90 protein-coding genes, 2 tRNA genes, 5 pseudogenes and 1 riboswitch are annotated in these 97633 nt (G+C 43.5%); of the genes and pseudogenes, 13 read left to right on the forward strand and 84 right to left on the reverse strand.

Annotation, left to right across the window (positions count from 1 at the left end):
- Positions 1 to 560: 560 nt before the first annotated feature.
- The 25 genes and pseudogenes from HED67_RS12435 to HED67_RS12555 form a co-directional block, all read right to left on the reverse strand.
- Positions 561 to 2126 (reverse strand): hypothetical protein, encoded by a 1566-nt coding sequence (locus HED67_RS12435; protein ID WP_221718498.1) that lies wholly within the window; start codon positions 2124 to 2126, stop codon positions 561 to 563.
- Entirely contained in the window at positions 2113 to 2703 is a 591-nt protein-coding gene (locus HED67_RS12440; RefSeq protein ID WP_178440262.1) for a Maf family protein, read from the reverse strand. Before HED67_RS12440 ends, HED67_RS12435 begins: the two co-directional genes overlap by 14 nt.
- 62 nt (positions 2704 to 2765) lie before the next feature.
- A pseudogene (locus HED67_RS12445) lies at positions 2766 to 3374 on the reverse strand (putative DNA modification/repair radical SAM protein); the annotation flags it as partial.
- Between the two features lie 298 nt (positions 3375 to 3672).
- The gene (locus tag HED67_RS12450; protein WP_221718500.1) at positions 3673 to 4605 is read right to left on the reverse strand and encodes a bifunctional riboflavin kinase/FAD synthetase; all 933 of its coding nucleotides are present in this window, start codon (positions 4603 to 4605) and stop codon (positions 3673 to 3675) included.
- Between the two features lie 14 nt (positions 4606 to 4619).
- Positions 4620 to 5540: a tRNA pseudouridine(55) synthase TruB gene (gene truB, locus HED67_RS12455; RefSeq protein WP_221718501.1), complete on the reverse strand. Its 921-nt coding sequence runs from the start codon at positions 5538 to 5540 to the stop codon at positions 4620 to 4622.
- Positions 5525 to 6496, reverse strand: coding sequence for a DHH family phosphoesterase (locus HED67_RS12460; protein ID WP_178440254.1), 972 nt, complete (start codon positions 6494 to 6496; stop codon positions 5525 to 5527). The genes truB and HED67_RS12460 overlap by 16 nt, the downstream gene beginning before the upstream one ends.
- Complete coding sequence (rbfA, locus tag HED67_RS12465; RefSeq protein ID WP_178440252.1) at positions 6489 to 6881, reverse strand: 30S ribosome-binding factor RbfA; 393 nt, start codon at positions 6879 to 6881, stop codon at positions 6489 to 6491. Before rbfA ends, HED67_RS12460 begins: the two co-directional genes overlap by 8 nt.
- Before the next feature lie 10 nt (positions 6882 to 6891).
- Positions 6892 to 9714 carry a translation initiation factor IF-2 gene (gene infB, locus HED67_RS12470; RefSeq protein ID WP_221718502.1) on the reverse strand — a complete coding sequence of 941 codons (2823 nt, stop codon included), beginning with the start codon at positions 9712 to 9714 and terminating at the stop codon, positions 6892 to 6894.
- 26 nt (positions 9715 to 9740) lie between these two features.
- Positions 9741 to 10058, reverse strand: a complete 318-nt coding sequence (locus HED67_RS12475) for a L7Ae/L30e/S12e/Gadd45 family ribosomal protein (RefSeq protein ID WP_178438140.1) — start codon at positions 10056 to 10058, stop codon at positions 9741 to 9743.
- A complete protein-coding gene (rnpM, locus tag HED67_RS12480; RefSeq protein ID WP_215632101.1) occupies positions 10045 to 10311 on the reverse strand; it encodes an RNase P modulator RnpM in 267 nt (88 codons plus the stop codon). The genes HED67_RS12475 and rnpM overlap by 14 nt, the downstream gene beginning before the upstream one ends.
- A gap of 13 nt (positions 10312 to 10324) precedes the next feature.
- The gene (gene nusA / locus HED67_RS12485) at positions 10325 to 11371 is read right to left on the reverse strand and encodes a transcription termination factor NusA (RefSeq protein ID WP_221718503.1); all 1047 of its coding nucleotides are present in this window, start codon (positions 11369 to 11371) and stop codon (positions 10325 to 10327) included.
- Positions 11372 to 11402: 31 nt separating this feature from the next.
- The gene (rimP, locus tag HED67_RS12490; protein ID WP_178438126.1) at positions 11403 to 11867 is read right to left on the reverse strand and encodes a ribosome maturation factor RimP; all 465 of its coding nucleotides are present in this window, start codon (positions 11865 to 11867) and stop codon (positions 11403 to 11405) included.
- A 133-nt stretch (positions 11868 to 12000) separates the two neighbouring features.
- Complete coding sequence (locus HED67_RS12495; RefSeq protein ID WP_221718504.1) at positions 12001 to 14091, reverse strand: alkaline phosphatase family protein; 2091 nt, start codon at positions 14089 to 14091, stop codon at positions 12001 to 12003.
- 14 nt (positions 14092 to 14105) lie between these two features.
- Positions 14106 to 18497, reverse strand: coding sequence for a PolC-type DNA polymerase III (locus HED67_RS12500; RefSeq protein ID WP_260702739.1), 4392 nt, complete (start codon positions 18495 to 18497; stop codon positions 14106 to 14108).
- A 14-nt stretch (positions 18498 to 18511) separates the two neighbouring features.
- Complete coding sequence (gene ispG / locus HED67_RS12505) at positions 18512 to 19573, reverse strand: flavodoxin-dependent (E)-4-hydroxy-3-methylbut-2-enyl-diphosphate synthase (RefSeq protein WP_221718505.1); 1062 nt, start codon at positions 19571 to 19573, stop codon at positions 18512 to 18514.
- 17 nt (positions 19574 to 19590) lie between these two features.
- Positions 19591 to 20625: an RIP metalloprotease RseP gene (gene rseP / locus HED67_RS12510; protein WP_221718506.1), complete on the reverse strand. Its 1035-nt coding sequence runs from the start codon at positions 20623 to 20625 to the stop codon at positions 19591 to 19593.
- Between the two features lies 1 nt (position 20626).
- The gene (dxr, locus tag HED67_RS12515; protein WP_221718507.1) at positions 20627 to 21772 is read right to left on the reverse strand and encodes a 1-deoxy-D-xylulose-5-phosphate reductoisomerase; all 1146 of its coding nucleotides are present in this window, start codon (positions 21770 to 21772) and stop codon (positions 20627 to 20629) included.
- A 105-nt stretch (positions 21773 to 21877) separates the two neighbouring features.
- Positions 21878 to 22681 (reverse strand): phosphatidate cytidylyltransferase, encoded by an 804-nt coding sequence (locus HED67_RS12520; protein WP_221718508.1) that lies wholly within the window; start codon positions 22679 to 22681, stop codon positions 21878 to 21880.
- A 1-nt stretch (position 22682) separates the two neighbouring features.
- Complete coding sequence (locus HED67_RS12525) at positions 22683 to 23399, reverse strand: isoprenyl transferase (RefSeq protein ID WP_221718509.1); 717 nt, start codon at positions 23397 to 23399, stop codon at positions 22683 to 22685.
- 168 nt (positions 23400 to 23567) lie between these two features.
- Entirely contained in the window at positions 23568 to 24125 is a 558-nt protein-coding gene (gene frr, locus HED67_RS12530) for a ribosome recycling factor (RefSeq protein ID WP_178438118.1), read from the reverse strand.
- A 72-nt stretch (positions 24126 to 24197) separates the two neighbouring features.
- Complete coding sequence (pyrH, locus tag HED67_RS12535; protein WP_178438134.1) at positions 24198 to 24905, reverse strand: UMP kinase; 708 nt, start codon at positions 24903 to 24905, stop codon at positions 24198 to 24200.
- 68 nt (positions 24906 to 24973) lie between these two features.
- A complete protein-coding gene (locus HED67_RS12540; RefSeq protein WP_178438116.1) occupies positions 24974 to 25618 on the reverse strand; it encodes a type I phosphoribosyltransferase in 645 nt (214 codons plus the stop codon).
- A gap of 50 nt (positions 25619 to 25668) precedes the next feature.
- Positions 25669 to 26100 (reverse strand): RrF2 family transcriptional regulator, encoded by a 432-nt coding sequence (locus HED67_RS12545; RefSeq protein WP_178438114.1) that lies wholly within the window; start codon positions 26098 to 26100, stop codon positions 25669 to 25671.
- A gap of 60 nt (positions 26101 to 26160) precedes the next feature.
- A complete protein-coding gene (locus tag HED67_RS12550) occupies positions 26161 to 27045 on the reverse strand; it encodes a serine O-acetyltransferase (RefSeq protein WP_221718510.1) in 885 nt (294 codons plus the stop codon).
- Between the two features lie 182 nt (positions 27046 to 27227).
- Positions 27228 to 27389: a hypothetical protein gene (locus HED67_RS12555; protein WP_221718511.1), complete on the reverse strand. Its 162-nt coding sequence runs from the start codon at positions 27387 to 27389 to the stop codon at positions 27228 to 27230.
- Between the two features lie 110 nt (positions 27390 to 27499).
- Between HED67_RS12555 and HED67_RS12560 the strand changes: the two genes are divergently transcribed.
- Positions 27500 to 28822: a hypothetical protein gene (locus HED67_RS12560; RefSeq protein WP_221718512.1), complete on the forward strand. Its 1323-nt coding sequence runs from the start codon at positions 27500 to 27502 to the stop codon at positions 28820 to 28822.
- 76 nt (positions 28823 to 28898) lie between these two features.
- Here HED67_RS12560 and HED67_RS12565 read toward each other — a convergent pair whose 3' ends face one another.
- On the reverse strand, positions 28899 to 29720 hold the full coding sequence (locus HED67_RS12565) for a hypothetical protein (RefSeq protein ID WP_221718513.1): 822 nt from the start codon (positions 29718 to 29720) through the stop codon (positions 28899 to 28901).
- Positions 29721 to 29829: 109 nt separating this feature from the next.
- Entirely contained in the window at positions 29830 to 31215 is a 1386-nt protein-coding gene (locus HED67_RS12570; protein ID WP_221718514.1) for a WG repeat-containing protein, read from the reverse strand.
- 109 nt (positions 31216 to 31324) lie between these two features.
- On the opposite strand from HED67_RS12570, the gene HED67_RS12575 reads away from it, so the two are divergent.
- Positions 31325 to 31567 carry a helix-turn-helix domain-containing protein gene (locus HED67_RS12575; protein WP_015515084.1) on the forward strand — a complete coding sequence of 81 codons (243 nt, stop codon included), beginning with the start codon at positions 31325 to 31327 and terminating at the stop codon, positions 31565 to 31567.
- A gap of 216 nt (positions 31568 to 31783) precedes the next feature.
- Here HED67_RS12575 and trpS read toward each other — a convergent pair whose 3' ends face one another.
- Positions 31784 to 32866 carry a tryptophan--tRNA ligase gene (gene trpS, locus HED67_RS12580; protein WP_178438107.1) on the reverse strand — a complete coding sequence of 361 codons (1083 nt, stop codon included), beginning with the start codon at positions 32864 to 32866 and terminating at the stop codon, positions 31784 to 31786.
- A 388-nt stretch (positions 32867 to 33254) separates the two neighbouring features.
- On the opposite strand from trpS, the gene HED67_RS12585 reads away from it, so the two are divergent.
- Positions 33255 to 33986 carry an ATP-binding protein gene (locus tag HED67_RS12585; protein ID WP_178438105.1) on the forward strand — a complete coding sequence of 244 codons (732 nt, stop codon included), beginning with the start codon at positions 33255 to 33257 and terminating at the stop codon, positions 33984 to 33986.
- A gap of 75 nt (positions 33987 to 34061) precedes the next feature.
- Here HED67_RS12585 and HED67_RS12590 read toward each other — a convergent pair whose 3' ends face one another.
- The 6 genes from HED67_RS12590 to thiS form a co-directional block, all read right to left on the reverse strand.
- Positions 34062 to 34253, reverse strand: coding sequence for a VOC family protein (locus HED67_RS12590; protein ID WP_221718515.1), 192 nt, complete (start codon positions 34251 to 34253; stop codon positions 34062 to 34064).
- A gap of 61 nt (positions 34254 to 34314) precedes the next feature.
- Positions 34315 to 34896 carry a thiamine phosphate synthase gene (locus HED67_RS12595; RefSeq protein ID WP_221718516.1) on the reverse strand — a complete coding sequence of 194 codons (582 nt, stop codon included), beginning with the start codon at positions 34894 to 34896 and terminating at the stop codon, positions 34315 to 34317.
- A complete protein-coding gene (gene thiH, locus HED67_RS12600; RefSeq protein ID WP_117527676.1) occupies positions 34889 to 36145 on the reverse strand; it encodes a 2-iminoacetate synthase ThiH in 1257 nt (418 codons plus the stop codon). Before thiH ends, HED67_RS12595 begins: the two co-directional genes overlap by 8 nt.
- A gap of 13 nt (positions 36146 to 36158) precedes the next feature.
- On the reverse strand, positions 36159 to 36932 hold the full coding sequence (locus HED67_RS12605) for a thiazole synthase (protein ID WP_178438099.1): 774 nt from the start codon (positions 36930 to 36932) through the stop codon (positions 36159 to 36161).
- A gap of 150 nt (positions 36933 to 37082) precedes the next feature.
- Positions 37083 to 37922: a thiamine biosynthesis protein ThiF gene (gene thiF, locus HED67_RS12610; protein WP_260702738.1), complete on the reverse strand. Its 840-nt coding sequence runs from the start codon at positions 37920 to 37922 to the stop codon at positions 37083 to 37085.
- Between the two features lies 1 nt (position 37923).
- Positions 37924 to 38121, reverse strand: coding sequence for a sulfur carrier protein ThiS (gene thiS / locus HED67_RS12615; protein WP_178438097.1), 198 nt, complete (start codon positions 38119 to 38121; stop codon positions 37924 to 37926).
- A 773-nt stretch (positions 38122 to 38894) separates the two neighbouring features.
- Between thiS and HED67_RS12620 the strand changes: the two genes are divergently transcribed.
- The 3 genes from HED67_RS12620 to HED67_RS12630 all read left to right on the forward strand — a co-directional run bounded on the left by HED67_RS12620 (position 38895) and on the right by HED67_RS12630 (position 41590).
- On the forward strand, positions 38895 to 39788 hold the full coding sequence (locus HED67_RS12620; protein ID WP_221718517.1) for a DegV family protein: 894 nt from the start codon (positions 38895 to 38897) through the stop codon (positions 39786 to 39788).
- Positions 39789 to 39924: 136 nt separating this feature from the next.
- Positions 39925 to 41022 (forward strand): Ldh family oxidoreductase, encoded by a 1098-nt coding sequence (locus HED67_RS12625; RefSeq protein WP_178440985.1) that lies wholly within the window; start codon positions 39925 to 39927, stop codon positions 41020 to 41022.
- Positions 41023 to 41209: 187 nt separating this feature from the next.
- Complete coding sequence (locus HED67_RS12630) at positions 41210 to 41590, forward strand: RidA family protein (protein ID WP_015515074.1); 381 nt, start codon at positions 41210 to 41212, stop codon at positions 41588 to 41590.
- Between the two features lie 934 nt (positions 41591 to 42524).
- Here HED67_RS12630 and HED67_RS12635 read toward each other — a convergent pair.
- The 5 genes from HED67_RS12635 to HED67_RS12655 form a co-directional block, all read right to left on the reverse strand.
- On the reverse strand, positions 42525 to 43319 hold the full coding sequence (locus HED67_RS12635; RefSeq protein ID WP_221718518.1) for an ABC transporter ATP-binding protein: 795 nt from the start codon (positions 43317 to 43319) through the stop codon (positions 42525 to 42527).
- Complete coding sequence (locus HED67_RS12640; RefSeq protein ID WP_215632082.1) at positions 43312 to 44238, reverse strand: ABC transporter permease; 927 nt, start codon at positions 44236 to 44238, stop codon at positions 43312 to 43314. Before HED67_RS12640 ends, HED67_RS12635 begins: the two co-directional genes overlap by 8 nt.
- A gap of 157 nt (positions 44239 to 44395) precedes the next feature.
- On the reverse strand, positions 44396 to 45454 hold the full coding sequence (locus HED67_RS12645) for an ABC transporter substrate-binding protein (RefSeq protein ID WP_221718519.1): 1059 nt from the start codon (positions 45452 to 45454) through the stop codon (positions 44396 to 44398).
- A 202-nt stretch (positions 45455 to 45656) separates the two neighbouring features.
- Positions 45657 to 47390 carry an adenine deaminase gene (gene ade / locus HED67_RS12650; RefSeq protein ID WP_221718520.1) on the reverse strand — a complete coding sequence of 578 codons (1734 nt, stop codon included), beginning with the start codon at positions 47388 to 47390 and terminating at the stop codon, positions 45657 to 45659.
- Positions 47391 to 47462: 72 nt separating this feature from the next.
- Positions 47463 to 48692, reverse strand: a complete 1230-nt coding sequence (locus HED67_RS12655) for a 6-phosphofructokinase (RefSeq protein WP_221718555.1) — start codon at positions 48690 to 48692, stop codon at positions 47463 to 47465.
- A 303-nt stretch (positions 48693 to 48995) separates the two neighbouring features.
- On the opposite strand from HED67_RS12655, the gene pyrB reads away from it, so the two are divergent.
- Together pyrB and HED67_RS12665 are read left to right on the forward strand one after the other, a co-directional pair.
- Complete coding sequence (pyrB, locus tag HED67_RS12660) at positions 48996 to 49919, forward strand: aspartate carbamoyltransferase (protein ID WP_178440994.1); 924 nt, start codon at positions 48996 to 48998, stop codon at positions 49917 to 49919.
- 4 nt (positions 49920 to 49923) lie between these two features.
- On the forward strand, positions 49924 to 50349 hold the full coding sequence (locus HED67_RS12665; protein WP_178440996.1) for an aspartate carbamoyltransferase regulatory subunit: 426 nt from the start codon (positions 49924 to 49926) through the stop codon (positions 50347 to 50349).
- A gap of 160 nt (positions 50350 to 50509) precedes the next feature.
- Here the strand turns inward: HED67_RS12665 and HED67_RS12670 are convergent, their stop codons facing one another.
- The 34 genes and pseudogenes from HED67_RS12670 to HED67_RS12840 form a co-directional block, all read right to left on the reverse strand.
- Entirely contained in the window at positions 50510 to 51424 is a 915-nt protein-coding gene (locus HED67_RS12670) for an MBL fold metallo-hydrolase (protein ID WP_221718521.1), read from the reverse strand.
- Position 51425: 1 nt separating this feature from the next.
- Complete coding sequence (argF, locus tag HED67_RS12675; protein WP_015515066.1) at positions 51426 to 52409, reverse strand: ornithine carbamoyltransferase; 984 nt, start codon at positions 52407 to 52409, stop codon at positions 51426 to 51428.
- Positions 52410 to 52668: 259 nt separating this feature from the next.
- Entirely contained in the window at positions 52669 to 53124 is a 456-nt protein-coding gene (locus HED67_RS12680) for a YaiI/YqxD family protein (RefSeq protein ID WP_221718522.1), read from the reverse strand.
- 34 nt (positions 53125 to 53158) lie between these two features.
- Positions 53159 to 53749, reverse strand: a complete 591-nt coding sequence (locus HED67_RS12685) for an SOS response-associated peptidase (RefSeq protein ID WP_178441004.1) — start codon at positions 53747 to 53749, stop codon at positions 53159 to 53161.
- Positions 53750 to 53754: 5 nt separating this feature from the next.
- Positions 53755 to 54114, reverse strand: a pseudogene (locus HED67_RS12690) (NADAR family protein); the annotation flags it as partial.
- Between the two features lies 1 nt (position 54115).
- Positions 54116 to 54292: pseudogene (locus HED67_RS12695) on the reverse strand (DUF4869 domain-containing protein); the annotation flags it as partial.
- A 378-nt stretch (positions 54293 to 54670) separates the two neighbouring features.
- The gene (locus HED67_RS12705) at positions 54671 to 55438 is read right to left on the reverse strand and encodes a PD-(D/E)XK nuclease domain-containing protein (protein WP_221718525.1); all 768 of its coding nucleotides are present in this window, start codon (positions 55436 to 55438) and stop codon (positions 54671 to 54673) included.
- Between the two features lie 7 nt (positions 55439 to 55445).
- On the reverse strand, positions 55446 to 56612 hold the full coding sequence (locus HED67_RS12710) for an ATP-binding protein (protein WP_221718526.1): 1167 nt from the start codon (positions 56610 to 56612) through the stop codon (positions 55446 to 55448).
- A gap of 278 nt (positions 56613 to 56890) precedes the next feature.
- Positions 56891 to 57667, reverse strand: a complete 777-nt coding sequence (locus tag HED67_RS12715; RefSeq protein ID WP_331467099.1) for a formate/nitrite transporter family protein — start codon at positions 57665 to 57667, stop codon at positions 56891 to 56893.
- Positions 57644 to 57725, reverse strand: a riboswitch (ZMP/ZTP riboswitch). (Overlaps the previous gene by 24 nt.)
- Before the next feature lie 155 nt (positions 57726 to 57880).
- Positions 57881 to 58480: a cytidylate kinase-like family protein gene (locus HED67_RS12720; protein ID WP_221718528.1), complete on the reverse strand. Its 600-nt coding sequence runs from the start codon at positions 58478 to 58480 to the stop codon at positions 57881 to 57883.
- A gap of 27 nt (positions 58481 to 58507) precedes the next feature.
- Positions 58508 to 60325, reverse strand: coding sequence for an ABC transporter ATP-binding protein (locus HED67_RS12725; protein WP_221718529.1), 1818 nt, complete (start codon positions 60323 to 60325; stop codon positions 58508 to 58510).
- The gene (locus HED67_RS12730) at positions 60325 to 62082 is read right to left on the reverse strand and encodes an ABC transporter ATP-binding protein (RefSeq protein ID WP_221718530.1); all 1758 of its coding nucleotides are present in this window, start codon (positions 62080 to 62082) and stop codon (positions 60325 to 60327) included. Before HED67_RS12730 ends, HED67_RS12725 begins: the two co-directional genes overlap by 1 nt.
- A 232-nt stretch (positions 62083 to 62314) precedes the next feature.
- Positions 62315 to 62761, reverse strand: a complete 447-nt coding sequence (locus HED67_RS12735) for a helix-turn-helix domain-containing protein (RefSeq protein ID WP_015515056.1) — start codon at positions 62759 to 62761, stop codon at positions 62315 to 62317.
- A 298-nt stretch (positions 62762 to 63059) separates the two neighbouring features.
- The gene (gene aroD, locus HED67_RS12740) at positions 63060 to 63821 is read right to left on the reverse strand and encodes a type I 3-dehydroquinate dehydratase (RefSeq protein WP_221718531.1); all 762 of its coding nucleotides are present in this window, start codon (positions 63819 to 63821) and stop codon (positions 63060 to 63062) included.
- Positions 63822 to 63988: 167 nt separating this feature from the next.
- Positions 63989 to 64303 (reverse strand): annotated as a pseudogene (locus HED67_RS17575) (MFS transporter); the annotation flags it as partial.
- A gap of 144 nt (positions 64304 to 64447) precedes the next feature.
- Positions 64448 to 65533: an ABC transporter permease gene (locus HED67_RS12750; protein ID WP_221718533.1), complete on the reverse strand. Its 1086-nt coding sequence runs from the start codon at positions 65531 to 65533 to the stop codon at positions 64448 to 64450.
- Between the two features lies 1 nt (position 65534).
- Complete coding sequence (locus tag HED67_RS12755) at positions 65535 to 66410, reverse strand: ABC transporter ATP-binding protein (RefSeq protein WP_221718534.1); 876 nt, start codon at positions 66408 to 66410, stop codon at positions 65535 to 65537.
- The gene (locus tag HED67_RS12760) at positions 66398 to 67183 is read right to left on the reverse strand and encodes a hypothetical protein (protein WP_246612228.1); all 786 of its coding nucleotides are present in this window, start codon (positions 67181 to 67183) and stop codon (positions 66398 to 66400) included. Before HED67_RS12760 ends, HED67_RS12755 begins: the two co-directional genes overlap by 13 nt.
- Positions 67170 to 67703 (reverse strand): RNA polymerase sigma factor, encoded by a 534-nt coding sequence (locus tag HED67_RS12765; protein WP_117527720.1) that lies wholly within the window; start codon positions 67701 to 67703, stop codon positions 67170 to 67172. The genes HED67_RS12760 and HED67_RS12765 overlap by 14 nt, the downstream gene beginning before the upstream one ends.
- A 178-nt stretch (positions 67704 to 67881) precedes the next feature.
- Positions 67882 to 68415, reverse strand: a complete 534-nt coding sequence (locus tag HED67_RS12770) for a methylated-DNA--[protein]-cysteine S-methyltransferase (RefSeq protein WP_181967470.1) — start codon at positions 68413 to 68415, stop codon at positions 67882 to 67884.
- Positions 68416 to 68429: 14 nt separating this feature from the next.
- Positions 68430 to 69074, reverse strand: coding sequence for a DNA-3-methyladenine glycosylase family protein (locus HED67_RS12775; protein WP_221718535.1), 645 nt, complete (start codon positions 69072 to 69074; stop codon positions 68430 to 68432).
- Between the two features lie 234 nt (positions 69075 to 69308).
- Entirely contained in the window at positions 69309 to 70091 is a 783-nt protein-coding gene (locus HED67_RS12780) for a shikimate kinase (RefSeq protein WP_221718536.1), read from the reverse strand.
- 300 nt (positions 70092 to 70391) lie between these two features.
- Entirely contained in the window at positions 70392 to 71663 is a 1272-nt protein-coding gene (gene purD, locus HED67_RS12785; RefSeq protein WP_221718537.1) for a phosphoribosylamine--glycine ligase, read from the reverse strand.
- An 88-nt stretch (positions 71664 to 71751) separates the two neighbouring features.
- Entirely contained in the window at positions 71752 to 72378 is a 627-nt protein-coding gene (gene purN, locus HED67_RS12790; RefSeq protein WP_178441042.1) for a phosphoribosylglycinamide formyltransferase, read from the reverse strand.
- Positions 72372 to 73397 (reverse strand): phosphoribosylformylglycinamidine cyclo-ligase, encoded by a 1026-nt coding sequence (gene purM, locus HED67_RS12795; RefSeq protein WP_221718538.1) that lies wholly within the window; start codon positions 73395 to 73397, stop codon positions 72372 to 72374. The genes purN and purM overlap by 7 nt, the downstream gene beginning before the upstream one ends.
- 92 nt (positions 73398 to 73489) lie before the next feature.
- Positions 73490 to 74854 (reverse strand): amidophosphoribosyltransferase, encoded by a 1365-nt coding sequence (gene purF, locus HED67_RS12800; RefSeq protein ID WP_215632192.1) that lies wholly within the window; start codon positions 74852 to 74854, stop codon positions 73490 to 73492.
- A 4-nt stretch (positions 74855 to 74858) separates the two neighbouring features.
- Positions 74859 to 75374, reverse strand: coding sequence for a 5-(carboxyamino)imidazole ribonucleotide mutase (gene purE, locus HED67_RS12805; RefSeq protein WP_221718539.1), 516 nt, complete (start codon positions 75372 to 75374; stop codon positions 74859 to 74861).
- A gap of 14 nt (positions 75375 to 75388) precedes the next feature.
- Positions 75389 to 76516, reverse strand: a complete 1128-nt coding sequence (locus HED67_RS12810; RefSeq protein WP_221718540.1) for a 5-(carboxyamino)imidazole ribonucleotide synthase — start codon at positions 76514 to 76516, stop codon at positions 75389 to 75391.
- A 228-nt stretch (positions 76517 to 76744) separates the two neighbouring features.
- On the reverse strand, positions 76745 to 78847 hold the full coding sequence (locus HED67_RS12815) for an aminopeptidase (RefSeq protein ID WP_334300939.1): 2103 nt from the start codon (positions 78845 to 78847) through the stop codon (positions 76745 to 76747).
- Positions 78848 to 78915: 68 nt separating this feature from the next.
- Positions 78916 to 79248 carry a DUF6142 family protein gene (locus tag HED67_RS12820; protein WP_178441051.1) on the reverse strand — a complete coding sequence of 111 codons (333 nt, stop codon included), beginning with the start codon at positions 79246 to 79248 and terminating at the stop codon, positions 78916 to 78918.
- Positions 79238 to 79702: a VanZ family protein gene (locus HED67_RS12825; RefSeq protein WP_260702737.1), complete on the reverse strand. Its 465-nt coding sequence runs from the start codon at positions 79700 to 79702 to the stop codon at positions 79238 to 79240. Before HED67_RS12825 ends, HED67_RS12820 begins: the two co-directional genes overlap by 11 nt.
- 124 nt (positions 79703 to 79826) lie before the next feature.
- A complete protein-coding gene (locus tag HED67_RS12830; RefSeq protein ID WP_178440981.1) occupies positions 79827 to 79982 on the reverse strand; it encodes a hypothetical protein in 156 nt (51 codons plus the stop codon).
- 77 nt (positions 79983 to 80059) lie between these two features.
- A complete protein-coding gene (gene pyrE / locus HED67_RS12835) occupies positions 80060 to 80746 on the reverse strand; it encodes an orotate phosphoribosyltransferase (protein ID WP_221718542.1) in 687 nt (228 codons plus the stop codon).
- Between the two features lie 88 nt (positions 80747 to 80834).
- The gene (locus tag HED67_RS12840) at positions 80835 to 82043 is read right to left on the reverse strand and encodes a MalY/PatB family protein (protein ID WP_117540278.1); all 1209 of its coding nucleotides are present in this window, start codon (positions 82041 to 82043) and stop codon (positions 80835 to 80837) included.
- Between the two features lie 233 nt (positions 82044 to 82276).
- On the opposite strand from HED67_RS12840, the gene HED67_RS12845 reads away from it, so the two are divergent.
- Both HED67_RS12845 and HED67_RS12850 read left to right on the forward strand, forming a co-directional pair.
- Complete coding sequence (locus tag HED67_RS12845) at positions 82277 to 83218, forward strand: calcium/sodium antiporter (protein WP_221718543.1); 942 nt, start codon at positions 82277 to 82279, stop codon at positions 83216 to 83218.
- Between the two features lie 193 nt (positions 83219 to 83411).
- Complete coding sequence (locus HED67_RS12850; RefSeq protein ID WP_221718544.1) at positions 83412 to 84818, forward strand: alanine/glycine:cation symporter family protein; 1407 nt, start codon at positions 83412 to 83414, stop codon at positions 84816 to 84818.
- A gap of 74 nt (positions 84819 to 84892) precedes the next feature.
- On the opposite strand, the gene HED67_RS12855 is transcribed toward HED67_RS12850, so the two are convergent.
- The 11 genes and pseudogenes from HED67_RS12855 to pyrF all read right to left on the reverse strand — a co-directional run bounded on the left by HED67_RS12855 (position 84893) and on the right by pyrF (position 95462).
- A complete protein-coding gene (locus tag HED67_RS12855) occupies positions 84893 to 86653 on the reverse strand; it encodes an amino acid ABC transporter ATP-binding/permease protein (protein WP_221718545.1) in 1761 nt (586 codons plus the stop codon).
- Positions 86653 to 88392 (reverse strand): ABC transporter ATP-binding protein/permease, encoded by a 1740-nt coding sequence (locus tag HED67_RS12860; protein ID WP_221718546.1) that lies wholly within the window; start codon positions 88390 to 88392, stop codon positions 86653 to 86655. Before HED67_RS12860 ends, HED67_RS12855 begins: the two co-directional genes overlap by 1 nt.
- 10 nt (positions 88393 to 88402) lie before the next feature.
- On the reverse strand, positions 88403 to 88741 hold the full coding sequence (locus HED67_RS12865) for a nitrous oxide-stimulated promoter family protein (RefSeq protein WP_221718547.1): 339 nt from the start codon (positions 88739 to 88741) through the stop codon (positions 88403 to 88405).
- A gap of 1 nt (position 88742) precedes the next feature.
- Positions 88743 to 89147: a YbaN family protein gene (locus HED67_RS12870; protein WP_221718548.1), complete on the reverse strand. Its 405-nt coding sequence runs from the start codon at positions 89145 to 89147 to the stop codon at positions 88743 to 88745.
- A gap of 103 nt (positions 89148 to 89250) precedes the next feature.
- Positions 89251 to 89700 (reverse strand): annotated as a pseudogene (locus HED67_RS12875) (ABC transporter ATP-binding protein); the annotation flags it as partial.
- Positions 89701 to 89923: 223 nt separating this feature from the next.
- A complete protein-coding gene (locus HED67_RS12880) occupies positions 89924 to 90760 on the reverse strand; it encodes a hypothetical protein (protein WP_221718549.1) in 837 nt (278 codons plus the stop codon).
- Positions 90761 to 90779: 19 nt separating this feature from the next.
- On the reverse strand, positions 90780 to 91598 hold the full coding sequence (locus HED67_RS12885; protein WP_221718550.1) for a metal-dependent transcriptional regulator: 819 nt from the start codon (positions 91596 to 91598) through the stop codon (positions 90780 to 90782).
- A 242-nt stretch (positions 91599 to 91840) separates the two neighbouring features.
- Positions 91841 to 92503, reverse strand: coding sequence for a class B sortase (locus HED67_RS12890; RefSeq protein ID WP_221718551.1), 663 nt, complete (start codon positions 92501 to 92503; stop codon positions 91841 to 91843).
- A gap of 279 nt (positions 92504 to 92782) precedes the next feature.
- Positions 92783 to 93688, reverse strand: a complete 906-nt coding sequence (locus HED67_RS12895) for a dihydroorotate dehydrogenase (protein WP_117529159.1) — start codon at positions 93686 to 93688, stop codon at positions 92783 to 92785.
- Positions 93688 to 94452 carry a dihydroorotate dehydrogenase electron transfer subunit gene (locus tag HED67_RS12900; RefSeq protein ID WP_178440348.1) on the reverse strand — a complete coding sequence of 255 codons (765 nt, stop codon included), beginning with the start codon at positions 94450 to 94452 and terminating at the stop codon, positions 93688 to 93690. Before HED67_RS12900 ends, HED67_RS12895 begins: the two co-directional genes overlap by 1 nt.
- Positions 94453 to 94541: 89 nt before the next feature.
- Positions 94542 to 95462: an orotidine-5'-phosphate decarboxylase gene (gene pyrF, locus HED67_RS12905; RefSeq protein ID WP_178440347.1), complete on the reverse strand. Its 921-nt coding sequence runs from the start codon at positions 95460 to 95462 to the stop codon at positions 94542 to 94544.
- Positions 95463 to 95959: 497 nt separating this feature from the next.
- Here pyrF and HED67_RS12910 point away from each other — a divergent pair, with 497 nt between their 5' ends.
- The 3 genes from HED67_RS12910 (at position 95960) to HED67_RS12920 (ending at position 97633) form a co-directional block, all read left to right on the forward strand.
- Complete coding sequence (locus HED67_RS12910; protein WP_221718552.1) at positions 95960 to 97204, forward strand: ammonium transporter; 1245 nt, start codon at positions 95960 to 95962, stop codon at positions 97202 to 97204.
- A 257-nt stretch (positions 97205 to 97461) separates the two neighbouring features.
- Positions 97462 to 97534, forward strand: a tRNA-Gly gene (locus tag HED67_RS12915).
- Between the two features lie 27 nt (positions 97535 to 97561).
- A tRNA-Gly gene (locus tag HED67_RS12920) sits at positions 97562 to 97633 on the forward strand.

A 97633-nucleotide genomic window follows, 5' to 3' on the forward strand; every position in this document is an offset into this window, starting at 1 on the left:
AACTCTCATGTTTGATTTTGGTTAAGATTCACAGCTAGCTGTTATCTCTTCCCGTTTTACTTTGGTTTGTGTTCTTATTTGAAATTTTCTCATACGTTGATGCGTTTCTTTCAAAAGCTTCGCCCGCTCTCGCGTGCGTCAGAAATCATCAACGTGGAAATTTTCGGGATTGTTCTATTATTTAGTTATCAATGTTCTTTTCTCACTGCCGTTCTTTCGAAGCAGCTTTGTTATTCTACCAGATTCTTCATCAGTTGTCAACAACTTTTTTAAACTTATTATAAGTTATTTTCAAACTGCTTATGAATCTGTACTGTTTCGCGTTGTTCTCGCTGACAGCTTGTATATCATATCATCCCAATTTTGAATTGTCAACATTTTTTTTAATTTTTTTAATAATTTATTTTATTATAGCTTATATATAACATTTCAGTATATCTCTGCCGGCAGAATTTTGCTCCTCCTGGTTTTTATACAAATCATCTCAAAGTTTATAGCCACATAAAGCAAAGAGACATAAATCAATCTTTATGCCTCTTTGTTAAATAACTCTCTTCGGATTATTTATTTGGATTAAATTCTTTCATGATGTCCTGCATCATTGTATTCAGCAATTCTATCACCTGATCACTGCTCATCATATCATCAATGGTAATCTGTCCGACAATATGACTGTTGCGCCTGCCTCCGTCAAGGAAATACCCACTCAGTGCCCTGTAATCCCGTGCATTCTCACCATCCTTCAGCAGGACATATCCTGAAACAGCCGTAACCGTATAGCTGTTCTCTGTAACACCTTCAATAAAATCAACAAAAAATGCTTTCTGTTTTTCATTGATGTACGTATACATCCGCTTATATACATTTGAAACTTCAAGAAAACCTGACGCCTCAGAACGTCTGTAATTCGGAAACTCACCTCTCCATTTGTGTCTGCAGAAATATTCGTTCAGCGCACGTCTGACGGCACTACGATGCTTTCTGCAGGACAGCGGCATCGGTTTCTTCTCATAATAGCGACTGCACTCATCCAAAATATCTGTCAAAATCTTATAGAGCGTTTCTGCCTTCTTCATGGATGCAAATTGTATCCAATAACGACAAAAAGCTGACTTCTCTGAAATCGCTTTATGCAGCCATCCTGTCAGTTCTTCCATTCCATACGGAGCCAGGTATTCACAGGTAGCATTAAGATCTTCCTGACTGAAGGCAAAATTCTCAGCCAGTTCTTCATCAAAGCGAATCAGACTTCTTCCGACACCGGCTTCTGTCGTCGGTGCCAGATAAAACTGAATCAACTCATAAAAAACACATAATAACGGCAAAGCCTGCAGCTCATCCCTGTCCAAAGACTCCACTCCAAGAATCTGTGCCTTCTCAAGCATCGCCTTCAAAGGATGCATCAGTATCCTCCATGGCAGCTTATCTGCATTGACATCCAGTGGTTCCATGGCCGAATCATAATTATATAAACACAGTGATCCCTGAAGACCCCTGAAAACAAAGGAGCTTTCCTTTACCTGATAAGGCCCCTCTGAAAGTCCGTTAACAAAAGATAGTCTGTAATATGGTACCGTAATCTTTGCCTCTGTGCCATCTGTGCCTTTTATAGTCTCTATTCTCTCAAATCGTTCCCCGGATAAATGTGTGATGAGAATCTCTCTCGGATGTCTTCCATCTTCAATGAGTACATCCGTAAAATCCAGTTCAAGGGACAGCGCCGGTGTACTGAGTACATCTACATGCAATGTTCTGTTCTTGATCTTATATGGAATCCTCTTCTGACCAACAACATACTCTGCCAGACCATTCAACGCCTGCTTCTCTTCACCATTAAATAGTTCCACAAACTCCCGATATTCAGCCTGTTCCTTCCTCAAAGCCGCCTTTGCTGTGAGATAGCCATGAACAATTCCGGTCTCCACGCCTTCCAGCTCTTCATCTGTCTGAAACCGGATCAGTCCCTGAATAGACTTCATCGTACTGTCAGCCAGATCGTAGTCCTGTGCGATAGCCAGATAGTGTTCTCCCAACGCATGAATCTGTTCATACTCTGCGCCTTTTATCTGGCGGTAATCCCGATAAAGATCCGACATCAGCTCATGATCAACACTATAATGCAGCATGCTTCTCCTCCTTATCGGCATTCAGATACTGCCATACAGCCGCCACCGGAAGTCCCACAACGTTATTGTAATCTCCCTTGATCGACTTAATGAACACAGCTGCCCTGCCCTGTATGCCATAAGCACCTGCTTTATCTGATGGTTCTCCGGTTCTTATATAATCCCATATCATCTGATCAGACATCGGATACATTGTTACTTCTGTTTTCTCGGCAAACACCGTTGTCTTTCCCGAATCCAAACTGCCTTCAACAATAGTAACACCTGTATAGACTTCATGTGTCCGTCCCTGCAGCATATGAAGCATTCGAAACGCATCCTGATCATCTGCAGGCTTACCGAGTATTTCCTGATCACAGGCAACTACTGTATCTGCTCCGATAACAATGCAGTCTTCTGCATACCGTTCAGCCACATCCTGTGCTTTCTGCCGAGAAAGCCGTCTGACCATCTCTTCCGGCCCCCAAGGACCTTTCTTCTCTTCTTTTGTGCTGACACATACATCAAATTCCAGACCTGCCTGTTTCATCAGCTCTTTACGTCTGGGCGATGCAGATGCCAGAATGATTTTTTTCATGCTGCAAAAGCCTCCCTGCTATATTCAAATCACAAGTATTATACTTTATCTTTTTGTATTTTTCAAGTCGTAGGTCTGTGAACCCCGGCATGGACTTCCATCTCCGGCATCTGTAAATGAAAATCATCAAATAAATTCAACTGTCTGAATGCATCTTCTGTACGGACCATATTCTCCGGCAGCCCTTCCTTTAATCCAAGCAAATTCGTTGTGATGAAGCTTTCCTGCATCTTAAAGGGCATATAAACCTTCCCCTGACAGGTAATAAAATACATAGCTCTCTTAAGCACAACCCCCATCTTCTTCAGATCATCAAACTGAAGACGGCCGTATCTTCTTGCTCGGCAGATACGTCTTGCACTGGTCACCCCTAACCCCGGTACTCTCAAAAGCGCATAATAATCCGCCGTCATCACCTCCACTGGAAAATTCTCTAGATGTCTGACCGCCCAATCACACTTGGGATCCAATAGCAAATTGAAGTTCGGCCGCTTCTCACTCAACAGCTCAGCTGCCTTGAATCCGTAAAACCACATGAGCCAATCTGCCTGATACAGTCGGTGTTCACTCAAAAGCAGGGGCATTGTTCCCACCGCCGGTAGTCTGCTGTTCTCATTGATTCCAACATAAGCCGAATAAAAAACACGCTTCATTCTAAATCTGTCATACAAATCTTCTGCCCTTTCAAAACATATGTTCTTTCAAGAATTATAGCACATTTACTCTTCCATGTAAACATACGTTTTCGAAAATATGTTTGGATATTTTCTCCAGTCACCTTCCGGCAGGTACAGTGCATGCTTCCGGTTGCGGCAAAATAAAAAGAACTGAAACTTTTCCTGATCTCAGAATTTTTGTTCCAGTTCTTTTTAGTTATGCGAATAATGAGGCAAAGCCCGTGCTTGCATGCAGCCTTGCCGAATATCGCGATAACGACTGAAGCTCGCAAAGCGTGTTTCATCTCGTTCATCAGATATGATGTTCTCTAAAATAGGCCATTGCCTTTGTTTTATCCTTCATGACCTGTGCTTTAACTTCTTCAAGGCTGGCAAATTTATGCTCAGCCCGAAGCCGCAGATAAATACGCACAGTCATCATGCGGTCATAGAGATCCCCTGAAAAGTCAACCACATGAGTCTCTATCCGAAGATCATTATCATCACTGATCGTTGGATTTCTTCCGATATTGGTCAATGCATAATATTGTCCTTCTATTCCTTCAATCTGAACCACCGAAGCATAGACACCCTCCGGCGGCAGCAGCTTAATATCATCCGGCGCCAGATTGGCAGTACGCATATCTACTTTTCTGCCATTGGCTTTCCCCGGAATCACCTTTCCGTTAATCTCATACGGTCGGCCAAGCAGTGATGCAACAACTTCCATATTACCTTCGGTAATCTGACCGCGGATCATGGTTGAGCTGATTTCTTCGCCACGCACACATAGTTTCTCGCAGTTGTCCACAAAATAATCATACTCTTCCGCATGCTTTTTCAGAAAAGCTACATCTCCGCTTCTCTGATAACCGAAATGAAAATCATCGCCGACAACAATGACCTTTGCCCCGATATCTCTCACGAGGACATCCCTAACAAAATCTTGAGGCATCATGTGTGCCGTTTCCTGAGTAAACGGATACTCGATCAGCACATCAATCCCCATCTCTTCGACGATTTTGAGGCGCTCTTCTTTCGTATAGATCAAAGATTGCTTCTTTCCTGTCAGAAGACTCATGGGATGAAAATCAAAGGTAAACACAACCGTCTGAAATCCTTTTTTGCCATACGCTTTCAGCTTGTTGATCAAAAGCTGGTGTCCCCGATGCAGCCCATCAAACTTTCCCAGAGCCACTACAGTATGATCAAGATGGATATCCTTAGTTCCTCTAAAATAAATCATGACCCATGCTACCTCTATACAAACATTTTTATATTTTTTAAACTGTTTTTCGCAGCGATATACTGATAAACAGCTGTAAAATCCCCTGTACTGCTGTACATCCGCACCTGCAGACCATCACTCAATTCTGTCCCTGCACTGTCTGCCACCGGTTTCACAAGTTCCCCCGGCAGCCAGTTGCCGTTGGAAAGCATTTTGTCAGAAACAGCATCTGTCGTTTGAAACTTCGGATAATCCAAAAGCATCTCTTCCACCGTTATAATATGACTGTTAACTTCCTCTTCTCCGAGATCTGCCATTGCCTGGATCTGAGAAAGCGTAAAAGCATCTGCCATGTCAAAACTGCCGACCTTCAATCGTGTCAATTCTGTCATACAGGCACCGCAGCCCAGTTTCTCTCCGATGTCCTGACAAAGGGTCCGAATGTAAGTGCCTTTAGAACAACAGACTTTCATTGTCACATACGGCAGCCGGACATCTGTGATCTCCAGCGAATGAATGACCACATGGCGGGCTTTTCGCTCAATTTCCTGACCTGCTCTGGCCAGTTCATAAAGCTTTTTGCCATCCACCTTAATCGCAGAATACATTGGCGGCACCTGCATGTAATCACCAACAAAGGCTGCTGCTACATTCCTGATGTCATCTTCACCGACACAAACTTCCTTCTCAGAAATAATCTGACCGGAAATATCCTGAGTATCTGTTGTCCTGCCAAGCAGCATCACCGCACGATAGGTTTTATCCCTGTCAGTAATCATATCACAAAGTTTCGTTCCTTTTCCAAGGCAGACAGGCAGAACGCCTGTTGCATCAGGATCCAAAGTCCCCGTATGTCCGATTCTCTTCTGATGAAGGATCCCTCTGAGCTTTGCTACCACATCGTGGGATGTAAAACCTTTTTCTTTGCAGACATTGATCATTCCATCGTACATGTATCCAGCTGCTCCTTTATTAATTTTTCTACTCTGCCGTAAATCTCCTTTATATCGCCCGCCGCAGAAAATCCAGCCGCACGTATGTGGCCTCCGCCGCCAAATTCAGCTGCGACTGCTGCAACGTCTGCATAATGATTGGATCTCATACTGAATTTATATTTGGATGTTTCACCATCCGCCGCCGACGCAAGCAAAGCGACTTCAATGCCTTTTGTCAGGCGGAGCTGATCAATAACGCCTTCCAGGTCTCCATGTCCGGCTTCAAATTGATCCAGTTCCTTCCTCTCCAGAATGCACATGATCATTCTCCCATCCAATACAAGACTGCATTTATCCAGTGCAAAACCCAGAATCTTGTTCTGCTTGAAGGATTTGCGGTAAAACGTATCATCGATCAGGTCCGAATACGGAATGCCTTTTTCCATCAGGCAGCCTGCCATATCCATGGTTCGATGACTGGTACAGCTGTATTTGAAGACACCTGTATCACAGATAATGCCAATATATAAAGCAACGGCTGCATCATAGGAAATCCCGTCTATATCCATCAATCCCGTCAGCACTTCACAGGTAGAGCTGGCATTTGGCAGCACAAGATTTTCATCCGCAAATCCCGGATTGCTGATATGATGATCAATACAAATTGTATGCTCTGCCGTATCAAAATACTTCTTTGCACCGGCAAGTCTTTCTTTGTCACTGGCATCCAGTGCGATAAAAAGGTCATAGGTTCGATCATCTTCATAGTCACTGATAATTTGTTCAACACCCTTAATAACCTTATAGCTGTCCGGAACAGGTTCCAGTCTGACGTCCGCCTGAATATACGGATAATTATCTCTAATATAATGCCAGAGACCCATGCAGGCGCCGACACAGTCACCGTCCGGTCTTGTATGACCGGCAATCATGACCGTTTTGGCACCCTCAAGGCAGGACAGGATATTATTCATTGTCCTCTTCTCCTTCATGCTCTTTTTCTTCATCAGAACGAACAACGTCATCGATCAGTTTTGACATATTGACACCGTATTCGATGGACTGATCCAGAACAAAATGAATTTCAGGTGTATTTCTTAAGTTGACAGTCCGTGCAAGCTCACGGCGGATAAAACCAATGGCACTTTTAAGTCCTGCCAGTGTTGCATCCTGCGCATCCTTGTCACCCAGTACACTGATATAGGCTTTACACTGTTTCAGATCCGGCGCTACTTCCACAGCAACAACACTGGTCATCGGACTGATGCGCGGATCTTTAATCTCACGGGAGATAATACGGCTCAGTTCCTTCTGAACTTCACCATTGATACGCGTATTCTTTATGCTGTTCTTTCTCATTTATATACTCCTATCTCGGCACTTCTTCCATAACGAAAGCTTCAATCTGGTCGCCTTCCTTAATATCATTGTATTTCTCGAAGGACATACCGCATTCATAGCCGGAATTAACTTCTTTCACGTCATCTTTGAAACGCTTCAAAGATGCAAGCTCACCTTCATGGATAACAACATTATCTCTTAAGAGACGTACCTTGCAGTTACGGACGATCTTACCATCCTGAACGTAACCGCCGATGATAGTACCGACACCAGATACCTTGTATGTCTGACGCACTTCTGCATGACCGATGATTTTCTCTTCAAATGTCGGTTCAAGCATACCCTTCATTGCAGCTTCGATATCTTCAATGGCATTGTAGATGACTCTGTACAGTCGCAGATCGACCTTTTCCTGTTCAGCCACAACTTTGGCCTGATTGTCCGGACGAACATTGAAACCGATAATGATCGCATTGGAAGCAGAAGCAAGGGTTACATCAGATTCGTTGATGGCACCAACACCGCCATGGATAACCTTAACTGCCACTTCATCATTGGAGAGTTTTGCAAGACTCTGTTTAACAGCCTCTACAGAACCCTGAACATCCGCTTTGACAATGATATTCAGATCCTTGATCTGACCAGCCTGGATCTGATCAAACAGACCATCCAGAGATAATTTGGATTTTGTATCTGCCAGCATCTTTTCACGTTTTGTTGCAATAAATGTCTCCGCCATTGCACGGGCTTCTTTTTCTGTCTCTGTTGCAATAAAGACTTCGCCTGCCTGAGGCACTTCATTCAGACCAAGAATCTCTACAGGTGTAGACGGACCGGCTTTCTTCACACGACGCCCCTTATCATCGATCATTGCTCTGATCTTGCCAAATGCAGTACCAACAGTTACATTGTCGCCAACATTCAGTGTACCTTTCTGAACCAGCACGGTTGCCACAGGGCCACGGCCCTTATCCAGCTGTGCTTCAAGAATCAGGCCACGGCCTTTTCTGTTAGGGTTTGCCTTTAATTCTTTCACTTCAGCATCCAGAAGGATCATATCCAGCAGATCCTGAAGACCTTCACCTGTATGTGCGGAAACAGGTACCATAATGGTTGTACCACCCCAGTCCTCTGCGATCAGACCATATTCTGTCAGTTCCTGTTTAACACGGTCAATATTAGCACTCGGCTTATCAATCTTGTTGATTGCAACAATAATATCGATTTCTGCTGCTTTGGCATGGTTAATGGCTTCAATTGTCTGAGGCATAACACCATCATCAGCTGCAACAACAAGGATTGCGATATCTGTGGACTGTGCACCTCTTAAACGCATGGCTGTGAAAGCCTCATGTCCAGGTGTATCAAGGAATGTAATCTTCTGACCACTCACTTCAACAACATAAGCACCTATATGCTGTGTGATACCGCCGGCCTCGCCTGATGTGACACTTGTCTTACGGATGGCATCAAGGATAGATGTCTTACCATGGTCAACGTGACCCATAACGCAGACAACCGGTGGTCTTGGTTCAAGATCTGCTTCGTTTTCATCTTCTTCCTTCAGCATCTCTTCGATAACGTCCACAACAACTTCATGTTCGCAGAGAATATCATATTCAAGTGCGATTTCTTCTGCCTCATCATATGTGATGTCTGAGTTCACATTATACATCTTGCCTTCAAGGAAAAGCTTCTTGATGATCTGGGCAGCTGGAATCTTCATCTTATCTGCCAGTTCTTTGATTGTTACTGTCTCAGGCAGTTCAATGCTTGTTACCTTCTCTACAACCGGTTCCGGCTTTGGCTGTATATTCACAGGTTTCTTGCGCACTGTATTTCTGTTGTTATTGTTATTCTTGTTATTGTTCTTGCCGTTTCTGGATGTATTTCTTCCTTCGAAATCTCTGTCATCACGACGGTTGTCACGGTCTTTGTTGTCCTTGTAATTTCTGCGGTTTTCTCTTGTTGTATCCTTTGTCATAACAACTTCTTTGTTGATGGCACTGTCAAGATTGAACTTGCCGTCACGACCGCCATTTCTGCCGCCCTGACCTCTGTTATCGCGGCTGCCGTTTCTGTTCTGGTTATTGCCGTCGCGATTGAAGCTTCTGTTCTGGCCATTGCCGTCACGGTTAAAGCTTCTGTTCTGGCCATTGCCATCACGGTTAAAGCTTCTGTTCTGGCCATTGCCGTCGCGGTTAAAGCTTCTGTTCTGGCCGTTGCCGTCGCGGTTAAAGCTTCTGTTCTGGCCATTGCCGTCGCGGTTAAAGCTTCTGTTCTGGCCATTGCCATCACGGTTAAAGCTTCTGTTCTGGCCATTGCCGTCGCGGTTAAAGCTTCTGTTCTGGCCATTGCCATCGCGGTTAAAGCTTCTGTTCTGACCATTGCCGTCGCGGTTAAAGCTTCTGTTCTGGCCATTGCCGTCGCGGTTAAAGCTTCTGTTCTGGCCATTGCCGTCGCGGTTAAAGCTTCTGTTCTGGCCGTTGCCGTCGCGGTTAAAGCTTCTGCTCTGACCATCACGTCCGCCGTTTCTGTTCTGGCTATTGCCGTCACGGCTGTCTCTTGATGCAGAGCTGTAGTTGCCGCGACTGTCTATGCTGCCCTGACCTGCATTGCTGCTGCGGCGCGGTGCTGCATTTCTATTATCCTGAGCCGGTTTGGATTCCTGCTTCTGAGCTGGTTTTGCTACCGGCTGTGTAAAGAACTTTCTGATCTTATCTGCATTCTCAGATGAAATGGTACTCATATGGCTCTCTACATCTACTCCATGTCCCTTTAAGGCATAGATCACATCTTTGCTGCTTTTATTTAATTCCTTTGCCAATTCATGTACTCTGATTTTTGACATAGGCTACCTCCGTTAAAATGGCGGAATCACTGATTGATTCCTGTATCAATAAGTTTCCTGATGGACTTTCCGAAACCGGCATCAAGCACTGCCAGGGAAGCCCTGTATCCACGTCCCGTATGTGTACCGAGACTCTCTTTTGTTCCATAAATGCATACAGGTACATGATAATACGCACCCATATCATTAAATGATTTCTTCGTATTGTCAGAGGCATCCGAGGCAATGATGACAAGAACTGCCTTGCCTTTTCTGACAGCGGACTCTACCGCAAATTCGCCGCTGGCGATCTTGCCCGCCTTTGTTGCAAGTCCGATCATGGATAAAGCTTTATCTGTCAATATTCTCCATCTCCTCTTCCAGTTGTCCGTAAACCTCTTTTGGTATCTGCATCTTCAGTGAGCGCTCCAGGCCTCTGTTCTTGATGGCTTTCTGAAGGCATTCACTTTTAGGGCAAATATAAGCGCCGCGGCCATTTTTACGGCCTGTTGCATCGATACAGATTTCATCCTCCGGTGTCTTGATAACACGGATCATTTCTTTCTTGCTTTTCATTTCCTGACAGCCAATACACTGTCTCATAGGAATCTTCTTCATAGCCGTCACCTTTTTAGTAACCGTAAGCCTGGGATTCGCTCTTGATATCGATCTTATAACCTGTCAGTTTTGCGGCCAGTCTTGCATTCTGGCCTTCCTTGCCAATAGCCAGTGATAACTGGTAATCCGGAACAACAACTGCCGCACTCTTCTCTTCAGGATCTACATCTACAGAGACAACCTTTGCAGGGCTAAGTGCATTCTCGATGAGAACTGCAGGATCTTCACTCCAGTTGATGATGTCGATCTTCTCACCGCGAAGCTCATCAACGATGGCATTGACACGGGCACCATTCATGCCGACACATGCACCGACAGGATCAACATTTAGATTGTTGGAGCTGACAGCGATCTTTGTTCTGGAACCCGCTTCTCTTGCAATACTCTTGATCTCAACTGTACCGTCTCTGACTTCAGTTACTTCTGCTTCAAACAGTCTCTTCACCAGTTCAGGATGTGTACGAGATACAGTTACCTTCGGTCCCTTTGTTGTGTTCTTTACTTCTACGATGTAGAGTTTGATACGGTCTGTCGGCTTGAACACTTCTCCCTTCACCTGTTCGTTCTCAGTAAGAACTGCATCTACTTTACCAAGATTCACACTGATGTTCTTGCCGTTATATCTCTGAACAACACCTGTCACAATATCCTTCTCACGGCCATAATATTCATTGTACAAAGATTTTCTCTCTTCTTCACGGATCTTCTGCACAACGACCTGTTTGGCTTTCTGTGCAGCAATACGTCCGAAGTTCTTCGGTACGATCTCCACATGAACAATATCACCCGGATCATAAAATTTATTCTTCAGTCTTGCATCGGCAACGCTGATCTCCATCTCCGGATCTTCTACTTCTTCCACTACTGTCTTGTCTGCAAAGACTTTGACTTCACCGGTCTCACGATTCATTGTCACACGGATATTGTCTGCTTTGCCGTATTCATTCTTACAGGCAGCAACAAGAGAATTCTCAATGGCTTCAAGCAGAATATCTTTGCTGATGCCTTTCTCTTTTTCTATATCATCCAATGCTTTGATTAACTCTTTACCTTCATTCATTTTTTGTAATTCCTCCTCTATATCTATTCCATCAGAAGAAGAATGCAAGCCGGATGCGTGCAATGTCAGAACGCTTAAACTGCATCTCGGTTTCATCTTCCATCTCCAGTGTCACCGTATCTTCATCGTATGCTTTCAAAATACCGACGAATTCTTTTTCTTTGTTAATTGCTTTGAATAATTTTACTTCAACATCCTTACCGATGCTTCTTGCAAAATCCTTCTCTTTCTTCAGAGGACGATCAAGACCCGGTGAACTGACTTCCAGAATATAATTTTCCGAAATAAAGTCCTCTTCATCCAGCAAATCACTGAGCGCCCGGCTGACTTCCTCGCAGTCATCTACTGTGATCCCGTTCTCTTTATCAATGTAGGCACGCAGATACCAATTGGCACCTTCTTTCACCCATTCTACATCGACAAGTTCAAATCCTTTCGTCTCGACGATCGGCATAAGCATTGCCTCTGTCCTGCTTTCATAATCTTTCTTTGCCATGTAACTCACTTCCTTCCCGAATTAAGATTCCTTAACACGTACAAAGAGTGGACTTACGCCCACTCTTTGCTAAAGTTAATATACTATCTTATTCATTGTAACACCAGTTTGATTATTTGGCAATAGTCAAATATTAATAAGAAAAGAAATTCTCAAGCCGGTGTTTTGTATCAAACAGATCATTGTACAGCAGTTTTTTGTAGACTTTCAGCAGATTGTCTGCTGTATCTGTACTGCTTTCTGTTTCCTGATTCTCCTTCAGAACATGTGCCGACACAAACGGAACCTCCTGCTCTAAATCTGACAGATAGCTCTGGAAATCCGTCAACGGCAGTCCTGCTGCTTTCAAAAGACGTACAGCCAGATAGTTGGCACTTGTCTCTTCTCCCTGACTCTCATCAATATCATAATTGGCCCACATAACAAACGGCACAATATAACGTTCTTTTCTGTCACTGCCCGTACCAATAGATGAGATGGAATCATCCCCTTCATCCATCACCTTTCCTGTATCCACCACATTGGTAATATAATCCGCCGGCTGATGATCTCCGAACATCATGATGATCGTCGGCTCCGACTGCTTTTCAAAATAATCCACCAGCTGTTTGAAAGCTTCATCCGAGCGTTTTATCAAAGACAGATACTGTTCTGTTGCTTTCAGATAGGTCCCTTTGCCGCCCAGGATACTGACATCCGGTATAAAATTGCTGTAGCGCTTCACATAACTGCCGTGATTCTGCATGGTCACATCAAACATAAATAGCTTCTCATCCGAAGATTTCTGTTCGTATCTCTCGATGATCTTCTGATAAGTCGTCCAGTCACTAATATAAGTGCGCAGAATCTCCGGATTCCGGAAATCATCTTTAAAATACTTTTCTTCAAATCCAAGATCATCATACACGGTATCTCTGTTCCAGCCCTTCGGATAATACGGATGCATAGCCACCGATGTGTAACCGATGGAAGATAACTGACTCGGCAGTGCCGGCAATTCCGATTTGATATACTGCTGATAGGCAATACTGCCTGTAGGAAGGAAATACATACTGAGACCTGTCAGAAATTCAAATTCTGTATTGGCTGTATTGCCGCCTTTGACAGAGGAATACATCCATCCCTTCTGCGTATTTTTCGTCAGTGAATTAATAAACGGCAGAACTTCCTCATCGGTTTCATAATCTCCGAGAACAGACAGATCTGAAAAAGCCTCATTCATAATGACAATGATATTCGGCTTGTCAGACAAGTGTGTATTTGCTTCACTGTCCGCCCCGGAAATATTTTGTGCCGTATACTCTTCCTGTATTCTGGCCAGTTCCTCCTGGGAATACCCCTCCGGTTTGTCAATCTTCAGATAACGGAGATTGACAACAAAGCTCAATGCCAGACCGTTATTCCGATAGTAAACTGTCGGTGTAAAAAGCGTTGTATCCATCTTAAATGACGCAATTGCCGCATCTGTCTGGACATAACTGCAGAAACCGAAAAATGCAGCACACATCACTGCAATACCGGCTCCTCTGAACTTTGACATTTTAAATTTCAACTGCATCTTCAGGCACAGAGACCAGAGCAGCATGATCAATAAAATGACATTGCAGGCTCTGACAGATAATTTATACTCAAAATTGTCTGCCACCGTTGCTGCCACGCCCACAGAAAAAAGGTCCCATGGCAGGATCGGTGAAGACCTGAACATCAGCACAAAATAGTTGGCAAGTCCTGCCGCGCCAAGCAGCAGGGAGCCAATCATAATGGCTGTTCCTGTCCGTCCCGTAATAAACAGCAGTACACCAAAAAACAGATAGTACATGACCAGATTCAAAATAACCGGGCCATCCCACATCTGGCTCAACAGATGTGTATAGCTCTCCACCATCATGAAGACTGCCGCCGGAGCAAAAGCTGCCAGAAGCATTTCAATCAGCTGTGAATAACGGAATCGAAACAGGTTGACGAAAGCAGCTGCCACTATGAAGATAACCGACAGCCACAGCCATTCCTGGCTTTTTTCTGCCGTCTGCATGGAATAAACAGCCGTTCCTGCCATCACAATGCCGAATATCACCGCCAGTATCACTGATTTCTTATCTATCCATTTGTCCTTCTTTTGAATCGGCCGTTTCAACTGCCCGCCGATCCATGATAAATATTTTTTTGTTTCGGAGGACCGTTCTGATTTTTTATAGGTTCTCTTCTTATGTTTTTTGTTCTTCAAGTCAATCCTGCCTCCTAAAAACCAAAATCAAAAATTGACAGCTGATTGCTCTCCGGAAGTCCTCCGAGGAGCCCCAGCTCAGCCATTGTATCAAGTACCGTCTGACTGACTTTTGCCTTCTGACGGATATCATCCTTCGACAGGAACTTCTCACCGCGCTCAGTCTCGGCATGTGCCGCCACAGCCAACGCTTCCGCAGCAATACCGCCCATGCCTTCAATGACAGAAAACGGCGGCAGTAATTTGTCCTCCACAACCTGGAATTTGATGGCATCCGACTGATAGAGATCAATCTTCAGGAATTCAAATCCCCTGGCATAAAACTCCTGTACGATCTTCATATCACGCAGCGTATCCTGCTCCTTCTTGGAAAGATTCGGGTTTGCTTTATAAGCTTTGATATGATTATCAATAGCCGCTTTCCCCTGACACATCAGACCATAATCAAAGGCCGTTGCTCGAATGGTGAAAAAGGCTGCATAATAAGCCAGCGGCTCATGGATCTTAAACCAGGCAATACGGATACCCATCATAACATAAGCCACCGCATGGGCTTTCGGGAACATGTATTTGATCTTTTTGCAGGACCAGAGATACCAGTCCGGCACATCATGTTCTTTCATGACTTTCTCATAATCCGGTGTCAGGCCCTTCCCTTTACGGACACTTTCCATAATCTTGAAGGACTGTTCAGACTCAACCCCTTTGTCGATGAGGTAGATCATAATATCATCTCGTGTACAGATAGCCGTGGAAATCTGGGCTTTACCTTCCTGAATCAGTGTCTGTGCATTGCCCAGCCATACATCCGTACCATGGGACAGACCGGAGATACGTACCAGATCCGAAAATGCTTTCGGTTTTGTATCACGGAGCATCTGCATAACGAATTCCGTACCGAACTCAGGAATACCGAGAGAACCCAGGTCGGTACCGCCGATGTCCTCCGGTTTAATATGGAGCGCCTCAAGACCATGAAACAGCGATAATACTTCCGGATCATCCAGTCGTATCTTCGTGGCGTCCACGCCGGTAATATCTTCCAGCATACGAATCATGGTCGGATCATCATGTCCGAGAATATCCAGCTTCAAAAGGTTATGGTCAATGGAATGATAATCGAAATGGGTGGTAATAATCTTGGTTGTCTGGTCATTGGCAGGATGCTGAACCGGTGTGAAAGAGTAAATTTCCTCACCATGAGGTACAACAATGATACCGCCGGGATGCTGACCGGTTGTACGTCTGACACCGACGCATCCGCTGGAAATCCGGTCCAGCTCGCAGGAACGTTTATGCTGTTCATGCTCTTCGTAATAATGCATGGCATAACCGTAAGCCGTCTTGTCCGCCAGTGTACCAACGGTTCCCGCACGGAATGTCTTGCCTTTACCAAAGATAACCTCCGTATAAGCATGCGCCTTACTCTGGTAATCACCGGAGAAGTTCAAGTCAATATCCGGCTCTTTGTTGCCCTTGAATCCAAGGAAGGTTTCGAAAGGAATATCATGTCCCTCCTTCATCAGCGGTTCTCCGCATACCGGGCAGACCCTATCTTCCATATCACAGCCGGAACGGCCGGAAAAGCTTTTGACATAGTCTGAATCAAAATCCACATAGTGACATTTCGGGCACAGATAATGGGCCTGCAGGGAATTAACCTCTGTAATACCGGCCATATAGGCAACAAAAGATGAACCGACAGAACCTCTGGAACCTACCAGATAGCCGTCTGCAACGGATTTCCACACCAGTTTCTGCGCAATGATATACATAACCGCAAAACCATTACCAATGATAGAATTCAGTTCTCTTTCCAGTCGCTCCGTCACGATATCCGGCAAATCCTCCCCGTAAAGCTCATGGGCACGATTGTAACAGATATCTCTAAGGATGCCTGCCGAATTCTCAATGACCGGCGGACATTTATCCGGCCGGACCGGAGAAATTCTGTCAATCATATCCGCAATCCTGTTGGTATTGGTCACAACCACTTCTTCTGCTTTCTCAGCTCCCAGGTACTGAAACTCCTCCAACATCTCCTCTGTGGTCCGAAGGTACAACGGCGGCTGCAGATCCGCATCTCCAAATCCCTTATTGGACATGATGATCCTTCGGTATACTTCATCTTCCGGATTCAAAAAATGCACATCACAGGTGGCGCAGACCGGCTTGTTGAATTTCTCTCCCAGCTCCACAATCTTCCTGTTCAGATCCTGCAGATCAGCGACAGTGCTGACCTTTGTCATCTTCGGATCACGGATCATAAATTCATTGTTGCCGGTGGGCTGAATCTCCAGATAATCATAAAAATCTACAATTCTTGCAATTTCTTCTTCCGATCGTTCATCCACAACGGCTCTGAAAAGCTCTCCCGCCTCACAGGCAGATCCGAGGATTAGTCCCTCCCTGTATTTTGCAAGCACACTCTTTGGTATTCTCGGACGTCTCGCGTAATAATCCAGATGGGACAATGACACAAGACGATACAGATTAATACGGCCAATCTCATTCTTAGCCAAAAGAATAATATGGTAAGTTTTTAATTTCTTAATGGCATCCACAGACATGGCACTGTATGTATTCAGCTCATCCAGATCCCTGATATTCTTTTTCTTGAAACGTTCCAGAAAACGCACAAAAACATCCGCTGTCGCCCCGGCATCATCCACCGCACGATGATGGTTGGCCAGAGTACATCCCATGGCTTCAACTACGGTATCCAGCTTGTAATTCTTCAGACCTTCCAGAAAGCTTCTGGCAATCCCCAGTGTATCCACATAGGTGTAATCATAGGGCAGTCCCAGAACCTCACAATTGTGACGGATAAATCCCGTATCAAAATCCGCATTGTGAGCCACCAGAACGGAGCCTTTGCAGAAATCCATAAATCTCGGCAGGATCACCGAAATATTCGGGGCATCTTCCACCATTCTGTCATTGATGCTCGTCAGTTTCTCGATTTCAAAAGGAATTGGCCTTTCCGGATTGACAAATTCACTGAACTTCTCCGTGATGACACCATTCTCCACCTTGACGGCACCGATTTCGATGATACGGTCATTCACCGCACTGAATCCCGTTGTCTCAATATCAAAAACGACAAACGTAGAATCCAGGCTCTGCCCTCTGGAGTCCGTGACAATATTTTTGATATCATCCACTAAATACCCTTCCATGCCGTAAATGACCTTGAAGTCCTTGCCTTCCACACAGTGATTGGCATCCGGGAAAGCCTGAACAACGCCATGATCTGTAATGGCCATGGCCTGGTGCCCCCATCCCATAGCCGTCTTCAGAAGCTTCTTCACATCCGTTACACCATCCATATCGCTCATGGTGGTATGGCAATGCAGCTCCACACGCTTAACCGGGCTGTGATCCATGCGTTTCTCCGTGAAATCCGGAATGGTCTTAATACCAGATACAGAGCCAAGGGCAATATCATGCTCAAACTGGTCCATCATGGCAACGGCCTTCATTTTGATGAAAGCCCCTTCCTTTAACTTGTCCAGAAGCTCCGGCAGACGTTCATTCTTGGTGAACACCTTTGCTTTAATGGTATCGGTAAAATCCGTTACGGCAAACATCACGATGGTCTTCTCGTTGCGGATCTCCCGGGTCTCCAGCCGAATGATCTTTCCCCGGACAACTACTTCGCCCATCTCATCGATAATCTCATGAATCTCTGTTTCTTCGCCTTCAAAATTGCGTCCGTAAAAAATATCTTTATCTTCCGGAAGCCGCTGTTTCACATAATTCTTCTTGAAAGCAGGCTTTTCCTTCTGCTGGACTTCATGCTTTTCGACCTCTTTCTGGTCTTCTTTTGCCTGCTCATAGGTCTGTACAATTTGTGCGATTTCTTCCTTCATGGCAGAATCCGCATAAACCGCATACTTACTCTTTTTCTTCGGCAGCCATCCGAGGACAATCCCAAGAGGCATATCAAAGCGCTCTGAAAAAATATGTTCCAGCTTCTTCTTCAACTTCTCCATCTTCACCTGCGCAATGCAGTTTTCTTCCACCTTCAGCTCCAGAACAAAAGGTTCAAGAAATGTTTTCTCTGCCTTTCTGAAAAGATTGGCAGAAAGTTCTCCCTCTTCTTCCAGTTCATCGATCAGACTTCCCGTATACGCCTCCAGCAGTCTCGCCGGTGTATACTGCCGGGACAGGTGGTATTTTTCAACCAGACATACATCTACCTGGTCCTTAAACATCTGGCTGCGAATAGCCCTCTCCGTCTCCCGGATGGCCTTATGGGCAATCAAACGATCACTGTGGATATAGATCTTGATGCGCGAATGATCTCTGCTGGCCGCCACCTTTTCGCATTCCACAGTTTCAAACAGCTCAGTCATTTCATGACTGAGCTTTAAATCAGGTAATATATTCAGAAATTTCTTCACTTAATCAAATCCTTCTATTTGTTCCAGTGATCAAGCTCATCTTTCAAAACAGCCAGAAGCTGGTCTTCCGGCACCTTCTTCACAATTTCACCTTTCTTGATCAGCAGACCTTCACCGATGCCGCCTGCAACGCCGATATCAGCCTCTCTGGCCTCTCCCGGTCCGTTAACAACGCATCCCATGACAGCCACTTTGATATCCAGATCGTAATTCTGAACAAGGTTCTCCACTTTGTTGGCAAGGCCGATCAGATCAATTCTTGTACGGCCACATGTCGGACAGGATACAACTTCAATACCGCCTTTTCGAAGTCCCAGTGTCTTTAAAATGAGTTTGGCTGACTTGATCTCTTCCAGAGGATCCCCGGTTAGGGAAACGCGGATAGTGTGACCAACTCCCTCATTCAGCATAATACCGAGACCGACGGCCGATTTGATATTGCCGGAGATCAGGGTTCCGGACTCTGTAATGCCCACATGCAGCGGATAATCCGTCTTTGTGGCAATAAGTTCATGGGCTTTCACACACATCATAACATCTGAAGACTTAATACTGATGACCATCTGGTCATAACCCAGATCTTCAATCAGATGCACCTTATCCAGAGCACTTTCCACAATGCCTTCCGCCGTTACATGACCGCCGTATTTGGCGATCAGATCCTTCTCAAGAGAACCGCTGTTGACACCCACGCGGATCGGCACATGGTAAGCCTTTGCCTTGTCTACAACCGCCTTCACGCGATCCACACTGCCGATATTGCCCGGATTGATACGGATTTTGTCAACCCCGTGTTCAATGGCCGCAATAGCCAGACGATAGTCAAAATGAATGTCTGCCACCAGCGGAATATGAATCTGCTTCTTGATCTCCGTAATGGCCTCTGCTGCCTCCATGGTCGGCACTGCCACACGGATGATCTCGCATCCGGCCGCTTCAAGGGCCAGAATCTGGGCAACAGTTGCCTTTACATCTTCCGTTTTTGTATTACACATGGACTGGATCGCAATCGGATAATCGCCTCCGATGCAGCGATCGCCTATGCGAATCACCTTTGCTTTTGTTCTATCAAACATAACTGCTCCTTTAATGTCTAAAAACCAAAAATTCTCGCAAAATCATTGAACATGACAAGCACCATGATTCCCATAAGAATCACAAAGCCGATCATATGCACAACCCCCTCTTTGTCTCTCGGTACCGGCTTGCCTCTGAGGGCTTCCACAATAAGAAAGACAAGACGTCCGCCATCCAGTGCAGGAATCGGCAGCAGATTCATCACGCCAAGATTGGCTGACAGCAAAAGAATCATATCTGCAATGGTCAGTATCACACTTCGAAGGCCGTACTTTGCCGCAGATTCATAGCTGTCACCAATCACCTGAAACATACCTACAGGCCCCGCCACATCGCTTCTTGATACCTGTCCCTGGATCATCATCTCAAGGCTCTTGATCACCAGATCAATATTGGACTTTACTTCATAGAAACTGCTGATAAGAAGTCCGCCGAACTTCGGCTTCTCCTGAACACCGCCCACAATACCGATGCGGTATACACCATCATCGGTCATCTCCGGCGTCACCGTGGTCTGATACTTCTCGCCGTCTCTGATGTAGGTGATCGTACATTTCCGTCCCTGATTCAGTGCAATATGCATTCTGAAATCAGAAAATGTATGCACAGATGTTCTGTCCGCCTTCGTAATGATATCTCCCGCTTCAAGGCCGGCTTCCATGGCTGGTGAGCCATCCTCCACCTGAAGGATCTCACCTGATATATAACCATTCATACCGATAATGATTACAGCACAGACAAAAGCCATGATAAAGTTAAAAACCGGTCCCGCTGCTACAACAGCCATTCTGGCCCACACAGACTTCGAATTGAATGACCCGGGAATCACTTCCTCTGCTGTATCCTCACCAAGCATCATGCAGGCACCGCCAAGGGGCAGCAGCCTCAATGTATATTCTGTCTCACCGCGGCGGACACCAAAAAGCTTCGGTCCCATGCCCACGGCAAACTCTTCAACAACAATACCGTTCTTCTTTGCAACTATAAAATGTCCGAACTCGTGGAATATGACGATGATGCCAAATACAAGAAGTGCCACGATCAGCTTCAATCTACCACCTGCTTTCTATATAACGATAGGTCCACTGTTCAGTCTCAAGTATATCTTCAAGAGACGGATGAGCAATCCACTGATGGGCTGCCATACACTCTGAAATAATCTCGGGAATATCAAGAAAGCGAATCTTTCTGTCAAGGAACATGGCCACAGCCTTCTCATTAGCCGCATTCAATGCTGTCGGCATGCTGCCGCCTCTGCGTGCTGCTTCATAAGCCAGTGCCAGTCCTCTGAATGTTCCAGGATCCGGTTCTTCAAAGGTCATTGTATGCAGTTTGAACAGATCCAGGGCTTCCGACTGAAGCGGCTTTCTCTCAGGATAAAACAGTGCATACTGGATGGGCAGACGCATATCCGGTGTGCCGAGCTGGGCGATCACTGCATGATCCTGGAATTCCACCGCAGAATGGATCACACTCTGCGGGTGAACAACTACCTGGATCTGATCAAGGTCTACACCGAAAAGCCACTTAGCCTCGATCACTTCCAGCCCTTTGTTCACCATGGTCGCTGAATCAATGGTAATCTTGTGTCCCATAGACCAGTTTGGATGCTTCAGGGCATCCTCCACCTGGACATTGGCAAGTTCATCCAGGGTTTTCCCTCTGAAAGGGCCGCCGGAAGCTGTCAGAAGGATTCTTCTGATGCCTGATGCATGTTCTCCCTTTAAGGACTGGAAAATCGCTGAATGTTCACTGTCTACCGGCAGAATCTGCACATGATAATCCTTTGCCATCTGCATAATCAGATGGCCTGCCGTAACTAACGTCTCTTTGTTGGCCAGTGCGATATCTTTGCCGGCTTTGATAGCTTCCATGGTCGGACGGATACCGATCATACCCACAACGGCGGTCACCACAATATCTGCTTCCGGAAGCGTCACAACTTCGATCATGCCTTCCATGCCGGAAACAATCTTCACATCCAAATCTGACACTGCAATCTTTAATTCTTCTGCTTTCTTCTCATCCCAGACAGCAGCCATCACAGGATGATACTGTCTGATCTGCTGTTCGAGAAGAACAATATTGGATCCTGCTGCCAGAGCGGCAACCTTCAGATCCTTCGAATGTTGAGAGACAACATCCAGTGTCTGTGTACCTATGGAGCCTGTAGACCCCAATATAGCAATATTCTTCAAAAAAATATCTTCCTTTCTTGCTCAGAACGCATCCCCCGCGCCCTGATATAGAATGCAGGTCTGCCCAGCAGACATCATTCCATGTTCTAATCCTTGTTCTAATCTTTATGCACCCAGACATACTGCCAGTATGTACACAACCGGTGCTGTAAATAAGATACTGTCAAAACGATCCAGAATACCGCCGTGTCCCGGTATCAGCCGGCCGTAATCCTTGATGCCTGTATCACGTTTAATAGCTGATGCTGCAAGATCACCTACAACAGCGATCAGCGCACCTACGCCTGCGATAATCGCACAGTCACGCATCGGCACACTCAGCGAAATCAGGTGTGCTCCAAAAATACGTCCATAAATCAGTCCCAGAATCACAGCACCTGCAATACCGCCCACAAAGCCTTCAACGCTTTTCTTCGGACTGAGTCTCGGGAACATCTTGTGTTTGCCAATAAGCATGCCCACACAGTAGGCGCATGTATCATTGCCCCATGCACAGATGAAAATCAACGGAATAATATATAATCCGTCATTCAGCATACGCACCTTGTAAATAAATGACATCAGCACAACCACGTAAGCAAGTCCTGCCACTGCACAGAAAATCTCATTGACCTTGTATTTTGGAAAACCGAAAACATAAACCGCCATGATAAGCAGTGTTCCCACTGCCACGGCCATCAGTTCACCTTCCGGAACAGCCGCCCACAAAAGGATCTCATACAAAATGGCACCGATATAACCCGCGATCGCCGGGCCCTTCTTCTCAATTCCTGAAGCTCTGTATAATTCAAACAGGCCTATCATGGAAATCAATGCCACAAATGCAAATAAAATATTGCCGCCAAGAAGCATTGCCGCCACCGCAATAGCCAATACGATCACGCCGCTGATCAGTCTTGTAATAAACAATTTAAACACCACCAAATCTTCTGTCACGTTTAGAATATGCCCGAATAGCTTCAATCATTGTCTCTTTTTTATAATCCGGCCAGAGAACAGGCGTAAAATAAAATTCTGAATATGCCAGCTGCCAGAGCAGGAAATTAGAGACGCGCTGTTCACCGCTTGTACGGATCACCAGATCCGGATCCGGCATACCGGCAGTATCCAGATAGTGCTCAAATAATTCTTCTGTCAATTCATCCGGATCTGTATGACCATCCGCCATCATCTTCTTCATTGCGCGGATCATCTCATCACGGCTGCCGTAATTAATGGCAATTGTAAAGTTCAATCCTGTATTGCCTGCAGAAGCCTCTTCCACATCTGCAATAGACTTCTGAATATCTTCACTTAATCCCGTCTTGTCACCGATGACACGCACACGCATATTGTTCTTTGCTGTACGCTCCAGACAGTCTACCATATACTTTCTCAAAAGCTTCATCAGCGCATCCACCTCAGACTGCGGACGCTTCCAGTTCTCCGTTGAAAAAGCATACACCGTAAAATACTTGATGCCAAGATCTCTGCTCACTTCACACATATCTTCAACGGTCTTGGCCCCCTGCATATGACCGTAATTTCTCGGCATAAAACGTTTCTTCGCCCAACGTCCGTTGCCGTCCAGAATAATTGCCACATGTTCCGGCACATTGAGCATTTCTCCATCTATCATCTTCTCCATCTCATCTTCACCTTCTGTTCATCAAATACATATATCTTTACAGATATATACGAGGCTGTTGCATCCTCCGTCAAACACACAGATTCTGCAGCAGCCCCATCTACTTACACTATAATGACAGCTTATGCCCCGTCAGCAGACTCTGATAACGGGCGGTCATCCGGCCTGTTAGACTGTCATAATCTCTTTCGTCTTTGTCTCTACAGCCTTATCAACCATAGCAACATATTTGTCTGTGATTTTCTGAAGCTTCTCCTGCAGCTCTGCATATTCATCTTCAGAAATCTCTTTGGCTTTGTTGCTCTTCTTGAAAGCATCATTGCCATCACGGCGGATGTTGCGGACTGCAGTCTTCGCTGCGTCACCTTTCTTCTTCACATCCTTTGCCAGCTCTTTACGACGTTCCTCTGTCAGTTCAGGGAATACAAGACGAATAGACTTGCCATCGTTGGTTGGTGTAATGCCAATATCAGAAGCAAGAATCGCTTTCTCAATATCCTTGATCAGTTTGCTCTCCCAAGGCTGGATCATCAATACACGTGCTTCAGGCACTGTTACATTGCCCACCTGCTGAAGCGGTGTCGGTGTACCATAGTAATCCACCTTCAGTTTATCAAGAATATGTGGATTGGCACGACCTGCACGAATCGTTGTATATTCGCGTTCCAGTGCATCCAGTGATTTCTGCATCTTTGTCTCATATGGCTGTAACTTCTCATTACTCATAAATATATATCCTCCTGATATTATTCGTTATTAAATCCGCACGCAGCACTCAGGCTGACATACGAGCAAGGCCTATACAGTCACGTAAGTACCTGTAAACTCCCCGTATAATGTCTTCACAATGCTGTTCTCTTCATTCAGGCCAAATACCACCATCGGCATCTTATTCTCCATGCACATGATTGTCGCTGTCAGATCCACGACCTGTAATCTGTCATCTACAACCTGCTGAATGCTGACACTGTCAAACTTCTTCGCATTCGGATTGGTCTTCGGATCACTGTCATAAACACCGTCCACTGCCTTGGCAAGAAGGATCGCATCTGCTTCAATCTCAATGGCACGCAGTGTTGTACCTGTATCTGTTGAAAAATAAGGGTGACCTGTACCGCCGGCGAAGAAAACAACCTTGCCTGCATTAAGGTCTGCAACTGCTGCATCCTTTGAAAAAAGCTTTGTAAAAGCACCGCACATAAATGGTGTATAAACTTCTGTCTGCATGCCCAGTGTACGGAAGATCTCCGAAACATAAATACAGTTCATCACTGTACCCAGCATACCGATCTGATCCGACTTCGTACGCTCAATGATCTTGCTGCTGTTGCGTCCGCGCCAGAAATTGCCGCCGCCGATGACAATCGCAACCTGTGTTCCCTTATCTGTAATCTGCTTCACCTGTTTGGCAACCTTCAGGCAGGTAGCTTCATCAAAGCCAAAGTCCTTGTCTCCGGCCAGTGCTTCACCGCTTAATTTTAATAAAATTCTCTTTAAATCGTTCATCATAGTACCGATGTCCTCCGTTCACCTTATAATCTACCATAAAACTGTATATTTGACCAGTCCTTTTCTTACAGTTTTGAGTAGCCGAAACTGTTGACGATGGCATCAAGCGGCTGCTTTCTGCGGCACATCGGGCACTCTGACGGCTGATAGGCCTGATAATCCGGCAGATCCTCTTTGTGAAAAATAGAAAAAATCTCCATTTCTTCCGGTGTCTGCTCCACATTGCTGAAAATCGCAGCTACCCCTCCGACAGTCCCGCCATAATAAGAAACCGCTTCCGCTGCCTGGGCAATGGTCCGCCCTGTTGTCACCGAAGCCGCCAGAACAAGCACCTGCATATTCTTGATCATTCGGATCGTGCTGTCCATAAATACCAGCTGCCCATAGGCATTGACATCCGGCGTGATAATGGAAATATTGTTGCCGCTGTTAATGGACATAATTCCCCTGTCTGACAAAAACTCTGCCATAAAGGCTCCGATAACTTCTGTTCCATCCAGGCACACAATGGTATCCACCATTGTATTATTCCGAAAATGCTCCGCCAGCACCCGTGCTGTTTCTCTTCCGTTATTATGTCTGCATTTGACTGTAGACATATCAATGTACGTATTAATGTGGGAATTGACCGTTGCAAAATGTCCCTCCATAATTTTAATACGTGCCTTCGGATTACGTGTTGACCTTAAATCTGTCAACTGCTCGCTCATAAACAGACCCCCTTCTCCATTTATCAGTTTATAAAGAAATACGTATAGATTTAGATGACGTAATCATTGCCTTTCTCATCCTGCCAGTCCAGAAGATCTTCCAGTGTATACTTATCAATGACTCCATTGATTGCATCATCTAATTCCTTCCATATACGAATTGTAACACAATCCTGCATTTTCGGACAGTCATAATTATTATCCGTGCATGCCACAGGAGAAAGATCTCCCTCAGTCAGTCTGAGGATCATGCCAATCGTATAATCCTTCGGAAGTCTTGCCAGGCGATAACCGCCCTGGGGTCCCCTGATGCTCTTCACATAACCAGCCTTTGTCAATACGGATACAATCTGCTCCAGATACTTCACAGAAATATCCTGTCTTGCTGCAATATCTTTAATTCTTACCGGCTCCCCATGATCGTTGGTAGCTATATCCAGCATCATACGCAGTGCATACCTTCCCCTAGTTGAAACTTTCATTTATTCTTTCTTCCTTTCATCTTTTTGCTTCATTCTATACAGCAGATGGCTTTCCATCTATCAGCTCAATGTCAGTTCCGGACTCTTAATGCTGACTCTTGTATGGGCCGGTACGCTCTCTGTGATAAAAGAGTTACCGCCGATAATAGAATCACAACCAATCACTGTTTCACCGCCAAGGATTGTTGAATTAGCATAAATGGTCACATGATCCCCGATGGTTGGGTGACGCTTCTTTCCTGAGAGCTGCTGTCCCTTTCTGGTAGATAATGCACCAAGTGTCACGCCCTGATACAGCTTGACATAATCACCGATCTCTGTTGTCTCACCGATAACAATACCTGTACCGTGATCAATAAAGAAATAACGTCCGATGTTGGCACCTGAATTGATATCGATACCGGTCTTTCCATGGGCATATTCTGTCATGATACGCGGTATAAAAGGTACATTCTGCACATACAGTTCATGAGCAATTCTGTAAACATAAATGGCAAATAATCCCGGATAGGAGAAGATAATGTCCTCCTTGCTCTTGGCTGCTGGATCCCCGTCAAAGCCGGCCTGTACATCCATCAGAAGCATCTTCTGAATATATGGCAGACGACTGATAAAACGCTCACAGATATCTCTGGCCTTCTCCGTAATCTCTTCTCTGCTGCTTGTGCCCTTATCATCGTACAAAAATGCAATCTCAATCTGAGTTCTCATTTCCTCATAAATATATGTCAGCATATTGCCGAGAAAATAGCCCGGCATCGTACTGGATATATTCTCATCTCCGAAATATCCCGGAAAAACAACACGTCTCAAATCCTTAATAATGCCAATAATCGTTCCCCGATTCGGCAGATGAATGCTCTCTTCATCCGTCACATAGACATCCTCGTTCATGCATGTTTCTGTAATATTGGCAACTACATCCTGAATTGTTTCTCTTATCATCCCCGCCAACTCCTATCTTTCTAAATTTATAAAATTCAACAAAATTCTATCCGAATACCCCTTCAGAGTCAGACAGAAAACGCCTGAAATTCTTCGGCATTTCCTACTTGAATTATATGAAATTATAATTCAAAACGTGCTTAAAGTCAAGGAAAAGCTTGACTCTACAATTATTGTAGCCTTTATACTTTTGCACAGACCTGGAACCGGCTATCCGCCAACTGAACCAGAATCAGGAAACCAGTTCCATCTGGCTTAGCAAAATCGGTGTCGGCATCTCCAATGACCATCTTCTGGAACAGAAATTCAGCTTCCCTTTCAGGGATAATTTTGCATACTGACACAGCATTCGTTTCAGGTATCATTCAGATATTATGCAGGAGCATGCCTGTCAGATAGCACCCTTTACTCCGAAAGTCATATGTTAAATCAAAGACTTTCGGAGTTTTTTATTATGCGTTTTAATCCTTTTGAAGAAAAACCGATGCCATTAGACCGGCTTTTTATGGACTGGGATAAACTTTATCCGAAACCCTATCATCTCGGCACCGTCCATCCTTACACCAAGGTTCGCATTGTCCTCATGAACGGCACCGAATTCGAAGCCCAGTGGTTCGGCCATCAATTCAGCCGTCACTGTCAGGATAATGATCTTCGGCGCGAACTGGCTATGATCCGCCGCATAGAGCAGATGCAGCAAAAACGGATCAGTTGTCTGAAGCCTAAAAATGAAACCGTTCTTGAGCATACCATTACCTATGAACAGCTGGCTGTTGATCTGACTGCTTTTCTGGCCAGACGTGAAAATGACTGCAATGTCAAAACAGCCCTGGATTTTGCCCTGCTGGAAGATTTTGACCATTTGTACCGCTATGCCAACCTGTTGGATTATGAATATGGTACCTGCCCTGAAAAACTGGTGGGTCGCTATACCGAGATGACACCGGCCCGACCGACCATCGCCCACCACCGCTATCCGACAGACAGCATTTTCCGTTCCATTGACAACCAGACAGCTTCCCTGAAAACAAAACTCGGTATTAATATCATCACTGCCGCTGAGCAGCAGACGATGAATTATTATATGAATATTGCACCGTTTTATTCCCGTTCCGACCTTGGAAGACGACTGTATCAGGAAATCGGCATGATTGAGGAAGAGCATGTTTCCCAGTACGAAAGCTTAAAAGACCCATCCGCCACATGGCTGGAAGATCTGCTGATGCATGAATATACCGAATGTTACCTGTATTATTCCTGTATGATGACGGAGTGCGATCTGTACATCCGAAAGATATGGGAAGAATGCCTCATGCAGGAAATCTCTCATCTGCACAAAGCCAAAGAATTGCTTGAGAAATATGAAAACAAGAGCTGGCAGCAGGTCATCGGCGGCTGCGGTGACTTCCCGGATATCCTTGTTCTCGGTCCAAATATCGATTATATTCGTCATATCATTGCTACAACAACCGGCAATACGCAAAAAGAGGAAGACGTTGTTCCTCTCGGACGTCTCTCTGAAAATGATCCGTTTTTCTTCTATCAGCACGTCATGAACGACCCGTTATGTGAAGTCGCCAGCCATGTCACCATCGACGCCCGCATACGCAGAAAAGGCTGTGACTATCGCTTTGAAATCAAAGAAAATCCACTGCCTGAACTGAGAAACAGACGCTGTGACAATACTTCTATCGGACGGATCCCGGCATGCACACCGGCTTCGGCCTCAAGCGAAGGCACAACAGCAGATAACTGCCAGTGCCCGCTCAATAAATAAAAAACGAAAGTGCGGCCCAGAAAACTATAACAGGCTCCAAAAGGAGTTCTTGTAATTTTATGAGGCCGCACTCTTTTTATTCGTTTGTTATTTCTTTTATGTCACACTCTCTTACATAGCCAACTTTTTTATGGCTTTCATTGCAAACTAACACAGCATCCGTATAATTTTCATCTTGATATCCTATTCCTTTCCAAGTCATCATTTCTCTTTTTCCTATATATTTATTTCCATTCACCAAGAATACCTTCTCGCCTTTTTTTAATTTAACAAAAGGATATCTTGACCATCCAGCTACATATGGAAATCTTATTGCACTATTAATTTGATTTGGCTCATCTTCTGTGTTAAATTCTATCATTGCATATGCACTATCCTGCATAATATAGGCTCCACCCTCATCAATTCCCTCCGATAAAGCCGTTTTTTTCCATGAATGGTATGTAACTACGCCTATAAGGATTCCTAGTATCAAAATAAAAACCACAAAGCAGGTAAGTACAACTATATTAAAAAAATCAATCTCTGTTAACACTTCAGTTAAAATATAAATACTTCCATATATCAGTGAAAGAATAATAACAGAAATTATATTAAAAGCCAGCATCGCGCTGTTTGTTCTCTTCAATAAGATACCGCATATACTATAAATATAATAGGGTATAAATATACTTGAAAGTACATATAATGGCGCACACAATAATGCCATATATCTTTCTTCTTCAAACGCCTTTTCAACAGCTTTAAATGCCAAATAAAATCCCCATATTGACAAACCAGCCATTACCAATGCAAACACAATATCTATCAAAAATGTAAAAAGCATATCCGCCATACCTAAAAATGCTAGCAACACAAAAACAATAAGTAAAGCCGGAACACTAAAAAAAATAATCATTCAATTCTCTCCCTCATAATGAAGCAGGCTATACAATGAATCTTCTTCCTGCATTGCATAGCCCGTTTTATAATATCATTTTCTTAACATAAGATCCAATATACTATAACTATAAATTATTATAGTCAATTATATTTAACCGCAATGTTCCATCAACTTCTTCTGTTAAAATATACCATTTATCATCCACAGTACTGTCCTTTATTATCTCTGAACCATGATACCAAGAATAATCATCTACACTTCCAAATGGCAATATTTGTTTTCCATTTTTATCCAAAACACCCCACTGGCCAGACAAATTCTGAACTTTTATAAAAGCTCTTCCCACATAGTTATTCGAATAATTCAAATATCTCTCTCCAGTAAGTTCCTCTCCATTTTCATTATATACTCGATATGTTTGTCCATATTGAACCACAAACATTTCTCCCACTTTAGAAAAATCATCATATCCGGTCAACTCAAATGAATTTATTAAGTTTCCATCAGTATCAAAAATATCAATACCGCCTTCCTTTTTTCCATAAATCTTCCCATCTCCAAGACTACCAATTCGGGAATATTTCTGTTCACTACGTTCCTGCTTTTCCATATTATACAAGTAATATTCGCCGCTACCTGTCGATGCAACATCCTGTGATGCAACTCCAAAATCAATTTTTTCTAACGAACAAACCTTAGTACTATTTAATACATGAACAGTATATGATTCTTCATCCTTTTTATTGGTAAGTTCATATAACAAATCACCATTTTCATCAATTATATCAATAGTTTCCCAATTTCCATTGTCCAAATCACCCTTATAAACTCTGTATAATTGTGTATTATAAAAATATTCTACCCATTGTACCTTGTCACCATTTAAATCACAAAATACATTAGCATATCCAGAACCCCATCCGTATATCTTCTCCGCCAAAGCAACTCCATGTAAATATAAATCTCCCACCATCTTGTCATAACTAATAATCTCAGCATCCAATTCTTTAACTACATTTCCTTTTGAGTCAATAACCATCGGCATACCATCTTTCTTCACATAATAATTATTGATACCAGCTGAAATTTCTTCATATTCAAAAGGTAATACTTCTTTTCCCTCAGTATCAAAAACACCCCATTTTCCTTCCAACTTCAAAAGTACATTACCATTCTGAGCAAATTCCATTTCATCATATTCTGCTGGAATAACAAAATCCCCTTTTGCATTAACCATCCCATAAAACGGCAATCCTTCAATCGATACAATATAGAAACCATTCTTTTCTGATCTGAATTTATAACCACTTAATACAAAACCTTGTGTGTCATCTTCTGTACTTACTTCCTCCTGCGCCTCACTAACTGTCTCACATTCTTGTTCACTTTGCGTTTCCGTCACCGCTGTATCTACTACCGATATATCCTTGGATGTATCTTTATTTCCACATCCATTAAAAATTGCCACTGTTAATAACCCCATTAATAAAATAGTCGCCTTCTTTTTCATAACGTATTCCCCCTTCAATTTTAATAGGCTATCTATAGCCTATATAGTAGCATGTATAGCCTACTTTGTCAATTTAATCCATTTACAATAAACAAAAAGGAGGATATGCATGGACACTTATACTGCTACCAAAAACCGTATTTTAGAATTGTGCGGACAACACAATATTACTATCAATAAATTGGCGACTTTAGCTGCTCTGCCGCCATCCAGTATTAAAAATATTTTATATGGAAAAAGTACCAATCCAAAGCTATTAACAATTAAAATGATTTGTGATGGACTCAATATTACCTTAAAAGATTTTTTCGATACCCCTGAGTTCAATCATCTCGACTCTGAAATAAAATAAACAGGAACCATCACTTTAATTAATAAAATGACAACTCCTGTTTAATCCGTAAATTTCTGAACTTCAAAAAGCACAATATAAATAAAAGAGTACAGTCAAAAATTTCAAAAAAATAGACTTCAAAATGAGCCTGTGTCAAACTACTCATTTTGAAGTCTATTATCAATTTTCTACGACTGTACTCTTCCTTTTAGCTTATCAGTGTGCAATACGTTTTTATTCGTATTTCTTTGCCTGTGAACGAATCAGTTCCATGTCATCGAAGTAGTTGATCTTCATGGCATCTCTGACTTCATGCAGTGTCTGTGCTGCTGTTTCTCTGGCTGCTTCACTGCCTTTCTTCAGAACTTCGTAGACATAAGGAATATCCTTCTGAAGTTCTTCACGACGTTTTCTGATTGGCTCCAGTTCTTCCTGAAGAACATTGTTCAGGAACTTCTTCACCTTCACATCACCGAGACCGCCGCGCTGATAGTGTTCCTTCAGCTCATCCAGATTCTTGTAATCCGGCAGATATTCTTCGAAATGCTGGTCATTACAGAATGCATCCAGATAAGTAAAGACTGTATTGCCTTCCAGCGAACCCGGATCTTCGATACGGATATGATTCGGGTCTGTGAACATGCTCATGACCTTCTTCTTGATATCCTTCGGATCTTCCGCAAGATAAATACAGTTGCCCAGAGACTTGCTCATCTTCGCCTTGCCGTCGATACCAGGCAGTCTTAAGCAGGCTTCATTGTCCGGCAGTAAAATCTTCGGCTCAACCAGAGTTTCACCATAAACAGAATTGAACTTGTGAACGATTTCTCTTGTCTGTTCGATCATCGGGCTCTGGTCCTCACCAACAGGAACTGTTGTTGCCTTAAATGCAGTGATATCTGCAGCCTGACTGATCGGATAGGTAAAGAATCCAACCGGAATACTTGTCTCAAAATTACGCATCTGAATCTCAGATTTCACTGTAGGATTTCTCTGAAGTCTTGAAACAGTAACAAGATTCATATAATAAAAAGATAACTCACATAATTCAGCAATCTGTGACTGAATAAATAATGTAGACTTGGCAGGATCCAAACCGCATGCCATGTAATCCAGCGCAACCTCAATAACATTCTGACGCACCTTCTCTGGATTGTCTGCATTGTCAGTCAAAGCCTGTGCATCTGCAATCATAATAAAAACTTTATCATATTCTCCGGAATTCTGCAGTTCCACGCGGCGCTTCAGTGAACCCACATAATGGCCCACATGCAGACGTCCTGTCGGTCTGTCACCGGTCAAAATAACTTTGCTCATCTTCATTCCTCCTGAACATACTAACTCCTTGTAGTGTACCACAAAAAACAGATATCATCAAGAACAAACATACTGTTCCATGCAGCCCTCATCAATCTCATCACACATCCTCAACAGCTTCATCCAAAATGTGTCAAAGCATCAAAGCATTTTGTTGCAAAACCAACAGACTTTATCTTAAAAGCGAATTATAATAAGTCCATCCTAGTCAATTAGGTTTTATTATGTCATAGCATTTTTATCATTATAATTTGCTGCCACTACTGATACGCTATTAATAATCGTTACACTTGTACACCGCTGCAAAAATTCATAATACTTGAATACGCTGTTTATTTTTGCCATTCAACCCCCGAGTTTTGCAGCGTCTACCATAAGGAGGAATATTATGATTCGCAGAATTATTACTATTGATAAAGAAAAATGTACCGGTTGTGCCCTTTGCGTGAACGCCTGTCACGAAGGTGCCATCGGCTTAAGAGATGGCAAGGCTGTTCTTCTCCGCGAAGATTACTGTGACGGTCTCGGCGATTGTCTCCCGGCCTGTCCGGCAGATGCTATCCATTTTGAAGAACGCGAAGCAGCTGCTTATGACCATGAAGCTGTTCAGAAACATCTCGCTGCCAGAAAACGTGCTGTGACAGGCGGATGTCCGGGATCTGCTGCCGCATTCTTCGGTCATGGTCATGAAGAACAGACACCTATAGCAGATAAAGTATCTTCCGCTTCTGCACCTGCTATAGCCAGCCAGCTTTCCCAGTGGCCGGTCCAGATCAAACTTGTGGCACCAAACGCACCTTATTTTAATGGCTGTGATCTGCTCATTGCAGCAGACTGCACAGCTTATGCTTACGGCAATTTTCATCAGGAATTCATCAAAGACCACATCACCATCGTTGGCTGCCCTAAACTGGATTCTGTTGACTACAGCGAAAAGCTGGCACAAATTTTTACTTACAATGATATTAAGAGCATTACATTGACACGTATGACGGTTCCTTGCTGCGGCGGCATGGCTATGGCTGTTCAGAAAGCCATCCAGGCAAGCGGGAAAAACATTCCATTAAAGATTGTTATCATCTCCCCTGATGGACAGATCATCCAGACTCAGGAAATGTAAAGTTCAGCCTTCAATACATCCCAAAAAAGCTATTGATGACACTGTGCTCTCACAGTACAGTCATCAATAGCTTTTTTACTCATAATAATACTTCATTCGTTCAGCCACAACTTTACATCGCTTTTTACCAAAAGCAATGCCATAGGCCAAAACATTCTCTCTACCAGAATCGATATCCTCTGTTTCAACGATAATGTCCGCAAATCCATCACCGGCTGCTATATTGGATCTGATCAGCCAATTGCCATTGCCGATCAATATTCCCATCAAAAAAGCATGATAATATTTTTCCTACTATGTCACTTTATTATTCTATCATGTATTTGACCTATTCTCTAAGCCGCATCGACAGTGACATCATACATCCGCCAACAGCCCCTGCATGTCTCACCACTTCCAGATTTTCCGGTGTAATGCCGCCGATGGCATAAACCGGAAGCTCCGTCCTATGACAGACATTTTCAAGAAATGTCAGTCCTCTTCCCGGCAGTCCCTTCTTGCAGTCTGTATCAAAAATATGTCCCGCTGTCAGACAGGTAGCGCCGGCTTTCTCAGCCTCCAATACATCCTCCACCGAATGTACCGAAGTACCGATATACTTAAAACCATCTAAAGCTCCTTTTTGTGACAGCTCCATCAAAACAGGCAGCGGCAGGTGGATATTCTCACAATTCAGCTTTGCAGCCACTTCCGCAAATGAATGCAGAATACATTTCTTATGATGCTCATGACATATCATCAGCACATCCTTTGCCAGATGCTCATATTCATCTGGTGTCATATCTTTTTCTCGAAGAATGATGGCATCGATATCTGTGGATGCCAGAAATTCTATCTGTTCCAGAAAATCTCTGTCACATAGATGGCGATTTGTTACTGCCATCATATGGGCATAGCTCTGACTAGACATAGATATACTCATTCAGCACAGGCTGAAGCCCCTGATCCTTGATGGCATCATAGATTTCCTGAAGGCTACGGTTATCCGCAATTTCAAACTGCTCATCACCGCTCTCAGCTTCATTCTCCTTGCCTGTATATTTTTCCTCATGGTCACCGATACCGGTGCTGACACCTGCTGAAATCTTGGTTGCCGCAAAGCGGATGATGTGATCACGGAATCTTGCCACCTCTCTTGAAGAGACTGTAATACCAGCATATGGCAGGAAAATACGATACGCACAAAGAATCTGACACAACTGTGTCTCATGGACATCCTTCGGATTGATCTTGTCATTATTAATGATCGGACGCAGTCTCGGGCAGGACAAAGACATCTCAGCATGCGGATATTTTCGCTGCAGATAATATACATGCAGCGCTGTTGCCAGGGCATCCTTTCTGAAATCATCCAGCCCCAGTAAAGCTGAGAATCCGACACCGCGCATACCGCCCATTAAAGCTCTTTCCTGAGCTTCAAAACGATACGGCCATACACGCTTATGGCCCATCAGATGCAGCGTTTCGTATTTGTCCGAGTTATAGGTTTCCTGGAAAACAGTGATATAATCCGCACCGCATTCATGAAGGTACTTATATTCATCCACATTGACCGGATAAATCTCAAGACCTACATTTCTGAAATACTTGCTGGCCAGTTTGCAGGCCTCACCGATGTATTTCACATCACTCATATGTCTGCTCTCGCCTGTCAGCATCAGGATTTCCTCAATACCGGAATCTGCAATGACTTTCATTTCATGCTCGATTTCCTGCATGTTCAATTTCTTGCGGTGAATATGATTGTAGCAGTTAAAACCACAGTAAACACAATAGTTTTCACAGTAATTGGCAATATAAAGCGGTGTAAAAAGATACACACTGTTGCCGAAATGGTTGCGGCGTTCTACTGCTGCTTTTTCTGCCATCTGTTCCAGGAAAGGCTGTGCTGCCGGTGAAAGCAGTGCCTTGAAATCCTCAATAGAACAGACATCATGAGCCAGTGCAGCCTGTACATCCGCAGCTGTATACACTTTCTCATCATAGCTCTCCACCTGGCTCATGACCTTGTCCCTGATATCTGTTGAGATCTGATCCATGCCTTCCATATAAGCCATATGATCAGTTCTGAAAGATGGATCCTGTTCCAATCGTTCTTTTTTTGCCTTTGCTTCAGGAGTCATATCATCCCACTGGATGATGTATTCTTCATTTCCCATTTCAGACGCCCCCTTAGTCATGTAAAAATCCTGTCAGAGGATCAGATGCAGATGCGCCTCTGTGAAGGACACGGCCAAGACCTGAAAGGTAAGCGGCACGGCCTGCTGCGATGGCGTTCTTGAAAGCGCCTGCCATAGCCGGGATATCGCCTGCAGTTGCAATGGCAGTATTGGCCATGATCGCTGCTGCGCCCATTTCCATGGCTTCACATGCCTGTGACGGACGACCGATACCGGCATCCACAATAATCGGCAGATCAATTTCATCAATCAGAATCTGGATAAATTCCTTTGTTGCAAGGCCCTTGTTGGAACCGATCGGAGAAGCCAGAGGCATAATGCAGGCTGCACCGGCATTCACCATATCTCTGGCTGCGTTCAGATCCGGATACATATAAGGCATAACGATAAATCCTTCCTTTGCAAGAATCTCTGTAGCCTTAATCGTTTCATAATTATCCGGCAGAAGGTATTTGGAATCATGCATGATTTCGACTTTAACAAAATCACCGCAGCCCATTTCACGGGCCAGTCTTGCCAGACGAACAGCCTCCTCGGCATTTCTCGCACCGGAAGTATTTGGAAGCAGTGTCACGCCCTCCGGAATATAATCCAGAATATTCTCCTCTTTACGTGTGTTGACACGACGAAGTGCCAGTGTAATAATCTCTGCGCCGGCATCCTCTACAGCCGCACGAATCAGATTCAGATTGTATTTGCCTGAACCAAGAATAAATCTTGATGTAAATGTATGGCCTCCCAATGTCCATGTATCATTATTCTGCATAATCGTTCCCTACTTTCATTTTTGCTTTTACTTTTGCTTTCGCTTCTGCTTTTACTTTCACTTTTACTTTCACTTTTGCTTTCGCTTTTCTAAAGCTCAGCTGTTCTCTGTCATTATTTCCATTGACAATTGATTGAGACTTTTTTATTTCTATAGCTCATCTGCATCCAGACCAAGGACACAGCGCAAAACCATATTGGCTTCATGTGCCGCACAGATGGTTACTCTCGGAGCCATCAGGCCTCTGCCCGGCATGGCGCCGCTGACACCGTCCCCGCAAATATAAAAATGATCGTTGATCTTACGCGTCCTGATCGTGTTGGAGGGGCCATAACCTGCCATTCCGGAGCCGCAGATCAATGTCTTCTCCGGATAATAACATAAAATCTGCTCCGTCAGCATCGCCTTCACATCCGGCTTATCAAAGGCCTCACAGATGATGTCGTCATCTTTAAAAAGATCCCGGCAATTTTCTTCCGTAATACGCACTGTGTCAATCTGTGTCTCAATATACGGATTCATTCGCTGCAATTCATCCTTTAAGGCTTCTGTCTTGTACATGCCCAGATGCTCCACCATATACTGCTGCCGGTTCAGATTGCTCGGCTCCACAATGTCAAAATCGATCAAATGCAGATGACCGATACCGGTTCTTGCCAGCATAATGGCAATATTGGATCCAAGGCCGCCAAGACCTGCGATGGCTACTCTGGCTTTCTTCGCCTTTTCATAGACATGAGGCGTATGTCTTGCGCAGAGCATACTCTCCATCTCTTCGCGATCCGGCATCTTGCCTTTTCGTATCCAATTAATAGTCATTCCGTCCTTCAAAGACAGATTCTCATCCGTCTGAAAGCCTTCAACAATCCATACACAATGTCTCTGAATATCCTCTTCCAGGCCTTCTGAAGCATAAGTTCGTCGCTTCAAATCTGCCATATCTGCCGCTTCTGTCTTCACAGATCGTCCGTTTAGAATAATCTCTGCCACATCAACCGCCTCCTACAAATCGGACAACCTCAACTGTATCGCCATCCTTCAAAATGGCTTCTTCCCATGTACTTCTCGGAATAATTGCGCCATTGCACTCAACCGCAATCATCTTGTCCGGATACCCGTGTTCCTTTAAAAAAGCTGCAACCGTTGTACCCTCTGCAATTTCCAGCATTTCACCATTGACTTTAATCACTACGAACCCTCCCCTCGTCACAACCGTGCACCAATTTTGACGTTCTCAGTATTCGCCAAGGTTTCATACAAGCATGAACCTCGGCTCATTACCCGCGTGAACAAAGTGTGCGCTTGACGCACACTTTGGCGCATGAGCGGATAGCACAGCTATATATTCCTCTCCGCGAACTGCACTTTCTAGCACGCAGTACCTTTTTATGTGATAGGGAATTCCAACGGAATTTCCTATTACATAAAAAAACCGCACAAAGAACTACACCCGTGGTGGTGTACCCCTTCATGCGGCTAAACATCAAAATTCATAACCATTCACATAACAGTCATAAACCAAATGAACTTTTGCACTCTGACTTAATTATAACGTTTTTTCACTATCTGTCAACCCCGTATCCCATCTGCATGCCATCCAAAACATTATGGCTGGTCATCCCATACGGGATACTTTTGCTTATCAGCATCCATCCCCTTATCCTTACCATCTCTTTTACAATACAAAATCACAAAACTGTAGCCCATTCTCTGATTTCATTTTGATAAACACATTTTCCTGCGTTATAATACTCTCTGATAAATAATTTTTTTATATTTGATGAAAATAAACTATGAGAAACACGCTTCGCGAGTTTCTCAAGTTATCGCGGCAGTCGCCAAGGTCTCGTGCAAGCACGGACTTTGGCTCGTTGCTCGCGTAAATTACATGCGAAATCCTCACCTACTTCAAGATAATATATAAGGCTTGGATGGATTTCGCAAGATTTTAGGAGATTTTTTATGTATCAGATTATTACAGACGGTTCATGGGATATGGGCAGCGAACGTGCCGCCAGATTCGGCGTAGAGGTTGTGCCTTATTACGTGACCATGGACGGTGAACATTATTTAAAAGAAATAAAAGAACTGGATGTCCGTGATTTTTATCAGTTTATGGTGGATAATCCAAAGATTTTCCCGAAGACATCTCTGCCGACAGTTCAGGATTATTATGATGTTTTTGAAAAATACGCCAAACAGGGCATTGATATCATCTGCTTTACCTTAAGTGCCAAATTCAGCGGTTCCTATAACTCCGCCCGCAATGCAGGCAGTATGATTCTTGAAAATTATCCGGGCATCCGGGTGACGGTCATGGATACAACTCTGGCTACCCTGATGCAGGGTTTGATGATCCAGGAAATCCTCCGCTTCCAGCATTCCGGCGCCAATTACGATGAACTCATCAAACGCGCCGATGAAATCAAAAACACATGCCGTATTTTCTTTACCGTTGAAAATATGGACTATCTCATTCACGGCGGCCGTGTCGGCAAACTGGCAGGCATCTCAGCCAATATTCTGAATCTGCGCCCGATGATCCTGATGACCCAGGGTGAACTCTTCCCATCCGGTCTGGCCAGAGGCCGTGTACAGTCCCGCAAAAAGGCCATGGAAAAATTATTTACTTATATAGAAGAAAACGGCAATGATCCGGACCGCTATGTTTACATGGTAGGCTATGGCTACAACATCAAAGAAGGCGAGGACCTCCGCAAGGATGTCATTGAAAAAATGAAAAAGAAATGGCCGGGATTTGAACCAATTGTTGATATCGGTCAGATTGGTGCTACCATCGGCGTGCACACAGGCCCGCATCCGATTGGTTTCGGTTTGTGTGAGAAATCCTGCTAAAACCGTGAGTATAATATAAAGTACTGAATTTCATACTTTCCATCCCATTGAGAAATACGTCGGATTATGTTACACTTATTATATCTATAATCAACACTTTACAAAGATAAAAATAATGTATTTAGGAGGTTCAGACATGGCACATGTTAAAATCCAGTATGATGTGATGGATGCATTCTGTATGGATGTTTTCCAGAAATTCGGTTTCACAAAGGATGAAAGCCGTATTATTTCCGATGTTTTATTACTTTCAGATGTTTATGGCATCGAATCCCACGGCGCACAGAGACTGACCCGCTACCACAAAGGTATCGCCAGCGGCATGATCAAAGTACATGCCAAACCTGAAATCGTTTTTGAAACACCTGTTTCCGCAGTTGTAGACGGTCATGACGGCATGGGCCAGCTTATCGGACATTTTGCTATGGAACTGGCTATCAAGAAAGCCAAAGAAACAGGCATGGCTATTGTTTCTGTCAGAGATTCCAATCATTTCGGTATCGCCGGTTACTATGCCAAGATGGCCTGCGACCAGGGACTGATCGGTATGGCTTTCACAAACTCTGAAGCCATTGTTGTACCTACCTTCGGCAAGAAAGCAATGCTTGGTACGAACCCGATCGCTATTTCCATGCCTGCGGAGCCTTACCCATTCTTCTTCGATGCTTCCACAAGCGTTGTAACCCGCGGCAAGTTCGAAATGTACAAGAAAGCTGAAAAGCCAATCCCTGACTGCTGGGGCCTTGACGCAAAAGGTCATCCATGTACAGATGCCGCAGAAGTCCTGTCCAATATCGACAAGAAAGCCGGCGGCGGTATCATGCCTCTGGGTGGTTCCGAAGAACTGACAGGCAGCCACAAAGGTTACGGCTATGCCATGATCTGTGAAATCTTCAGCTCCATTCTCTCAATGGGCCTGACATCCAACTATAACATCCAGAACGGCAAGGGCGGCACATGCCACGGCTTCATCGCCATCAACCCTGCTGCTTTCGGCGATCCTGAAGCCATCAAACAGCACCTGTCCACTTTCCTGACAGAGCTTCGCGAATCCCCGAAGGCTGACGGCAAAGAACGTATTTACACACATGGTGAGAAAGAAATCTTTGCAACTGCTGACCGTATGAAGAACGGCATCGATGTCGATGTCAAGACACTGGCTGAGATGAAGGATATGAGCGAATATGTCGGTGCTGATTTTGACAGCTATTTTGGCGATATTTACAAAGGATAACTCCTCTGAGTCTTTCGCCTTGTTATCATAACCAAACATCAAAAAAAGAAAAGCAGGATAATGTCAAAAAATATTTTAGTTTAGCTAAATATTTTTTAGATATTATCTTGCTTTTTGTCTGATTTATGGTATCATGAATACAGAACGTTATATTATCATTTAAGAAGATTTCAAGGAGGCTTTTATTATGAAAGAAGTAATTCACACATCTAACGCACCAGCAGCTATCGGACCATATTCACAGGCAATCAAAGCAGGCGGCGCCATCTATGTATCCGGTCAGCTTCCTGTTGATCCTGCAACAGGCGCTTTCGCAGGCGATACAATCCAGGAACAGACACGTCAGTCCCTGACAAATATCAAGAACATCCTTGCTGAAGCAGGCACAGATCTTGATCATGTTGTTCGTGTTGATGTTTTCATGAAAGATATGAACATGTTCGCTGATATGAATGCTGTTTATGCAGAGTTCTTCACAGAAAAATGCCCTGCAAGAGCTGCTGTAGAAGTTGCAAGACTTCCTAAAGATGCCCTTGTTGAAATCGGTGCAATTGCTGTTGTTGACTAATTGATATTCAGACGACAAAATATAAAAGAAATCCCTCCTGAAACGGGCTCAGCGCCCACTGTTTCAGGAGGGATTTCTTTTATATTTTGTCTGTTTGTTATTTTCAGATATTTATTCTTATTTTTTGTATTTTTCAAACATCAGATATATTTTTTTACAATTTTTGTTTTATTTGTCATACTTGATTGACAATTTTCAGAAAAACATAATATACTAAATATACACAACACCAACTCATTACTTTCTATTTCTTAGCACCATATAAGATCTCTATCAATCAGAAAGGAAGTAAGGCTATCTATTAGACGTTGTTATTTTTGAAAGAAAAATTAACTGATTCTGACGACGACATGATACACAAAATAACCTCAATTTGTATAAACGAATATGGCCAATTGGTAATCGAAGAAAACCATTTTGCAAAAAAGAGTAATGCTTCAACATGTGCCTATAGAGATCGATTGCCTGTTTCTTTTAAAGAATTACGAAGCCATGATGGCAGTTCGATTGAACGATACGACTACCGCTATAGAACTTTTCAATGGTTAAACGGCTATACTAGCTCAACACCATATGAATTCATCAAGTCCTACTTAGTCGATGGTAAAGAATATCAGGCAACTGTAACATACAAATTCTATTAGGAGATTTTGAATGAAAAGAAATATATTTATTGGATTTTTATTAATTGTAATCGGAATCCTATTAGTATTCTTAAATGCTAACTTTATGATACATCAATATTTTGAACACATACTCTACTATTGGGTTCCTATCATACTCATTTGTTTAGGTTTTGTTTTTATTTTTAAAAAACAATAGAAATGTAGATAGTTAAACTGGAAATCTCCCTGAAAAATCGTCATTTATGACTTGCCTTCAGGGAGATTTATTATTCTTTTATTATTTAACGCAACAGCCTGCTATCCATCTATTAGCTGAGCAGTGCCCTGTCGTTGGCGAATTCTTCGCCGCTGGCTTTCTCAAACTGATGCAGCAGGTCTTCGACGGTGAGTTTCTTTTTCTCTTCGCCTTTGATGTCCAGGATGATCTTGCCATCCATGAGCATGATCAGACGGTTGCCGTGAGCGATAGCATCTTTCATGTTATGGGTAATCATGATGGTGGTCAGATGGTCTCTGTTGACGATCATATCTGTAGTGGCAAGGACCTTGGCTGCCGTCTTCGGGTCAAGGGCTGCTGTATGCTCATCCAGAAGCAGAAGCTTCGGTTTCTTCAATGTGGCCATCAGAAGGGTCAATGCCTGTCTCTGACCGCCGGATAACAAACCGACTTTGGATGTCAGACGATTCTCAAGACCAAGGTCGAGAATCTTCAACAGTTCCTTGTACTCTTCACGCTCTTTCTTTGTAATACCGATCTTTAACGTTCTTGTCTGACCCCTGCGCTGTGCCAGTGCCAGATTTTCTTCAATTCCCATGGTAGCCGCTGTACCGGTCATCGGATCCTGGAAAACCCTTCCAAGATACTTTGCTCTCTTATGTTCAGACAATTTTGTTACATCAATACCATCAATAATGATCTGGCCTTCATCCACCGGCCATACACCTGCAATGGCATTAAGCATGGTAGATTTACCTGCACCGTTGCCGCCGATGACTGTTACAAAATCGCCATCTTCAAGATTCAGGGAAAGGCCGTTAAGTGCTCTCTTCTCATTCACTGTTCCGGCATTAAATGTCTTATAAATATTCTTAATCTCAAGCATCTGCATTGCCTCCTCTTCTTACCGGTTTTGCAAAATATCTGCTCTTCCAATATGGGATCGCAAGGAAAATTGCAACAACAATCGCGGAGAACATCTTCAGAAGGTCAGTATCAACACCAAGCCAGATGACAACCTGAAGAACAAGATAATAAATTACCGCACCAAAACCGACGCTTAACAATGTCAGTGCAAAATTTCTGAAAATTCGACTGAAAATTGCTTCACCGATAATAACGGCAGCCAGGCCAATAACGATGGCGCCTCGTCCCATATTGATATCTGCAAAGCCCTGATACTGAGCCAGAAGGGCACTTGAAAGGGCTACAAGGCCATTGGAGATCATCAGGCCAAGTACTTTGTTGAAGTTTGTGTTGATACCCTGTGCACGTGCCATATTGCCGTTGCAGCCTGTTGCACGAATGGAACAGCCAAGCTCTGTGCCGAAAAACCAATACAAAATAGCAATCAAAACAACGATCATAATCGCTACAATAACAATCGTATTCTTAAAAAACGGAACACCCTTGATATAACGCAGAGAAACAAGCAGGTTATATTTGTCCACATTCAGTGCCTGATTGGACTTCCCCATCACCTTCAGGTTTACTGACCAGAGGGCCAGCTGTGTCAGAATACCGGAAAGGATTGCCGGAATTCCCATAAATGTATGAAAAAAGCCTGTTGCCAGACCTGCCAGCATACCAGCCGCAAAAGCTGCCAGCATAGCAACCCATACATTGTGTCCACTCATCATCATCATAATGCAGACAGCACCGCCTGTACACATCGTGCCATCCACCGTAAGATCGGCAATATCCAGTGTTCTGAATGTAATATAAACACCAATTGCCATAATTCCCCAGATCAATCCCTGGGCAGCCGCACCCGGAAGTGCACCGATTAATGCCATCATATTCATGGCTTACTCCTCCTTGCTGTTTGTCAATTCAACCGCATGTCTATTAAAATATGCAGTATGTATAACATACAAGATGGGGCCGCCGCAGAATATATCGCCTAAAAGCTTCTATTACTGTGCGCAGCCCCTATTTATCTTGTTATATTCCTATGTATGATTACTCTTCAAGTGCTACATAATCATCAGGTACTGTAATACCGTATGCTTCGCAGCGGCTTGCAACATATTCTTTTGTGAATGTTGGTGCATATTCAACAGGCATTGTTGAAATATCTTCACCCTGAAGAACCTTAACAGCCATCTTACCTGTTGCTACACCAAGGTCATAATAACTGATGGAAAGTGTTGCAACACCACAGCCTTTGCAGATGCCCTCTTCACCGGCTATAACAGGAACGCCTGCCGGTGTACAGATGTTGTTGACGATTTCTGTATTGTTGGCAACTGTGTTATCTGTCGGTACATAGATAACGTCGCTGTCATTGGCAGCAGATGTACATACAGATGAAAGATCATTGGAATCTGAGAATGCATAATATTCACATGTATAACCAAGTTTCTCAAGATATTCTTTGATTGAATCTACCTGGAACTGAGAATTTGCTTCTGCTGAACAATATAACAGACCAACCTTTTTGGCATCAGGGAATAATTCATGCAGCATATCAGCCTGACCATCTAATGGTGCAAGGTCTGCTGTACCGGAAATATTGCCGCCGACTGTACCATCGAAGTTATCAATATCAAGTGCTACACCGTAATCTGTAACAGCTGTACCAAGAATAGGAATTGTATTCGTTCCTGCTGCTGCAGCCTGAAGAGCGGCTGTTGCATTGGCAAGGATCAGATCATCGTTATTGGAAACAAAACTGTTGATGATGGTTGCACATGTTGCTGAATCACCCTGAGCATTCTGCTCATCAAACTTCACATTGTCACCAAATGTTTCCTTCAGTGCATCTTCAAAGCCTTTTGTTGCTGCATCCAGCGCATCATGCTGGATCAACTGACAAATACCGATGTTGTAAACCTTGCCGTCTGTTGAAACTTCACTTGCAGCTTCGGAACCACTCTCTGCTGTAGATTCTGCTGCTGTCTCTGCGGCACCTGCTGTCTCAGATGCCTTTGTCTCTGTGGATGAGCTTCCGCATGCAGCCAGGCTGCCTGCCATAACCAAAGATAATGCTACTGCCAGCACTTTCTTCATCTTTTTCATAATGATATACCTCCTGGAATTGTGCATATTGTCTGTATAATTGAATTTTTCCGATCAATTTTATACAGACTTCATGTATACATTATAGTACTTTAAAGTTCAAAAATCAACCCCATTAATGCTTTAAAGTGAAAAAACTAAAATCAAACCGCTGCTGTTTACTTTATTTACAGTAGCGGTTTAACTATCAGCCACAGCAATATCAGATGTACTGCTGTTTAACCACATCTATAATTCCTCTTGTTGTCAGGCGAAGTTCCGGGATGACCGGCAGCGACATAAAGGACAATGTCATAAAAGGATCGATGCCTTCAGAAACACCAAGTATTTTCGCCTGTTTTTTGGCATTTTCAAGGGCATCATTGATTTCCGTCAGCGCTTTTTCGCTCATCAGACCGGCAATCTCCAGAGTCACCTCTCCAAGAATCTGCCCCTGATTGACAACAGCAATGCCGCCGTTGTTCTCTATAATTCTGTTGGCAGCAGCGGCCATATCATCGTCATTGCTTCCAACCACAATAATATTGTGAGAATCATGTGAAATGGAAGTCGCCACTGCCCCTTCTTTGAGACCATAGCCTTTCAGATAGCCAATGCCAATATGCCCGGTATGTCGATGTCTCTCAATGACAGCAATCTTCAATATATCATCCGCCGCATTTACTTCTGATGCATAGCCTGCATCCGTTGTCACAATCTCACCCGGCACCATGCCGATGACACCCCGCGATCTGACATTCTCAAAGCTGTCCTCCGTGAGTTTCTCCAGATTAAAGGTATGATGGACTTTATCAGAAAGCCATTCATCCACTGCCGGCACATTAAAAGGTTCCAGCCGACCTTCCTGATACCATATCTTCCCTTTGATAATCATCATCTCCACATTGAAGTCCGACAAATTATCAAACACAGCAAAATCCGCCTGATATCCCGGTGCAATGGCACCTCTGCTGGCCAGCTGAAAATATCTGGCCGGATGATGGGTAGCTGCTTTAATGGCAATTATCGGATCCACATGATATTTCTGAACTGCCTTTCGGATAATAGCATCCATATGTCCAAAATGAAGCAGATCATTCGGATGTTTGTCATCAGTGCAGAACATACAGTGCTCATAATACTGCGGCACTAAAAGTCCGGCAAGGGCTTTCAGATTCCTTGCTGCCGTTCCCTCACGGATCATAATATACTGTCCCCTGCTGAGTTTTTCCAGTGCTTCATCCATAGATGAACATTCATGGTCCGAATAAACACCAGAGGCTACATAGGCGTTCAGTTCCTTGCCGGAAAGTCCCGGTGCATGACCATCAATTCTGCGATGATATTTATGGGCGGCAGTAATTTTCTGAAGTACCTCCACATCTCCCTGTATCACGCCGGTGTAATTCATCATTTCTGCCAACCCCTGAACTCTGTCATAATCATAAAAAGGATCAATGGCGTGATAATCCAGTCTTGCCCCGGATTCATCAAGGGGTGTTGCCGGCACACAGGACGGCAGCATAAAACGTACTTCCACAGGCAGGCCTTCTGTAGCCTGTATCATATAATCAATACCATCCGTGCCAAGGACATTGGCAATCTCATGAGGATCCGTGATCACCGTTGCGGTGCCATGGGGCAAAACAGCCTTGACAAACTCTGCCGGAGCCACCAGACTGCTTTCCAGATGGATATGGGCGTCAATGAGCCCCGGAGCCACAACTTTGCCCTGCATATCAAGTTCCTCTACACCATCATAATGCCCAATTCCTGCAATGACACCGTTTTTGACTGCAATATCCCCATGTGAAAGTTCATTGGTAAACACATTCACATAAACAGCATTTTTCAAAACCAGCTCTGCTCTCTCACGACCTGATGCTACCCGCATGAGCTGCTGTTTTTCAGCAGCTCTTTTGTTAATGATACTGGTGTAACTTTCCCTTGACGACATGTAAACACCCCCTGCAATTAATTGATCATGTGTCATGAATCGACAACAAAATCTTCCCTGACCAAAAATTTTTTAAAGTGCTTCTCCTAAAAATAGATAATACGGCATGCTGTCTTTTTCAGGTACATTGACTTTCCCATGAATCAGCGGTCTCAGATAACGAACCATTTCTTCTGTTACATCATTGCCGTCTTCATTGATCCATTCCGCCGGAATCTTCTTCTCGGCATTGGCAATCTGCTGCACATCCTCGCCTTCATAGACAACCTGATACGGTTCATCAGAAATTCTGCGGACAATAGACATTTCTCCGCTTCTGCCTTCCAAAGCCAACGATACTCCCTTTAATCCCAACTGCCAGCTTTCCTCGATATCTGTCGCTGATGCCATATGTGCTGCGCATCTCTGCAGTACATTGATCTCTACCGAACGGACTTTACAACCGAAGGTTTCCGCAACCAGGTTTTCAAGACACTTGCCGGTTCCGCTTAATGTCGCATGCCCAAAGGCATCCACAGCCGAAGTTTCCGCACTGATATATTGTCCTTTTTCATCCCGAAGTCCCTCTGAGACAGCAATCACGATATGTTCTCTCTTCTCAAACTGCTCCCGGATATCTTCAATAAACTGCTCTTTTGAAAATGGATGTTCCGGCAGATAGATCAGATGCGGAGCCTGACTATAGCTGTTTCTTGCCAGTACACTGGAAGCTGTCAGCCATCCGGCATCTCTTCCCATAATCTCTGCGATCAGAACACTTCTTGTATTATATATATACGTATCATGTGCCATTTCCAGAATGGAAGCTGCCACATAACGGGCCGCTGATCCAAATCCCGGTGTATGATCTGTCACCACCAGATCATTGTCAATGGTTTTCGGAATACCAATGACTTTCACATCCATCTGGTGCTTTTTCACATACATGCTCATCTTACCGACAGTATCCATAGAATCATTCCCGCCGATATAAAAGAAATATCGAATGTTATATTTGCGGAAAATTTCCACAATATTGTCGTATTCGCTAGAATCCTGGTTGATATCCTTCAGTTTTCTTCTGCAGGAACCCAGGTACATAGATGGAGTCACCTTCAGCACCTTCAAATTTTCTTCATTGTTTTCAAAAATCTCTGTCAGATTCACAAGCCGTTCATCCATCAAACCTTCAACACCATTTCTAGCTCCATAGAGCACATCAATCTCATTACTTTTAAGGCAGCCTTTGATCACACCGGCAAGACTGGCATTAATGGCCGTTGTCGGACCGCCGGATTGGGCAACGATTGCATTTTTCATCATCTTCACTGTCTTTTCCTCCAAAAACGAATTTCTTCACTGACGCTTTTTATATAGAAAAAGCGGTGAATTTTTTTGTATCATAACACTTTACGACGGACCTTGTCAATTTACAGCCCACCCAATTAAAAAATTAACAAATTTATGTAGATTTAATTTGACTTCCTGTCATAAACAGGTATAATAGGTATGATAGGTAGATGGGTTAGCACTTTTGCTGCTCTTCATTTCACATCAGGATGCGCAGACGTATCCTGCACATCTCAAATTTTAAACTATTTTAACATATAACTGAGGAGGGACTTTATGCCACGTCATTTATTAAACCCAATGGACTTTTCTGTTGAAGAACTGGACAAGTTAATGGACTTAGCCGCAGATATCGAACACAATCCTGCCAAATATGCCCATGCCTGTGAGGGAAAGACTCTTGCTACATGTTTCTATGAGCCAAGTACTCGTACCCGTCTGAGCTTTGAAGGCGCCATGTATCACTTGGGCGGCCATGTTCTCGGATTCTCTTCTGCTGCTTCCAGCTCCGCTTCAAAGGGTGAAAGCGTTTCTGATACAATCCGTATGATCGGCTGCTACGCAGATATCTGTGCAATGCGTCATCCAAAGGAAGGTGCTCCAATGGTTGCATCCATGAAAGCCAAGATTCCAGTAATCAATGCCGGAGATGGTGGCCATCAGCATCCGACACAGACAATGACAGACCTTCTGACAATCCGTTCTTTAAAAGGTCATCTGAATAACCTGACCATCGGTCTTTGCGGTGACCTGAAATTTGGCCGTACTGTTCATTCCCTGATCGAAGCTTTGTCCCGTTATGACGGCATTCGTTTCCTCCTCATTTCTCCACCTGAACTGCGTGTACCGGAATACATCATTGAGATGCTGAAGCAGAAGAATATTCCATACACAGAAGTTCAGAGCCTTGATGATGCTATCAGTGAACTGGATATTCTCTACATGACACGTGTTCAGCGTGAACGTTTCTTCAACGAAGATGATTACATCCGTATGAAAGACTGCTATATCCTTAACAAAGAGAAAATGGCTCTTGCCAAAGATGATATGCTGGTTCTTCATCCACTGCCTCGTGTCAACGAGATTTCCGTTGAAGTTGATGACGATCCTAGAGCAGCTTATTTCAAACAGGCTCAGTACGGTATGTACATCCGTATGGCACTCATCCTGACATTACTTGAAATCAAAGTGGAGGTATAATTATATGTTAAATATCAGTGGATTAGACAATGGTATCGTTTTAGATCATATTCCTGCCGGTATGAGCATGGAAATCTACAAGTATCTGAACCTTGGCAAATTAGACACTCAGGTTGCGATTATCAAGAATGCCAGCAGTAAGAAGATGGGCAAAAAGGATATCATAAAAATTGCCGGCAGCCTCGACAGCATCGATCTGGATGTCATCGGTTTTCTGAATCACAAGATTACAGTTAACATCATCACAAACGGCAAGATTTCTGAGAAGAAGACACTTCACCTGCCAAAGAAACTGACAGATGTTATTCGCTGCAAAAACCCAAGATGTATTACATCCATCGAACAGGAACTGCCGAATGTCTTCCTTCTGACAGACGCAGAGACAGCCACTTACAGATGCATGTACTGTGAAGAAAAATATACAAAATAATCATTACACATAGAACACAAAAGGACGCGCTGTATCGAATCTTCATTGTTTCGGACAGCGTGTCCTTTATCTTTTCTGTAGTCTTAGTACAATAATTTGGGCATAATACTCTTCTTATCGTTTTGAGTTTCTGTATGACCATCACTTTCACGTGCTTATCTTATGATCCCTCTTCATCGGCTCTGTCTTTTCTATATAATAAACCATCTCTGCATTCGATCTTCCCCTGATTGATCAGGTCAATATATCGTGTCCAGGCATTGTGAACAATGATGACCATTTCTATACCCGCGCGCTGATTAATATGCAGCGTCTTCATGTACTTTGCCAGAACTTCATCTTTTGTCATGGGCTTTGTCAGCATCTCACAGGCAATCTGCGACAGCTGATGTTCCTTGGCAATATTGTCTCTGACAATTTTGGAAATGTCGACCTTCCTTTCGACAGACTGGTGTGCAATGACGTAAGTCTCATACGGCAGTTCTGCCACTTTCTCCATAGACATAAGTGCTTCCTTCACATAAGCCATATAAGGCAGCTTTGAAACACGCAGAACATCTTCCGACACAATTGCATCACCGATACAGCAAATGCCATCCGGCGTCACGACGCCTGTATGTCCGACAGAATGCCCCGGCAGCGAGATCAGCTGAAACACCGCATCATCAATCTGTATTCTCGACTGTTTCATGTCTATGCCTTTTATATGTATATTCTCCGGATAAAAAATGGCCTGCGTCTGTTTTGCATGTTCTACAGTATCAAAGCCCATATCTCGTATCATATTTTCAGGAGATGCAATGGCATCAGCTTCTTCCTGTGATGTGTAAAAAACAATATCCGGGAACTTTTCCAACAGTAATGCGTTATTGGCCACATGATCAATGTGTACATGGGTAAGAATCACAGCCCTGACTTTCCAGTGCCGTTCATCCAACATCTCCATTAAACGTGTGGATTTCATTGGTCCTGAATCAATCAGAACCAACTCATCTTCTGTCAAAAAATATCCCGGAACAAAGGCATTACCAATGGATACATATCCTGTTCTATCAGTCAGTTTATGCCATTCCATCTTACAATGTTGCATCCATGACCGCTTTGATCGTATGCATACGATTCTCAGCTTCATCAAAAACAACAGACTGTGCAGATTCAAAAACTTCATCAGTCACTTCCATCTCACTGATACCAAACTTCTCACCGATCTCCTTGCCGATGGTTGTCTTAAGATCATGGAACGCCGGCAGGCAATGCATGAAGATGGCTTTCTCTCCTGCATTCTCCATTACTTTCTTATTCACCTGATATGGAGATAATTCTTTGATACGTTTTGCCCAGACTTCATCCGGTTCACCCATAGATACCCAGACATCTGTATAGATAACATCTGCACCCTTTGTACCTGCTTCTACATCCTCTGTCAGTGTAATGCTGCCGCCTGTCTCCTTGGCAATCGCTTCACACTGTGCCACAATATCAGCATCCGGGAAGTATTCCTTACATGTACATGCTGTAAAATGCATACCCATCTTCGCACAAACTACCATCAGGGAATTGCCCATGTTGTAACGGGCATCGCCCATGTATGTCATCTTGATACCTTTCAGGTATCCGAACTTCTCACGAATTGTCATAATATCAGCCAGTACCTGTGTCGGATGGAACTGATTGGTCAGACCGTTCCAGACCGGTACACCGGCATACTTTGCCAGATCATCCACGATGGACTGGTCAAAACCACGGTACTCAATACCATCATAAATACGTCCAAGTACACGTGCTGTGTCGGCAATGCTTTCCTTCTTGCCAATCTGTGAAGCGGACGGATCAAGGAAAGTGGTATGCATACCAAGATCATTGGCAGCCACTTCAAAAGAACATCTTGTTCTTGTACTGTTCTTCTCAAAAATCAGAGCAATATTCTTTCCAGGGTGATTCAAAGTCGGAATTCCCTGTTTCTTCTTTGCCTTCAATTCATCTGCATGATCAACTAAATATAAAATCTCTTCCGGTGTAAAATCAAGTAACTTTAATAAATGACGTCCTTTTAAATCCATAACAATACCTCTTTATCTTTCTAGTATAACTTCTTAGTTTTAACTTATCGCATTTTATCTGATCAGCTAAGCCATCCTATTAACAAAGAACGGCTCAAAATCGAAACTGTGTATAAGTATACGCTTATTTTTTGAATTATGCAAGTGTTATTCATTAATTTTGTAAAATTATACATATTTTAATTAATATATGCACAGTTTATGCAATACATATGCATAATTAAACCTTTCTATCCAGGCAATTCGCTGTCCATATTCTTCAATCTTCATTTTCCTGTGCCATCAAAACCATTTTCTCAAAGGACTGTGCAAACTTTTCATCATCCTCCGATGTCCTCTTCCTCGGTCCTTTCATGTGGCTCTTATGCGTACTTCGTCTGGCTTTTTTGTTCAAATGGCGTTCCATCAACATCTGATCAATGTTATCATTGGTGTACCATTTACCGGATTGATGAATGGCATACGCTCCTTTTCCCAATGCCATTGCTGCCACACCATAATCCTGAGATACAACAATATCTCCCTTCCGACAAATACTGATCAGCTTATAATCCACCGCATCCGCTCCGGCTCCGACAACAATAACTTTGCTGTAACCAGATGATAATACGTGATTCGTATCACACAGCAATGTTACCGGCACTGCATGCATTTTTGCAACTTTCTCTACAATAGCAACCACCGGGCATGCATCCGCATCGACAAATATCTGCATTACTTTTTTGCCCCTTTTCCTCTAAATTAACATTTTATGAAAATAAACTCAGCTGCTCATATTCGGCCTGTCTCTTCAGCATCACCGGTTCCTGACGCAGAATGACCTGCATCTTTTCATTATCAAACCAATCTTCCATCTGTTCTTTCTCCAAAATCAACGGCATTCGATCATGGACTTTGATCATTGATTCATTCGCCGCAGTGGTCAGAATCACAAATCTCCGCTCATTGTCAAACCAGTCACAGAAACCGGCTAAATATAGTACCGACGCATCTGATCTGGTAAATGTGTTCTTTTCTCTTAAACGATTCCATTCATAGAATCCACTAGCCGGAATCACAATCCGATGATACCAAACGCCATTACTGAAAGAGGGCTTGTCCAGAACTGTTTCTGCTCTTGCATTAATGACCAGATTCTTTCCCTTTTGCAGGGGGAATCCCCATTTACAAAGTGACAGCTGCAAGCCATGCTCAGTTTTCTCTATAATCGGTGCTGTGTTTGTTGGCAAGATATCACCTTGAAACTGTTCTTTACAGATTTTCCAGTCTATGTCAAAACTATATACCACATTACCAATTTCATCCAGCCAGTTAGTATCAATATAATATCTGCCGCACATATTGGTTACTTCCCCTTTCGTTTATTTTGCATCACCCAAACGTCGTTTATCCAATTTCTAACCATCATCAGCGCATACCCCAGCAGATTCTGACCTCTCCATTTCTCCGATTCCAGTCTATTTGAATCCTTCATAGACAAACCAATGCCCCATATCCGATCATTAACCGCACATTCTGCCAGAATACTATCCTCCGTATCCAACAACAACTTTTTCAAATCTTTATTCTGTACAAATTTCTCCTTGAGGCCCTCATACACAAGCAACTGCCGAACACCATTCCAATAACTATCATTATAGCCTTTCACCTGCCGTCCTAGTGCTTTTATAACCGCCACATCTGTTGTCGCTAATATTTTCTCAGCATTTTCCAAGTACAGGGCTGTCAATCACTCCGCTGTCCAGAACCGTAGACTGATCGACATCCTGAATCATCTCTTTCACAAATGGATCAACAATCCAGCTATCTTCATAGTCATATTTAAAATAGGCTGCTGTATTGTAAACTGATTCCTTCATATTTCCATAATAGATATTTAACATTCTACTCACTTCCCTCTTAACCTAAAATTCACATCCATTATACGTTCTGCTTCATCTATTTTTGTCAGTTATTTAATTTATATTATAAGCAAGCCAGAGAATGAAGTCAATTTATTTCAATTCTTGAACTTGCTGCTAATGAATACGAAAATAATCCCCCACCCAAAGATTACATGGATAGATTTAATCTTCAAAAAAGGTTGCGAGGATACCAAAATCACCCTCTTTACTTTCTCAAACATCCCGATGTTGACTATACAAATAACATCAGCGAACGAGAACTAAGAAAATTCAAAAGAAAACAAAAGCAAAAATCTTCAGCGTTCATGTTTTTCTTACGCTGAAGATTTTTCGTAAATATTTTATTAATTTTAAAAATTACAGTTCCACCGGCTGCAGAACAATCACTTTTATATTCTTCCCGTTTTTTTCCTGCTCTCTTACAAAAGCAGCTTTAAATACATCTGGATTCTTGATAATATTCTTCTTATCGTATACAAAAAAGAAAACTGTTTTTGCCTTATAATGAAATCCGTCGGCACCTAACTCCTCCAACAGCTTTTTCTCAGTCATCGAAGCACGGGTACATTTTGTCTCTATTATCAAGTCATATTCCTCTAAATAAAGATCAGCACGCATCCCGCCATAACCATTGTCACTCTCTGCTTCCTGTCGTATCAATGGAAATATCGGAACTAATAAAGCATACAACATTCTCTGTAAATCATATTCATTACCTATCTGAATCTTTTTCAATTCATCCATAGACATCGTAGCTTTTTTATGCAGCGGGTTCTGGAACATACTTCTATAATACAGATAAAAATTATTTAATATCTGCTCAATCAGCCTAATTCCAACTGCTTCAGATATCACCGCTTCTGAGATAGTATTAATTTCGTCCAGATAGACTACCGTATCCTTTATCGCTTTTATAATACTATTCCGTGTGTCATCTTTAGAAAATTCATTTTCTGTATACCACATTTTAATCTGAATTTCATTCAATTTTCCTTTAGGAAATCCATTTTGATTCAGAAAGCCTTTCACTTTTCTGCACCAACTGTCATACTCTGCCTTCAGTTTTTCATCATTGGTAATATCTAATAACTTCCATCCTTCCTGAACAAGTTCTTTCATTTTCATATATCATTTACTCCATTTTCCATCTAATATAAAACAGAAACATATTGTCCAACACATGAATTGTATCGTCTTTCCATTCCAAAACCTGATAAAGACTTCCCAAGGTTTCCAACAACTTTTGCCAATTTTTAAGAGAATCTCTGACCTTCTTGGTTGTAATCATATTCTCCGGTGCACTATTTTTTATTCTTTCCATTAACTCTTCGATACTAAGTTCAACCAGCGGCGGATTATCTGACAACACTTTCAAAATCAGTCCATAAATATCTCTCTTGCTGCCATCTGAAAGTGTATATTGAAGTCTTTGCTGTCCCCTTGTCGATGGTCCGGCCTTTAATACTCTAACAACGTCTCCATAAGGCAAATTCATGCAAGTAAAACGACAGCTTTCTTCAATGACTTCATCCGTTATTGTATCATTGCTATCCGGAAGAAGCCCTATATTCAAGCATATAGACTGCATCAATTGTGGTGAATGGATACTTTCCTTTGCCATTCTAGCTATTAAAGACTGCCTCACCTGAATCTGAAGCTTTCCAAATCCTTTTTTTGCAATCTCCTCTAATTCCTCTGTTTTCCATGATTCTATCTCTATAACCAGTATGCGTCCCGTAAGATCAGGATTTAACCGAATGGCATCATCTGAGCGATAAGGAAGTGAAACAACTACCGCCTTAAAGCCCATTCTTATGACCTCTTTCAGCTGGCAGGCTATATCATACTGTATTTCCGGTGGTGCATAATGAAAATCATCCAAAACCAGTACTTTGTCATTCTTTTTGAAATAATCAATAACTCTATCTTTGGTGACAAAATAATTTTTTGTGACAGTTATGGATTTCTGCTCAGTTTCAGAAAAAGCTGCACTCTCTTCACTGACTGCCGCTTCCATGGAAATTCCTACCTTTTTCCCAATTCCTGACCAAAAATCTTTTTCCTTTGAGAAATCATTACCGGACATGCAAACCATATTTGCCGCACCTATGACCTTTTCACACAATACTGTCTTTCCTATCTTGGAAGGTCCTACAATGTAAGTCAAATATCCATCTATAGCTAAACTCTGCTGTAATCGCTCTTCATATGTATATTTTGTTCCCTTTGACTCTCTTGACACATATGTCATCTCCGGGTAAGTTCCTGGTTTAAATACTTCTGAAAACCTTTTATCCATAAATATCACCTCGTTTCACTTAGTATATCTAATATAACACATTTATACCCCTTTTAACACCTTTTATTCAATCAATTCTCCCCTTTCAATTTCCGATAATAAACATAAAACATCGATGCCGTTGTACACACGGCAATGGTATCAGCAATCGGTTCTGCCAGGTAAACGCCCATGACAACCAAAAATCACCTTCAAACTATGACTCCATTATAGTCTGAAGGTGATTCTGTTAAAAGTAATTATCTAATTTATCAGTCACTCATAAATTACATAGCGGCTTATATCTTCTTACACGCTGGAATCAGCATCCCACCCACTGCATTTCCAAGGCTGATCACAACCACGCACAGAAATGCTCTTGTGGACCACATCTGCGCCACTGACACATAGAACATATCCGCAATGCAATGCTCGAATCCGCAAAGAATGAATCCTGCCACACAAACGAACAAAATCAATGGATTTTTTGTCTGTTTATAGCCTTCCACTGCAATGTACATCAGTGCACCGCAGAAAATACCAAGGATAAACAGGCTGATGAGACTGTCATCCACTTTGATCTGACACATACTCTGAGCCTTTTCGGAAATGCCGTTAATCCTACTACCAAGCACCCCCATGGCCGCCAGCCATGTACCGGCCAGATTACCCACCCAGATAATGACCAGATCAATGATATAGGATTTTGGCTGTTCCACCGCATAGCCGACTTTGCCCGTGAACAGGTTCAGACCATGCACACAGATAGAATACAGCCCCGCCGTAAACATCAACGCCCCCACAATCTTATTTTCCAAAGATAAAAACACAATACCGCCTATTCCGATGGCAGCACCCGCCAGCACAGCCAGGGCAAATAATCTCACATACTTTCTCATACTCTGTACCTCCAAATTCTCATTGAATTTCTGTAATGCTCCGGCGTCAACCAAATTCAACTGAAATCGCCAACTGCCCCAGGACTTCACGCCACTCCGCCTACAAGCACGGGCTTTGGCCTGTTGCTCGCGTAAAAAAAGCCGGCCGCTGAGCATCACTGCCCAGACGGTCGGCATTCAAATCCATTCATACTTCCTGTGGTCAATTCCACTTCCGTCAGTCGTATAAACTAGCTTTATCATACTGAAACTTCACCCGATTGTCAAGTCATTTCCTGCTTTTTACGCATAACAGACATTGATGTTTAATTACATTGACATGGCAGTTCAGTAAATTCAGCATTCTTTCGAAATTTTAAGACATAGTCCAATTAATCATTCGGACAACAATTAAGCCAACAGGCCTTTCAGTACTTTCACACAGCCCTCTATTCCCAATTCTCCGGAATTCAACACGATATCATAATTGCGGTAATCATCCCATCGCTTCATGGTATTGGCTCTGTAATAGTTGGCTCTCTTTTTGTCATATTTCTTGCGGAGAAACTCCATCCGGTTTGGAGAAATCTGGTAATCCTCCTGGATTCTCTTCTGCTTGAAAGCATCATCCGCATGAATGAATACTTTCACCACACCTTTACAGTCTTTCAGTGCTTCACTGGCACAGTGTCCCATAAACACTGCAGAACCATTCTGTGCCAGACTTTGAATAGCAGCCTGCTCTGCCAGATAAACCTTGCCTTCATCCGAAAGCATGTTCATATCCCCTGACTGGGCTTTGCTCATCACAAACACCGTATAGAGAAAGCTGTTGGTCACACCCTCCTCATACTGTTCAATCTGTTCCACAGAAATATCATATTTCCTGGCAACACGCTCAAGAATTTCTCTGCCGTAACATGGCATTTTGCATTCTTTTGCCAGCAACTCACCAATTCTGGTGCCGCCGCTGCCAAATTCTCTTTCTATTGTTATATACTGGTACTTCATCCGACTCGCCTTCCTTCTTATGCTGCCTTATGACGCCTGATCAAACTGGCTGTTGTACAGATCCGCATAGAAACCGCCTTTTGCCAGCAGTTCCTCATGATTGCCGCTTTCGATAATATCGCCGTCCTTCAGTACAAGGATCAGGTCGGCATTTTTAATCGTGGACAAACGATGAGCAATCACGAAAGATGTACGATTCTGCATCAACGCATCCATGGCTTTCTGGATCTGAAGCTCTGTTCTTGTATCCACGGAACTTGTGGCTTCATCAAGAATCAGCATTGGTTTATCCGCAATCATGGCTCTGGCGATGGTCAGCTGCTGTTTCTGGCCCTGTGACAAACTGACCTGATCATTAAGGATCGTATCATAACCATGCGGCAGTGTCCGGATAAAATGATCCAGGCCTACGGCTTTACATGCTGCCTCTATCTTCTCTTCCGAAATATTCTCTGTATTGTACACCAGGTTTTCTCTGACTGTGCCCTCAAAAAGCCATGTATCCTGAAGCACCATACAGAACTGGGAACGTACTTCTTCCCGCTTCATATCCCGGGTGGAAATACCGTCGATCTTGATATCGCCGCTCTGGATCTCATGGAAACGCATCAGCAGATTCACCAGTGTCGTCTTGCCGGCACCTGTCGGACCGACAATCGCGATCTTCTGTCCCGGTTTTGCCTTGGCTGAAAAATCATGAATAATGATCTTGTCTGTGTCTTCATAGCCGAATTTGACATGCTCAAAATCCACATAACCTTCTGCTTTGCCAAGCTTCTCTGTTTTATCGCTTTCATCGGACATTTCCTCTGCCCCAAGGAAAGCAAATACACGCTCACCGGCTGCTGCCGCAGACTGCAGGGACTGAGTTGCCTGTGCGATCTGCGCAAGGGGCTGGGTAAACAAACGGATATACATCATAAATGCAACAATGACTTCAAATCCGATATAGCCTTTCATTGTCAGCACAGCACCCATCACGCAGACAGCCACATAACCAAAATTGCCGATAAAGGCCATCAAAGGCTGCATCAAACCGGAAAGGCTCTGTGCCTTAAAAGCGCTGTCTCTCAGGTTATTATTCAGTTCATCAAAAACTTTTTTGGCATTTTTTTCACCGTTATAAGCTTTGACAACTGTATGTCCGGAATAAATCTCTTCAATATGACCATTTAATGCACCGAGATTGGCCTGCTGCCTTGAGAAATATTTCTGTGAATGGCTTGTGATCAATGACATCAGTCCGAAACCGATCATAGTTGCGATCACTGCTGTCAGCGTCATGATCACATTGGTCTTAAACATCATGATTAAAGACCCAAAGAACAAGGCTACCGCTGACACCAGGTTGCCGATACTCTGGTTCATAGACTGAGAAATCATATCCACATCATTGGTGACTCTTGAAAGCACATCACCTGTAGATGTCTTATTGTAATAGGCCATCGGCAGACGATTGATCTTGCCCGAAATATCGCTTCGCAGCTGCTTTGTCACATTTTGTGTGACCGTGGCCATAATGAACTGCTGTCCAAAAGACAAAATTGCACTGCCCACATAAAAAGCCACCAATGTCAGACCGATGGACTTGACACGTTCCATATCAATACCTGTCGCTATGCCCTCTGTAATCACCTTTGTCAGATCTGACAATTTATCCGGACCGAGGATTGTCAGAATCGTACCGGCCACGGCACAAATCAGAGCAACAATGATCACTGCCAGATAACGTTTACAATAACGGATGATCTTCATCCATGTTCCTTTAAAATCTTTTGATTTCTCTGCAGGACGTCTGCCCATGCCAGGGCCCCGCATCCCACCTCTGTTATTTCTATTTTCCATTATGCCAGTTCCTCCTTTGAAAGCTGAGAGAAAGCAATCTGACGATAAACTTCACAATTCTTCATCAGTTCATCATGGGTACCCATTCCTGCGATCCTGCCTTCATCCAGAACAATGATCTTGTCTGCATCGCGGATAGTGCCGATTCTCTGTGCAACGATCAATCGGGTTGTATCACCGCACTTTTCATCCAGTGTCTGTCTCAGGATCCGGTCGGTCTTATAATCCAGTGCCGAGAAGGAATCATCGAAGATCATAATCTCCGGATGACGGCAAATAGCTCTGGCAATAGAAAGACGCTGTTTCTGACCGCCGGAGAGATTCGAACCGCCCTGGGCTACAAAACCATCATAGGTATCCGGCAGTTTCTCTACAAATTCATCCGCCTGAGCTGTATGGACAGCATCGATAATGTCTTCTCTGTCCGCAGGCTTGCCGCCGTTTTCACCATAAGCCACATTGCCTGCAACCGTGCCGGAGAAGAGAATCGCCTTCTGGGATACATAACCGATTCTGTTTCTCAATGCTTCCTGGGTATATTCTTTCACATTCATGCCGTCAACCAGCACTTCACCTTCCGTTGCATCATAAAATCTCGGAATCAGGTTGATAACCGTACTCTTACCACAGCCGGTAGAACCGATGAAAGCCACCGTATCTCCCTTATGAGCTGTAAATGTAATGTCTTCCAGCACATTCTTCTCTGCATCCGGATATTTGAAGCTGACATGACGAAACTCTACTTCACCGGTCATACCCGCCTTGGCTTCTGTCTTCGCACCATCCTCAATGGCCGGTTCTGTATCCAGTACCTCATTGATACGCTTTGCAGCAACGGATGCACGGGGTACCAGCACGAAGATCATAACCAGCATCATGAAAGCCATCACAACCTGCATCGCATACTGTGAAAAGACAATCATATCCGAGAATAATGTCAGCTTATCCTGCATACCCGCATCATTGATCAGATAAGCACCTACCCAGTAAACCGCCAGTGTCAGACCATTCATGACAAGCATGATACCCGGCATCAGAATCGTCATGGTTCTGTTGGCAAAAAGCTGTGTACGCTTCAGTTCATCATTGGCCTTTTCAAACTTGGTCTCCTGATAATCTTCCGCATTATAGGCACGGACAACACGAAGCCCTGTCAGATTCTCACGCGTCACCCGGTTGATGTTATCGGTCAGGATCTGCAGCTTTCTGAACTTCGGCATTGCCACCATAACACAGGTTCCGACAATACACAGCAGTATAATAACTGCGATGCCTGTTGTCGCCGTCCACTGCCAGCTCTTTCCGGCAATCTTACAGATGGCCCACACAGCTGTCACCGGTGCCTTCAGAAAAACTTCCAATCCCAGCACCAATACCATCTGAACCTGGGTAATATCATTGGTTGAACGTGTGATCAGACTGGATGTTGAAAAGCGTCCGATCTCTTCCATTGAAAATGACTGCACTCTGTTAAATACCTGTCCTCGCAGGTTGGCAGAAAAATTTGCTGAAATCTTTGCCGCGCAGACAGCAATACAGGCTGCCGTCAAAAGTGAGCCCACCGCACAGAGCAGCATCTTGCCTCCCGCTGCAAGTATATCTGCCATGGCACTTCCCTCTGTCTGAACAAGCACTGTCATGTCGGACATATAATCCGGCATGGTCAGATTCAGATAAACCTGTGCCAGAATCAAAAGAAAGGCAAGTCCAGCCAGTGCCATATCTTTCTTTGTCAATTTCTTTAATAATTTGATCATTACTGCACTTCTCCTTTGATGTCATTGCATATTTCTGTTAAGTCGCATTCATTATCAGCACTCATCTCATCAGAGTGCCAGATTTAAATGAATAAAAATACTTCAGTGCTGCTGAAGTATTTTATCACCATAAACTGTTTGATATTAAACTGTTTATTTTTAAACTATTATAGTACGAATAAAGAATATGTCAAGGCTTTTTATATTTTTTTTAGATTTTTTCTTTTCCGGATTATACAGATGCCTCATCAATCATTCTCTCCATATTCGCCATTGCATGATTTAATACTTTATTGAAAATCGCTCTATCCTCTGCCTGAATACCGGACATAATCTGCTGATGCATATCATCCCATATAGCATTGATGCGCCTCACCAGCTCTTTTGCCTCCTCTGACAATATATAATGCATATAACGCCTGTCCTTCTTATCTGGCATGCTCTCCAGATAATGCATGGTACACAGATGTTCCAGGGTCTTTGAAATCTGCCCTTTATTCAAATCAAGATAACGATGAATATCTGCTGCCGTATTCCGCTCACCGGACATAGCCAGAAAACGCAGAATCTCGATTTCCACCCGCTTCACATCATATTCCCGAATGACGCCGTCCATCTTCTTGTTCATTAGCTGTTTGAACTGTCTGCCGCGGCGCATCATATTTAACTGTTCTTCCATAATGCTTCCCCTCTGTCTGATTTTCACTGATTTAAAATACACTCACCGTCTGATCTGCATAAAAAGGCGGTGAGCATTTATAATCTATTATATTATACACCGTTTCCGGTGTTTTTTTCAAACCTTTTGTCGGATGAATTTTACAGAAGAATTCAAACTGTCCGGAGGCTGTAAAGGACGGATCAAAAGCACCCGGAAGAACAGATGCAATACCTAATGCAATAGATACCGGTATTGCGATTACCAGACATACCACAAATATGATGAATACAGCCTGTTGATTCGCTGTGAAGCAGACTTACAGACTCTTGTGAAGCAGATTTAATACAGTATTCAGGTCGTTCACACCCATCTGTCCCGGAGCAGAGGCTTTGCCTGCTGCACCAAATGTCAGTGCAGAACCAAATACTTCACCGCAAAGACGGCTGATCACACCTGTACCTGCCATAGACATCGTAATGATCGGTCTGTCCGCATACAGTCTGTTCATCTCTTCTGTTGCAAAAAGCAGTGTCAGTACATCCAGTTTGCTTTGAGGCATCACCGCAATCTTTGGAATGTCTGCGCCAAGATCCTGCATTTTACGAAGACGGCCGACGATATCCTCCTTATCCGGTGTCTTGTCAAAATCATGGTTGGAAGCAACAACTTTGACGCCGCAGGCATGGGCTGCTTCAATAATCTCTTTCACCACTTCATCCCCTGTAAAGGCTTCCACATCCACCAGGTCCACATTGCCTGTCGCTGCGATTTCCTTGTTCAGTTTTGCATAATCTGCTGCTTCAATAGCTTTCTCGCCGCCCTCTTTGGATGTACGGAAAGTAAAAAGAATCGGTGTATCTTTTAAAACCTGGCGAAGGTCTTCCAGCACATCCTTCACCTTCTCAATATCGAAAACACTTTCAAACCAGTCTACACGCCACTCAACAACATCTACCGGGATATTGTCAAATGTTTTGGCTTCATTAATAATGTCTTCTTTTGTTATACCGACGATTGGCACACAGATTTTCGGAATACCATCGCCGATTTTAATATTTCTAACTTCTACTGCTTTCATACTCTCAGACTCCTCTTTTTTATTGTTCTGTCTTCGCTAAAAGACTTCCGTATCTCACATTGACAAAAACTGCCAGCAAGCATCGGTGCAAAGATAGCCAGTACACCAAGAATACCGATGGCAATGCCGTCGGCTACCGGCAGTGCTGCATAGGATAAGGAAGTACCTGCTGCCACATAGGCCACCTGAATATTCGGTGAAAATGCGATGCCTATAAAAAAGATAACATAGGATGCCGCACCAATCAACACTGAAATTCTTCTCTCCAGCTTATCGGACAAAGGCCCTGCAAAAGGAAGAGAAACCAGTCGTCCAAGCCCCAATGCTGCCGCAACAGCTGTAACTGTCATGACATCACCAACGCCCCACTGGGCAGCCAGCATTTCTTTGACAACCTGCTGGCTTAACAGTGAACAGCCGATACCTTGAATAAAATAGTTCAAATAAAGAATGACCACACTTGGTAAATATTTTTTATCCATCTCGATTTCCTCCTAAGAAGGAAAACTCCGCTAAAACAACGCGCACCCGCACGAAACGTTTTAACGGAGTTTTCTTTCTTAGGAGGTATTTTAAAATTAGATGAACTGTTTTTATGATTCGATTTTGGCTTTAAACTAATTGATTTAAGCTATTTGCCTGTTTTTATAAGCAATGGTTCCTTCTGCCAGGCATGCAGCGGCGAAAATGATGTTGATGGTAAATACAAGCTGCCAGATGTTATAGATATCTTTGACCATGTTTGCCATAATCAGGAATACTGGCATGGCATCGACGATAAGGGCCATAAAGCCGCCGAAAAATATTCTTATTATCACCGGCAGGCCCCAGCATGCTGCAGAGATGATGACGGCTCCAAATGAACTGTTCTGATGGGCAGATACACACAGGGTAATAGCACACAATGATAATAAGGCTTCTAAGGCAAGCATGAGTAAGACTGCCAGATATTTTGAAAACATCACCGACTGATGCCTGATGCTTTCAGACAGTACAAGTCCTGCGATGTTATTGAATCCATTTAACCCATACACAACCTGACATAAGGCCAGGTTTATCACCGCAAACCACAGAAAGACAGAAATTGTAAATGTCAAAGCAGCGGCTATTTTTGCCATGACGTCCTTTCTTCTTCCCTCTTCTGTGCTGAAAATCAGTGGCAGCATTTTCGTCTGGCTCTCCTCTGCAAAAATAGTTGACACACTGCAAATAACCAGTATACTTCCCAATATCAGACCAAACTGCAGCATTTCAACAAATATTTTCCAGCCTGTTGTGTAAGTCAGATAAGGTGCTATCCCCAGTTTTTCGCATGTTTCCCCCAGTTCTGTTTCCGCAATCATATATCTTTCTGTTGGAACAATGCCGTTTTCCCATGCCCCATTGGTAAAATATCGTGTCACAAAATCATTTAAAAAGTTCCCGTCTCTCCATCCCGGCATATTTTCTTCCAGCTTGGATGGCAGACCATATTTTTCAACAATTTGATGGATCTTTTCATCTGTCAGCTCGCCTTCAAATTCTTTCGTGATTTTCTTGTTCATCTTCACAGCTTCATAACCGGAATAAACGCTTCCATCCACTGCAGCTATTTCCCCGTCTACTTCTGCAAACCAAAAATAAGCCAACAACAATGCGGTAGCGGCAAATAGTCCGATTCTAAATATTTTGTTGTGATAGAGTTTGTACAATTCCATTCTATAAAGCCGCATTTTACGTTTCCTCCGTTGACTGTGTTTCATAAAGATAGGCATCTTCAAGAGTCCCATCCAAAAGTTCTGCCTCCCGCATGGGCTGTTTTTCGGAAATCACTCTTAATTCGACATTTTCACCATTGCTTCTCATATTGCTGACAATAAAACGCTGCCCAAGGCACTCTGCTTCTTTTTCTGAAACAATGCATTTCCAGACGTGGCCTTTCACTTTCTCTATTATCTCCGCCTCTGTTCCTTCCTGAATGAGTTCTCCGTTTTTCATGATTAAAATGCGGTCTGCAATATACTCTATATCCGACACAATATGAGTAGACAGCAAAACAATTCTGTCTTTGCCTAAGGAACTGATGATATTGCGAAAACGCACTCTCTCCTTCGGGTCAAGCCCCGCTGTAGGCTCATCCAAAACCAGAATTTCCGGATTGTTTAAAAGTGTCTGGGCAATGCCGATTCTTCGAAGCATCCCTCCTGAAAAAGTTTTCAGCTTTTTCCTGCGCACATTTTTCAATTCTACCATAGTCAGAAGTTCTTCAATACGCTTTTCTGCATCATCTTTTGGCAATGCTTTTAAAGCCGCCATATACCTGAGAAAACGCTCTGCAGTAAAATCAGGATAAAATCCAAACTCCTGCGGCAAATAGCCCAGGAGTTTTCGATATTCTGCTCCCATACCAGAAATCTCAAGATTATCACAGCAAATCTTTCCCTCCGTTGGCTGCATAACACCACAAATCAACCGCATCAATGTTGTCTTTCCTGCCCCATTTTCTCCCAGCAGACCATATACCCCATTTGTAAATGTATAATCCACTTCACGGACGGCATCTTTATCTTTGTATCTTTTCCAAACATCCATCAATTTTAATTCATGCATAACACATCACCTTTTTCCATTCTATTAAATAGCCTTTTTATCTGAATGACAAATAAAAGTAGTGACAGTATAAAGACTGCTGTCCATATCCGGTTAGCTGCCGTAAACATAATGCCCGGAATAGCCCCGATGACACCATAGCCAATGGACATCAAAAAGCCACTGATAACAAATAGAAACGAATGCTTTTTTCCTGTCTCCATTGACAAAATTCCCAGGGCAATCATCCCCGACAACAGATAAGGTGTCAGAATATAAAGCCCCACCTGCAATAATCCAACACGCCAGAAGCCATTCAAATAACCTGCCAGCAAAAACAGCACCACAACATTGACCATCCCGGATATTACTATCCATGCAGCCACACATTGCTTTGTATTAAAATAACAGCTTGCTCCCAACTCTGCCATTTTCCCAAAAAACATCTTATCAATCACACCAATGGATGTGATGCTTAAAATTCCTGCTCCCGCCATGCACACGGTGATAATTTCATTCTGACTCACTCCGGTATATTGCAGCACCGCAATAAAAATAATGCCCAGACAGATAAGGCCGCCATAAATATAGAAAAACAGTTTATCCATATAATAAAATTGCTGAAGCAGAATATTTTTGATGGACATCCTCATCTCAATTCTCTGCTTGTTGATTTTCTGCTTCTCCATCTCCATCATCATTGCCTGATGAGCTTTTTTCTTTCTCGCTTCATCAATATGTACCTGCGCATTCGCTCTTTCCAAAAGATTTTTTATTTCACTATCTCCCATCATCACACCCCTCCATCATCCTTTTCAACTGACTGATACCTAATCGAAACCGTGACTTTGCCGTGGACACACTACAACCCATCATACCGGCAATATCTTTAAACTTCATTTCTTCATACATCCGCAGAACAACTACTTCCCTGATATCCGGCGAAAGTGCCTTTAACAGATTCTGCAAATAAATGATATCTTCTGTTTCCTTTATCTGATTTCCCAGTTTCGGTATCTTATCAAGTTCTTCCCATCCAACCGAGGTTTCTGTGACTTTCTTATCCCGAAAATAATCAAAACAGAGGTTTCTTGCAATCATCAAAAGATATCCTTTGAGGTTTTGATGATGATAAGAAGTTCCATATTTAATAAATTTTAAAAAACTTTCCTGCGTAATATCATAAGCATCCTCTTCAGATTGAACCATATAAAGACAAAAACGATAAATATCTGCATAATATCTCTCAATAATCAGGCCAGCTGCTTCTTTATCTCCATTATGCAGTTTTCGTATCAATTCGCTTTCTTTCATCGTGTTTTCTCCTAATTCAATATCTGTACATATTATATAACCATTGATAACCGGAAAAAGTTCACCGTGGACAAAAAAACAGACAGCTAAATTTATAACTGCCTGCTAAAAAAGTATTTTCCTTTTTCTGTTTCATTCATGTAACCTCTTCCGCTCCTCAATAAAATCCATTATTTTATTAGAATTCTTGAGTTTTTTTCGGAATAAAAAATTTGGTCATATCTGTTTTCTCTAATTCCAACAATCGTACCTTTTTATCAATTCCGCCTGCATATCCTGTCAGGCTGCCATTTGCACCGACCACACGGTGACATGGAATGATAATAGAGACTGCATTATGCCCTACTGCACCGCCGACTGCCTGTGCAGACATATGATCCATGCCATGCTTTTCAGCCAGTTGTCCGGCAATCTCTCCATATGTCATTGTCTGACCATACGGAATCTGCAGCAAAATCTGCCACACTTCCTGTCTGAATGCAGATCCGATCGGATGAAGAGGCGGTGTAAAATTCGGTTCTTCGCCGGAAAAATACACATCCAGCCATCTTTTGGACTCTGCAAGAATCGGTGTTTCCCGCACAATATGTTCATCCGGAAGTATGTTGGCAAAGTATTTCTGCCCAACAAACCACAATCCCGTCAGACCGATTTCATCAGCAGCCAACAGAATATCCCCCATTGGTGACTGATATTGACATGTATATACCATCATTTTCCTCCATCTTACTTCTTCTGTGTCTTCGGTTTATAATCTCTCATTTCCGGAATAGCTCCGCCTGCTACTGCCCACAAATACAGACTGGCCACACTGCAGTAAGGACTAAACCGCCTGCGATACTTTTCAAACAACTTCCGGTCAATCTTGCGGTGATGATAAACCATACGAAGTCCACGCTGGATAGCCAGATCATCATAGCTGAATATATCCGGCCGTTGCAGACAGAAAAGCAAGATCATCTCCGCTGTCCATACACCAATTCCTTTCAGAGAAGCCAGTTCCTTGATGGCCGCCTCGTCCGACATCTGAGCGACTGTTTCCAGATCAAAGACGCCCTCATGAACCTTTCTGGCAAAGTCCGTAATATATTCTGCCTTACGAAAGGTCATCCCCAAAGACTGCAGCTTGGAAATATCCGCTGAAAGAATAGTTACAGCATTCACTTCTCCCAAAGTCTCCTTCATCCGCTGCCAGATGGTTGCCTGTGCTTTCGTAGAAATCTGCTGACCGATAATATGATGAACCACTGAAGAAAACAAATCTGTGTCCACTTCTCTTTCTATCATCCCTATCTGATCAATGACTTCTGACAGCTTTTTGTCTTTATTTCGAAGATAAGTTATCTCATTTTCACTATATTCAAAATACATCCTTTATCTCCCTTGCATATATTCTGCACAGCCCCTCTTCAATTTCTTCATCCAGATTGCTTTCATCCATGACCCTGCATTACACGCTTTGTAATTCTAACTACCCCTATCATACCATGAAATATTCCCTTTTACAAGTAAAAAGCAAACAGTTGTTCTTTTTAGTTTCAAAGGCAACTATTTGCTTCTGCAAAACACAATAAAAATCATTTATGCTGTCATCAAAAATACGTTCTATTCATCTGCACTTCTCAGCTTACGAATCATTTCCTCGCAAATCTCAAGGGCACTCTTGCCGTCAGTCTGAACAACGATATCCGCTGCTGCTTCATACTTTGCTCTTCTTGCTTCCATCAAATCCGCAATATACTCTACATTCTTGTGACCATTCAAAAGCGGACGCTCGTCACTGTTTTTCACGCGGTCAAGAATGGTCTGCGGGTCTGCTTTCAGAAGAACAACCTTGCCGTTCTTTTTCATCTCAGCCACATTGCGTTCACGCATAGCCACACCGCCGCCACAGGAAATAATGACATTCTGCTTGGACTGCATGTCAATGAGCAACTGTGTCTCAAGATTCCGGAAGTATTCCTCTCCATAAGTCTCAAAAATTTCCGAAATGCTCATGCCCTGCTGCTCAGCGATCACCTGATCCATCTCAACCACATCCATGGCCAGTGCATCTCTCAAAAATGCAGAGATTGTACTCTTCCCTGCTCCCATGAAACCAATCAGCACAATATTGTAATCTAAGAGCTTCTTTCCCTGAATCTTCTTGCTGTTGTAGAGAACTCTTTCATAAATATCAGCAATCTCCTCCTGATGCACATTACCTTTCAATTCTATGTCCAGTGCCTCTTTCTGTCTGCTCTCCTGCTCCGGCTGAAGAATCTGCATCTGATTCTTCTCCTTCAATGCCATAATCTTCTCAACCACATCGAATCGTTTCATCAATATATCTACAAGCTGAGTATCACAGGATAAAAGTTCCTGCCGCAATAAATCCAGTTCCTTCATAGTCATGCTCTCCCTTGTTTCTTTCATTTAGCGTGCTCTATTACTCACATTCCGCTTCAATCGGACGCCTGTATCTGCCCCCTTCGAGCAGATACATCTTTGGAATGAATGTATCAGTTTAACGCATTAAGCTATTACATTGTACCATACATTTACAACTAAAGAAACCTGTAATTTCATTTATTTTATTGGTTATCCTGTGCAGTTTTCATACGAACTGCAGCATTCACAATCATCATCTGAATTTTTCTTTCCAAAAACAGGACCCGCTTTTGCGAGTCCTGATAAAAGATTCATATTCTATGCTTCATCAATGGCTTTGCCGATATCATGACGCATATATTTATTGTCGAATTCAATCCATTCGGTTGCTTTATAGGCATTGGCTCTTGCTTCTTTCAGCGTTGTGCCTTTGGCTGTGACACCAAGTACACGTCCGCCGTTTGTCACAATACCTTTTTCATTGCGCTTTGTGCCTGCATGGAAGCAATAATAGCCTTCATCCGCATGGAATTTTTCAAAACCTGTGATCGGATAACCTTTTTCGTAAGAAACCGGATAACCATCAGAAGCCAGGACAACACAAACTGCCGCATTGTCTTCAAATTCCAGATGCTTCTCAGCCAGTTTGCCGTCGATGCATGCCTCAAACATTTCCACCAGATCTGTCTTCATTCTCGGAAGTACAACCTGTGTTTCAGGATCACCGAATCTGGCATTATATTCCAGCACCTTCGGGCCGTCTTCTGTCAGCATCAAACCAACAAAAAGGATGCCCACAAAATCTCTGCCTTCTGCTTTCATCGCTGCCATTGTCGGTTTGAAAATATGCTCCACACAGAAAGCATTCACTTCTTCTGTATAGAAAGGACTTGGGGAAAATGTACCCATACCGCCTGTATTTAAGCCCTGATCGCCATCTTTTGCACGTTTATGATCCTGAGCAGATGTCATCGGTACAATATTGGTTCCGTCACAGAAGCAAAGGGCCGACACCTCACGGCCTGTCATAAACTCTTCCACAACCATCTGATTGCCGGCTGAACCGAATTTCTTGTCTTCCATGATTTCTTTAACACCGGCGCGGGCTTCCTCAAGATTCTGACAGATGAGAACCCCTTTGCCCAAGGCCAGACCATCAGCCTTTAATACGATTGGCATCTTGGCCGTTTCAAGATAATCAAGGGCTGCCTGCGGATCCGTGAAATTCTCATAAGCAGCAGTCGGAATACCGTATTTCTTCATCAGATCTTTGGAAAATGCTTTGGAACCTTCGATAATGGCTGCATTCTTACGCGGTCCGAATACTCTCAGTCCTTCTGCCTCAAAAGCATCCACAATACCGCCCACCAGAGGATCATCCATGCCGATCACCGTCAGATCAATGGCTTTTTCCTTTGCAAAGGCAACCAGCTTATCAAATTCCATGGCACCGATCGGTACACATTCTGCAACTTCTTCAATACCGGCATTGCCCGGTGCACAATAAACTTTATCTACAAGAGGACTTTCTGCGACCTTCCATGCGATGGCATGCTCTCTCCCGCCGCCGCCAACGATTAATACTTTCATTCTGCTCATCCTTTCTTTCATATCATATATAACTCACGAATTCCGATACAGAATTCAAAGTCACATTGCAGACTTGGATTCTTAAAGTCTACTCCTCTACAAACACTCTGCCATCCTTCACATGCACTTTGTCATGGGCGATCAGATCAATAACTTTCGGCATAATCTGCCATTCAGCCTGCTCCATAATTCTGCGCTGAAGCACCTCAGGCGTATCATCCGGGCGTACTTCCACCGGCTTCTGCATGATAATCGGGCCTGTATCAGTTCCCTCATCAACAAAATGCACCGTTGCACCGCTGATCTTCACACCGCGCTTTAAGGCAGCCTCATGAACATGCAGTCCATAATAACCGGTTCCACAGAAAGACGGGATCAACGACGGATGGATATTGATCATCCTGTTTCTGTAGGCTTTGATCATCTTCTCTGGCACAACCACCATAAAGCCTGCCAATACAACGAGATCCACACCCCGGACATTGACAGCTTCCAGCAGAGCATCATTAAAAAGCTCACGATCTGCATACTGTTTCGGAGAGATACATACCGCTTCAATACCGGCTCTCGCCGCTCTCTCCAGTGCTTTTGCCTTTGGATTATTGCTGATCACCACTTTGATCTCTGTGTCGGTGATACGTCCATCGGCAATGCTGTCGATAATGGCCTGGAGATTAGTGCCGCCGCCGGATACAAGTACTGCAATCTTTAACATAATGTCACACCCTTTTCGCCCTCTGTCAGTTCACCAACGATATAGGCTTTCTCACCTGCCTCTTCAATAAGCTTCATTGTCTTATCAACATCTGCAGGATCAACACCGATTACCATACCAAGACCCATGTTGAAAGTATTGTACATCATCTGTTCGGCAATATCACCTTTTTCTGCAATAAGTTTGAAGATAGCCGGAACTTCGTAGCTGTCTTTCTTCACAACAGCATGAACACCTTCCGGCAGCATACGTGGAATATTCTCATAAAATCCGCCGCCCGTAATATGAGAGCATCCCTTAAGCGTCACACCGCCGTCTTTAACTGCCTTCAGGGCTTTGACATAAATTCTTGTAGGTGCGATCAATGCTTCACCTAAAGTTGTGCCAAGTTCATCATAGTATGTATCCAATGATTCCTTTGTCATATCGAATACTTTGCGGACAAGGGAGAAACCATTGCTGTGTACACCGGAAGAAGCGATGCCGATAAGCACATCACCTTTCTTCAGATTCTCACCTGTGATCAGATCCTTCTTATCTACAACACCTACTGCAAAACCTGCAAGATCGTACTCATCCTCAGGCATCAGTCCCGGATGCTCCGCTGTCTCACCGCCGATCAGTGCTGCACCGGACTGCTTGCACCCTTCAGCAACACCGCTGACGATTGTGGCAATCTTCTCAGGATAGTTCTTGCCACATGCAATATAATCAAGGAAGAAAAGCGGTTCACCGCCGGCACAAGCCACATCATTCACACACATAGCCACTGCATCAATACCGATCGTGTCATGTTTGTCCATAAGGAAAGCCAGTTTCACCTTTGTGCCGCAGCCATCTGTACCTGATAAAAGGATCGGATCTTCCATTTTCTTGATATTTTCAAGAGAAAAAGCACCTGAAAATCCGCCGAGACCGCCAAGTACTTCCGGACGCATGGTTCCTTTGACAAATTTCTTCATGAGTTCTACTGATTCGTATCCTGCTTCAATATCTACACCGGCATTTTTGTAATCCATTTATATTTCCTCCTTGATAAAAGCACTCTGATTATGATTAATTGTTCGATTCAAAATCCGTTCCCAGATTCTTATTTCACTATTTCTATCTGCTATTTCGTTGGGTAATCACCATTAAAACATGCCATGCAGAAACCACCTGCGGCATCCGGACATGCGGCTACCATACCCTCACTGGACAGAAAGGCAAGTGAATCCGCTCCCGTCATCTTGCAGACCGCATCCACTCCCTGCTCATGGAAGATCAGTTTCTTCTCTTCCGGCATGGAAGCACCATAATAACATGGATGTGAAATGGTTGCTGATGCGATCCTCAGATGGACACTCTTGGCTCCGGCATGGCGAAGCAGCTCAACTAACGTCTGAGCCGTTGTACCGCGCACCATGGAGTCATCCACAACCACAATGTTCTTGTCCTTCACCTGGCTCTTGATCACAGAAAGCTTCATATGAATCTTTCTGTCAAACAAAATACCTTCCGGCTTCACCAGATTATTACCGTAGTATTTATTCTTAACAAAAGCATCCACCATAGGGATTCCCAGTGTATCTGCGTATCCGGCTGCTGCTGCCAGCCCCGAATCCGGTACCCATACAACCGCATCTGCCTCTGCAGGCGCTTCCTTGGCCAGATGGCATCCCATATTGTATCTCGCCTTGTAAACTTCCTGACCACCGAAGACACTGGCCGGATGTGAATAATAAATATACTCATAAATGCAGGCACGTATCGGCTGCGCCGGCATACCCTGGATGGAATGCGGGCCTTCTGCATTGATGACCACAATCTCCCCGGGCTGGATATCTCTCACATAATCAACATTCAATTCATCAAAGGCACATGTCTCTGAAGAAAGGAACCATGAATGATCTTCCCTGCCAAGTACCAGCGGACGAATGCCCTGGGGATCTCTGACACCGATCACCTTTCTCGGCGTCATCACCAGCATCGCGTATCCGCCTTTGAGCATCGGCATAATAGAAGCAATCGCCTCCTCAATGGTCGGATAATTATTTCTTGCTCTGGAAATCAACACAGAGATTACTTCCGCCGCTTCCATTGTCTGGAATACAGAACCTTTCAGTTCCAGATCATGGCGAATCTCCTCGATATTCGTCAATCCGCCGTTTAAAGCAACAGCCATATGACCGCTTGTGTAACGGATCACGATGGGCTGTGCATTCTCCCGGGCATCCGATCCGTCATATCTGAGAATGTGACCAATACCTGCATGTCCCTGAAGCTTCTCGAGCTTCATTTCATCAAAAACTTCTGTCACAAGGCCTTCATCCTTCACATAGGAAAAATTACCCTGATTGTCATTCACACAGATACCTGCTGCCTCCATGCCGCGATGCTGCATGGAAAACAGTCCGTAATATATTAAATGGGATGTATGAAAGCCGTTATTGTCAAACATGCCAAACAAACCACATCTGTCCATCATTTTCTCCATCTGCTTACATCTCCTTTAAATACGCTTCATAGCCGATATGCTCAAGCTTGTCAGCCTTATTCAGTACCGTCTGCTCAAGCTTGCTGCTGTATACTTTCAGTCTCTCACGCAATGCGGCATCCTCTGTGGCCAGGATCTTGGCTGCCAGAAGTCCTGCATTCTGTGCACCATTGATGGCCACTGTAGCAACCGGAATGCCCGGCGGCATCTGGACGATAGAATAAAGAGAATCCACACCGCCAAGAGCCTTTGTCTGCACCGGTACACCAATAACAGGGAGCACCGTCATAGCCGCAGTCATACCCGGAAGATGGGCTGCCCCGCCGGCACCTGCAATAATCACTGAAAGGCCTTTTTCCTCGGCTGTCTTTGCATATTCGCATAATCTGTCCGGTGTTCTGTGTGCCGAAACAATCGTCAGTTCATAAGGCACCTGCAATTCATCCAGTATCTCTGCTGCCTTTGACATAACCGGCAGATCGGAATCACTGCCCATAATAATGCCAACCTTTACGCTCATTCCCATTACCTCCGTTAAAACTTGATCTTTGAATGCGCATAGCGCGCTTTAAAAAGTGCATCTTCAATCGTCTTATCTGTCACTGTGATATGCCCCATCTTACGGCCGACTCTGCATTCCTCTTTGCCGTAAATATGGATCTTCACTTCAGGATACTTATAAGCTTCTTCCAGTCCATGGACTTCAGCCTTCTTATTCACGTTTCCAATAATATTCTTCATCACTGTCGGACGGATCAGTTCCGTACTGCCAAGGGGCAGTCCAAGAATCGCCCGGATATGATTCTCATACTGTGAAGTCACACAGCCCTCTATTGTGTAATGTCCTGAATTGTGTGGACGCGGCGCCAGCTCATTGACAAGCACATGCTGATCCTTTGTCACAAAAAGTTCGATACAGAGCATACCATAGGCATTAAAAGCATGCACCGCTTTCCTTGCCACATCCATGGCTTCTTCCCGACAGACTTCTGTGATATCCGCCGGTACCGTTGTCTCATCCAGAATGCTGTTCACATGCACATTTTCTGCCACCGGGAATACCGCTACATCGCCGTTAGTGCTGCGGCAGACCAGAATCGATACTTCCTTTAAAAACGGCACATATTCTTCCACCATCAGGGGCAGACTGCCTGCGCCCAGACTCTCATAAGCCTCACGAATATCTTCTCTTGTATGGATCACCGCATTCCCCTTGCCGTCATAACCGCCTGTACAGGTCTTCAAAATCACCGGATAACCGAAATAGTCACAATCCTCCACCAGCTGTTCATAAGAGTCTGCCTTTCGAAAATCAGGAACCGGCAGACCATGTGACATCAGCCACTGCTTCTGATCGTATTTGTTCTGAATATGCAAAAGTGTCTCACTGGAAGGATAAACAGGACATCCCTTTGCCTCCACCTGCTGCAGCGCCTTCACACTGATGTGCTCAAATTCATAGGTCACCACATCCACCTTCGAGGCCAGTTCCTCAATGGCTGCCACATCATCAAAATCTGCTACAATATGTTCATCTGCAATGCTGTGAGCCGGGCAATGCAGGGTTGGATCAAGAATTACAAAATAATCATCCAGCCGCTTAGCATCAAGAATCATCATCTTGCCAAGCTGACCGCCGCCGATAATACCGATCTTATGCATGTCAAACGCTCCTTTTATAATGATATCTTATAAATAAGTGGATACTCTTATTATAAACCATTCTTATAAATTCACTTTTTCCTATCAAAAAGGCAAAATTCATCAGAATCTGACTCTATTGTAACCGTACTGAGCTTTTACGTCAATACTTAAGCGAAAAAAAAGGAAAGGTTCTTTCACCTTTCCCTTTATATTTAAAATGTATCGTCGATACTATATAAGCACAGCTTATATGTTGAGTGGTTCATTCAGCGCTTCTGTACCTTCAAGGCAGAATTTGCCCTCCCGTATAATATCTACCTGCCTGCCGTCTGCAAAACATGCTGTAATGGCACTGATCTCATCGTAAGGGATCGTAATATCCGTATGCACATTAAAATATGCCTGTTCCGGGTCTGTATCCCTCAGGCGTGACTTCTCATTCTCACGGGCAACAATTTCCTTGCCGTCTGTATTATATACCTTATGATTTTCACTATGGCTGTAGCATGTATCGCCAATGGCAAAATGCGGCCCTGTCTTCTCCATAATGAGAATCGGCATCAGCTGTGTAATGTCGAACTTTCTAGCCATGGCATAGGCCGTTGTGTTCGTGCCGATGGCAAATTCTCCCATTGGCAGCGTTTCATGATTCTGAAGGAGATTCTGTCTCAGATACTTCTGATTCTCTTCCCTGTCCTCATAATTGCTGCAGTCGGCTTCAGCAACACAGCCATCTTCAAACCGCAATGAAAGATTTCTGTAATTCAATCCATTCAGATAAACACTGCTTACATGCAGCGTTCCATTTGTCCCTGCCAATACCGGACTTGTAAAAATCTCACCCACAGGAATATTCACATCTGCGCAGCAGTTTTCAAACACCGTTTCCTTCGCCGGATCCTGAAGCTGCCATAAGGCAACTTTCAAATCCGTCCGGTTGCCGTTCATACCGGTAATATGCATATATTCCGCGCCGTCAATGGCATCGATCATCTTCTGCTGAATGCTTCTGAACAGATCATTATCCAGATTGTTGACTTTGATCGTCTCATCCATAATGGCCTCAAACTGATCGCCAATGGACGGCAGTGGCCAGGCAATGATTGAAAAACTGATGGCTGACGCATCAATATACTGATTGACAATCTCTGTCAGCTGTCCTGCCATGCGAACAGCCAGCTTCTGCTGTTTATCCGACAGACGGATGTTCTCCTCTTTAGCCGCCGGTTCAAAGGGAGTCTCACCAAAAACATCCATCCAGGCCGGACCGGCATAATCCTCTGCCAGATCCGCATACTGCTCATAGGCAGACTTCGTCACACCGATGATGCGCTCACATAAAGCTTTGTCAAGATATAACCCCTTATCCATGCGGTGATCGTAATCATACTGCGGATTAGCCGAGCAGGACACAAGACCGAGCTTACCCGCTGTCTTGTTAATACTATGGATGGCATCCCTGCAGACAATCACAGAAAGTCCTAATGCTTCAAATTGCCGGATTGTTGAACGAAGCACTCGCTCAAAACCAATATTGGCTCTTAACTGGACATTCTTCTTGGCTGATAAGTCAATCTTATACAGTTCAAATCCTCTCACGTAGCCATTCACAAATGTAGCTGCCATATCGTCGATCACCGACTGATCCAGGGTGTTCAGATACGCAGCAATCGACTTTTCATTGGCAGAAATATACTCGCCATACTGATACAGATAAGACAGATCTGTCAAATCCGCCTTCATGATGATATCCCTGTAAAAGCTCAGGGCCGGATCCAGCTTCTCCCGGGTTCTCCCCGTCACAGTCTGATCACTGTAATCACTGACATACCAGTAAATGATCTGCAAAATCTCATCTCTTTCGGGTATACGGTTCTCAAAACGGTTATAAATCTCTATAAACAGCTCATTGATCGCTGTCATATCTGCCAGACGCCCCTGGAATGCCAGCGGAATCAGACCTCGGATCTCCGTGACAAGCCAGGCCATCATCGAACCATAGTCTGCTCCCAGCATTGCCGTCGACCATTGTGGATTGGCATAGCTTTCCTCATAACCGGTTTCCCCCTCCCACACCTCAGTCTCAGGAAGAATATCCGCATAAAAGCGACGATTCATCTCTGCCAGCTCTTTTGTTGTCAGCTGTACAAAGCGACCATCCTGACGCATCTCATAAACCTTTTCCACGTATAAAATAAAATCGGCCAGACAATGGAAATAAACATCAAAGGGTGCTTCTGCCGTATTTGCCTCTGCTATTTCACGAATGCGTTCCACAGACAGCTCAAAGCGTTCCTTCACCCACTCCTGTACCTCTTTTCTATTAATTTCTTTCTTCAATACGATCACCTTTCTCATCTATCATGATTCGGATTCAAGTCGAACGTCCAAAATTCCCGCTGAAAATATTGCAGTTCTTACATAATAATTGATAAACAGCCCACAAAAAAAATAAATCCGTGGACAATAACTGCCGCCAGATTCACATAAAAAGCCCCCTGCACCATCGGGCCATAGGCTTCATTATCCTTGCGAAGCTGAACAGACAGCCAGAGGCCAAAAATTGCAGCCAGAAAACTCAGATATCCGATGCCTCCAACTGCTGCCGGAAGATCGCCTTCCTTTATAAAGGACGCAATCGTCAATACAGCCATGCAGATCAATGATACAATCCCAAATGCAGCGGCGTAAATTCCTCGTTTTGTCTGTCTTTTTTCAATTTTGATGAAGCTGTATATATTATGCGCCATCCCACTTACTCCTTATTTTATTCATTATGTAGAACAGAAGATATCCCGCAATACCTCCTGCAGTATTCAAAATTAAATCATCTACATCAAAGGATCCAACCCTTGTCAGCAACTGTGTGATCTCAATTGTAAGACTCAGTAAAAAAGCCGCCAGAAACATCCGGTTCATTCTTCTGAGCTTCGGTCTCAATATGGGCATAAAAAAACCATATGGCATAAAAGCCAGTACATTACCAAATAAGTTTGCGAGAAATGCCCGGATTCCCACAACATCTCTATATATATAAAATCTTCGTATTTCTTTAAACGGAATCAAATTATACCTATAATAAGAAGTAATAACATCTCTTCCATAATCTTCACTGAAAAAACATACATAAATTAAAACAGCGATATACAAAGTAAGCAGTACGAAACTGCCGAATTTGATACACCGCTTTGTTTGTCGGCTCACGCAATCCCTCCTGCCTGACCTGGCGGGTTCTGCCATTTGGCCCCCTGCCTGTATAAATTACACCACGGCTGCTAAATCCGGCAGCCGCGATGCAGATAACAATATTCTATTGAAAATCTATTCTTTACATCAAGTCTGAATGATGCCTCAGAAGTCTTGCTCCGTTAACAATTCCGATAATACCGAGAACCAGCCCGCTGATTACAGATAAAATTCCAAGGACAAGACTGCATGCACCGGTCTGACACATCAGTTTTGACATCTTATCTTCTATTCTCATCCTCGCTGCTCCTTTCTCAAGCTATGTTCGTATCTGTCAGATATGCCTTTCTAATGCCATCCGACTTCCAACACAATCTACTGTTCCTTTGCACCATACTGTTCATAGTATGCATCAATTGCTGCTTTCAGTTTGTCATCAATGACAATCTTCCCATTACACGGTTTATTATACAGGCATTCAACAACCTCTGCCATCGTAACAATGGCATTTGTCTCAAAACCATAGATATCTTTGACTTCATCAAGGGCACACTTGACACCGCCCTTGCCGACTTCCATACGGTCTAAGGAAACCATCAGGCCAACGATGGTGACATCAGCTGCGCCTTTCACCTTCGGGACTGTCTCTTCCATAGACTTGCCGGATGTTGTCACATCCTCGATCATTACAACGCGGTCTCCGTCTTTTAATGGGCTGCCCAGGAAATTTCCCTTATCTGCGCCATGATCTTTCGCTTCCTTACGGTCTGAGCAGTACCGGATCTCCTTGCCGTACAGGTCACTGAAAGCAATAGCTGTTACAACACCAAGCGGAATACCCTTGTAAGCCGGTCCGAACAGTACATCAAAATCGTCACCATACTTTGCATGGATCGCCTTTGCGTAATACTGACCCAGACGCTTTAACTGGGAACCTGTCACATAGGCACCTGCATTCATGAAAAACGGAGACTTTCTGCCGCTCTTCAATGTAAATTCACCAAACTTCAATACATCTGCTTCCACCATAAAGTGGATAAACTCTTCTTTGTACTGTTCCATATCTATAATCTCCTTTTTGTGATTAAAAATTCACTGATCTCTTTCTGACTTTTCTTCTCTGTTATTATACTCAACTTCCAGCGAAAAATCAACCAAAAACATACCTGTCCAGTCGTTCAAAAGCCTCCGTGACACGACACTTCGGCAGCGCCAGATTCATTCTGATATGATGTTCCCCATGGAATGGACGTCCATCCTGCCAGCCGACGCCCACATCCCAGCCGGCCTGAAGCAGTTCATCCATGGATTGGCCATGATCTTCACACCATTGTGTACAATCCAGAAAAAGCATATAAGTTCCCTGAGGCTTTGATACCGTCACGCCCTTGAAATGTGCTGCAATGTAATCACAGGCAAATCGTACATTCTCCGTTAAAACCTGACACAGCTCATCCACCCATTCGTAACCCTCCTGTTTATAGGCACCGATCAGTGCATGCATGGACAAAACATTCATCTCATTGTAATGGGATTTACTGCCCCTTGCCTCCACTCTGTCTCTCAATGCTTCATTATAAATAATATGATAGCTCCCAATCAGACCTGCAAGATTAAATGTTTTGCTTGGTGCATACAGGGCCACTGTGTGTTCCCGGGCATAATCATTTACCTGCTGTGTCGGTATATGCTTTTGTCCATCCAGTAAAATATCTGACCAGATTTCATCTGAGATCACTGTCACAGCATATTGTTCATATACCGCCATCGCCTTTTCCAGCTCCCACTGTTCCCAGACACGGCCCGTCGGATTATGAGGTGAACACATAATCGCAGCATGGATATGGTACTTCCTGATCTTCGCTTCCATATCCTCATAATCCATCCTGTAAATGCCCTCTGCATCCTTCTTCAACTCACTGTGTATCATCTTATAGCCATTGTTCTTCAGACTGGCGGTAAAGCCAATATATGTCGGGCTGTGCAAAAGGACCGCATCCCCTGGCGCCGCCAGGCACTGCAGTGCCGAAAGGATCCCTCCGAGGACACCATTCTCATAGCCAATATGCTCTTTTTTCAGTCCATTTACGCCATTTCGTTTTTGATGCCATTTGATAATTTCATCAAAATAGGTATCTCTAGGTGCAAAATATCCGTAAGCCGGATGTTTTGCACGTTCAATAATGGCCTCCGGAATCGTCGGCACTGTCGGAAAGTTCATATCCGCCACCCACATCGGGATAAAATCAAAACCTCCCTTTGGTTTTGACGGTGACATTCCCGGATACATTCCAAGACCATCTACAGCCATAGCATCTTGTCCTTGTCTGTCAATGATCGATGTAAAATCATATTTCATATTATTCCTATCCTCGTTTTTTCCAGCATTGATTGCAGCTGCTGACTGCCTTTCACCGCTGATTTTATCTTCTTTTCTATTTTCCTATATCTGCACCGAAAAAGCAATTCTTTCTCTGTATTTCGTTGACTTTTTTATTCCATATCGTTATACTTTATCACAGAACTTTTGAAACATCATCTATTCGCCAAAAGTTCTGTTTTATCAAAGATTTTTACGAAAGGTGTCTATTTATGCTAACCTACATTTTATTGATCCTGGGATTTATCCTGCTTATTAAAGGAGCGGACCTGTTTGTAGACGGCAGCTCATCCATTGCCAGACTGCTTCGCATTCCCGCCGCTGTCATCGGCCTGACCATTGTTGCCTTCGGTACAAGTGCCCCGGAATTATCCGTCAGCTGTTCAGCTGCCCTGGCCGGTCAGAATGAAATTGCCATCAGCAACGTTCTTGGTTCCAACATTTTCAACCTCATGGTTGTTACCGGTGCCTGTGCTGCCATCAGTGCCATTCCGGTCAATGAAGGCATTTTGAAACGTGAGTTTCCATTTTCAATTGTTGCCGCAGCACTGCTTCTGATATTCAGCCTGTTCGGATTCGGACGGCTCAATATCGGCCGACTTGAGGGGCTGACGCTTCTTGTGCTTTTTGTTCTCTTTGTTGCCATCCAGGTCAGGGATGCTTTAAAGTCCCGCAGTGAAAATGCTGAAGATCCAATGGAAGAAGTTCTTTCTCCATTGAAAAGCATTGTATTTGTCGTCATCGGATGTATCATGATCATTTACGGCGGCAACTTTGTCGTGGACAGTGCCTCTGAAATTGCTGCCAATTTCGGTCTGTCAGAAACCCTGATCGGACTGACAGTTGTTGCTTTCGGTACTTCCCTGCCGGAACTGGTCACTTCCATTGTTGCATCAAGGAAAGGTGAAAACGATCTTGCCATCGGTAATGTGGTCGGTTCCAATATCTTCAATATTCTGATGATTCTTGGTATTTCAACAAGTATCCATCCTGTCGCACTGCAGCTTTCTGCTGTTTACGACTGTATTATCCTGATGATCTTCAGCATCCTTGTTCTTTTCTTCTGCTGGAGCAAGAAGCAATTGTCCAGAGGCGAAGGCATTTTTATGCTTATCCTCTATGCGATCTATACGGTTTACATTATCATGCGCTGATAAGATAAAAATATAAGAAAAACTCTTGCTGAACGGCAAAAAACATGCTAACATGAATGCAATCAGCGAAGAGGCTGCGGAATATCCGCGGCCTCTTTTTGTTTTTCACAGATATCATGACCAGACTGCCTCTGCCTGTTCATGCCGCCTTGTCTGCTGTCTGTGAAAATAATAAAGAGAGAGGAAGATGTAAATGAACTACGAAAAAATTTTTGATCTTGTAACGAAAGTGGATGACTTCGTCTGGGGTCCCGCTATGCTTGTCCTGCTTGTAGGCACCGGTATTTTTCTGACCATCCGTGTTGGTTTCCTTACATGGAGAAATCTCGGATACGCCATCAAAAGTACACTGAGTAAGGAGGCCCGTACTCAGAAAAGAGGCGATGGCGATGTTTCTCCGTTCTCCGCATTAACAACCGCTCTTGCAGCTACCATCGGTACCGGCAATATCGTGGGTGTTGCAACAGCCATGGTATCCGGCGGTCCCGGCGCCCTTGTCTGGATGTGGATTTCCGCCTGTTTCGGTCTGACATCCAAATTCAGTGAATGTATGCTGGCCATCAAGTATCGTGAACGTAATGAAAAAGGTGAAATGTCCGGCGGCCCTATGTACACAATGAAAAAAGCACTTCCTAAAGGATTCGGAGCAGTTCTTGGCTGGCTATTTGCTTTATTTGCCGTTCTGGCTTCCTTTGGTATCGGCAATATGACCCAGGCCAACTCTATTTCTTCAGCTTTAAACGAAACCATTGGTTTCTCCAAAGTTGCCATCGGTATTGTCCTGACTGTTCTGTCCCTTACAGTTATTGTCGGAGGTATTAAATCCATCTCAAAGGTTTCCTCTGTTGTTGTTCCTCTGATGGCCGTTTTCTATATTATCGCCGGTATTATTGTTATCATCGGCAACATTCAGAACGTCCCAGCCGGTCTTGTCATGATCTTCAAATATGCCTTTACCCCTCAGGCTGTTACAGGCGGCGTCCTTGGTAATATTGTGGCCTCCATGATGGCTGCCATGCAGTATGGCATCGCCCGTGGATGTTTTTCCAATGAAGCCGGTATGGGTTCTGCTGCCATCACTGCCGCTGCTGCCACAACAGACCACCCTGTTCGTCAGGCTTATATCAATATGACAGGTACATTCTGGGATACAATCGTTGTCTGCTCTATCACCGGTCTTTGTATTGCAAGCTCCGGCATGCTGGGTCAGATCGATCCGGCCACAGGCAGTCTCTATACCGGTTCTGCCTTGACCATCGCCGCATTCAAAACCGTTCTCGGTCCCCTCGGTGGATGGCTTGTCACCATCGGCATTGCACTTTTTGCCTTTTCCACGATTCTTGGATGGGAATATCATGGTGAAAAAGCTTTTGAGTATCTGTTGAACACACACAAACTGAATATCATTTACCGTCTGGTTTTCTCATGTGTTGTTTTCTTCGGTGCTACCATGCAGTTGGATCTTGTATGGAAACTTTCCGATATCGCCAACGCCCTGATGGCCATTCCAAATCTGATCTGTATGCTTCTGCTGAGCGGTGAAATTGCCCGGGATATCCGTGAATTCCAGAAAATTCTGGATAAAGAACGCAGACGATAAGATTTAAATCTATTGCCATACCAAAAGCAGCAGGTCAGCAGATCTTTTTCATCCGCTTTCCTGCTGCTTTCATTTTATGAAATTCTGCCGTTCTCCATTTCATATACCACATCTGCCACGTTCATTGTGGATACTCTGTGGGATACCAGGACAACTGTTTTCTTCTTGGCCGATTCTTTCAATGATTTTAAGATAATTCCCTCATTTAAAGAATCGAGGTTCGATGTAGGCTCATCGAGTAGAATGAGGGGGCATTCATGGAGAAATGCTCTTGCAATTCCGATTCTCTGTTTCTCACCGCCGGACAGCGTATCACCCAGTTCTCCGACTTCTGTATCATATCCTTTCGGAAGTGTCATAATGAAATCGTGGATAGACGCCTTCTTTGCAGCTTCCATAATCTCTTCTCTGGATGCTCCCGGCTTTGCGATGGCGATATTGTTTGCAATGGAATCATGGAACAGGTGTGTTTCCTGTGTCACGTAACTTTCCATATCTCTCAGATGTTTGGTCGGAATCTTGCGGACATCTGTACCGTCTACCGATACGCTTCCATCCTGCACATCCCAGAACCGCATCAACAGTTTTAAGAGTGTAGATTTTCCGGAACCACTCGCACCATGAATACCTGTGATTTTACCCGGCTGTAATTTCAGTGAATAGTTCTCTAAAATAGTCTCTTCACCGTATGCAAAAGTAACATTTTCAGCCTCTGCTCCTGCAAATGCATAATCTGCGCTCTCTTCAGAACCCGCACCCCGATCAGCAGAAGTTTCCACGTCACCCGGAATTTCTTCCACAAGCGGTGTCTCTTCCAGAAGAGAAAGAACACGCTCACCACTTGCCAGTGTCTGGTTCAGGTTGTTGGAAAGGCTTGATAATGCTACGACCGGTCCGAAAGAACCCATCATTGCAATGGTGCAGGTTAAGATTCCCTCGAATCCCATCGCTCCTTTGTCATACAACCAGATGGTCAGTGCCAGCATTCCAAAAGATGCAAGCAGGATAACCATGTTCGTAAATGAACGCTGTGAGCCTTCCATTTTGCTTAATGACTCCTGCATTCCTGCAAGGTTTTTGGAACGCTCAGACATCTGCTCTTTTCTCTTTTCACCCTGTCCGTACTGAATGGTCTCGTCCAATCCTCGTAAAGAGTCCAGAACAAAGCTGTTCAGTTCTCCGAAGTTTGTCCGAAATTCCATTCCCTTCTGGCTGCCACGTTTTCCATTCCACATCGGAATGGCAACACCGACAATCAGATAAGCGGCCAGTGCAAACAGGCCTGCCAGCCAGTGATATCTTCCGATAAAAATCACCATAATAATTGAGGTCAGTGTTGCAATCGCAATCGGAGAAATGGTATGTGCATAGAACACTTCCAGTAATTCGATATCGGTTGTAATAATAGAAATCAGGTTTCCCTTATCCCGCCCTTCCAGTTTTGCAGGGCAGAGCTTTCTCAATGCCGCAAACACTTTATGACGGATGATTGCCAACAGCTTAAATGCGATAAAATGATTACAATACTGTTCCATATAATGCAGGATTCCACGAAGCACTGCAATGACGATCATGACTGTGATAATCGTTTTTACCGGAGTCAATACCAGCCACATATTGTCCACCGAAACAATCATTCCGGCTACTCCTGTCAGAAGACCATGCACGACGACCTGTCCTGCCAGTATTGTCAGGAAGATCGCACACAAATACCCCAATGTTCCAAGGATAATTGCTGCCAGCATGATATGGAGCAGGGGTTTTACCAGACCAATCAGACTTCCCATGATCCGGATGGCACTTCTGCGTTTTGTTGTATTCGTATTTTCACTCATTATGCCATTCCTCCTTTTCCATAGTTTTCCAGTGCCATCTGGCTTTCATACAGATGTCTGTACGCACCATTCCGGCTCATCAGTTCGTCATGCTTTCCGCTTTCTTTAATTTCTCCGTCTTTTAAGAAATAAATCTTGTCAGACTTCACGACATTTGCCAGTCTGTGGGAGATCAGAAGCACCGTCTTTGTCTTTGCCAGTTCGTGAATCACATTCATGATCAATTCTTCACTTTCCACATCAATATTGGATGCGGCTTCATCGAAAATATAAACTGCACTGTCTGTCCGAAGCAATGCTCTGGCAATCACCAGTCTCTGACACTGACCGCCAGACAGGTTGCTTGCTTTTTCCAGCAACTGTGTCTGCAAGCCATCCTGTGTTTGTAAGAACCCTAAGAGTTTCACTTTCTGAAGGACAGCTTCCATCTCTTCTTTCGTTGCGTCCGGTTTTGCCATCTTCAGATTTTCTTCTACTGTACCTTTGAACAGGTAGCTGTTATGGCGAACCAGAACAACCCTCTGCATCAGATTTGTTTCATTTACTTCATTAAGCGGTACACCACCGATGGTGATTTCTCCGTTATATCCCCGGTTCTTTGCTGCAAGGATTCCGGCAATCGTACTCTTACCACATCCGGATTCACCAACCAGTGATACAAAACTTCCTGCCGGAAGATTTAAGTTGATTCCTTTTAAAATCTCTCTGTCCTCTTCATAAGAAAAATGCACATCTTTTAATGTAACATCTAACGCGACCTCCGGCAGTATTTTTTCTCCAGCCTGTGGTTCCGGTAAATCTAAAATCTTGAAAATCTTATCACTCGCTGCCATACCATTCATTGCGATATGGAAGAATGAACCAAGCAGTCTGAGCGGCAGGAAAAACTCGCTGGCAAGCAGAACGATACCTAACGTTCCTGCTACACTGATATTTCCCTTTAAGAATTCAGATACCGCAACTGCCATACCGATCGCAGCTCCGCCATACGCCACAATATCCATCACACTGGTTGAATTGAGCTGCATGGTCAGCACCTTCATCGTAATTCTGCGGAAGTTCTGAGATTCCACATCCATCTCGTCTGCTTTCTGCTGGTCTGCCTGATAAATCTTCAGTGTAGTAAGTCCCTGTAAATTTTCAAGGAACGAATCTCCCAGTCCTGTATAGATACTCCAATAATTATTTAATAATCTCTTCGCTACTTTCTGTACCACTACAATTGAAATCGGAATCAGCGGTACGCAGATCAGCAGGATGACGCTCGCTTTCAGGCTCACTCTGCAAAGAATGATAAATAAGGTCAGCGGTGCAATCAGGCTGTAAAACAACTGCGGAAGATATTTTCCAAAGTATGTTTCCAACTGCTCTACACCTTCAGTTGATACCTGTACAACTTCCGAAGAGGATACCTGTTCACTGTAGGAAGCTCCCAGTTTCAACATTTTCTCATAAATCTTTTCTCGCAGAATCCGCTTTACATCCACACATGCCAGATAGGAAGACCTTGCTCCCATCCGTTCACATACGAACCGGATCACCACAACCAGGACTAAAATCAGTATCGTCCGTTCAATGATCGGTACGGTTACTGCCCGGTACACGACCCGTTCCAGTAAATCTGCGATAGAAAAGACTGCCAATACCTGCGACAGGAGGGCTGCCCACTGCCACAAAATCGTATACACGATATACTTTTTTGCGTGGGACAACAGCCCCACCAGTCTTGTTTTAATCATAAGTAACTCCTTACTTTTTCTTCTCTTTGTTGCTACACACCAGATGCCAGATAGCAAGCACCGGATGATACAACAGCATCCTTGGTCCTGAAAACCGCATAACCTGCCTGATCTGTTCTCTCATCTCCGGCTTATAACAATGTACCTTACAATTCGCACAAAACGTCTTTTCTTCCATAAATGGACACTTTTGACTTCTTTGTTTTGCATAATCCGAAAGTCTTTGACAGTCAGGACACATCTGCCCTTCCTGTCTTTTTTCTTTCGGATGATTTTTCCGGCAGTACAGCCGGATCATTTCTTCTACGACATATTGTTCTTTCTGCCGTTTCTTTTCTACTTTGTCCATCTTACTCTACACTTTCTGCCATTTCAGCTTCAGGCTTTTCTGTCTTAACTCTTAAGAAGAAGTATAACAGGTGGCATACCCACACAACTGCGATACAGATTCTTCCGATTGGTACATTCTTCATGCAGATAAAGCCGATTGCAATGACTACCGTTACCATTCCGATAATCTTGCATTTTGTTCCCATTGTCATGGCTCTTTTCTGAACAAAACTGTCCAGATGTTTCTTATAAAGATTCGTTCCTACGAACCAGTCGTGCAGTTTCTTAGAACTCTTTGCAAAGCAAAACAGTGTTGCCATATAAAACGGAACGGTTGGCAAGATAGGAAGTACAATTCCTATCGTACCAAGTCCAAGGCAGATAAAACCAAGGACTATCCAAACTAACTTTAAAGGATTTCTCATCTTCTTTCCTTTCCGGTAACTAAACCCCAAATTGGTATCAATCACCCTAAATTTCTTCTAAAATGTCTAAAATTTATTTTATAGTGTCTGGTACAGTTCCTTCCTACACCGCCAGTACAAACTTCTGTCCATCAACCCTTGTCACACCAAGTTCAATGCCATACAGCTCTCTGATGCTCTCTTCCGTAATAACTTCTTCCGGATCACCTTCCACCAGCACTTTTCCATCTTTCATTCCGATGACATTATCTGAATATGCGATTGCCTGATTGATGTCATGCAGTACCATGATGATGGTAATTCCAAATTCCTGATTGAGTTTTTTAACCAGTTGCAAAATCTCAATCTGATACCGGATATCCAGATATGTGGTCGGCTCATCAAGGAACAGAGTCTTTGTTCCCTGACAAAGAGCCATTGTAATCCATACACGCTGACGCTGTCCACCGGAAAGTCTTGACACTTCCCTGTCACGATATTCTGTCAGATTGGTTACTTCCAATGCCCACTGGATCATACGCTCATCTTCGGCACTGTCTCCCTGCATCATTTTTTATCATAATTTGCCATCCAATGTCAATACCATTTTCGCATAACTTTGTTGCCTGAATTGCAACAAATACATCATTATTTTCTTTGATTTTGTTGTTATTCAGGCAACAATAGACGTAAAAATGCCGTTATTGATAGTATTTTATCAGTAACGGCACTTTATTGAAATTATTTATTATTTTGTTACATGTTATGTGCAAATGATAATTTTTCTCATTTCTCATTTATACCCAGAAATATAATAATGCAGTGCTTTCCGGCATGTGAACCGGTCCTGCACTACAGGTTACGGTAACTGGTACAATTCCCACTGTGCCGATTCCCGTCCATCGGTGGATTCTGCACGCTTCCATCGGGATTTTCACGATGTTATCTTCTATATCTGCTTCTTCAAGGACTTCATTATGCTCATACTTCAATGTTTTCAGTTTTCCAGCCATCATTTCACCACTCACTCTGGAGTGTGCTTCCATCTCTTTCAGCTTTAATTCCAGATAGCTTTCTCCATTCTCCTGAACGATTTCGGCTATTTCTTCAAATCCCCTCATCGCCATAGAGTCTCTTCCCTGCCCCTGCTTTTTATTCATCCGGTAAAGCCGGAACACTATCGGATGCCTTTCACATTTCTGCAGATTGTGCTGTATCTCCTGATCCAGTTCATTCTCTTTTTTCTTGTATACTGATTTTTTTTCTGCATAGGCGTTGATCATCAGTTCCAGCATGTGGATGTCGATATTCTCCACCATAACATCCAGTGATTCATCGATTTCTTCCGGCTTTGCACCGATTTCTTCCAGATATTTTTCAAGGTTCTCATACAGGTTGGAATATCGTTCCAGCCATTCCTCTCCCGCAGGGGTAAATTCCAGTGATTCTGTCAGAATTCCTCTTTCTATGCAGTTCTTAAAATAACGGTTCACCGTTGATCGGTTCACGCCATAATATTCTGCGATACTTCCCTGAGCTCCACGTTTCTTTTCTACTTTTGACAGACCTTGTAAATATTGTAGTTGCAGCATTGTAGGTCTGTTCTGTCTCTTTAGATGTTCACCTTTTTCCATTTTCTTTGTCCTCTCTTCGTCACCATACATGAATATTCAATTCCCGATAATCGATTGGCAATGGCTTCTGTTCAAAACGGGTAATCGCAATAATTGCCACTGCTTCTGTGACCGGAATTCCTGTATTCGCAGTATAGGTAAAGATGTCTGTCGGTAACTGATAAACACCTTTTTCTTCTTTCGCCTGTATCCACCCATCATCTCTTCTGTACCATACATAGCCGATAGATTCATCTTTTTTTCTCTTGAGCAGGAAGCAGTTCTGAGACTTTTTCACTCTCAATATGACCGAGTGTTCCAGTTTCCCGTACTCTGGTGCAAGGAATCTTGGATTGCGTCGTTCCGGTTCATACAGCCCAAATGCCATCGGGAAATCGCCGTCCTCATAAAAGGTATACAAGTCCATATCGTCATAAACCCTATCGTATACGTCACCGTACTGCAGAAAGTTTTCAATTCCTTTTAACCCTTCCGGACTGATATAATGTTCCACTCTACAGGCATCTTCCTGAGCCCTCTGCTGATCCATTCCACTTACCATCTGGAAGAACTGTGTCAGTTTCTCATGGCGTGCAAGGCACTCCATACCTTCCAGTTTTCCCTTATCGGTCAGTTCCAGATGTCCGTTTCCCGGCTCACACAAAAATCCTTTTTTTACCAGACTCCGCACCAGACCTGCCGCTTCATATCCGGTTATGTTCACTTCTCTGGCATACTCTTTCGATGTGATCTGTCTGCCCTGTCTCCATGTCCGGTAGACATATTCCAGAAGATCTTCTTCTAATTCGCCTCTGGCTTTTGTCACATCAATATTTCTGTTTTCAATCTTCTTTACCATTTTACCTTTCCCACCTGTCTTTTGCCACTTTCTTTGTTTCCATTACTTTTCCCTCTGTTTTGTTTACCGATTACGCTTTAGTTAGTTAATTCAAACCATGTATTTTTAATTATATTGTCCTTTTTTCAAATTTGTCAATGCATTTTCCCTACAACATTATAATTCCATATAAAAATATATAAAAATATCCAAAAATATGTTTTTATTTCTTTTTTTCACATACTTTTGGATATTCTCATCGCTTAATTCCCTGTTTCCTTTAATTTTGACTCATCCGTAGTCTGTGCGTCAATGCAGACTGCATGGATGGCAAGCCGCTTGCTGTATCCGTTCCCTGTACAGGTAGAAAGTGTCAGTATCTTATTACTGGTCTGCGGCTTTACTCCTGTATCAACATCGGAATCTTTTATCATCTGATCGATAAATTTCTGATACTCTTCGCCCGGCTGGTATCCTACTTTATACACATCACCGCCATTGACCGCATCTTCATAGGAGAAGATTCGATAACGGTAGGCGGTTATCTCAGAATATACAGAGAAATATTGATTCTTTTTCCAGAATCCTTCTTCCTTATATTTTTTCAGGCTCCCGAACATGCTTCCGTCATTCATATTGTGACCGTAGATAATGTTGTAATAATCCGAAAAATCAGATTTGTTAAGACCTTCCAAAAAAATACACCCTGCGATGTGGCTGTTGCCATGCAGGTCGGTTCTCAGATATTTCTGATTGTCACCAGAATACAGAATTGGATAATTGATACCAAGTTCGTCCTGATTATCAAACCGTATCCATCCGATGACATCTGGATTTTCGGCTTTCATTTTGTCAAACTCTACTTTTACGTCTGTTGCCCACCAGTCTTTTTTCTTCTGTTGTATAACCCCTGCCAATCTTTGCATACTTATTCAATCCCCCAATAAAAAGTTTACAAAAAACAGTCATCACACCGAAAACATTTGACGGCAAGCCCCATTAACATAAAAAATTCCCGATTTTTATTTATGCTTAATCGGATGATAACTTTCTGAAAACGTTGGGCAATGAGCCCCATACACGTAAAAAATTCCCGAGGTCTTAATTCAACCCAGCTGATGATATCTTTCTGGAAACATTGGGCGATGAGCCCGTTTCCAGAAAGATATCATCAGCTAGGTAATTAAACCTCGGGAATTAACCTTTTATTTTACGAGACCGATGAGTTCGTTGATGTCTTCCACGCCATGTCTTCTCATGTACGCTTCAATGCCATCAATAACTTCTACAGTTGTATATGGATTTGTAAAGTTCGCCGTACCGATTGACACAGCTGTTGCACCAGCCAGAATAAATTCCATGGCATCTTCAGCTGTACAGATACCGCCCATACCGATAATCGGGATCTTGACTGCATTTGCTACCTGATACACCATACGGACTGCAACCGGCTTAACAGCAGGACCGGAAAGACCGCCTGTCTTGTTGGCAATGGCAAATGTCTGTCTCTCGATGTCAATCTTCATACCGGTCAATGTATTGATCAGAGACAGGCAGTCTGCACCGCCGGCCTCAGCAGCCTTCGCCATCACTGTGATATCTGTGACATTCGGGCTCAGTTTCATGATAATCGGCTGTTTGGCCTTGGCCTTGACAGCCTTTGTAATGGCTTCCACTGCCTTTGGATCCTGCCCAAAAGCAATACCGCCTTCCTTGACATTCGGACAGGAAATATTGATCTCCAGCATATCCACTCTCGGTTCATCTGCAAGGCGCTCAACCACATCCAGATATTCTTCTGTCGAATGGCCGCACACATTGACAATGACCTTTGTATCATATTTCTCCAAAAACGGCAAATCTCTCTTTGAAAAAAGATCAATGCCCGGATTCTGAAGTCCGATGGCATTGAGCATGCCGCTGGCTGTCTCCGCAATACGCGGAGCCGGATTTCCCGGCCACGGTACACTGGCTACACCCTTTGTCACAACCGCACCCAGACGGTTCAGATCAACAAATTCACTGTATTCTGCACCGGAACCAAATGTACCTGAAGCAACCATCACAGGATTCTTCAGCTCAACTCCGGCAAGATTTACCTTTGTATTCATTACAGTTCCACCTCCTGTGCATTAAAGACAGGACCATCCTTACAGATACGCTTATTATGTACGTTTGTATGGTGATCCACATCTTTTGACTTACAGACACATGCAAGGCATGCACCGATACCGCAGGCCATCTTCTCTTCGAGAGAAATCCATGCCTCAATACCATTATCAGCCGCATACTGCTTCAGCGCACGCAGCATCGGCGTTGGTCCGCAGCTGTAAATAACCTGACCTTCGACACCTTCTGCACGGATGGCATCCAGTACATTCCCCTTTGTTCCACAGCTGCCGTCTTCTGTGGCAATAACCACTTTGCCGTATTGCTCAAATTCCTTGTTCAAAAACAGTTCATCTCTATAACCGAGAACGATGGTCTTCTCACAATCCAGTTCTTTGGCAAGCTCCAGCATCGGAGGAACACCGATACCGCCGGCCACAAGAATTGCCTTGTTTTTCTTCAATGTATAACCATTGCCAAGGGGTCCCATAATTTCTAATGTATCTCCGACTCTGCATCCTGAAAATTCCTTCGTACCGTAACCAACGACACGATAAACGATTCTCAGTCTGCCATTCTCCTTATCAATTTCACAAATACTGATCGGTCTTGGAAGCAGTTTGCTGTCATCATTCGAATAAACAGAGATAAACTGTCCCGGCTTAGCTTCTGAAGCCATATTGCCGACTTCCAGCCACATACTGAACACATCAGATGCAAGCTGTTCCTGCGAAAATACAGTTGCTTTGATTTTACTTACGCTCATGCTTTTGTCCTTTAATATAATCACTGTTGAATTGCTTTATCTGGTTTCATCATTCTATATCATCTGCAGCAGATGCCTGCCAAACCGTTTTACAGTACAGATGCAATATCTTTCTGCATATCGATAACTGCTGCTCTGGAAGCGTCTGCAAAATGCTCTGCACCAAACTTCGCATACTTCTCCTGCTTGTAGGCAGCAATAATACCTCTTGATGAATTCACGATCGCACCAAGGCCGTTCTCATCAAAGTTCGGCAGAAGATCCTTCGCTGTAGCCCCCTGTGCACCATAACCAGGTACAAGAATATAAGCCTTCGGCATCAGCTTACGAGTAATTCTTGCCTGTTCCGGGTAAGTCGCTCCTACAACAGCTCCTACATAGCTGTATCCGCATTCACCTACATAATCACTGCCCCATTCATTGACTTTCTCAGCAACATATTCAAACAGAGGACGACCATCAATCAGTCTATCCTGAAATTCACCGCTTGATGGATTCGATGTCTTAACGAGGATAAAGGCACCTTTCTTCTCTTTCTTTGCAGTATTGATAAAAGGATTGATACTGTCTGATCCCATGTAAGGATTCAGGGTAACAAAATCTTCATTAAAACCATATAATGAACGGCTTCCTACTTTTACAGGACCCAGATGGCCTCTTGCATAGGCTTCTGAAGTAGAACCGATATCGCCTCTCTTAATATCACCAATAATAACTAAATCCTTCTGACGGCAATACTCTACTGTTCTGTGGAACGCCTCCAGACCCGGAAGTCCAAACTGCTCATACATGGCAATCTGGGGTTTTACAGCCGGGATCAGATCATAAACAGCATCTACAATTGCTTTGTTGAACTGCCAGATAGCTTCTGCAGCGCCTTCCAATGTCTCGCCATATTCATCAAATGCTTTCTTCTGAATATGATCCGGTACAAATGCCAGATTCGGATCCAGTCCGACAACGATCGGTGCATTTAATTTCTTAATTTTTCCCACCAGTTTATCAATCATGTACTCTATATCCTCCTTAAACACAATTTTCCTTAAATATCCCTTTCATTTTAGCATATTCGCCATAGAGCCGCAAGTCCATCACTATGATAAATCCCAGTCCCCATAATAAATCTCAGTGTTTTCCATTTTCTTACATTTATTTACATTTAATTGTAAAATCGCACTATATTTTCCAACTTTGTAAATTTACTGATTATACACCTGTTTTTTCAAAATTTCACGTATTTTTTTCTGAAATTTTCAATTTTGTAAACTTTTTATTAAATCTACGCTCGCCTATTGCGCTTTTTTGTGGATTAATTTCCTCCTTCATGGGTTGACATCTCCAATTCATCTCAGTATAATGTTAGGCATAAAGTTTCCCACAGCATTGTGGTAAATCAATCAAATAAAGTTCTGTTACAGATTATATCGAAGGAGATATAGATGGAAAGACCGGTTATTCCATCTGTATCTCTTTTTTGTTTCAGGAACTTGAACAGGAGGAATAAGTTATGGAATCTAATGCAATCTTAGAAGCAGTTAACAGTATTATTTTTGGAAGCCACGGTGTCTGGTTTCTGATCGGCGCAGCTCTGGTTTATTTCATGCAGGCTGGTTTCGCAATGTGTGAAGCTGGTTTCACAAGAGCCAAAAACGTCGGCAATATCATTATGAAAAATTTAATGGACTTCTGTCTCGGAACAGTTGCTTTCATCTTTGTCGGTTACAATATTCTTTGTGGTGACGCTTCCAAGTTCTGGGGCGGTTTTACAATGAATCCTTTTGATTTCGGTAGCATGGACTGCTATGGATTCGTATTTAACCTTGTTTTCTGTGCAACTTGTGCAACAATCGTTTCCGGTGCCATGGCTGAACGTACTAAATTCCTTACTTATTGTATTTACAGTTTTGTCATCAGTCTGATTATCTATCCAATCGAAGCCCACTGGGTATGGGGCGGCACAGCATGGTTAACCGATCTCGGATTCACTGATTTTGCCGGATCCGCTGTTATTCATATGGTTGGTGGTGTCACCGGTTTCATCGGCGCCTGCTTCCTTGGACCTCGTATCGGTAAATATGACAAAAACGGTCATGCAAGACCAATCCTCGGACATAATATCAGTATTGCTGCTCTTGGTGTTTTCATTCTCTGGTTTGGCTGGTATGGTTTCAACGGTGCCGCAGCTTCAGACGGACAGCATCTTGGACAGATTTTCTCCACAACAACTCTTGCTCCTGCATGTGCAACAGTTGTCGCAATGATTTATACATGGTTGCGCTTTGGTAAACCTGATGTTTCACTTTCACTGAATGGCTCTCTTGCCGGTCTTGTAGCTATTACAGCAGGTTGTGACAATGTTGATAACGTTGGTGCTATGATCATTGGTGCTGTAGCCGGTCTTCTCCTCTGCATCTTCGTTCCATTTATTGATAATGTTCTGAAAGTTGATGACCCGGTTGGTGCATGCTCCGTTCATGGTATATGCGGCTGCTTCGGTACACTGGCCGTTGGTCTCTTCGACTACACAGATGGCCTCTTCTATGGCGGCGGTGTTCATCACCTGCTGATCCAGTTATTGGGTGTTGTCTGCATCGCAGGCTGGGCAATTGTATGTGATTTGATTCTCTTCACAATTTTGAAGAAAACAGTTGGTGTCCGTGTATCTGAAAGAGAAGAACTCGAAGGTCTGGACGCAACAGAACATGGTCTTGAAACAGGCTATGCCGGTTTCTTAATGGACAAAGATAACTAAATTCGCTCACTCATTATTTTAATAGAATTCCTTCCATAATAAAATAGAGCTGATTGCTTATGATGCATCATTGTAAGTGATCAGCTCTGTTTTTTAACATCGATGATCTGTCTGTTTCATTTCAACCGCTCTTAAAGCTCCTATTGTATTAATAGCATATACAATTTGAATTTTTTTTGACTTTTTATCTTTTTCCTGTTGACAAATTCTCTTTCATATAGTATAGTATCCATGTGCTTGTGAATAGCACTTTTTATGCGCGAGTGGCTCAGTTGGTGGAGCACGACCTTGCCAAGGTCGGGGTCGCGGGTTCGAGTCCCGTCTCGCGCTCTTCACAAGAGTGAATATCATCTTTATGCGCGAGTGGCTCAGTTGGTGGAGCACGACCTTGCCAAGGTCGGGGTCGCGGGTTCGAGTCCCGTCTCGCGC

Origin of the sequence: Pseudocoprococcus catus, from assembly GCF_019734885.1 — a bacterium.
GTDB lineage: Bacteria > Bacillota > Clostridia > Lachnospirales > Lachnospiraceae > Coprococcus_A > Coprococcus_A catus.

Coding starts and splice junctions, on each gene's coding strand:
- HED67_RS12830 (WP_178440981.1), bottom strand. CDS start 79,982: ATGAGAATAGAAGATAAGATGTCAAAACTGATGTGTCAGACCGGTGCA.
- HED67_RS12655 (WP_221718555.1), bottom strand. CDS start 48,692: ATGATGAAAAATGCAATCGTTGCCCAATCCGGCGGTCCGACAACGGCC.
- HED67_RS12780 (WP_221718536.1), bottom strand. CDS start 70,091: ATGAAGGAACTGGATTTATTGCGGCAGGAACTTTTATCCTGTGATACT.
- HED67_RS12820 (WP_178441051.1), bottom strand. CDS start 79,248: ATGGCGCATAATATATACAGCTTCATCAAAATTGAAAAAAGACAGACA.
- nusA (WP_221718503.1), bottom strand. CDS start 11,371: ATGAATGAAGGTAAAGAGTTAATCAAAGCATTGGATGATATAGAAAAA.
- HED67_RS12645 (WP_221718519.1), bottom strand. CDS start 45,454: ATGAAAAAGATGAAGAAAGTGCTGGCAGTAGCATTATCTTTGGTTATG.
- HED67_RS12910 (WP_221718552.1), top strand. CDS start 95,960: ATGGAATCTAATGCAATCTTAGAAGCAGTTAACAGTATTATTTTTGGA.
- HED67_RS12620 (WP_221718517.1), top strand. CDS start 38,895: ATGTATCAGATTATTACAGACGGTTCATGGGATATGGGCAGCGAACGT.
- infB (WP_221718502.1), bottom strand. CDS start 9,714: ATGTCAAAAATCAGAGTACATGAATTGGCAAAGGAATTAAATAAAAGC.
- HED67_RS12565 (WP_221718513.1), bottom strand. CDS start 29,720: ATGATTATTTTTTTTAGTGTTCCGGCTTTACTTATTGTTTTTGTGTTG.
- HED67_RS12540 (WP_178438116.1), bottom strand. CDS start 25,618: ATGAGCGAGCAGTTGACAGATTTAAGGTCAACACGTAATCCGAAGGCA.
- HED67_RS12710 (WP_221718526.1), bottom strand. CDS start 56,612: ATGGATAAAAGGTTTTCAGAAGTATTTAAACCAGGAACTTACCCGGAG.
- HED67_RS12900 (WP_178440348.1), bottom strand. CDS start 94,452: ATGAGCGTAAGTAAAATCAAAGCAACTGTATTTTCGCAGGAACAGCTT.
- purE (WP_221718539.1), bottom strand. CDS start 75,374: ATGAGCGTAAAGGTTGGCATTATTATGGGCAGTGATTCCGATCTGCCG.
- HED67_RS12625 (WP_178440985.1), top strand. CDS start 39,925: ATGGCACATGTTAAAATCCAGTATGATGTGATGGATGCATTCTGTATG.
- HED67_RS12605 (WP_178438099.1), bottom strand. CDS start 36,932: ATGCAGAATAATGATACATGGACATTGGGAGGCCATACATTTACATCA.
- HED67_RS12890 (WP_221718551.1), bottom strand. CDS start 92,503: ATGCAAAGATTGGCAGGGGTTATACAACAGAAGAAAAAAGACTGGTGG.
- purD (WP_221718537.1), bottom strand. CDS start 71,663: ATGAAAGTATTAATCGTTGGCGGCGGCGGGAGAGAGCATGCCATCGCA.
- rnpM (WP_215632101.1), bottom strand. CDS start 10,311: ATGAAGAAGATTCCTATGAGACAGTGTATTGGCTGTCAGGAAATGAAA.
- HED67_RS12595 (WP_221718516.1), bottom strand. CDS start 34,896: ATGTCTAGTCAGAGCTATGCCCATATGATGGCAGTAACAAATCGCCAT.
- HED67_RS12730 (WP_221718530.1), bottom strand. CDS start 62,082: ATGATCAAATTATTAAAGAAATTGACAAAGAAAGATATGGCACTGGCT.
- HED67_RS12435 (WP_221718498.1), bottom strand. CDS start 2,126: ATGCTGCATTATAGTGTTGATCATGAGCTGATGTCGGATCTTTATCGG.
- HED67_RS12550 (WP_221718510.1), bottom strand. CDS start 27,045: ATGATAAGAGAAACAATTCAGGATGTAGTTGCCAATATTACAGAAACA.
- purM (WP_221718538.1), bottom strand. CDS start 73,397: ATGGATTACAAAAATGCCGGTGTAGATATTGAAGCAGGATACGAATCA.
- HED67_RS12590 (WP_221718515.1), bottom strand. CDS start 34,253: ATGGGAATATTGATCGGCAATGGCAATTGGCTGATCAGATCCAATATA.
- ispG (WP_221718505.1), bottom strand. CDS start 19,573: ATGTTTGATAGAACAAAAGCAAAGGTGATTCGCATAGGCGATCGCTGC.
- HED67_RS12440 (WP_178440262.1), bottom strand. CDS start 2,703: ATGAAAAAAATCATTCTGGCATCTGCATCGCCCAGACGTAAAGAGCTG.
- HED67_RS12750 (WP_221718533.1), bottom strand. CDS start 65,533: ATGCGGCTTTATAGAATGGAATTGTACAAACTCTATCACAACAAAATA.
- pyrH (WP_178438134.1), bottom strand. CDS start 24,905: ATGAACGATTTAAAGAGAATTTTATTAAAATTAAGCGGTGAAGCACTG.
- pyrB (WP_178440994.1), top strand. CDS start 48,996: ATGCCACGTCATTTATTAAACCCAATGGACTTTTCTGTTGAAGAACTG.
- HED67_RS12670 (WP_221718521.1), bottom strand. CDS start 51,424: ATGGAATGGCATAAACTGACTGATAGAACAGGATATGTATCCATTGGT.
- HED67_RS12585 (WP_178438105.1), top strand. CDS start 33,255: ATGATTCGCAGAATTATTACTATTGATAAAGAAAAATGTACCGGTTGT.
- HED67_RS12840 (WP_117540278.1), bottom strand. CDS start 82,043: ATGAAATATGATTTTACATCGATCATTGACAGACAAGGACAAGATGCT.
- argF (WP_015515066.1), bottom strand. CDS start 52,409: ATGGATTTAAAAGGACGTCATTTATTAAAGTTACTTGATTTTACACCG.
- HED67_RS12760 (WP_246612228.1), bottom strand. CDS start 67,183: ATGATGGGAGATAGTGAAATAAAAAATCTTTTGGAAAGAGCGAATGCG.
- HED67_RS12735 (WP_015515056.1), bottom strand. CDS start 62,761: ATGGAAGAACAGTTAAATATGATGCGCCGCGGCAGACAGTTCAAACAG.
- HED67_RS12860 (WP_221718546.1), bottom strand. CDS start 88,392: ATGATTAAAACAAGACTGGTGGGGCTGTTGTCCCACGCAAAAAAGTAT.
- HED67_RS12845 (WP_221718543.1), top strand. CDS start 82,277: ATGCTAACCTACATTTTATTGATCCTGGGATTTATCCTGCTTATTAAA.
- HED67_RS12755 (WP_221718534.1), bottom strand. CDS start 66,410: ATGCATGAATTAAAATTGATGGATGTTTGGAAAAGATACAAAGATAAA.
- purN (WP_178441042.1), bottom strand. CDS start 72,378: ATGTTAAAGATTGCAGTACTTGTATCCGGCGGCGGCACTAATCTCCAG.
- pyrF (WP_178440347.1), bottom strand. CDS start 95,462: ATGATTGATAAACTGGTGGGAAAAATTAAGAAATTAAATGCACCGATC.
- trpS (WP_178438107.1), bottom strand. CDS start 32,866: ATGAGCAAAGTTATTTTGACCGGTGACAGACCGACAGGACGTCTGCAT.
- ade (WP_221718520.1), bottom strand. CDS start 47,390: ATGTCGTCAAGGGAAAGTTACACCAGTATCATTAACAAAAGAGCTGCT.
- HED67_RS12635 (WP_221718518.1), bottom strand. CDS start 43,319: ATGCTTGAGATTAAGAATATTTATAAGACATTTAATGCCGGAACAGTG.
- HED67_RS12850 (WP_221718544.1), top strand. CDS start 83,412: ATGAACTACGAAAAAATTTTTGATCTTGTAACGAAAGTGGATGACTTC.
- HED67_RS12775 (WP_221718535.1), bottom strand. CDS start 69,074: ATGTATTTTGAATATAGTGAAAATGAGATAACTTATCTTCGAAATAAA.
- HED67_RS12810 (WP_221718540.1), bottom strand. CDS start 76,516: ATGCATAAGATCGGTATTATCGGCGGCGGTCAGCTTGGCAAGATGATG.
- HED67_RS12865 (WP_221718547.1), bottom strand. CDS start 88,741: ATGGACAAAGTAGAAAAGAAACGGCAGAAAGAACAATATGTCGTAGAA.
- HED67_RS12570 (WP_221718514.1), bottom strand. CDS start 31,215: ATGAAAAAGAAGGCGACTATTTTATTAATGGGGTTATTAACAGTGGCA.
- HED67_RS12765 (WP_117527720.1), bottom strand. CDS start 67,703: ATGAAAGAAAGCGAATTGATACGAAAACTGCATAATGGAGATAAAGAA.
- thiH (WP_117527676.1), bottom strand. CDS start 36,145: ATGGGAAATGAAGAATACATCATCCAGTGGGATGATATGACTCCTGAA.
- truB (WP_221718501.1), bottom strand. CDS start 5,540: ATGTACGATGGAATGATCAATGTCTGCAAAGAAAAAGGTTTTACATCC.
- HED67_RS12725 (WP_221718529.1), bottom strand. CDS start 60,325: ATGGAAAATAGAAATAACAGAGGTGGGATGCGGGGCCCTGGCATGGGC.
- HED67_RS12870 (WP_221718548.1), bottom strand. CDS start 89,147: ATGAGAAATCCTTTAAAGTTAGTTTGGATAGTCCTTGGTTTTATCTGC.
- HED67_RS12665 (WP_178440996.1), top strand. CDS start 49,924: ATGTTAAATATCAGTGGATTAGACAATGGTATCGTTTTAGATCATATT.
- purF (WP_215632192.1), bottom strand. CDS start 74,854: ATGGAGAAAATGATGGACAGATGTGGTTTGTTTGGCATGTTTGACAAT.
- HED67_RS12640 (WP_215632082.1), bottom strand. CDS start 44,238: ATGAATATGATGGCATTAATCGGTGCACTTCCGGGTGCGGCTGCCCAG.
- HED67_RS12680 (WP_221718522.1), bottom strand. CDS start 53,124: ATGCAGATATTTGTCGATGCGGATGCATGCCCGGTGGTTGCTATTGTA.
- HED67_RS12880 (WP_221718549.1), bottom strand. CDS start 90,760: ATGGAAAAAGGTGAACATCTAAAGAGACAGAACAGACCTACAATGCTG.
- HED67_RS12450 (WP_221718500.1), bottom strand. CDS start 4,605: ATGATTTATTTTAGAGGAACTAAGGATATCCATCTTGATCATACTGTA.
- HED67_RS12770 (WP_181967470.1), bottom strand. CDS start 68,415: ATGGTATATACATGTCAATATCAGTCACCAATGGGGGATATTCTGTTG.
- HED67_RS12720 (WP_221718528.1), bottom strand. CDS start 58,480: ATGAAGTACCAGTATATAACAATAGAAAGAGAATTTGGCAGCGGCGGC.
- HED67_RS12560 (WP_221718512.1), top strand. CDS start 27,500: ATGCGTTTTAATCCTTTTGAAGAAAAACCGATGCCATTAGACCGGCTT.
- HED67_RS12855 (WP_221718545.1), bottom strand. CDS start 86,653: ATGAGTGAAAATACGAATACAACAAAACGCAGAAGTGCCATCCGGATC.
- HED67_RS12525 (WP_221718509.1), bottom strand. CDS start 23,399: ATGGAGAAGATGATAGATGGAGAAATGCTCAATGTGCCGGAACATGTG.
- HED67_RS12545 (WP_178438114.1), bottom strand. CDS start 26,100: ATGAAAGTTTCAACTAGGGGAAGGTATGCACTGCGTATGATGCTGGAT.
- pyrE (WP_221718542.1), bottom strand. CDS start 80,746: ATGGAACAGTACAAAGAAGAGTTTATCCACTTTATGGTGGAAGCAGAT.
- rbfA (WP_178440252.1), bottom strand. CDS start 6,881: ATGAGAAAGAACAGCATAAAGAATACGCGTATCAATGGTGAAGTTCAG.
- HED67_RS12705 (WP_221718525.1), bottom strand. CDS start 55,438: ATGAAAATGAAAGAACTTGTTCAGGAAGGATGGAAGTTATTAGATATT.
- aroD (WP_221718531.1), bottom strand. CDS start 63,821: ATGAAAGCAGTAGAAGTTAGAAATATTAAAATCGGCGATGGTATTCCG.
- HED67_RS12630 (WP_015515074.1), top strand. CDS start 41,210: ATGAAAGAAGTAATTCACACATCTAACGCACCAGCAGCTATCGGACCA.
- HED67_RS12715 (WP_331467099.1), bottom strand. CDS start 57,667: ATGCCGACCGTCTGGGCAGTGATGCTCAGCGGCCGGCTTTTTTTACGC.
- HED67_RS12685 (WP_178441004.1), bottom strand. CDS start 53,749: ATGTGCGGCAGATATTATATTGATACTAACTGGCTGGATGAAATTGGT.
- frr (WP_178438118.1), bottom strand. CDS start 24,125: ATGAGTAATGAGAAGTTACAGCCATATGAGACAAAGATGCAGAAATCA.
- HED67_RS12895 (WP_117529159.1), bottom strand. CDS start 93,688: ATGAATACAAAGGTAAATCTTGCCGGAGTTGAGCTGAAGAATCCTGTG.
- HED67_RS12575 (WP_015515084.1), top strand. CDS start 31,325: ATGGACACTTATACTGCTACCAAAAACCGTATTTTAGAATTGTGCGGA.
- HED67_RS12460 (WP_178440254.1), bottom strand. CDS start 6,496: ATGAATAATATCCTGTCCTGCCTTGAGGGTGCCAAAACGGTCATGATT.
- HED67_RS12885 (WP_221718550.1), bottom strand. CDS start 91,598: ATGGTAAAGAAGATTGAAAACAGAAATATTGATGTGACAAAAGCCAGA.
- rimP (WP_178438126.1), bottom strand. CDS start 11,867: ATGGCAAAGAAAGATTATGAAAGCAGGACAGAGGCAATGCTTATGCCG.